Below are 115343 nucleotides of genomic sequence, written 5' to 3'. Positions count from 1 at the left end.
CGCCATTTGTGCAGCAGGGCGACAAAAATGCAACCTGGACAATTTTGGCCCTGAGTATGCGTACCGCCGAATACATTTTATCTCAACGTAAAAAAACTAACGTTTAATCAGTTATATCAACATGAACAGACGCGAATCATTAAAGGCTATAGGTATAGGCACACTATCGGCAGGGGTGCTGCTGGAGGCCTGCAAGCCCAATAACAATAAGTTAGCCGAAGACAACAAGGATACCGGCGCCGCTGCCGACAACGCCGGGCGCCAGCCATTTGAAATTGAGCGTGATAAAAAGCTTAATGCCGACAAGTTTTTTACCGATCACGAGATGGCTACCATAACCGTTTTGGGCGATATTATCATCCCCAAAGATGCCCGCTCAGGTAGCGCATCTGACGCTAAGGTGCCGGCGTTTATCGAGTTTATTGTAAAAGATATGCCCGATCACCAAACACCTATGCGCGGCGGATTGCGTTGGCTGGATCTGCAATGTTTGAACCGTTATGGTAAAACTTTTGTTGATGCAAGCAGCAGCCAGCAAATAGAAATGGTTACCGAAATTGCTTACCCCAAAAAGGCAAAACCCGAAATGGCACAAGGCGTATCATTTTTCAACCGCATGCGTGATTTAACTGCCTCAGGCTTTTACACCAGCAAAATAGGTATTGATGACCTGGGCTACGCAGGCAATGCCCCCGGCAAATGGGATGGCGTACCGGCAGAGGTGCTGAAACAATATAATATAAAAGATCCCTGGGGCGATAAATGGGACTAAGATTTTTAAGATTGATAGGATTTTTGGATGCTTTTCGCTTTTTGAAGGCATTCCTGATCGCACAATACTTTTATGATACCAGGGGCTATGTCGTCACAGCCCCTTTTTATTTGGGAGCCGTCCTAATCTATTTATCTTAATTAAAATTTCAAATTTTCCTTCAGCCAAACCTGCACTTCTTCCTGTTTGGTTAATTCGGGGGGGAGTTTATCGTGGATGAGTTTTTCCATTTTATTGCCGGTGTTGGCAAAGCGGTAATCCCAAAAAATCATTAGTTTGTTTATCAGGTAAACAACCTCGTTGCCTTCTTCCTTGTTAAAAAGTGTATCATCCGGCTTGCCGTTAACGTGCGGATCGTTTTGCGCGTATGCAGTCCATTTATAGTCGGAGTAATGTAAGTTTCTTCTGGAGAACAGGATCATGAGCACGGTGATTTTGATAAAGATAACGATAATAACCCGTGTTTGACCATTTTTATCGTAGAGACGCAATACTTTGCGTCTTTGAAGAAGAGGTTAATCCAATTTTTCTACAAAGAACAATCAACCTTTCTACAGATTAACTGGCTACTATTGATAAAGTAAAACAATTAATCATGAAAAAAGCACTTGTATTAGCGGCCATTATTTTATCTGTAGCCATCAACCTTAAAGCGCAGGATCTAAAAGCTAAAGACGTACCTGCAGTGGTAAAAGAGGCCTTAATGAAAAAATATCCCGAAGCTGCCAAAGTTAGCTGGGAAAAAGAAAAGGGGAACTACGAAGCCAACTGGGGAGGTAAATCGGGCGAGGACAATTCGGTAATGTTTACGCCAGCGGGTACTTTTATTGAAATTGTAAAGGCAATACCGGTAACCGATTTACCCAAAAGCATAGCGCCCTACATTAAGGCACATTACAACGGAGCAAAAATTAAAGAGGCAGGTAAAGTAACCAACGCTGCAGGCAAAACCATGTACGAAGCCGAAATAAAAGGCAAAGACCTGATTTTTGACGAAAACGGCAATTTTATAAAGAAGGATTGATTTTCTTTTTGTCATTCCGAGCGCGAGCTCAGAATGACAAGAGGGGGTGCTACCAATTTTTCAACTGCTTAATATACGCCGTCAATTCATCGGCAATCAGTTTATGGTCATCAATATCGGGGTGACCACCACAGCCGTTGTGGTATTGGCGGGAGAAAAAATACGTGGTCACCATTTTATCACCATGAGCATTCATAGTCGCCGCAATGCCGGTTAGGTAACGATGTAATACCGCGGTTAGCGTTGCGTCTGCCATGGGGCTGCTCAGGCAAACAATATCTGCCCTGGGATAATGCTGCCGCATGGCGGTTAGCATCTTTACATAAGTACTGCAATATACGGTCGAATCCTGTTGCGGCCCGTCATTTTGCCCTATGCAAATGGTAACCACATCGGGCTGGTAATTTTTAAAATTCCAGGTGATAGAATCGGCCACTATAAAAGTTTTATCAACTATTTGGGGCAGCACTACTTTTAAATTGCAGCAGCTATGTACCAGGCCAATACCCGCCAGGGCGGTAAGCTGCCAGTCGGCATTGAGGTTGCGGGCGGTGCGCGGGCCATAGCTCATGTAGGCGTTGTGCTGGTCGTACCATTGGCCTTTGCCGCAGGGGAGTACCGATTGATCCATACCTGTGCCGCTGGTAATCGAGTCGCCAAAGTATTCTATTTTTCGCCTGGGCCTGGCCGGCAAGGGCAACAGCTGTTCGCACTTAAACCCAACGAAATCAATATAACCAATATTTGATTCTGTGTCTTTACAAATCAAAATAGTGTGCTCACCGTCAGGTAATCCTCCTGGTACCTTTATTACATTCTCTTTACCGGTGGTTTGTATGCGATAAGGTTTGTTGTCGTCAATAACAATTTCCAGGTAATTAAGATTATTTCCGCCAAGCGCTTCATCGTTCAAAATAATTTCGCATTGTGCGCCCCTAAATTTTGCCTCTATGTAAACGCCTGGCGCCCAGATTCGCGGCTTCAGTTTGTTTGAAAAATCGACGCGGCCTACGTAACGTATATTGGAATTATCAGCGCTATAAAATTTAAGTGCATCGGCTTTGGTTGATGCGAATGCAAATTTGTGAACCAATATTATTAGTGCAAGGCAACTTAGCCGTTTTATCATATCCGAAAAAATATAAACATCCTAAATTAAACAATCCATCAATTGGCGACTAATACTATTGTACCATTTTATTACGGCAACAAAAAAGGTGACCCGTTTTTACGAGGGTACTGAAAAAGTCCGTTAGTATTAATGGATAAAAAAAGGAGCAGTAAACATAGCTTTCCTGCTCCTTTTTTGTATCGTAAAATGGTGGTCTGAATCCTTTTAAATGCTACCTTAACAACAGTAAACCCAATTCAATGCATTTTCGGGGTTATATGATCTGAAAGTTCCCAAAAACATTCTTCTTCGCAAAATCAAAGAGTTGATAGATTAATTCTTCAATCCAATTTTATGATTTGTATAATCGAGCAAAAACTGGTTATCGTTAAAAAAGTCGATGCTGAATATGGTGCGCGGGTCTTTGGTAAAGTTGGGGTTATTCACCTGCGTTAAATTATAATTGCTGGTGGTAGTGTACGTATAGGTAAAACCTGCGCTTGTGCTTATCGTCACCGGCGAATTGGCTGGCAACTGTGTTTGATTAGCGGTGGCGTTCGGGTCCTCAATATTGGCAAATGCAGGTGTACCAGTGTCAAATAATAACTGGCCCTGTAATGTTTTTCCGTTAAATGTAATAGACGCCGGGATGTTGGGCGAATAACCAGCCGTTGTCTGTGTAAGATTGTGCATTACAAAACCCGAAGAAGAACTGATGTCGTCGGGCACTAAACCAATGGTCAGCAAATCTTTAACAAAAGTTCCGGTTGAGGTGTATTTGTTTACGTCGAACTTTGATAGTTTAAACCCTTGCGTTAGCCCGTCCTTCATGTCGAAATAGCTGATCGGGCTGGCAATACTCAAATTGCTGAAACGTGTATTGGGGCCAACACCAAAAACATCATTTTCGTGCGCGCCCAGGGCTGTACCGGTTTGGGTTTCAACCGCTTTATAGTACAGGAAAAATGGGATGCGCTTGGTGGTTGTCGAACCATTTTCATCGCCGATGGTCAATGTAGCATAGGCAAGGTTTCCGTATTCTTTAATCCCTGCCGTAGCATCGCCATAGGTTAGCGTAGCGGTTTTTTTGGTCACCGTAATGCCGTTCACCAGCAGTGAGTCGCCGGTTATGGTAAAGCCGTTGGTAGTAATCAAGTTGGCCGGTATAAGGCCATCGGCATCCATCGTCATGGCCGATGAACCGGTATCGAATACAGTATAATATACTTTTGCTACCGTACCTACCGATACGCCTATAAACACGCGGCGGTATATGGTACTTTGTACCTCATACAATCCCAGGGTGGCAATGGGCACTGCCTTGGGCACCACCGGTGTTACTTTGTTATCCTTTTTACAGGATGCAATCATCATTGTTAAAATCAATCCCCCAACAATCAGCGGGCGATATCCTGCGTACACTTTCCCCATGTGTTATTTATATACCTTGTGAATATTAAATTGGATAACGGAAATTTTGCTGCTTTATGTTTTACAGAATCTAAAAGTAAAAATATTAAGCCTAATTAATGCCGTTCAGCCTAAATTATTGTATAGCTGTATGATATACGTACAAAATATGCGCTTTAGTTGCTTAACATAAATGTTTTGATGCGGAGTTACAGGCGGAGGCTGCAATTAAAGGGAAATTGCATAAATTAGTATAATTATAAACCGGCCCTGCCTTATACCTCATAACCCTTAAACTGCTTTAAGTTGGATACTAAAAATATACCTGTAGTGTATAAAACCACGCATTGCATTTTAACTGCTTTGCTTTTGGTTGTTTTGCCGGCTTTTTGTTTAGGGCAGTTTAATGCCGGCTCCAAATCAACGCCCGGCTCATCACATGGCGCCGAAACTCCCGCATTAAATACAATACTGTTAAAAATTGCCGCCACATCCGATAGCCTGAATAAAAAAGCGGGCGTCGAAAAACTTTACCTGCAATTTGATAAACCTTATTATGCACTTAACGATACCATTTGGTTTAAAGCATATTTGCTAAATGCCAACTACCTGGTGCCATCGGCAAAAAGCGGGTTTATTTATGCTGATATTTTGAACGATAGCAGCAAAGTGGTCAAACAATACCGTTTCCCGGTTGGCGAAGGCTTAACCTGGGGCAAAATCGGCTTAAGTGATAAAGAATTTACGCCGGGCACCTATACCCTAAAGGCCTATACCATCTGGATGCGCAATTATGGCGACGACGGCTTTTTTATCAAACAGTTTTACATCAGCAATGCGGGTGAAAGCAGCCTGCTGGTAAATTCAACCACAAGGGAAACAACAGCAAATGGCATAAGCACGGCCAATGTTAAGCTGCTGTTTAGTGATATGAATAAAACCGCTTACGCAGTTAAGCCGCTGCAATTGCAGGTTATGGCAGGCAGCAAACGCTTGTATAACCAAAAGCTGCAAACGGGGGTTGATGGCGCATTGGATGTTAACTTCACTGTCCCCGATAAAGCACCCGACTTAGCAATTGTGGCCACCAGCGATACAAAAGACAAAAAGGTCATTATCCCCATCCAATTTAACCGCGCCGAAAATGCAGATATTCAATTTATGCCGGAGGGCGGCAGCCTGGTTGGCGGGTTGGTTGCCAAAATTGGTATTAAGGCAGTCGGGGAAGACGGCAAGGGTATTAACTTAACAGGCGGTATCTTCAATCAAAAGCAAATGCCGGTGTCGCGGTTTATGACTACGCACAACGGTATGGGCAGTTTTAACTTAGATGTAATGCCGGGCGAAACCTATACCGCGAAGATCATATTTCCAGGCGGCATAGTTAAAACCGTTCCGTTGCCGGCCGTAAAAAGTTCGGGCACCGTTTTGCATGTAACAAACGCGGCCGAAAGCGATTCCGTTGATGTGGTGATAGGCGCAACGGCCGATATCGCCGCCGCCGACAACAGTTATTTTTTAATCGGGAAAGCAAGGGGCATTGTCTGCTATGCTGCAGTTGTTAGTTTTCGCGAAGGCAGGTACGTCTTCAGAAAAATAGCCAAAAGCTTGTTCCCTTCGGGTATTGCCCATTTTGTATTAATGACAACGAAAGAAGCGCCTTTAAACGAGCGCCTTGTTTTTATTAACCACGATGACAACCTCAGCATCAGCCTAAAATCCGGTAAAACTGTTTATGATACCCGCGACAGTATCGGTATAAAATTAAAAATAACTGATGCGGGTGGAAAGCCGGTTACAGGCAGTTTCTCAATGGCTGTTACTGATGATGCGCAGGTAAAAGCAGATAGTTTGAATAGCGAAAATATCCTGTCGCGCTTTTTGCTTACTTCGGATATAAGAGGATACATCGAGCAACCGGGTTACTATTTGTCGGCAAATAAGCCGGCAGTTTGGAGCGATTTGGATAACCTGCTGCTTACACAGGGCTGGATAAATTACGACTTAAAGCAACCGCCAAAATTTGAAGCCGAACCGGAATTGAAAGTTAGTGGCCATATCACCAACGCGTTTAACAAATCATTAAAAGGGACGCATGTACTATTGCTTTCCAAATCGCCGGCTATAGTGAAAGATACATTGACGGGCGGCGATGGTCGGTTTTCGTTTACCCGTTTCCCAAGGGTTGATACGCCGTTGTTTATTGTGCAGGCCGTTAACAAGCGGGGCAAAAGCTTTAATGTAATTGTCAACATTGATGAAGTAAAACCGCCGGACTATGCAAAATCAGAATTTCCGTCTTTGGCGCCCTGGTATGTTAACAGCGATACCACTTTGCTTAATTATACCAAAACAAACAAAGTGGCCAAACAGCAGGAGTATGCCCCGGATGGCGGCCATATTTTAAAAGAAGTAAAAATAACCGCTAAAAAAATTGTAAAAGACTCACAGAATTTAAACGGGTCCGGCAATGCCGACCAGGTGCTGGATGAAAAAGAACTTGAAAAACTTAGTAAGAAAACATTTTTAGATGTGTTAATGGAACGCGTAAAAGGCTTTAAAGAAACCTATCCAAAAGGCATCCCCAGTTATGTTGTTGACGAACAAGGGGCTTGGTTTATAATTGATGGATACGACTTTTATACCATTATACAACCGGACACCCATGAAGATATTAAATACTACCTCAAGTCGCACAATGCCGAAGATATAAAAGGGATTGAGGTGAGCACCACAGAAAAAAACACCAGCAACTATTATCGCCGGTTTTGCCCCGAATGCCTGCCTTCTTCAGTAGCTTTTATCGAAATTACAACCCGCTCGGGTCATGGGCCGATTATTGGCAACACACCGGGCGTTTACTTGTATAAGCCCTTACCTATAAGCTGGCCAAAACAATTTTACAAACCCAAATACCTGGTTAAGGATGCCACCGGCAAAATACCCGATTTACGCTCGACTATTAACTGGGAACCCAACATTGTGACCGATATCAATGGCGAAGCAAGTGTTTCATTTTATTCAGCCGGCAGTGCGTCAACCTATACCATCATTGTTGAGGGGACGGATATGAGCGGCAACCTGGGATACACAGTTAAAAAACTCACCATTAAAAAATAGTCTTCTCTTTCTTTGCAATGTGAGCAAGAATCGGGTTTCCCGGCCCATGCACAGCTGGTACTTTTGTTATGTAACGTGAGTTCGATATAAGAACACGATCCATTAAGTTGTGAGTAAAACCACAATAGCTGGTCGTCGCCTCCCCCTGCCCTCTCAAAAGGAGAGGGTTCTGAAAAGCAAATTTCGAGGAGCGAAGCTTAAGTCCTCTCCTTTGGAGAGGATTATTACATGAGGGCTTCGCCGTTTAGGTGAGGCGAAACGCAAGCCCTTGGGTAAACGCCACAGATTTGTTAGTAATAATTCTTATATCGAACTCACTTTAAATAATTATAACAAACAAATTATTTAGCCATGCATATTACAAGCCAACCATCAATCCTTTATTTCGGTACCCCGGTGGTCCTTATCGCCACAAAAAACGAAAACGGAACCGATAACCTTGCGCCAATGTCGTCCATCTTCTGGCTGGGCTGGCGGTGTGTTATCGGCCTGGCAGCCGCATCAAAAACCACGCATAACCTGATGCGCAACCGCCAGTGCGTGTTAAACCTGCCATCGGTTAACGAAGTTGCGGCCGTAAACCGTTTGGCCAAAACAACCGGCACAAACCCTGTTCCCGAAGGCAAACTGTTAAAAGGATATCGTTTTGAAGAAGATAAATTTGGCATAGCCGGCCTTACCAAACAGGAATGCGACACCGTAGACGCTCCACGCGTAAAAGAATGCCCCGTGCAAATGGAAGCCGTTGTTGAAGCCGTACACGGACTTGCCGAAGGCGACCCAGATCAGCGCGGAAAAATAGTGACCTTCGAGCTGCGCATCCAAAAGGTTTACCTGGAAGAATCCATACTAATGGACGGCCACGAAAACCGCGTTGACCCGGATAAGTGGAAACCGCTCATCATGAGCTTCCAGCAATTTTACAGCCTGGGCGATAACGTACACCCATCAACCCTCGCCGAAATACCAGAAAGGTTGTATAATACTTTGGACAGAGAAAGAGCGATAAAGAATTATGAAGAGGAGTTGGTGTAGGTCTTTTAAAAACAAAAAACTTTGTCATTCTGAACGTAGTGAAGAATCTTCTGCGTGCGATATTAACGTGGGACAGGTATATAGGCGACCTATCAAATGAATAAGATTTTTCGCTGCGCTCAAGAAATAGTTCTTCACTGCGTTCAGAATGACAAAACGGATTTTTATTTAACCAACCCAAACTGCTCTGCCAGCAACCTGTAGCTTTCCAGCCTGTCTTCAAACGATTCGGTAATGGTAACGGCGATGATTTCGTCCACTTTGTAATCTTCGGCCAGCCAGTTTAGCTTTAGTTTGATTTCGGTGGGGGTGCCGGTTATTACGCGGGCACGGTTGTAGTTAATACGGTCGAGTTCACCTTGCGAGTATTCAACATCTTTGATGTCGTCGTAACTTACGGGACTAAGGCCTGCGCCTTTTTCAAACTGGTTAAAACGGTAATCCATCAGCGCCTGGTGCCGGCGTATTTTCTCTTCATCTTCCGAGCAAAATACAAATATGGCCACATTCGCCTGCTGCACCGGCATGTCTTCCGATGGCTCAAAGCGTTCACGGTATAGCTTTACAGCTTCGGGGCCGCCAAAGGGATTGATAAAATGCGCGAACGAAAGGCCCATGCCAAAATGCGCGGCAAACAGTCCGCTTTGTCCGCTTGAACTTAGCAGCCACATATCGGGCACGGTTTGTACCTGCGGGATGGCGCGGATGCGGCCCACAGGGGTTCCCGGCTCGCCGGTATCATGGAAAAAGTTGCGCAGATCGTATAGCTGTTCAATAAAGTCCTGCTCACGAAACTGGTTTGAGGGGTTTAATACCGATGCCGTTAGCCTGTCGGTACCCGGTGCACGGCCCATCCCCAAATCAATTCGACCAGGGGCAAGCGCCTCCAGCATCCTGAAGTTTTCTGCAACTTTTAGCGCGCTGTGGTTTGGCATCATCACCCCACCCGATCCTATGCGGATATTGGTGGTTTGCGACGCCAGGTAAGCCATCAGCACCTCGGGCGTTGAGCCGGCCAGGCTGCCGGTATTATGGTGCTCAGATACCCAAAAGCGGGTGTAGCCAAGCTGATCGGTATATTTTGCAAGCTCGATGGTTTCTTTAACCGCCTGCTCGGCAGTAACGCCCTTGCGAACCGGTGATTGGTCGAGTACGCTGAGGCGGATATTTTTTGTGTTCATGGTAATTGTAAAACACAAAGGTAGCTAAGGGGGTGTTGAGTGATTGTAAAGTTTTAACCTGGGGCGTACCCAACTATGTCATTTCGAACGACAGTGAGAAAACTTGTACAAGCGCCAAGCGGGCGGAAAAGCAGGGCGCAAAAGATTTTTTCGGGTCGCTCAAGAGATAGTTCTCACTGTCGTTCGAAATAACCTACTTTTATATTTAATCGGAATATCCATGACCACCAGACGAACCTTCCTAAAAAACGCCAGCCTTTTAGCCCTATCAGCCCCACTGCTGAAAAGTGAATTATTTGCCGCGCCCTTTGCCCGCAAGCTGCCGGGCATGGGCATACAGCTGTACATGGTGAAGGAGGATATGGAGAAAGATACCCCCGGCACTTTGGCGCAAATTGGCAAAATGTGCTACACCCAAATTGAAAGCTATGGCGGCAACAAGGGCGTATTTTGGGGAATGGGCAATAAGGATTTCAGTAAACTGGCTAAGGATAACGGTTTAACGCTTGTATCAACTCATTATGCCGGCGATACCGCAGGCTACGAAAAGCTTGCCGCCGAAGCTGCTGAAATCGGCATGAAATATTTAATTTACCCATGGAAGGGCCCGCAAAAAAGCATTGATGATTTTAAACGCATAGCCGATGAGTTTAACCGCTGCGGCGCCATCTGCAAAAAGAACGGTTTAAGATTTGCCTATCATCCGCACGATTATCCTTACAAACCAGTTGACGGCCAGCTGCCGATTGATGTGCTGCTTGCCGGTACGGATAAAGATTTGGTCGACTTCCAGATGGATTTTTATTATACCGTTACTGAAGGACAAAACCCGGAGGCTTATATCAAAAAACATGCGCCACGGTTCCGCCTGTGCCATATGCGCGATGTGCTGAAAGTGCATTTGCCCAAAGGCAGCGAAGAAGAATCGGCTTGCGATTTGGGCACGGGTATTATCAATTACCCGCACCTGCTTAAAACCGGGCTGGACAATGGCATGGAATATTTTTTTGTGGAGCAGTCGCGCTTTTTTCATGAAACGCCGCTGCAAAGCGCTGCGGTAAATGCGGCGTGGTTAAAAAAGTTGAAACTTACGTAGCTTTATAGGCATGAACGAGCAGCAATTACGAAAACGCATCCGCATTTGGGTTTGGATATTTATCGTCGGCCTGGTATTGAGCGGCGTTACCGCCTTCCCGATAGAAACTGAGCTGGCTTTTATGACCAACCATTCATCGATCTTCCCGGATTTTATGGCGCATTGGATTGCAACTATTTATAGCGCTGTTCAAGATACCAATACCCGTTATCCCTGGCTGGCCTATGGCACCGACTGGCTGGCATTTGGCCACATCGTTATCGCCACCACCTTTATCGGCCCCCTGCGCGACCCGGTAAAAAATATCTGGGTAATACAATTCGGCATGATAGCCTGCGTAATGGTTTTGCCGCTGGCATTTATTGCCGGGCCAATCCGCCATATTCCCGTTTACTGGAGCGTGATTGACTCTTGCTTTGGCGTATTTGGGATTATGCCGCTTTATATTTGTTATAAGAGTATAAGGAAGCTGGAAGTGATTGGGAAGAAATAACCTATTATTCCTTCGGGGGCGTATGTTTTAAAACGACAAATTTTGCTGATTTACCGCTTCCTTTTTATTCAGGTGAAAATTCGTAAAGATTGTCCTCATCATTACATCTTAAATTTATTGTTTTAGGAATCCCGTTTTTAAAACTAATTACAATCGGATTTTTACAATCGGGGCTTTTAAATAGCAATTCATTATTAATTATTTTTTGAGGCAGTTCATTGATTAGCGTTAGATAATAAAAGCCTAAACATCGTTTCTCGTTATTGTAAATAAAAATTTGACTTTCAGCTGTAGGACTGTTTTTGATGTTGTAGATGTAAGAGCTGGCGACTATGTGATATTGTTGTTTTGATTTTACTCTTATCATGCCCAGGTAACGTCCTTGAAATTTTTCGTTGTCATTAATCTTTTTAGAAACCAATATATTTGATTGTTTGGTGGCGATTAAACTTATATTAAACAACGACCTTTCTTTCTTATAATTAAAAGACGTTTGTTGTTTAAGTGAAAAAGCAATAAAAAGAATCAATAATAATGTTCTCATAAATATCTCACCGGCTCACCGATAGGTAGCAAACTTTAATTAACCATCATCTTCACTAATCCTTAATACTTTAAAAATGCAAATTTTGCAAGATAATGTGGGGCAATATTTTATGGAAATTCCCTCCTCCCTGCATCATATAATAAATAAAAACATTAAATTATGCAACAATATTGCATCTATTCCATTTATTGTTTAAATTTACCAAATAAACCTTTGGCCAATGTCCTTATCCTTTACAAAAATCGTTAGGTGCCTGCTGTTAGCAAGCCTGTTGCTGTGTTTTACTATAAGCAATGCCCAAGATAAATATGCAAAGCTCAGCTTGCGGATCGATTCGCTGGCAAACATCGGCCTGCCAAAATCAGCCTTAAAAGAAGTTGATAAGCTGGATGCCCTGGCGCGAGCCGACAACAACACGGCGCAGCAGGTAAGGGCAGTAATATACCGCATGAGTTTCCAATCCTACCTCGAAGAGAATGCGCTGATTGCCATTATCACCCGTTTAAAGGCGGATATCGACAAGGCTGAATTCCCGGTTAAGCCGGTGCTGCAATCGCTGCTGGCGCAAATGTATTGGGAGTACTACAAGGAAAACCGCTACCGCTTTGGTCAGCGCACCAAACTTGAAAAACAGGATGTAGATTTCCGTAACTGGGGCATCCAAACAGTAATTAGCGAAACGAGCCGCATGTACGCCCTTTCGCTGCAGGATGTGGTGAAGGAGCAAAACACTTCGGTAGGTGTACTCGATGGCGTTTTGGAAGGCGATAAAGAAACCCGCTACCTGCGGCCAACTTTGTACGATTTGCTGGTGCACCGCGCTTTCGATTTTTACCTTTCGGACGAGGCAGCTATTAACAAACCCCGGCTGCCGTTTATCTTGAATGATCCGCGCCTTTTTAGCGACAACCGCGCCTTTGCCGGTTTGGTTATTAAAACCACTGACACCGCGTCGACCCTTTACAAAGGCATCAAATATTTGCAGCAGGCTACGCTGTTCCATCTTGAAAAAAACAACCGCGAAGCATTGGCGGATATCGATATAAAACGGCTTGGCGTGTTGTTTAGGCAAAGCAGTGTGGCGGATAAAGATTCGCTTTACATAAAAGCTTTACGGCGGGTTGCGGATAATTTTTCGACTAGTCCTATCAGTGCAGATGCATTAGTATTGATTGGGACTTACTATAAAGACCAGGACAGCCTAACTACCGCCTATAGCTATTTTAAAAAAGCGGTTACCATGTATCCCAAAAGCCGTGGTGGTGAAACTGCCGCCGCTTCAATAATTAACATCCGGCAGCCTACCCTGTCGGTATCAGTCGAAAACGTTAACGTGCCGGGCAAACCTTTGTTGGGGTTGGTGAGCTATAGCAACGTTAAGGAGGCTAAGGTTTCTATCTATTATCTATCGCCGGCCCAAATACAGCAGTTAACCGGCAAAAGTTCGTTGATTGATCAGTTTTATCTTGGGGCTGCTGATAAAATTATTAAATTTTTAAAGCCCCTGCGACCGGTACAGGAGCGGCGCCTTTTGTTGCCCGGCATAAACGACTACCGCAAGCACAGCGCGGAGTTTAAGATAGACAGTTTGCCGGTTGGGCGCTATGTTACGGTTATCAGCAATGTGCAATCAAAAAGCAGGTATCTATCCCAATCAACTAACTTTAGAATAACCGGGTTGTCGTACGTGGCGCGTGCGCTGCCGGGGGGCCAAACCGAACTGAGGATTGTAAACCGTGATAGTGGTGCGCCTTTACAGGGCGTAAAAGTTGTGATATACCGGTCGGACTATGTTAAAAATAAAAACGTTAAAAATGTTGCGTTTTCCGGGCTGTCAGATATTAATGGCCGATATCTTTTTAAAGGTAAAAATGGGGAGCAATATAACTTCATCCTCAGCTACAAAAACGACAATTATGTTGAGGAGGAGCGGGATTTTTATAATTCAGAAACTATCGAAACTAGTAGTAAGCCGGTAATAAGCACAATTTTATTTACCGACCGGCAATTGTACAGGTCTGGGCAAACTATCTACTTTAAAGGCTTGCATATAACAACAACCGATGGTAAAAACGCGATAGTGCCGGGCGAAGACGTGAAGGTAAGCCTGCAGGATATGAATAACAAGCTTTTGACGGAGCTTACTTTAAAAAGTAACGAATTTGGGTCGGTTCAGGGCTCGTTTGTTATCCCGCAAAATATTGCCAACGGGCAGGTATCAATTGTTGCTGTAAATGGCAGGGCATTTGTTCGGGTTGAAGAATACAAACGGCCGACCTTCCAGGTTACTTTTTCGCCGGTTAACGCATTGTACCGACCTGGCGATTCAGTAAAAATAAAGGGCAGGGTGATGGCTTTTTCTGGCTATGGCATATCAAATGCTAAAGTAGCTTATCACGTTACCAGCAGGCTAATGCCAGTATACGATGAGCGCTATACAAAAAGCCGCAATATTGGGTCAGTTTGGTCGAGAAACGGTGAAGTTGCTGCCGATACCATCCAAACAAATGATAAAGGCGAATTTGAAACCCGGTTTAAAGCGTTGGGCGATACGGTAACGGCTGCCGCGCGCGCATTTGATTATTCGGATATTTATATGGTTAATGCCGATGTTACCGATGCATCGGGAGAAACGCAAACCGCAGCCACCTCAATTATAATAAGCAGTAAAGTGCTGGATATTGATGTTGCCGTACCAGCAAAATGGTCGGCTAAAGATTCGGTTGCGATACCTGTGAGGCTAAATAATGCAAATGGCCAGCCTCAAAAGGGAACTGTAACTATTAAAATATTCGCCCTGAAACAACCACAGCAATTTACTAAAGACCGCGTTTGGCAATACCCCGACCAGTTTATGCTGACCAGGGATGAGTTTAAAAAAACTTTCCCCGCATATCCCTGGAAGCAGGAGACCGACCCTGCGGGCCTGGAAGTTTTGAATAAACTAAGCGAAGTAAATATTACCGCCGACAGCACGATGGGCATGTTAGATTTGGGCATACTTAAAAATCAAGTTAACGGCGTATATAAAATTGTAATAAGTGCCCGCAGTGATAACGGCGATACTACATCGATGACCAAATTTGTGAAAGTAGTTAACGGGCCCACCCCGGTGTGCGATACCGAGGACTGGCAGTTATTCACAACGGTGAAACCCGGCGAAAGCCTGGAGTATTTAATAGGCACCGATAAGCCCTCGCATGTATTGATGGAAAAATTCGACGGGGCAAGATTGCTCTCTTCTGAATGGATTACATTGAGCGGCCCCTACCAGCAAACTATAAAAGTGCCTGTGCCGGCTACTAATCAAAATAGTTTTGGCGTACAGTTTTTAACGGTGAGCGATAACCGGATGCGCATTTTTTACAACCAAATAAAAATGAGGGACACCGTTAAAAAGCTGCCCATACGCTTCATTACCTTTCGTAATAAACTGCAGCCGGGTGAAAAAGAGCAATGGAAGTTGCAAATTACCGGCGCCGACGAAAAAAATGCTGCCGAAATGCTGGGCGCTTTATATGACGCCTCGCTGGATGATATAGCGCCTGCCCAATATTGGCAAACTGATTACGGTTATTATCTTCCATATACCAGGGATTATTTTATTTGGATACGGACACAACTTGCCGAAGAAACCACTGCCGAATGGATAGACAGAGACGATGATACAAAGGGGTATTCGCTAAACATTAACTACGAGCAATTAAATTTATTTGGCTACGACTACTTCGGCGGGGATAACGGTGGCTACACCACCTATCTTGAGCAAGTGAAGGAAAACCTTGCAACCCTGAAGGCCGACAAAAAGCTTGCGACTGAATATTTTAAAAACGCAGCTTTAGTTAAGGGCGGGTATGATGTAAGCGGTAAAACGATTTTTAACCGGCAAACTTTGCCGGGCGTTAAAATCAGCATAAAAAACACCGGCATAAGCACACGCTCAAACTCAAAAGGGTATTTTAAAATTAAAGTACCGGTGAACGGTGTACTTGTTTTTAATTCGCCGCCTTTTCCCAAAAGGGAAATTAAAACCAAAGCTGCGGCGCAACTGACCGTACAGATGGCACACGGCGGCAAAGGGCCTGTTTTAGAGGAGTTAAAAATTGCCGACCCGGGGGTGAAATCGTTAAAGGGGGATAATAATGCAGTTATGGCTGTAGCTGCACCTATGTATTCTGTAAGTGCCAACGCGGTTAGATTCCCGCCGCCTGTTGTTAAGGCTGATATGGAGGTAAAGGGTTATATGGCAAAATCAAATTCTTCCAAAGGAATGGCGTACGACGAAATACTGGGAAATGTTTCCACGCGGGAAATCAGGGCCAAGCTCGACGAGAAGGACAAGAGCTCCGTTTCCATCATCCCCCGCAAAAACTTTAACGAAACCGCCTTCTTTTACCCCCAGCTTCACACGGACGAAAAGGGCCAGATACTGATTGATTTCACCATTCCCGAGGCCCTTACCCGCTGGAAGTTCCGCGGCTTTGCGCATAATAAGGATCTGCAAACAGGGTATGTGGAGAATGAAGTCATCACCTAAAAACAATTGAGCATCAGTGCCAATATGCCCCGTTTTTTGCGCGAGGGTGATACCGTGGCGGTTTCGGCAAGGCTGGCTAACTTAACGGATAAAACCTTAAAAGGCACGATAAAAATGCAACTATTTAACGCGCTAAACATGCAGCCGGTAAACCTGTTTGCCAACAAAGCTGACGGCGAACAGGCCTTTGAAGTGGCCGCCAATATCAACAAGGCCGTTACCTTTAACCTGGTTATCCCGGCCGGCTTGGATGCCTTAACCTATCGCCTTACTGCCGATGCCGGGCAGTTTAGCGACGGCGAAGAAAATACGCTGCCGGTGCTGCCTAACCGCGCGCTGGTGACCGAATCGATGCCGATGATGGTGCGCGCCGGGCAAACCCGCGGCTTTACATTTGATAAGCTGGTAAACCAAAGCAGCAAAACCCTGCAAAACAAAACGCTAACACTGGAGTACACCCAAAACCCGGCATGGTACGCGGTGCAGGCCCTGCCATATATGATGGAGTTTCCGTACGAATGCGCCGAACAAACTTTTAGTCGTTATTATGCCAACAGCCTGGCCACTAATTTGGTAAATAAGATGCCGGCTATTAAGCAGGTGTTCGACCAGTGGAAGGCGAGCAATAGCTCAGCGTTGTTATCAAACCTCGAAAAAAACCAGGAACTGAAAGCTACTTTGATTGAGGAAACCCCCTGGCTGCAAGATGCCGTTAGTGAAACGGAACAGAAAAAACGCATTGCCCTGCTGTTCGATTTAAACAAAATGAGCGACGAGTTGCGCATGAATTTGGATAAGCTGCAAAAGAAACAATTGCCCGATGGTGGTTTCCCGTGGTTTGGGGGCGACAGGGCCGACAGGTTTATAACCCAGCATATTTTGCAGGGCATAGGCGAGCTGCGCCATTTGAACATTGCCGGCGATGGCCTTGATGCAGTTGTGCCGAATGCGCTTAATTATATGGAGCGGCAGTTAATTAACGACGATAAACAGGTAAAGAAAGATAAGGATTACGCCACCCGGTCGGTAAATGATATGGAGATACAGGCCTGGTTTGCCCGTAGCTATTTTTTAAATAGCCCGATGGATGCCGCCATTCAAAAGTTATTGACCAATTACCTGGAACGCGCCGCCAGCCAATGGACAACCCAAAATGTTTATGAGCAGGGTATGATTGCCTTAACCATGCAGCGCTACAAAAAACCGGCGATAACCCAGCAGATAGAAAAATCGTTACTGGAAACCGCGCAGCAAAGCGACGAAATGGGCATGTACTGGGCCAAAAACCAACGCGGCTATTTTTGGTATGAGGCACCTGTGGAAACCCAAAGCCTGCTGATTGAATTATTTACCGAGGCAGGCAACAACACCAAAGTTGTGGACGAAATGAAGATCTGGCTGCTGCGCAACAAGCAAACCAATAACTGGAAAACCACCCCCGCAACCGCCGCCGCCTGTTATGCGTTGCTGTTAAAAGGGGATGATATTTTAGCCACTACCGGCACCTCCACCATAAAACTAAACGGCAAGCTACTGGAAGAACTGAAGCCTGATGTTAAAGCGGATGCAGGCACCGGTTACCTGAAAACCAGCTGGGCCGATGAACAGCTAAAGCCTGCGCTGGGCAAAATTGAAATACAAAATGGTGGCACCAACACCACCTGGGGCGCCATGCACTGGCAATACCTGGAGAATTTGGATAAAATAACATCGGCACTAACAAACATCCAATTGGTGCGAAAATATTACATCCAAAAACAGACGGATGCAGGCCCGGTGCTGGTTGCCGTCGACGCCACGCATCAACCCAAAACCGGCGATTTGCTGAAGGTTGTCATCAACCTGGAGGCCGACCGCGATTTTGAATACGTGCAGCTAAAAGATTTGCGCCCTGCCGGCACCGAACCTGTTGACGCGCTATCGACCTATAAATACCAGGACGGCCTGTACTATTACCAGGTAACCAAAGATGTAGCCACCAACTTTTTTATAAGTTATTTGAACAAAGGTAACTACGTGTTTGAATACCAGCTGCGGGTAGCGCAACCCGGCAATTTTTCAACCGGGATAACCAGCATACAAAGCATGTATGCGCCGGAGTTTAACGCGCATTCGGAAGGGGGAAGGATGGGAATAAAGCCGTAGGTCGCCCATTTTAGCGCAGGCCTGCGACCTGTGCTAACGGGTATCGCCCCTTTGGGGCTGGTGGGTTTCCGAGGTATTAGGTTCTGGTTTGTTTTTATGTATCGGCATCCAACATTTTGAGCTAAAGAAAAATCTCCGAGCCCCAAAGGGGCGCAATTCACCAGCACAGGTCGCAGGCCTGTGGTACGCGCCGGAGTTTAATTCACATTCGGAAGGGGGGAGGATGGGAATAAAGCCGTAGGTCGCCCATTTTAGCGCAGGCCTGCGACCTGTGCTAACGGGTATCGCCCCTTTGGGGCTGGTGGGTTTCCGAGGTGTTGGACTCTGGTTTGTTTTTATGTATCGGATCCAACATTTTGAGCTAGAGAAAAATCTCCGAGCCCCAAAGGGGCGCAATTCACCAGCACAGGTCGCAGGCCTGTGGTATGCGCCGGAGTTTAATTCACACTCGGAAGGGGGGAGGATGAGTATTGGTCATAAGTCATAGGATCATTGGTTATTAGTGGAAGCGAGGTTCGGAGTGGGGCATCAAGAATAATGTTTAAATAGGCTAGAAAAAGTGTGTTTATCTAAAATTGATATGAAAATAAAAAGCTTGTTCTATTTATTATTAATGCTAAATTTTTCTTGCAAAACAAATGGACCAGAATCTTTGGCAAAGGCGTATTGCAATTGTATGAGTGCAAACGGTTCACCCAAAAACTTCGACAATGCATATGTAATATGTGACAATGAGTTCAAAAAAATGATAGGATGTATAAGCTTTTTAGGGTTGATTTATTATATTATGAGTCAGACAAGAAAATAGCTCCCGCAACAAAAGATTCCGTTTACAAATTCATGACAATTTTTGATAATTACGTAGTGTCTCATTGTTGTGAAATCGTGTTAAGGTGCAACGAGGATTCCATTAACAAGTTAGACGAGTCCAAAGCGAAAAGACGATAACAACGCGTAACGATTTCACGGTGCATCAAATATTTACAGCTAAAATCAATTTAAAGATGAAAAATGAAATTTACCAGTTACTTTTCTTTTGTTCGATGTTTTTGTTCAGTTGTAATCATGGCACAAAAAAGGCTGCTCCGCGTAATGGCGACAACTATAAACCGATCGAAAATAGTGAGCAATGTTTCACAGCTATTTATCAAAAGGACAGCGCTTTTTTGAAATTTAAAACTTTGCCGAACGGTAAAATTAAGGGGAGGTTGGTTGTAAAATATGCGGAACCTGAACCCGGTGCCTTGGAAAAAGACTTTTATCACGGCGAAATTATAGGACAATTTAAAAAGGATACTTTATTCGCCGACTACATTTTTACCGACGGCGCCAAAACAACCGTTTACAGGAACCCAATTGCGTTATTAAAGAAAAACAACAAATTAATGCTTGGATTTGGTGCCATTGAAAATTATTTGGGTAAAACATGGTTTATAAATCACAAGGCAATAAATTTTAACATGAGCAGATTTCAATTTCTGCCTACTGCGTGTAATAACTAACTATAAACTCAAACCAGGATTAATCAGCATGTTCCACAGTGTTTCAGGTGTTCCGCGTGGAAAAATGGAACGCTTGAGTGCATATAATCCCAGGCTGCTGCAATGATTTTTCAACAACCGCCCCGGTTTATCGGGGTGATCCGTCCATCGGGCTCCTCAGAAGCTAACTTTCTGTCCATACTTCATTTTTATCCCCTCCAATGCCACATTTTTATTATATTATAATAAATTTGCCGTTTTAACTGTTAACGCTAGAGGAAATTGCTTTGTGCTGTTGCCATTAAAGCTTTTGTTTAAAAATCTGCCACTATGTTTAAAACCACCCCCGGGTTACTATTTTTCATATTGTTAGGCGCCGCTTTATCGGCCAGCGCACAAAAAACCGACTCCTTAAAAGTTGATACCAACCAATTAAATAAATACCGTATTGAGCCGGTTAAAAACGCGTTGCCTTTCCGCTTTCGCGAGGTGCAGATACACCGCCAGGAAGTACCGGTTACCATGCTGGATTACCGGGTAAGCTACTGGCATAAATCAATATTGTTTGGGTTAAACTTCAGCCAATCGGCCTTTAGCAGCAACTATAGCGCAGGGGGTATAAGTGCTATTGCGCTGGGTGGAAACTTTGACTATAAGATTGAATATAATAAGGCCCCGCTCGATTTTACATCAGAACTGGCGCTGCTTTACGGCATCTCGAAAAACAAGGGCCAGGGCTCGCGCAAAACTAACGACCGTATTTTTTGGGACAACAAAATAGCCTCGCAGCTATCAAAACACTGGTTCTTTTTCGGGTCGTTAACGTTCGAGTCGCAGTTTGATAAAGGCTTTAATTACACCACCGATTCAGTGGGGCGCAGCGTTTCGCAGCTGATCTCAAATTTCATGTCGCCGGGTTATTTAACCGAGTCGGTGGGTTTTGAGTTTAAGCCGAGCAAGTTTTTTGATTTGCGCCTGGGTACCGGTACCGCCCGCCAAACCTTTGTGTTGGATACTACCATTTATCATAATCAACCATCCAACTACGGCGTGCCCATAGGCAAACGGGTACTAAATGAACTGGCTTTCCAGGCAGTTGCTGTGTTTGATAAGGACCTTTCAAAAACCACACACTTAAATGCCCGTTACGCCCTGTTCGTGCCATACAAGCAAGGCCTAAGCTATACCAGCCATCGTGTCGACGCCGTTTTTACCTCAAAAGTTAGCCGCCTGATTGCCTTTACGGTGAACGGCACGTTCCTTTACGACAAAAACACTTCACCAAAGGTACAGGGAACGGAAGGGTTAGCGCTGGGCGTAGTGTATAAGTTCCCGTAGGGATGATAACGTAAAACCATTATATAATTCCTGTTTTCCCATTGTAGGGGCGTATTGCGTCACCCTATATCTGGTACATTCCCAAAACTCGCGCTGTAGCTGTGCATTTGGTAAAACATGCCCGGCGAAAATTCTATTCGCCCCCACGGCCAATGTCATTAAGTTAAGGGAATTAGCCCCACCTAAATCCTCCCCGGTAGGGAGGACGTGAAAAAAATTAAACGCGGGCGAAGCTAAAGTCTCCCCAACCGGGGGAGATTTAGAGGGGGCTTTACGCTTTGGTTTCCTTAACTTAATGACATTGCCCCACGGCCTTGCATCCTAAAAGCCTTCCCTTTTTTAACACACCTGCTTTTCAAGAGCCATCGGCCCGGCCCATATTGTAGCGCCGGATTATCCCTCCCTGCGGTTACCCGGTATATTAATATGCCCCCATCACGGTATTTATCTAAGCTGTTAATAATCAGAAATTTACAATATCTAAAACAGCAAATAATAATCCACCATGAAAACTTTAAAATCTTCAATTATCCTGCTTGCATTGGTTATAGCCGGACTTACATCATGCAAAAAGGACAGCACTACACCAAAAGCAGGCGTGGCGGCATCTGTAACTGCCGATAACTATGGCTTTGACGGCGGCGGCGGGGCAGCTTTTAAAAGCACGCAGGCAGGGATCGTTGTCGCGGCAGGCACGTTTACGGTTTCAGCCATAAAGGATGGCACCACGCAATCAATGTCAATTGTATTGATAGGCGCTACAACAACCGGTACTTACAGCCTTGACCAGGGCAACGCCGCAGGCAATGGGGCATTAATAACCAAAGATTACACCAAACCAACCGATAACACCCTAAGCTACAGCACCGACAATGACGATTTACATGGCGTTAAAGGCGGCGGTAAAGTGGTAATAACCAAATTTACATCAACCGAAGCCGAAGGCACCTTTTACTTTACCGGCTACAACTCCGCAGGTAAAGCAGGCTTTGCCGAGCAGGGCAAATTCTCCGGTAAAATCAATTCGCATTAATACTACCTTAACCAATGCCGGTGTAAAAAGCCGGCATATCACCGTCATAAACGGTGTTCTGCAACAAACACTAACAAACAAAAACCCAACAAATCATGAAAAAATTATTCACTCTTTTTATGGGAATGCTGCTGTGCGCAAGGCTGCTGGCAGGCGACCCGGTATGGAAAGCCAAATTCACCTCCACCGTGAACTGGCAAAAAGTTACGCCACTCGGCTTGCTGGTGGTTAGCGCCAACGATGGCTTTTATGGTATTGATAATGCCACCGGCCAGGTAAAGTGGAAAATTGACTTTTTAACCGATTTGAAAGAAGAAAATTACGACCCGATTGAAAACTCGCCCTATGTGGCTATTGTAAAGCGCGGCATGTTCCCGGAGCATGTTATTATTGACGTGGCTACCGGTCGTGTTATTTGCAAAACCAAGGATATGGAATTTCAGCGCGTACAAAAGCGGTTTGAAATACCGCGCCTGGGCGGCATCCTGTTTTATGGCTTCAACAAATCAAATAAAGGGCAAATGATCCTGGTTAATGCCGAAACGGGCAGCGTATTGTGGAAACAGGAAAAACTGTTTGAAAGCAACAGCGAAATTATTACTGCGGCCCCATACGCGGTTAGCGACGAAGCCTTTGTAATATCGACCACCAAAGAGATTTACAAGCTTAACGGCAAAACTGGCGAGGTAATGTGGAAACAGGAAATGAAAACCCAGCCGCCTGCATTGCAGGAAGCGGAAGGCTTTGGCGCATTTGGCGGCAAGGGCAATGCTTTGGCAAACGGCAACGCTACCTCAACATCGGCACAGTTTTTAAAATATAAAAACCCCAACCTGATATATTTCGCCAGCCATACGGTGATGACGGCTTTTGATATTGAAACCGGCAAAGAAGTTTGGAAACGCGCGGAACTTGAATCGCCGGTGGCACAAATTATATTTGACGACCGTGGTATTTTACTTTGTACCGACGACAGCCGCGCACCAAAAACTGATGCCGAAGGCCATGTAAAAAAAGCACACGGGCTGATAGGAAAGCTGGCAAACGGCGGCGGCAGCGGTAAGGCTTTCATCAACCTGTACGACCCGGAAACCGGCGCATCAAAATGGAGCGGTGGCGCACTTGATCTTGCCGGATCTGTGGTATTTTACTCGTACGCCGGTAATAAGCTTTGTGTAGCTACCGAAAAAAGCAAAGGACAGAATGCAGTTAACGTTATTGATCTTGATGCCGGTAAACCTGCCATCCCCAAACAATTAAAAGTTGATGGCACTATTGTGGATGTACGCATGCTTCCGCAAGGACTGCTATACCGCACCACCGAGGAAACTAATATCCTCGACCTTAACACAGGTAAGGACGTTTGGCCAAAATCGATAAAATATAAAGATGGTGGGCTGGGTGTTGATAAGGACGGCCTTACCTACTTTAATGCTGATGGTGCCATTTATGTAATGGATAACGCAACCGGCACTTACAAAACCTTCGCCAACATGTACAAATTTGATGGCAAAGAAGCACCCGGAAGTTTCGAGCTGCGCAGCAATGGCTTGTTATTAACATCGAGCCAAAATTTAACACTGGTTGATTTTAATGGCAGCCAGATCTACAAGGTTTACAAACCGGCACCAGGCATAAGCACATTTGGAAAAATTATGAATGGTGCGTTGGCCGCAACGGCTATGGCTACCTCGGCCAGTCAATCGTACACCAGTGGTTATGCCCGCGGCGTGGGTGCTACCAGCGTGGCCGATGACTATCAAAAATCGGCAAATGCCTGGAGTGGCATAGCAGCAGCATCGCTCAAAGAAATCAGCAAGCGCTTTAAAGCATCAAAGTCGACTGAGGACTACCAATCCATCCTCACCAAAACCAGCGATGGAGAAGAAAAAGGCGTGGGTATTGTACGCATAAATAAAGACAATGGCAAAGAAGAAGCCGCCATTGTGCTAAACAACAAAAAGCCCGTTTACGAGCTTGATCCCGTTGGCAACATGGTTTACTATGTATCTGGTGGCAGCGAGATCAGCGCTTACAAGTTTTAAGCAGCTGTTTGTTAGGGTACCGGCGCAGTTAAAGGCTGCGCCGGTTTTTTTCGCGTCGCAAATTTCGGCATTAATAGTGATGAATTACTGACACTGTTTTGTCAGTAATTTTTGCATTTTTTTCGGCGGCTTTTAAGTAAAAAACAGCCATTGAGCCCCGGGAACGCATTTTTTACTAAAATACACCGACCCTTTGCTGTTCCACCCTGTTCATTGTGTTCCACTGTGAACAGGAACATTTTTTGCCGTAATTATAACAACTGATTACACAATCCCGGTCCGCAGATAAATTCGACACAGGGGTTGGGGAGGTTCAGGCGTTGCTTAATTAAACAGCATGTATCCGCCATTCACTACTTCACCCGCTTCATCCTCGAAAACGGGTATCCTCCGCACCCCTTCATCGGGTTCGCCCTGTCGGCAGCTGCCGTTGCTTCGGCGGCGGCGTCGGTTGGGGCGTTGTAGGCGGTAAGGCAATAACCCCATTTCCAGGGCGCCATGTTATCAAAAGTCATATAATCAATGCGGGTATAAAGGCCGCCCTCGCCGGGGTTTTTTGCATCGTTTTTTGCGATAATGTATTTCTTTTCCAGGTTCCATTTAATGATGTGGAAACGGGTATTGGATAGCTGCAGCCAGAGGGTGTCGGTTATTTTGTAGCGTATTTGGTAATCGTCTTCAAAGGAGCCGAGCATGTAATCGGGTGGTTTTATGGTGCTGGCAGGCTGGGCCTGGAGTTTTGTGAAGATTAAGAAGAAGATGATAAACGCGGAATATTTTTTCATTTAACTGATGCTGGTAAGCAATATTACAAATCAATCATAACAATTGCCCGATTTCTTACTAATATTACATTTTAAAAAAACCGGGATTTTAAACAGGCTAACCGCAATGTCTCAAATCTCAATACTCACGTCTCAGATCTAACAAACATGAAACATTACGGGCTTATCGGCTACCCGCTTACACATTCGTTCTCGAAAAAGTATTTTACCGAAAAGTTTGAGCGGGAGCATATTACCGATTCGAAATATGAATTATATCCCCTGGAAGATATAAACGGTTTACAGGACTTGCTGGATATTCATCCAGACATTTGTGGGCTAAATGTTACGGTGCCACATAAGATAAAAGTACTCAGGCACCTCGACTGGGTTGAACCTGATGCCAGGAGTGCAGGCGCCGTAAATTGTATTCGGGTAAGCGCTGAAAGCCCGGTTTTGGCTGCCTTTTCTGGCGAGGTAGGCGTAAAAGGCCATGATTTCAGGCTGGAGGGATTTAATACTGATATTTATGGTTTCGAAATGTCATTAACGCCCTTTTTGAAAGACCATCATGACCAGGCGCTGGTTTTGGGTGATGGCGGCGCTGCCAAAGCTGTAAAATGTGTACTTGAAAAATTGGGGATAAATTTTAAGGTAGTAACCCGTAAACCAATTGGCGATAATTTATTGTTTAAGGATTTAAAACCGCACCATATTAAAAAGCACCTTATCATTATCAATACAACACCACTGGGCACATCGCCAAATGTTAACGAATGCCCTGATATACCATATGAAGCCCTGACCGAGGATCATTTACTTTACGATTTGGTATATAACCCCGAAAAAACACTGTTTTTGCAAAAGGGCGAAGAGCAGGGTGCCACAATAAAAAACGGCTACGAAATGTTAATACTGCAGGCCGAAAAGAGCTGGGAAATATGGACAGAAGCACAAAAACATCCATGAGGAAACTAATATTACCGGTAATTATCATCCTGCTTTTTGGTGCATGTAGTGGCAACCACGACTATTCGCCCAAGCCGCGGGGGTATTATCGTATTGTTTTCCCAGAGAAGGCTTACCAGCCGTATGAGTCTCCCGCGCCATTTACCTTCGAATATCCTAAATACGCTGTGATAGAGCCCGACAAAAATGCGAACGCAAAGCCGTACTGGCTAAACATGCAGTTTAAGCAGTTTAACGGCACATTGCATTTAAGTTACGAGCATATAGAATCCAAAAAAGAATTTAATCAACTGGCTGAAGATGCGCATAAGTTGAGTTTTAAGCACACCATAAAAGCAACCTCAATAGATCAGGGCGTTATCAATTACCCGGAGCGGAAGGTTTACGGCATTTACTATAGCATTGAAGGCAATGCGGCATCGTCCGTTCAGTTTTATTTAACCGATAGCACCAAAAACTATATCCGCGGAGCGCTTTATTTTAACAACGAACCCCGGCTGGATTCAATACAACCCGTGCTTACGTTTGTGAAAAAGGATGTGGACTTAATGATAAAGAGCTTCAGGTGGAAGTGAGGGGAAGTTAGAAGTCGGAAAAGTCAGGAAAGTCCGAAGAAGAAAGTTTTGTTGCTGAAGTCGGAGTGGCGACTTCGGAATTAAGAAATGAAAACCCGAACCGGTAGGAGTCGATGATTGCTTAACCTATGGCGATGTCGGATTTTTTTAGGATGTTTACACATAATTCATAACTAACTGACCATGAATAAAGCCTTTTCATTTTTTGCTTTGGCGATGCTGGGTTGTATGCTCTCGAAAGTGCAAGCCCAGGCGCCGACCTTTGATGTGCAGCACTACCGTTTTGCGATACAAATTAATGATAGTAACGACTCCTTAAAAGGGCAGGCCAAAATCAGGATTAAATTTCTGAAGAATGTAAATGCTTTCCAACTGGACCTGGTTAAACAACAAGCCGCCGGAGATACTACCAGTAACTCGGGCAGTACACATGTACGCAACAACCAAACAAAAAGCACAGCGGGCAAAGGAATGCTCGTATCGTCAATAACGGAGGACGGTAAAAACATAGTCTTTACGCAGGAAGCGGAAAAACTCAACATTAACGCAACTGTAACTGCCGGCAGCGAGCATAGCTTCACTGTAAACTACTCTGGCATACCTGCTGACGGACTCATTATATCAAAAAACAAAGCTGGGCACCGCACTTTTTTTGGCGACAACTGGCCTAACCGCGCGCATAACTGGCTGCCCTGCGCCGATTACCCCGGCGACAAAGCCCAGGTCGATTTTTTTGTTACCGCACCCGCTCACTACAGTGTAGTATCAAACGGCTTAAAAATCGAAGAAACTGCTTTGCCCTTTAATTTTAAGCTAACGCACTGGAAAGAAACAGCACAATTACCCACAAAAGTTATGGTAATTGGAGCAGCCGATTTTGCCATTGACCACCCCGGCGACGCTGGCGATGTGCCAATTTACACCTACGTATTCCCTGAAAGTAAGGATGCAGGCTTTAAAAGCTATGCGGTGGCACCCGAAATTGTAAGGTATTACCAAAAAAGCATTGGCGTGTTCCCGTACAAAAAGCTGGCTAATGTGCAGTCAAAAACCATTTTTGGCGGCATGGAAAATGCGGGCTCGATTTTCTATTTTGAAGAATCGCCAACTACAAAGGATATTGAAGACCTGATGGCCCACGAAATTGCCCACCAGTACTTTGGCGATGCTGCCAGTGAGAAAAACTTCGGACATGTTTGGCTGAGCGAAGGGTTCGCCACTTATGTTACCAATCTCTACCTGGAAAATAAATATGGTCCGGATACCATGAAGAAGCGTGAAGCAGCCGACAGAAAGGTGGTTTTTGGATTTGAAAAGAGAAGGCAGACCCCAGTGGTTGATACGCTGGTAAAAGATAACTACATGCAACTGCTTAATGCCAACAGCTACCAAAAAGGCGGCTGGGTGCTGCACATGCTGCGCCACAAAATTGGCGACCAGGCATTTTGGACAGGCCTCAGGAATTATTATGCTAAATACAACGGTGGCAATGCCTATACAAGTGGTCTGCAAAAAATAATGGAACAGGCCAGCGGCAAGGATTTGAAACAGTTTTTTAACCAATGGCTATACACGCCCGGTCACCCGGATTTGGCTATCACCTGGAAATACAATGCTGCAAAAGGCGCTGTCGACTTAACCATTACCCAAAAACAGGCTGTCTTGTTCGATGTATTGCTTGATTTGCAGATAGGCAAACAAGCGGATACCGTGCATTTAAAAGATAAAACCACAACAGTTCAGTTCAAGGTGCCGGCAAAACCTGTTGATATTAAGGTTGACCCGAATGTTAAATTATTGGCAAGTTTTGAGGTAAGTGAAGGGAAATAAAATAAACACGAATTTCACGAATTAGGCGAATTTTTACGAATTAGAACGTCGGCGATTTTTTCGAATTAATCCGGTTTTATAATTCGTGTAATTCGATTTAATTCGTGAAAATTAGTGTCTTGTCATTACAGGCCACCCTCGCCGCGATACAATTTAACCGGCTTATCCAGTTTAACCTTCAATACTGTCATATATTTATCCTGCACATTTTCGGGTAAATCAATGTAAACTAAGCCGGGTACTTTGCTCCATGATATTTTCCCTACCACTTTCGGGGTAAGCTTAGCGCCATTCCCAACTACTGTTATGTCTTCAATTTTATTGTCAAGCCCTTTTATCATTAACGTCCCAACGGTTTTTGCAGGGACAAACAGGTATAAGGTGGTTGAGTCTTTCGACATGGTGCTTGCTCCATAAAAATGCCCGGCAGGCAGGCCCGCTTTGGTGCCGAAAATAGCCTCGCCATTCTTTTTGTTCCAGGCGCCAAGCTCCTTTAAAACGTTGACTTCCTGGTCGGGGATGGTGCCGTCTTCTTTGGGCCCGATGTCGAGCAGCAGGTTGCCACCGTTGGCCACAGCATCCACAAAAATGGTGATGATTTCGTACGGCGTTTTCCAGTTTTGGTCCTGCGGCTGGAAGCCCCAGTTGTCGTTAATAGTCATACATAGTTCCCACCAGTTAAACGGAGGGCGCGTAACCGGGAAGTTCTGTTCGGGTGTGGTATAATCGCCATAGCCCTGCAGCCGGCCGTTTATGATTGCATTCTTGTTCCTGGATAAAATAATACGCCTCACTTTTTCGGCTTCCCATTCTTCGGCGCTGTGTTCCCAATCCCCGTCAAACCACCACAAATCGGGTTTTAAGGTGTTGGCAATCTCGGTAATCTGTCCCTGGAAAAACATGCGGAAAGTGTTCCAGCGGTCGTAATCGTTCTGCACCTCATAGCGCGAGCTATCCTTTAAAAAGCCTGGATAAAACTTATTCGACCAGTCGATAAGTGAAAAATAAGCACCGCATTTGATATCGCGCTTGCGTAATTCATCAAAAAAAGGTTTCACCATGTCGCGGTTGGCCGGGGTCTTTTTTACAATGTTTAAATCGCTTTGTTTAGTGTCATACATAGCTACACCGTCGTGGTGCTTGGTTGTAATAACCGCATAACGGGCGCCGCTTTCCTTAATCAAATCGGCCCAGGTGGCCGGGTCATATTTGCTTAGGGTGAAACCCTTCAGCTGCTTCATATAGTCGGCATAGCTTATTTTTTTATTATGAAAACTCCACGATTCATCGATGCCATTTACCGAATAAATACCCGCATGTATAAAAATACCCAGCTTGGCATCTTCAAACCAATGCATTTTGTCGGCAATGGTTTTTGGGTCGATTTTGGTTTGGGCATGGCCCAAACCAATTGTAAAACAAATAATTAACCCCAGAGTTGTTTTCCTTATCATATCGTTTGCATGTATATGTTGAGCAAATAGACTGCGCAATATTAACAAGAAATAGCGTCGATGGTTGTCTCAAGATCAAATAAGGCCAAATTCGCCCATTAAATAATCGGCGAAATCAACACAATCACTCCAGTCAGTGGTTCTCTTTACATCTGCATGAATTAATATTGCGCGTAATTACGTACCTTTGTGCGCTTTAATTAAAGCCGGGGATAACAGGAACAAGGGACTGTCTTTTACAAGACAATCCTAAAGCCTATCAATCCTAAAAATCATAGTTTGTTATGTTAGAGAAATTAGAGGCGATATTTCAACGCTGGAAAGATGTAGAAGCTGAACTGAGCAGCCCTGATGCCATGGCTGATATGAAGCGTTTTGCCCAGCTGAATAAAGAATACAAAGATTTGGCGAAGGTTGTTGACCAGTACAACATCTACAAAAATATAATGAGCAATATCGACAGCAACAAGGAGATATTAGCTACCGAGAAAGACGAAGAGTTTCGCGAAATGGCCAAAGGCGAACTGGATGAGTTGCTGACCAAACAGGACGAAATGGAAGAAGCTATCCGTTTGATGCTGATACCTAAGGATCCTGAAGATTCGAAAAATGCCATTATTGAAATCCGTGGCGGTACCGGTGGCGACGAGGCGGCCCTTTTTGCCGGCGATCTTTACCGCATGTATATGCGCTATTGCGAACGCCGCGGCTGGAAAACTGAATTGGTTGACTACACTGAAGGTACATCTGGCGGATACAAAGAAATTGTGTTTAATGTAAATGCCGAAGACGCTTACGGCAATTTAAAATACGAATCGGGTGTGCACCGCGTACAGCGTGTGCCTGATACCGAAACCCAGGGCCGTGTGCATACATCTGCCGCTACTGTAGTAGTACTACCAGAAGTGGATGAGTTTGATATTGATTTGCAGGTGAGCGATATCCGCAAGGATTTATTCTGCGCATCAGGACCAGGCGGGCAGTCAGTAAATACCACCTATTCGGCAGTTAGGTTAACACACATACCGTCGGGCATTGTGGCACAGTGCCAGGATCAAAAATCGCAATTAAAAAACTACGACAAAGCTTTACAGGTACTGCGCTCTCGCGTTTACGAAATGGAGCTGCAAAAGCACCTGGAAATAACCTCGAAAAAGCGCAAAACCATGGTATCAACCGGCGACAGGTCGGCCAAGGTACGTACCTATAATTACCCCCAGGGCCGCTTAACCGAGCACCGTATCGGCTTAACCATTTACAACCTAACCGGCGTAATGAACGGCGATTTGCAGGATATTATGGAAGCCCTTCAGTTTGCGGAGAATGCTGAGAAGCTAAAAGAAGGAACTGTAGCCTAATCTCTGCAGGGATGCAGTAACTTTCAAAAGTAGCTAAACTCGATAAATATCCACAAGAGCGAAATATGGATCATAATAGTATCCAAGTTTATAAAGAGGCTCTGATAGAACATTATTCAAATGTTTGGGGGCGCAATTTCAGAGAAAAAAAATGGGCGACTGGACCGATGAAAGCGCTATCCCCGGATTTCTCCATTTTGGAATTCGCACCAAATGAAAAACGTAAAATGTGGACATATAGCACTTGCTGCATGTCTACATTTACTCATCTCCATCCTATTGAATTACATTTATTTTCTCTTAAACAAGACGACAGTATCCTGGAAGTGCTGACGGTTGTAAGTTATTATCATAACACAGAGGACAATATTAACTTAGGACATACAGTAAATTTTGGTCAGCCATGGCAAGGTTCTTCAATTTGCTCGTACGGTTTAATATCTTTGCCTTATCTCGACGGCCCCGACGTGGAAATCGTTAAACCTCAAGCGGATAATCTAAAGACGATCCATTGTTATTGGCTTATCCCAATATCAAAAGCAGAATTAGATTTCAAAAAGCAATTTGGATTGGAAGCATTAGAACAAAAATTTGATGAAATCCCGTTTGACTACGTTGATCCGCATAGAGCAAGTATTATCTAGTGTTTTTGACATAGCCCTGACGGTATTACGATCCTTACACACTTCATTTCATCTCATTTTCATAAAGCAATGCTACTTTCGTTATAAAGTTTAGCGGTATACTGTATTAACGTTAATAAAAATGCAGCGTATTGCCGGTTTAAAATTAAAGGCGATGTTATAAAAGCCTTTTAAATTGTTTAGCGTATGTTGGCAGTAAAAACCATTTCCCCTAATAACAATTCTGTAATTTTCAGGCGTTCATTGCGCCTGATGGGCGATCAGTTTGAGATAAGTGTAGTTGGTGATAACCCGGCGTGGGCCGAAGGATGTTTTGATGCAGCCGTTGCTGAAATAACCAGGGTTGAAAAATTACTAAGCGCTTTTGGCGATGACAGCTGCATAAATGCAATAAACCGCAACGCAGGTGTAAAGCCTGTAAAGGCAAATGCCGAAATTTTCAGGCTGATTGACCGCTCCCTGCAGATATCGGAACTGACTGACGGTGCTTTTGATATTACTTACAATTCGGGTGGTAATGACGATACTGCCTTTGAAAACTTAAACGGCGGCGCAACTGCAAAAACTATGGTTAGCAATGCTAACTATAAAAACGTAGTGCTTAACGCTGCGGAACAAACTGTATTTTTAAAAGAGCCGGGCATGCGCATTGGCTTTGCTGCAAACAGCAAGGGCTACGCTGCCGACAGGGCAAAATATATACTGCAACTACAAGGTGTAAGCAGCGGCGTAATAAACGCAGGCGGCGATTTACTAACCTGGGGCAACCAGCCCGATAACGAGCCATGGACAGTTGCTGTTGCCGACCCATCTCAGGAAAAAGAAGTGTTTGCCAATGTTGCCATCAGTAATATGGCTGTAGCAAGTTCGGTGTATACCGAAAAATATGCCACCATTGTTGATAAAAAACTTTTAGGCTCATTTACTCCAAAAAAAGGTTTCCCTGTAAGTAAAATAAAAAGCGTAAGCATAATCAGCACCACTGCCGAACTGGCCGATGCTATGGCTACCCCAATAATGGCAATAGGCATAAATGCCGGTCTGTATTTAATAAACCAGCTAAACCAAATGGCCGCTGTTATTATTGACGACCACAGTCGCGTTTATACTTCAAAAAATATAAACATTAATTAAATTTTATTTTTCATTTCTAGTTGAATAAATAAAAGCTAATTTTAATCCGTTATAGTGTATAAAACACACTAATACATGCTATTGAAATAAACCTCAATTATATTATTCCGATCAGTTTTAGATTTAATTGCCTGGCGCATTGTTATTGAATGCCGCCCGTGGTTCAGCTAATTAAATGGCCAAGTTTAATTGAATACTATTTGAAAAGAATTTTAACATTTTCTACTCTGTAATGATAAAGTGGTTTGCGTATATTGTCCTGTTGTTATTGTTTGCACCATGTATATCATCTGCCAAAATAAAAAATACTCATTTTAATTTTGTTTGTAATAATTTGCGGATAAGTTTGTCTGTTAATAAAATGTTAACAGATACCACCAAAACAAAAAAACAAGAGCAGGAGGATAAAAAGAAAATTAAAGAGGTAGCCAAGGCCAAAAAACAACCCAGGCCCGAGAAACCGGTTGAGCTAACGCCCAAGCCAAAATCAAAACGACAGCGTAGACCCGAAGGTTTGGAAAGGCCGCCTGAAATACCAAGGCACAATGGCAATTAACAATTAACCAACTTATTGCTGAGCATAAATGAAATACTACCTGGTATTGCTTTTAATTATAACGGGGACCGCCGCAAATGCTGCGAACCTTGAGCCGATGCTTTACAAGTACGCAGAAAAGCGTGCTGTTGCCGATACCGATACCGTTTTTAGGAAGCGATCGGTTTCTGTTGGGGTTAATTATGGTAGCGACGTGCAGTTTTTTGGGCGCACCGGGCCTATTAATTACCCCTTTTTAAGTACTGATGTTATTTACAACACCAAAACCGGCTTCTTCGTCTACGGCTCGGCGGTAAAAGTAATTGGGTACGATCCGTTGGTTGACGAAGTAGATTTGGGAACCGGTTATTTTTATAAATACAATAAAAAGGTTACCGGCACTATTAGCTACACAAGGTTTTTGTTTATGAAAGCAGCTGCCGATGTTATAAAGTCGGCCTCATCAAACGATATCAATTTTAAAAACAGCTTCGACTGGAAAATTGCCAAAACGAGTGTTACGGCAGATTATTTGTTTGGCAAATCGAGCGATTTCTTCCTGACATTCAGCACGTCAAAATATATTGAGCCGACCTGGAGTATTTTTGATGACCAGGATTACGTATCATTCAATCCAACAATCACTGCCATTTTTGGCACTCAGAATTTTGTGGGCAAGTACTCAAGGGACCATATCAATAAGTTTGCGCTATACAGCATAGCTGAACCTCTTGAAGGATCACCCGAGCGCCCGTATAACAATGGTAAATTTAATGCCCTAAATTACAGCCTGAAACTGCCTATTGCCTACAACCGCCCGCATTATACACTGGAGGCATCATGGAAATACTCGATACCGGTAAACGTAGAGGGCGAGCTGAAAAACCGGCACGAGGTTTTTTTTAACATGACATTTTACTACTTATTTTTTTAGACGCATATGAATGTTTTGATAATTGAAGACGAAAAAGCCCTTGCCGAGGAACTGGAGATTTTTCTGACCAATTACAATTACATGTGCGAGGTATGTTACGATGGCGCTTCAGGCTCGGAAAAAATTGCTGTAAACCTTTACGATTTTATTTTGATCGACCTTGGTTTGCCTGATTACGACGGTCTTGACCTGCTAAAGGAAGCCAAAAAAAACAACCCCGAGGCAATCTGCATTATTCTTACAGCACGCGCAGAAGTGTTTGATCGTATAAAGGGGCTCGACCTTGGAGCCGACGATTACCTGCCCAAGCCATTTAGCTTGCTTGAACTGCAAAGCCGTATGCAGGCCATAACCCGCCGCAGGTTTGGCTTGAACCAAAACCTGGTTGATTTGGGCGGCTTTGTTATTAACTTAACCGAGCGCATCATCAACTATCAAAACACCGAAGTAAATACCATCACCAAAAAGGAGTTCGACCTGATAGCGTACCTAATTTTGCATAAAAATCGCACACTTACCCGGTCGCAGTTAAGCGAGCATATTTGGGGCAGCATTATTAATGACGACTATGACTCCAATTATATTGATGCCCACATAAAAAACATCCGCAAAAAATTAAATGTATACGCTTCGCCCGATTGGCTGGAAACGGTACGTGGTTTGGGGTATAAAATAAAAATAAACAGTTAAGAGGAAGAGAGTCAAGAATCAAGAGCCAAGAATCAAGATAGGAAGCCGGTCTTTTTCCTTTCTTCTTTTTTGTCTTGACTCTTGATTCTTGACTCTTGGCTCTTCCGCCAATGAAGTTAAAAACTAAACTTACGCTGTTTAATACGATATCAAAACTGGTGATCGCAACCATTTTTGTGTTATTGTTGCCGCGTTTAATAACGCGTATAAACCAAACCTATACCGATAGCAAGCTGCTCAAACAACGTGACCGTATGATGCAGATTGTAAAAAACCAGGGGATAAAAAGCTACATCCAGAGCGACGAGAATGCGGTCGGCTTTTATACCCCGCTTAAAGAAGATTATGTGAGCCTGAATATCGACTCATCGTTTTTTAATTTAGATACCATTAAAAATGAAAAACGCATACTGCAGGGCGATACCATTGAATACCGGATTTTAAGCCATAATTTCAGGGCCGACAATAAGAAATACCTGCTGGAGATTGCCATAAGCGTTGACACGATAACTGAAACTACCCGGCCCATACAAAACATCGCCTTCCAGGTATTGGTAGCTATGATATTGTTGACGATAATGGCTGATCAGCTGTACTCAAATTATGTGCTTAAGCCTTTGGGGCAAATCATAAAAACCAAACTTGTTGGCCAGAAATTTCCAAATTTTGGCTTTTATGAGCAGGTAAAAACTAGCACCTCCGATTTTCAGCACCTTGACCTCAGCATCCATAAAATGATTGAGACTATTGAGGGCACATTTCAGAAAGAGCGGGAGTTTATTTCAAATGCTTCGCACGAGCTGATGACACCCATATCGATCCTGCAATCGAAAATCGAGAACATGTTTGAGCGCGAGGACATTGTGGACGAACTAAAGGCGCGGCTGCTTGAAATGCAGAAAATATTGAACCGGCTGAAAAGCATTACCAAAACCCTGCTGCTGATATCGCAAATTGAAAACGAACAGTTTTTAAAGGCCGATAATGTTTCTTTATCAGAAATGCTGCAGGAACTTTACGACGAAATATCTATTCGCCTGCAGGACAAAAACATTAGCTACGAAGCCGAGGTGCCTGAGAACTGGAGCCTTGTACACGTTAATAAATTCCTGCTGTTCAACCTGTTTTTTAACCTGATTAACAACGCGATAAAATACAATAAGCCCGATGGCGCAATAATAGTAATTGCGGCCAGGGAAAATAACACGTTTACGGTTAGCATAACCGATACAGGCATCGGCATTGCTGAAGAAGACCTGCCCTATATTTTTAACCGGTTTAAGAAAATCCGTCAATCCTTACAGCAGGATAGTTTTGGGCTGGGGCTGCCAATCGTAAAATCGATAGCCGCTTTCCACAAAATAAAAATTGTGGTGACATCTCAAAAAGGACAGGGCAGCACATTTAAGCTGGTTTTTCCGCCGGGAGCGATAGAAGTTCACAGCTAACCAGGTTTTAGTGCGATTAGTTGACTCAAGAGTGCGGCGTCTTTCGGACTACAACAAATCAAACCCGATATCCTTACGGAAATACATACCGTCGTAATAAATACGACTGGCATCGGCAGTGGCTTGCTGCAGGGCATTAAACATGTTATCCTGTAGCGATGTTATGGCCAGCACCCGTCCGCCTGAAGTTTTGATATCGTCGCCATCCATATAGGTACCGGCGTGAAACACCTGCGAGCCGCGCACATTTTCAATGCCGGTTATGGTTTTGTTTTTCAGGTATTCGCCAGGATAACCACCGGCTACCATTACTACAGTAGCGGCAACTTTATCTGATATTTTCAATTCGCGCTCGTCAAGGTTACCTTCGGCAACGCCCTGCAGCAGGTCAACGAAGTCGCTTTCAAGGCGCATCATCACGCTCTCCGTTTCGGGGTCGCCCATGCGGCAGTTATATTCAATCATGTAGGGGTCGCCGCCGCAGTTCATCAGGCCTATAAAAATAAAGCCTTTATAAGGTATGCCTTCCTGCTTAAGCCCTTCAATAGTAGGGATAATGACGCGCTGCTCTACCTTCTGCAAAAACTCATCACTTGCAAACGGCACCGGCGAAACGGAGCCCATACCACCAGTATTTAAACCGGTATCGCCCTCACCAATACGCTTATAATCTTTGGCTGATGGTAATACTTTATAGTTATTGCCGTCGCTAAGCACAAATACCGAAAGTTCAATCCCCTGCAAAAACTGTTCAACTACAACCTTCGAGCTGGCTTCGCCAAATTTGGCTTCGGTAAGCATTTCAATAAGTTCCTGCTGCGCTTCCTGCACGGTAAGGCAAATTAAAACGCCTTTGCCCGCTGCAAGGCCATCAGCCTTTAAAACAATAGGCAAGCCAATGGTCGGCAGGTAGTCAAACCCTTCCTGCATGGTGTCGCGTGTAAACGTGCGTGAAGCTGCCGCTGGAATATTGTGGCGGACCATAAACTGTTTCGAAAAATCCTTACTGCCTTCCAGTTGTGCCCCTTCGCGCTGCGGGCCGATAACCGGTACGCTGCGTAGTTGCTCATCCGCCAGGAAAAAATCATGGATGCCTTTAACCAATGGTTCCTCGGGGCCAACCAGCACCATGTTTATGCTATTTGCTAAAACTGCCTGCTTAATACCTTCAAAGTCATTAACCTTAATGTCAATATTAGTACCGTACTGGCCGGTACCTGCATTGCCCGGTGCTATAAAAAGCTTTGAGCATTTATTACTTTGAGCAATTTTCCAGGCGAAGGCACTTTCCCTTCCACCCGAACCAAGGAGCAGGATATTCATGCCGTAAAGGTAAAAATAATGTGCGGATGGGGAATTATTTGAAGATTTGAAAATTAGATGATTTGAAAATCAGGAAAATGGATGCCCAGCAGTAATCATTGAAGATGATTTTAGCTAATTTCAAATCATCTGCCTACCTTAGTATCTGTGAGGCGAGAATCTTCAAATCAACGAATCTTCAAATTATCAAATCCAAAATATGTCCTCCCGCCGATTAGATAAATACGAAAAACTGCCTGTGTACCAAAAAGCACAGGAACTGTTCGACCTTGCCGAGGTAATTGCCGATGCCCTTAAAGAAGATGAGATGAAGGAGCACCTGGCTGTGCAAATGTTTACCAATGCCGCGCTCATACAGGCTAAAATAGCTGGCGCCGAAGGTGGCGGACTGTACACCCTGCGCATGCAAAATGCAGTTTTGATAAAGCTGGCTACACAGGATATGTTTAATGCCATATCCTTTGCCTCAATGGTGGAGATCAACGAGGAGGATTATGTAGACCTGATGCGTGACAAAATTGACGAGTTTCGCCTGGTGTTTAATGATTGGGTACGCGGGTTCGACAAAACCTACGACATCCCCGACAACTGGGCCATCCGCTTTGATTGCAGCACCCCCGAGCAGGAAAAACTGGAGGAACTGATGTTCGACGAGGATCGTTTTTTTAATGATTTTGATGAGAACGAAGATATTGGTGATGATGAGGACGATGAGAAAGAGTAGGTAGTTGTGAGTAGGCAGTGGTTTTATCGTTAGGGCGAATAGCATTAATGCTAACCGCACCCCTAACAGCAAGCCACATTACTTTCCGGCTATGAACCATGAACTATCAACCATGAACCAAAGGAAACACTCTCGCACTTGCTTCCGTATAAAGCATATTACTGAACGATAAATTAAACAGTTATGGTTGCTGAGCAAGCGAAAACTAAAGCCAAAAATAGCGGTGGCGTGTCAATAGACAAGCGTACTAACCTGTCGCACGAGGAGTTTATTAACGAATATGTGAGTAAATCGCGCCCGGTAGTATTAACGGATGCAGCAAAGGATTGGAAAGCGATGGGTAAATTTACGCCGGAGTTTTTCAAGAAAAACTACCCGGCTATTACCAAGACAATTAACGGTGTTACCTACCGTATGGACGACTTTATCGACCATATGCTGATAGCAAACGCCGATAACAAAGCGCCCTACCCATATAACTTTGATGTGCAGAAGGTATTCCCCGAGCTGATGCCCGACTTTTTACCAGAGATAATTTATGGCAGCCTCGACCGGATTAACCACCCGCTGATGCCTAAGAAATTATTGCAGGGCACCACCGTTTACGAAATATTTTTAGGCGGCAATGGCAGCAGTTTCCCGTTTTTACATTTTGATGCCTTGTTTATGCATACCCAGATTACGCAAATATACGGCTCGAAAATATTTATCATGTACCCGCCGGACCAGAGCCCATATATGTACCCTTATCCGGATAACCCGAAATTTTCGCAGGTAAATTTTGATAATCCTGACTATGAGAAGTTCCCGCTATACCGCAAAGCAACGCCAATAGAAGTTACGGTTGAAGAAGGGGAAACCATATTGTTCCCGTCGGGCTGGTGGCATACTACCCGCATAACCGAGCCTTGTATCTCATTGGGTCGCGCACAGTTAAACGGTTACAACTGGGATAACTTTATCCGCGACCGCTATGTTAACTGGAAGAAAAAAATATCTTTCGGGGCCCTGCCCGTATTGGCTTATGGCAAAATTGTGGGCAGTATAATGGCGACACAAGATAAATAGGAATTTCCCCGATTTTAAAGAGGTGATTTTCAGATTAGATATTTTTTAAATTAAAATAGTTTGATGTAATCCTTTGACCTGTTAAGCAGGTTAGAGGATTTTTTATTTTACAATCACCGCAATCAGCCAAAACCACCCGTTGATAATCGGTGAAATCGTTCCAAAATCGCCTCAAAACCAAATCAAAATCGTAGCTTTGCCTGTCATAATGACTCATAATTTGCCGTGGCGCAATTGTTGAGTTTGTTGCAACAGATATAAAAATAGCATGTTAGATTTTATAAGTAAGCTTTTCGGAAGCAAATCAGTTAGAGACGTTAAAGGCATAATGCCAATAGTTGAAAAGGTAAAGGCTGAATTTGCCAAACTTGGCGATTTGACCAACGATGAGCTCCGGGCCAAAACCATTGGTTTTAAAGAAACCATTGCCACCGGCCTCGCACATATTGACAGCGAAATAGCTGCAATTAAAGAACGAACCGACGATAATCCCGACCTCGACGTAAACGAAAAGGTTGAACTATATACCCAGCTTGATAAACTGCAAAAAGACCGCGATAAAGAGCTGGAAGAGATATTAATGCGCATTTTACCCGAAGGTTTTGCCGTTGTAAAAGAAACCGCAGCCAGGTTTAAAGCAAACAAAACTATCGAGGTTACAGCCACACAGTTCGACCGTGACCTGGCTGCACGCAAATCGAACGTGATTATTAAGGGCGATAAGGCCATCCACCACAATACATGGTTAGCTGCCGGCAACGAAGTTACCTGGGATATGGTACACTATGATGTACAACTGATAGGCGGTATAGTACTGCACCAGGGTAAAATATCGGAAATGGCTACTGGCGAGGGTAAAACACTGGTGGCTACGCTGCCTGCTTACCTTAACGCGCTTTCGGGCCAGGGGGTACACATTGTAACAGTTAACGACTATTTGGCACGTCGTGACTCTGAATGGATGGGCCCGCTGTATGAATTCCACGGTTTATCGGTTGATTGTATTGATAAACATGAGCCAAATTCAGACGAACGCCGCCAGGCTTATATGTCTGATATCATATTTGGTACCAATAACGAGTTTGGTTTTGATTACCTGCGTGACAATATGACACGTAGCCCCGAAGAACTGGTACAAAGAAAATTACACTATGCTATGGTGGATGAGGTTGACTCAGTATTAATTGATGATGCCCGTACACCATTAATTATATCAGGCCCAATTCCACGCGGTGATGAGCACGAGTTTTATGAGCTGAAGCCACGCATAGAGCGTTTGGTTAATGCACAAAAAGCGTATGTAAACGGCGCCCTTAACGAAGCCAAAAAATTAATTGCCGAAGGCAAAAGCGGTCCTGAAGAAGGCGGCTTAGCTTTATTGCGCGCTTTCAGGGGTTTACCAAAAAGCAAAGCGCTGATAAAATATTTGAGCGAAGGCGGCAACAGGCAGCTGTTGTTGAAGTCAGAAAATCATTACATGCAGGACCAAAGCAAGGAAATGCATAAGGTTGATGCCGAACTATTTTTTGTTATCGATGAAAAAAACAACCAGGTTGAACTTGCTGAAAAAGGTATCGAGTTAATTACTGCATCGGGTGAAGATCCGCACTTCTTCGTGATGCCTGACGTTGGTACCGAAATTTCGGATATCGAAAAGTCAACCCTCCCGTCTGAAGAGAAAGTTTCTCGTAAGGATGAGTTGATGCGCGATTTCTCCATCAAGTCTGAACGTATCCACTCGGTTAACCAGTTGCTAAAGGCTTATACCCTGTTTGAAAAAGATACAGAATACATTCTTGATGAAGGCAAAGTAAAAATAGTTGACGAGCAAACAGGCCGTGTGCTTGATGGTCGCCGCTATTCCGATGGTTTGCACCAGGCTATTGAGGCTAAAGAAAATGTGAAGGTTGAGGATGCTACGCAAACTTTTGCTACCATTACTCTGCAAAATTACTTCCGGATGTACCACAAACTTTGCGGTATGACGGGTACTGCTGTTACCGAAGCAGGTGAGTTTTGGGAAATATACAAGCTGGATGTAGTTGAAATACCGACTAACACCAACATCAGCCGCGATGACAGGCAGGATTTGGTTTACCGCACCGTTCGCGAAAAATATAACGCCGTTGCTGAAGAGATTGCTGCCCTTACAAAGGCAGGTCGCCCGGTATTGGTGGGTACCACATCGGTAGAAATTTCGGAATTATTGAGCCGTATGCTTAAGCTGCGCGGTATCAAGCACAACGTATTGAACGCCAAGCTGCACCAGAAGGAGGCCGATATTGTGGCCGAAGCCGGGCAAACAAGTACAGTTACCATAGCTACCAACATGGCAGGTCGTGGTACGGATATAAAATTAGGCCCAGGTGTTAAAGAAGCCGGCGGTTTGGCCATTGTAGGTACCGAGCGCCATGAGTCGCGCCGTGTTGACAGGCAGCTGCGTGGTCGTGCAGGCCGCCAGGGTGACCCGGGTTCATCGCAGTTCTTTGTGTCGTTAGAGGATAACCTGATGCGTTTGTTTGGTTCTGAAAGGATCAGCAACCTGATGGTGAAAATGGGTATTGAAGAGGGCGAAGTAATTCAGCACTCCATGATATCAAACTCGATTGAGCGCGCGCAGAAGAAAGTGGAAGAAAACAACTTTGGTATACGTAAACGCTTGCTGGAGTATGACGACGTGATGAACTCGCAGCGTACTGTTATTTACGCTAAACGTAAAAACGCCTTGTTTGGCGAGCGCCTGGAGGTTGATATTAACAATACCATTTTTGATGTAGTTGAAGATGTGGTAACCGAATACAAGGAAAGCAATAATTATGAAGGCTTTACGCTGGAAATGATTCGTTTATTTTCTGTTGATGTGGAAATATCGCATGATGATTTTACAGCTAAAAACATAAACGGGCTGGTTGATATAGCTTTTGCAGAAGTAAACGAGTTTTACAAACGCAAGCACGATGCCATTGCAAACCAGGCCTACCCTGTTTTAAAAGACGTGTACGATACCCGCGGTGACTATGTAGAAAACATTGTGGTACCATTTACTGATGGTATTAACGGCATACAGGTTTCGGTTCCGCTTAAAAAAGCCATTGCCAACAAGGGACAGGAAGTGTTTAAATCGTTTGAGAAAAACGTTACCCTGTACCTGATTGACGATGCCTGGAAAGAGCACCTGCGCGAGATGGATGAGCTGAAACAATCGGTACAAAATGCTGTTTACGAACAAAAGGACCCATTGTTGGTTTATAAGTTCGAGGCGTTTAACCTGTTCCGTGGCATGCTTGCAAGCGTGAATAAAGATTTGGTAAGCTTCCTGTTCAGGGGCGGTATACCAACCCAGCAGGAGCCCGACGAAATACGCGAAGCCAAACCACAGCCAAAGCTGGATTTGAAGAAAATGCGTACCTCGAAACCGGAGCTGGTGGGCGAAGCCAACGGCGTACCGATGATGGATATGCGCGAAACACAAAAGGCAACGCCAGTACGTGTGGAGCAAAAAATAGGCAGGAACGACCCTTGCCCATGCGGTAGTGGTAAAAAGTTTAAAAACTGCCACGGTGTTGGGCAGGCGTAGCCCCACCCAAACCCTCCCCTAAAGGGAGAGGGCTTAAAAACAATAAATATAAAAGCGTCATTGCGAGGAACGAAGCAACCTCTGCACAGGACAATTAAAGAACCAGGTACTTCTGGGTGACTAAAAGCCACAAGCTGTTTGGCCACCATGTAGTTAAAGGTACATGACTTGCAGTCCGCCAGCTGGCGGATCGTTACTCGCAATGATGGGAATTGTTATATAACTATGAAAAATGCACTATCTTATAAAAAAGCTATACTTAGCCAAATAAGGTGCTGCATTTTTTTTATGGCGGTTTTTTTACCGGCCATAGCCTTTGCCCAAACCCGGGGAAAGGTTGAGGTAATCAAAGACCCTTTGATTGATACGTTGATGGCACGCCGTGCGTCCCTTGGCGCAATTAAAGGTATCCCGGGCGCTGAAACGGGCAGCGGGTACCGTGTGCAGATATTTTTTGGATCGAGCAGGCAGGCGGCTTATGACGCACAGGCAAAATTTAACGAGGAATATCCTGAGTACCGCACCTATGTTAGCTATACCGAACCAAACTTTAAAGTTCGCGCCGGCGACTTCCGTACCCGGTTGGAGGCGCAAAAACTAGCCGCAGAAGTGCGTTCCTTGTTTACCAGTATTTTTATTATCTCTGATAGAATAAATCTCCCCAAAACCGACCAGCCCAATGATTAAAGAGCAGATTCAGCAACTGTCTAAAAATATTTTTAATGATACTGTGGCTAACCGCCGCCACCTGCATTCGCATCCCGAGCTTTCTTTTCACGAGGTGGAGACATCGGCATTTGTGGCAGGCAAGTTGGAAGCGTTGGGCCTTACCTATCAACGCATGGCGGACAATGGGTTGGTGGCTTTAATAAAAGGCGACAAACCATCAGACCAGGTAGTAGCCCTTCGCGCCGATATGGATGCGCTGCCTATCACTGAGGCTAACGACGTAAGTTATAAATCGCAAAACGTAGGAGTGATGCACGCCTGCGGCCATGATGCACACACGTCGTCGTTATTGGGGACGGCTAAAATATTAACCGAAATAAAAAGCCAGTTTGGCGGCACGGTAAAGCTTATTTTTCAGCCTGCTGAAGAAAAGCTACCCGGCGGCGCCAGCCTGATGATAAAAGAAGGCGTGCTCGAAAATCCGAAGCCACAGGCTGTAATAGGTCAGCACGTAATGCCGCTGATTGAAGCCGGCAAGGTAGGTTTCCGCGCGGGCAAATACATGGCATCGACTGATGAGCTATATGTTACCGTACGTGGCAAAGGCGGCCATGGCGCGCAGCCGCAACAAAACATCGACCCTGTTATTATAACCGCGCACATGCTCACTGCATTGCAGCAAATAATAAGCCGCTTTGCCGACCCTAAAAGCCCCTCGGTGCTTTCATTCGGTAAGGTAATAGCCAATGGCGCAACGAACGTTATCCCCAACGAGGTATACCTGGAAGGCACCTTCCGCACCATGGACGAAAAATGGCGCAACGAGGCCCACATAAAAATGAAAAAACTGGCTGAGGGCCTTTGCGAAAGCATGGGTGCAACCTGCGAGTTCAATATTGTGCGCGGCTATCCCTTCCTTATCAACGAAGAAAAACTAACCGCCAGCACCCGCGGTCACGCAGAAGATTACCTGGGCAAAGAAAACGTATTAGACCTTGACATCTGGATGGCTGCCGAAGACTTTGCCTACTACTCGCAGGTAGCCGATTCATGCTTTTACCGCCTGGGTACCCGCAACGAAAGCCGCGGTATCACCTCATCGGTACATACCCCAACTTTCGACGTGGAAGAAACTGCATTGGAGTTAAGCACCGGCTTAATGGCTTATCTGGCGGTTAAGCAGTTGGGAAATTGAGTTTGGGGAGTTCACAGTTGATCCCGGACATTATTGAGCAGTTGCCGCGTACTCGTTTCGAACGTGCGTTTTTAATCTGTAAAAACAGTTTAATCATCCTCCTGTTAACGATAAAACATTACCATCCACATCCTTAAACCAGGCTACTTTAGCACCGCCTGGCGAAGTCCATATACCGAGGTCGTCCTGTTCCATAAAGCCGTATATCTCGCAGTAAATTCCTTTTGCATTAAGCGCCCGGATAGTGGCAGCAATATCATCAACGTTCCAGCCAACAGCAGTAAACAGGTGCGGCGTTAATTCAGGGACGGTGATTACCCTTAACAAAGTTCCGTTCGAGTTAAATTCAAGCGCGTAGGCGTCTTCGGACAATAGGGTTAAACCCAATACATCGCGATAAAATATTTTTGCTTCGGAAGGCTTTGTGGTGGGCACAAAGGCTTTGATAGTTTGGTTGGCTAACATGGCTTAGAATTAATTTTTACTATTAAAATTAAGAATAAAAATCAGCGAAATCAACGTAACGGCGCAGCCTTCTTGAGTGCCTTAAAAGAAATAAGCAATTGCGAAAAATCAACTCAATCAGCGGTTTCGGCAGCTTCTTTTATCACCCTATTCCTCTCTTTCAGCAACTTTTGCATGTATCGCCCTAAAAAAAGAAAATTCGCCAATTTTCCCAATCTCCCGTAAGGAGATTCAAATGCAAAAATATCCTTCATCACCGTCTGGTTATTCACTGCAAAAAACAAATGTTCGTGCCGGAAACCTTTGAATGCGCCACTAAACATCTCGTCGGTAAAATGATTGGGATATTCAAATTCAGTAATTTTTGAGGTGAGATTTTGCCAAATGCCGAAGTGCTTTGCCCGCCAGGTAACTGTTTCGCCCAACTCGATCAGCCCGCTGATACGCCCGGCAATAGCCTGTTCACCGGTTTGTTTGGTCGATTCGATATGCAAGTCAATACTGCGCGACAAATCAAAACAGCGCCCGATGGGGGCATTGATTGGAGTTGATAACTCTATCTGCGTTATATTTCCTGGAGTAAAAAGCCCCTTTGATACTGCCAGCGCATAACGATAATCGCGTCGCAATTTAAAACGAACAGTGTTTGACGGATATACATGGCGACGGGGTTGCTTCGTCGTTCCTCCTCGCAATGACATAGTTTATTATTTAATTCAATAAGGAATCAACGAAATCAGCGAAATCAAAACAATCAGCGGTTAAAATTCCGCATTCTTCGGATATCTTGGAAAAGGAATAACATCCCTGATATTACCCATACCAGTTACAAACAGCACCAAACGTTCAAAGCCCAGCCCAAAACCAGCATGCGGACAAGCGCCAAACCTGCGGGTATCCAAATACCACCAAAGCTCGTCTTTAGGGATGCCCATCTCGTCCATGCGTTGTTCCAGTTTCTCCAAACGCTCCTCACGCTGTGAGCCGCCCACAATTTCGCCAATGCCGGGGAACAGGATATCCATAGCGCGAACAGTCTCGCGGCCGTTTGCATCAGGCTCGTTCTGGCGCATGTAAAAGGCCTTTATTTCTTTAGGGTAATCGGTTAATATTACCGGCTTTTTAAAGTGCTTCTCTACCAAATAACGTTCGTGCTCCGATTGCAAATCCGTTCCCCAACCTTCAACCGGGTATTGGAATTTCTTCTTCTTGTTCGGGGTCGATTCCTTTAAAATATCAATGGCCTCGGTATAAGTAAGGCGCTCAAAATCGTTATCCAAACAAAACTGCAGCTTTTCGAGCAGGCTCATTTCCGAGCGTTCGTTTTGCGGTTTCTGCTTTTCCTCTTCCGTCAGCCGTTGGGTTAAAAACTCAATGTCTTCAGCGTTTTTGTCGAGCGCATATTTTATAACATATTTCAGCATGTCCTCGGCGAGGTCCATGTTGTCGTTCAGATCGTTAAAGGCAACTTCGGGCTCAATCATCCAAAACTCGGCCAGGTGGCGGGTGGTGTTTGAGTTCTCAGCGCGGAATGTTGGGCCGAAAGTATAAATATCGCTCAATGCCATAGCACCCAGCTCACCTTCCAGCTGACCGGAAACCGTAAGATTGGTAGCCTTTGCAAAAAAGTCCTGCGAAAAATCAATTTCGCCGCTTTCAGTTTTTGGCGGGTTAGCTAAATCAAAGTTGGTTACGTGAAAAGTCTCCCCTGCACCCTCTGCATCCGATGCGGTAATGATGGGCGTGTGCAGGTAAATAAACCCGCGCTCCTGGAAAAACTGGTGCACGGCGAAAGCCAGGCTGTTACGTACCCGGAAGATAGCGCCGAATGTATTGGTACGGAAACGCAGGTGGGCAATCTCGCGTAAAAACTCCAGGCTCGGGCGGTTTTTTAATTGCAGGGGGTATTTTTCCGGGTCGCAGTCGCCCAGTATTTCAATGTCTTTTGCTACAATTTCTACTTTTTGGCCCTTGCCCAAACTTGCAATCAATTCGCCGGTAACGCTGATAGCAGCGCCAACGGTAATGCGTTTCAGCAGGTTTGGATCGGTATTTTCAAAATCAACAACAATTTGGATGTTGTTATTTGTTGAGCCATCATTTAAAGCAATAAAACGATTTTGGCGGAAGGCGCGTACCCACCCGTTAATTTTTATATCGATACCTGTTTGTTCGCTTTCTAATAATGCTTTAATCTTTATCCGCTGGCTCATATTAAAATATTTGAGGGGCAAAAATACGATTATTTGCTGAATGAGAATTGCTGTGATAGCAAGAATTCAAGGAAATAGCGTTTAAAAATCAACCGGAACTTTTCCATAGCGATGGGTTTAAAACCCATCGCTATAAAGAAATTGTTATCCTTCGGCAATAAATGCCCTTGCTTTAAATTCTGCCATTTACAATTGCTAAGTTTGTTTCATCATGAATCCAAAAGCAAGCCTTATTGTCGGCATCCTCTGTATTTCGTTTTCGCCAATATTTGTAAAGCTCGCCGGCGGCTCGCCAATTACATCAGGGTTTTACCGCATATTTATTGCCTGGCTTTGCCTGCTGCCGTATTGCCTGGTAAAAGGCAATCTTAAAATTGCCCGTAAAGATTTAATTGTCGCCCTGCTCGGCGGGGTAGTGTTCGCCCTGGATATTGCCGTTTGGAACCTGTCGCTTACCAAAATCTCAGCCACGGTGTCAACCCTTATTGCCAACCTGGCCCCGGTGTGGGTTGGTTTGATTACCTATTTTATATTTAAAAAGGCTGCCGGCCGTTTGTTTTGGATAGGTACATGTGTAGCTATTACTGGTATGGTTATTTTGGTGGGCTACCAACACTTATTTGCCCTGGAACTTAACGCCGGCATATTACTTGCATTGCTGGCCAGCCTGTTTTATGCCATTTATATCGTGATAACCCGCGGCATCCTCCAAAATATAAGCACCGTAACATTTATGTTTTACAATATGCTGGCCGGCAGCGTGTTTTTATTTGTGATCAACCTGTTCCTGCACAATCAAATGGTCGATTTTTCGTTATCAACCTGGCTTTGCTTTTTAGGCATGGGTATACTTTGCCAATTGGCCGGATGGCTAACCATCAACCACTCGCTGCGGTTTTTGGAATCGACCAAGGTGTCCATCGCCTTATTGAGCCAAACAGTGATTGCCGGGTTTTTAGCTATATTTTTACTGAATGAAACCCTGGAATTGAATGAAATAATTGGCAGCGCCATTGTTTTAGCAGGTATTGCGGTTACATTTTTGAGGCCAAAGAAATTTTCGACCACGGTGAATTAATACATGTTTACTCTCAGAAAACTTTTATATTTGTAGAGCAATGAATGTTATCACAAAGCGGACGATTTTATATTATATAGAAAATTATCCGCTTGCCGCAAACTCGTTAAAGGCTTGGTATAATGAGATTTCAAAGGCAGTATTCAAAAATTTGAACGATTTAAAAGCCATTTATGGCAATGCCAGCATTGTTTCGAATAACAGAGTAATATTTAATATCAAGGGAAATTCATTCAGGCTTATTGTGTCCATCAACTTTGAAGCGCAAGCCGCATATGTTATTTGGTTTGGAACACATAAAGCCTATGATAAAATTGATGCAGCAAATATAAAACACATGAAAAATCCGTTTAAACAATAATTGCTATGGAAAATACATGGAAAGTATTGAAAAGTGAGGAAGAATACGATTTCGCTCTAGAAAGAACGATAGAGATATTCCATGCAGAACGGGGAACGCCCGATTTTGAAGAATTAGAACTCTTGTTATTGTTGGTCAAAGATTATGAGGACCGTCATTTCCATATTCCATCCCCCGACCCAATAGCAGCAATAAAATTAAAACTCGAAGAGAAAGGACTAAAGCAAAAGGATCTGGAACACATAATTGGATCTAAAGGTTATGTTTCTCAGGTATTATCCGGAAAAAAAGAACTGACACTAAAAATGATTAAAGGCCTGCATAATTATTTAGGCATATCCGCCGACACATTGTTGGCTGCGGGAAAATAGTAATGATCGGTGCTTCTTAATTACTGCGGCATCAGGGCATAAAACTTTCCCTCTGTAAAACTTAATTTATCAGGCCCGGCGCCGCTTACTTTCACAAAGTTTAACAGGAAGGTTCCGTTAACAATATTGGTAGCCACGTTAAAATCACGTATGGTAACGGTATTGGTTAAAGTGGCGTCAATTTTATAATTGCCGGTAACCGCGTCCATTCCTATAGTGGTAAAGTAAACTGCCTGGCCCGGTTTAATAGTATAGGTTCCTTTTGACAGTGCTTTTAAATTAAAATACAGGGTTTCTTCGCCGGTTGCTTTAAAGCCGCCTACCTGCACCGAGTCTTTACCGGCAAGGTAGCCTGCAAAAGGCTGGCCCACCCAAGCCTGGCCATTTTTAAAAGCTCCCATAAAAAGATCGTTCACCACATTTTGGTTGTCTTTTTTGCACCCTGTAAATACCAGGCAACAAATGAAGGGTACGGCAAGTAATAGCTTTTTCATATCACAAATAATTAACCAGGTTCTATTTAAGCTAGTTACGTAGAATTAACACGTTGCGATACAGGGAACTATAAATTTTTAAGTGGCGAACAGCTTAACCGGGTCAAGGGATGCCGGTTAGGTTTTAAAAGCGATGACCCTAATATTATTCGGGGAGTTTTACACGAAAGCTACTGCCGCCAAACGTAAGCTGGACATATTCGGTGATTGAATTTTTCAGCATGTAAAAATCGCCGCTGCCCGATATGATATTGTTTTTGGCATCGTAGCTGCTAATAACCAATTTGCTGTGTTGAGTTGTGTCGAGGCGGTAATCGCTGGTTAGCGCATCCATGCCTATGGTGGTAAAAAATTTGGCCTGACCGAGTGTCAAAGGATAGGTGCCGGCGCCATTAAATTTGATATCGATATAAAGTTGTTCTTCGCCGGCCGGCCTGAATGCTGTTATCCTCAAGCTATCGCCTGAAATTTTAGTGGTGGAAACCACCGCACCCCAGTCGACGCCGTTTTTACTCGAATTAAAATAAAAATCCTGGGGTATTACCTTGCTGTCCTTATGGCACGATGAGATAATTATACAAACAGCACAACAAACTACGGTTAATATTTTTTTCATGTTTACAGGATAGCATTTTTAAACAATACGGTAAAGTTAGCAAAATGCTACAGGTTTAAAATTAACCGGGTTAACAAACGCTAAAAAAGCTATTTTTGTGTAACACAAAAACACCGTATTTATTAATGATCATCAAATCGACTATCGACCGTATTATGGAAGCCACAGATATTGTGGAGGTGATAGGGGAATTTGTGCAATTAAAAAAACGCGGCGCCAATTATGTGGGCCTTTCGCCGTTTGCCAATGAGCGGACGCCATCGTTCACGGTATCGCCGGCCAAGGGCATTTTTAAAGACTTTTCGTCCGGCAAAGGCGGTTCGGCCGTTACGTTCTTAATGGAGCTGGAGAAATTCAGCTATCCCGAGGCGTTGAAATGGCTTGCAAAAAAATATGGCATCGAGGTTGAGGAAACGGTAGAATCGACAGAAAACCGCGAAGAAGAAAACCGCCGCGAAAGCCTGATGATCGTCAGCGGCTATGCTGCCAAATTTTTTCACGAAAGCTTGTTGGAAACCGATGAAGGCAAAAGCATAGGCTTGAGCTATTTTAAAGAGCGCGGTTTTACAAATGATACCATAAAGAAATTTGAGCTGGGCTACTCGCCCGACCAGTGGGAAGCCTTTACCGGCCAGGCGCTGAAAGACGGCTACCAGGAAGAGTTTATGGTGGAGACAGGTCTCTCGGTTAAGCGCGACAATGGCTCGTTGTACGACCGTTACCGCGGCCGGGTGATGTTCCCTATTCACAGCTTTACCGGGAGGGTGATTGCATTTGGTGGCCGCACGCTTAAAAATGACAAGAACGTTCCCAAATACGTAAACTCGCCGGAATCGGAGATTTATCACAAATCGAACGTATTATACGGGCTTTACTTTGCCAAGAAAGCTATCCGCGAGGAGGATAACTGTTATTTGGTGGAGGGTTATGCCGATGTGCTGTCGGTACACCAGGCGGGTATTGAAAACGTGGTGGCCTCCTCGGGCACCTCCTTAACCGTTGAGCAGATACGCCTGATAAGTCGCTTCACAAAAAATATCACCATTTTGTATGATGGGGACGCGGCCGGTATAAAAGCATCATTGCGCGGGCTGGATATGATTTTGGAAGAAGGGCTGAACGTAAAAGTTGTGCTCTTCCCCGACGGGCACGACCCGGATTCGTATGTGCGCAATTTTGGCACCAATGGCTTTAAAAAACACATTGCCGATAACAAGAAGGATTTTATCCTGTTTAAAACCGATATCCTGCTAAAGGAAGTAGGTAACGATCCCATAAAAAAAGCCGAAGTTATACGGGAAATTGTTGAAAGTATTGCGAAAATACCTGATTCGATAAAAGCATCGGTGTTTATAAAGGAGTGCAGTTACCAGCTACAGATCGACGAGCGCGCGCTGTTGTCTGAGCTCAACAAAATGCGTACTGCCAAAGCACGCAAGGATTCGCAGCAGCAACAGAACACAAGGCCGGCGCCCGTTGATGAACCTCATTTTTTTGATGAGCCGCAGGAACGCGTTGAACGGGAAGATGCAACGCAGGAGAAAGAGATCATCCGCCTGCTACTTTTATATGGTAACAAGGTTATCGACTGGGACGGCATCGCCAATACCTATATTGGCCCCTTTATGATTGCTGAATTAAGCGACGTGGATTTTGATTACCCTGCCGCCAAGAAATTCACCGAAATATACCGTCGCGAAGTGGAAAACGGGGTGCTACCCGATGAGCAGTATTTTATCCATTATGCCGACAAGGAAATTGTTGACTTAACGGTAACCCAGATAGCCACCAAGTACACCCTGAGCGAAAACTGGTACGAGATGCACAAAATTTTAGTGCCCGATGAACAGGCTAATATGAAGGCCACCATACTTGGCGCTATTTTTCACCTTAAAAAGCATAAAATTGGCAAAATACTGGAAGGGCTGCGCAAAGAACTGCAAACTACCAGCGTTGAGGCCGACCAGGAAATTCTGCTAAACCAGTATATGCACATGAAAAAGGTGGAGAAAACCATTTCGGATTATTTGGGTTCAGTAATTTTGAAATAACCCGGATGAAGTATCTTTATTTTACCGGAATTTTATCTGTGTTAGTGGCGTTAGTAATTAGCCTGAACTTATTCGAAATGTTCGGCAGTTTACTAATCATACTGGCGCTTATGCTTTTGACCGGAATTGTTTTAAGATATAATAACTACGCGAGGGACCTTGGCTGGGGGCTGTGTGCCGCAGTGCTGGTTTTTGCGGTATTTGTAATCGGGTTTTTAATATGGGCGGGTTTTAAAATCACTTGTTAATGGCAAAACACCTCGACCTTGGTCGCCGGGGCGAAAGCCTGGCAAAAGAGCACCTGGAGAAAACGGGCTACGAGATTTTAGACGAAAACTGGACGCATGGGCGTTTGGAGGTGGACCTTATTGCGTATAAAAATAAGGTGATTATATTTACCGAGGTAAAAACCCGCACCGGCAATTGGTTTGGCGAGCCCGAGGACTTTGTGGATGCCCGCAAACAACGCCTGCTGGTTGACGCCGCAGATGAGTACCTTTACCTGATGAACCACCAGGGCGAAGTGCGGTTTGATATTATATCGGTATTATTTGACAAAAACAACAATTACACACTAAAACATATAGAAGACGCGTTTTGGCCAACAGCCATGTAACATCATCATGAAATTAAAATACAATATATTATTTGCAGCAGTTATCTTATTAGCCTTTAGCTGTAAAAACAAAAGCCAGGACGACAACAGCATTACTGTAAGTCCTGAAGCAGGCACATCATACAAAACCGGCGATGTGGTACAGGTGAAGGCGCACTATGCCGCAAATGTAAAAGCCGACTCGGTAGTGTTTTTGGTTGATTCCGCACGCGTTGGGGCAACGAAAGACTCAAGTGCTTTTGCGTTAAAAACCGATAGTATGCCGGTTGGTCCTCGCGTAATAACGGCCCGGGTTTACTCCGGCGGAAAACCGCAGGAATCATCAACCAATATTGTGCTGATGCCCGCCAAAGCTCCGGTTGAGTATACTTTTAAAGTGGAGAAGACCTTCCCGCATGATACCGGCAGCTATACCGAAGGTTTATTATACCAGGATGGATCATTATATGAAAGCGGTGGCGGTTATTTAGACCCGCCGCCGGGGCAGGTAAAAGATGGACAGTCGAGCTTGAGAAGAGTGGATTTAGCCACGGGCAAAGTATTGCAAAAAACAATGGTTGACCCAAAAGTATTTGCGGAGGGGATCTCAATTGTTGGCGATAAGATCATTCAGCTAACTTATCACGAAAAAATAGCCAACATATATGATAAAACCACCCTTAAACTACTGAAAACAATTCCGTTTAATACAGGCGTTGAAGGTTGGGGAATGTGCTTTGATGGTAAAAAACTATACATGGACGACAGCACCAACCGTATCTGGTTTTTAGATAAAGATACCTACCGCCAAACAGGCTCCATTGATGTGTATGACGATAAGGGCGCAGTAACTAAGATAAACGAGCTGGAGTACATTGAGGGTAAGATTTATGCCAATATCTGGACTACAAATAATATTATCATTATCGACCCAAAAACAGGCGCCGTAATAGGAAAAATTGATCTGACCAACCTGTACCCGGAAAAGACCCGCAGGGTCGGCGCCGATGTATTAAACGGCATTGCCTATGATGCTGCCACTAAACGGATTTTTATAACGGGTAAAAAGTGGCCGAAGATGTACCAGGTTACGTTTGCCCCCCAGCCCCCTAAAGGGGGAGCAAAATAAAAGTCGGGGCCGCCAAGGCTGTACGACATTGAGAGTGCTTCGGACGAAAAATACTTGAACTTTGGCTGGAATTATCTATCTTAGATTAACCTTTCGCGCTATTATGTTCAAAAATATCTTTTCTTTCTATGGCCGCATCAGGCGCACCGAGTTTTGCCTTAGCTTCGTAATGTGGTGGACTGGATATTTCATAATATTGTATTTTTCGGAAGGTTTCGACGGCGAAAAAATTGTATTGCTGGGGCTCATACCGCTTATATGGTTCAGACTTACCCAAAGCGCCAAAAGATGCCACGACCTAGGCAACAGCGGCTGGTGGCAACTAATCCCCTTTTATGTTTTTTGGCTGATGTTCCAGGAAGGCAACAGGGTTTATAACGAGTACGGCGAAAGTCCGAAACCGCCGAAGCAGTTTAGCGGATTTGATTACCGGGAGCCTGTTAATAATACCAATGCTTTTCACCAATCATCACGTGCGGATGACAAGCCGGTGAGCTAACCTGGCAGCAAAGTGATTAAGCGAGATACAATTATTCGTAACTAAAAAAATCAGCCAATTTTTGACAGACCTTTCGGTTTGTTGGTTCATCCATTTCCCCGAGCTTTTTTATCAGCCTTAGCTTCGAAACGGAACGGATATGGTCCAATGCTATTTGCCCGGTTTTATTTTGGAAACTACAGTTTACCCGTTGCGGATATGGCTTAATGGCCGATGTCATTGCGGCAACGGTAACCGTTGCCAGTAATTTATTCACTTCATCGGGCGAAATAATAATACAAGGTCTGGTTTTGCTGATTTCGCTACCTACTACCGGATTTAGATCAACCAGCCAAATCTCAAAACGCTTAATTACCATTGCCACTCCTGTTCTGTCAGATCATCATTAAAACCTTCCAATAATTCGTCATCAGGTTGATGGCCGGCTTTAATAGCTGTAGCTAACTGCTCCTCCCAGCCTTCGCGCGATTGGCGTTTTGATTTAATAAGAATGCCTTTTTCAGTAGGATTAATTTCTATATTATTTGAAAGCTCATATTGTTGTATAAGCGACTTTGGTAGTCGTATACCATAGGAGTTGCCGATTTTAATAAGCTTTGTTTCCATAGTATAAAGTTAGCACAAAGTAATTACAATTAAAGTATTATTATTTTAAACGAGTAATTCGTCCGGGCGCGTCACGCTACTTGCCGACAAATTTTCTCCTTGTTCGTTGTCGAAATGACACGGGAAGGAGAGAACTCAATCCAACTTAATGAACCTAATCAACCACTTCCTTACAACTTAATCGCCCCCCAACCTTTCCGGTATTCCCGTTTAATATATTGGTTTGCCGGTTCAAAGTTGGTGATGCGCATGTTTTCGCCATCCCATTTAAGGGCGGTATAGCGACCACTGAATTTGTAGCCTTCCATGTTGCCGTAAACCGGGTCATTGCGTTTTATTTTTTCCTGTATGTTAAAGGTGCGCAGCAACAGGTTGCCCATCAGCACGGTTTCTGTTAGCGGCCCGGCATAGCCCACAAACGGTGAGTCGACTTCCATTTTGCCATAACCGGCAATGCTGGCATCAACCCATTGCCACCAATGGCCATCCATGCCGCCTTCAATGCGAGGATATTTTTCGGGGACATGGATATCCTTATTTAAATTCAATGGCAATAACCTCGGGTGACTCCCGCCCCAGCCGCAGCTGGCTTTACCTTTGGAGCCTATAAACAGTGTACAGCCTTCAAAATCATTTTCGGCAGGTATATCGCCCAGTGCTTCGTTTTGGTTGAGGCTTGGGTCAAGTTCGCCCAGGCGTTCGGGGGTAATGCCGCCATCCATCCAATACAAATCAAGCGGTTTACCGTTTTGCTGGGTAAACTTAAATTTAATACTGCTTGATACCGGCCCGCTTTCGGGGTAAATACCTTCTTTAAAAATACCGCTGTAAACGGTACTTGCACTGCCCGATACCTCGGTAGGATAGCCAAGCCCCAGCAACTTAAACGGCGGCCCCATTATATGGCAACCCATATCGCCAAGGGCACCGGTGCCAAACTCCCACCAGCCACGCCAGTTAAAAGGCACCAGGTTATCAATATAGTTAGTTTCTTTAGCCGTGCCCAGCCACAAATCCCACTTCAACTCCTTCGGCACTTGCGGGCGGGATTTTGGCCAGCTAATGCCCTGCGGCCATACCGGGCGGTCGGTCCAGCAATAAACTTTTTCAATATCGCCAAGCAGGCCTGCCTCTATCCACTCACGCAGGGTACGCATGCCATCGCAGCTGGCGCCCTGGTCGCCCATTTGGGTAACCACTTGGTATTTTTTGCTGGCCTCGGTTAATATGCGGGCCTCATAAATATCATGTGTGAGGGGTTTTTGCAGATATAGGTGTTTCTTTAACTGCATGGCGCTGAGGCCAACAATGGCGTGGTTATGGTCAGGAATGGCAACGGTAACGGCGTCAAAATTTTTATGCTCCTTGTCGAATAGCTCGCGCCAGTCGTGGTAAAACTTCGCTTTCGGGAACTCTTTGCGGCGTGCCGCTGCCGGTCGTTCATCCACATCACATAAAAAAGCTATTTCGGCATTCTTTTTCGGCGCGGTGGCATAATGGTGAATGTCGTTTTCGGCCTCACCACCGGTTCCGACAGCGGCTATGTAAAGCTTGTCGCTGGGGGCAGTGTAACCCGTGCCGCCCAATACATAGCGGGGCACAATGTAAAAACCTGCTGCGGCAACTGCCGCTTTTTTAATAAAGTCGCCGCGGGTAATGGCGGATGGCGTACTTTCTTCTTTCTTTTCCATGGCGATTTTATTTATGCAAAGGTTTTACAGAGACTTCCTTAAAGAAAACCACATCGTCATTACCGTGATTTTGCAGCCCTATGTAACCCTCCAGCGGCCGCGGACCGCGCCAGGGCTCAAAGTCAAACTTGCGCTTCGGGGTTGGCTGGCCTTCGGTATAGTCTGTAACCTTTTGGCCGTTAACGGTAACAATGGTACGCAGGCCGTCGAGCGTAATTTCCATGGTATTCCAGTCAGGTCCCGGCTTGCCGGGTTTGGCCAGCGGCTTGGTAAGTGAGTACAAGGTGCCGGTTATGTGGTATTCGTCCTCTTTTGATGTTTCGGGGTGATTGTCGATTTGAACTTCGTAGCCATAAAATACCGGCATCCATTCCTCGCGGGGCTCAATAGGTATGCGTATAAACACGCCCGAGTTACTGTTAAACTTCTCCATTTTATACACCACGCGTATTACACAATTGCTGAACTTTTCTTTGCTCCAGTACTCCAGTCCCATGCCACCATGGCTGCCGGTTAAGCCATCCTTAACGTAGCGACTGCCGGGGCCAACGTGTTTCCATCCGTTGTTTAAATCCTTGCCGTTGAACAGTTGCCGCCAGCCGTTTTTGTCTTGCGCTTTTGCGCCCGCAGCCGAAAATAAAAGAACGGCAATACAGCCCGCGCGAAATAGGTGTTTGATAATTTTCATATCCAGGTATAGTAAGTGTTTATAATTGGGAGAAACTAATGTACCTGCTTTTTTTGATTGTTGCAATAACACGTAAAGGAATAAAGAAGGTCGTAAGGTAACAATTTCTAGAGAGGAGGGGCAGTGAAATTTAAATGAAGAGTCTTCCTACACCCCCACAACTTCCCCAACATCACTCAACAAAACCACTGCCTGGTCAATGCTATTCACGCCCTCAATACTCAGGCGCAGGGTGTTTTTAACCTCTTTTAAGTTAGTGCGCCGTGGGTTGGCTTGCACAAAGCGCAGTACATTGCGGAATGCCTCGGTTTCAAAATAGGGCGATTGCTGGTCGGTGATGAAATAGCCGCGCAGCACATTTTTTTTGAGGGATATTTTCTCAAAGCCGATAGACTTACCCAGCCATTGCAGGCGCATGGTGTTCAGCAGGTCGTTTACCTGTGGCGGGATAGGGCCAAAGCGGTCGTGCAATTGCTGCTGGAAGGCAACCAGTTCCGTTTCGTTCTCAAGTTTGGATAGTTCGGTGTACAGGTTATAGCGTTCGGCTATGCTGGTTACATATTCATCAGGAATAAGTATTTCCTGGTCGGTATCAATCTGTGTAAAGGCGATAAATGGCCGCGGTTTATCATCGGGGAATACACCTTTAAATTCGTCTTCTTTTAGTTCCTGTATGGCCTCGTCCAATATTTTATGGTACATTTCGAAGCCGATTTCGGCGATAAAACCACTTTGCTCGGCACCCAGCAGGTTACCACTGCCGCGGATGTCCAAATCGCGCATGGCCACGTTAAAGCCGCTGCCCAAATCGCTAAACTCCTCAATAGCGCTCAAGCGTTTCCGGGCCTCGCTGGTCAAAGTGGATAACGGTGGACTCAGTAAATAACAGTATGCCTTTTTATTGCTCCGCCCAACGCGACCACGCATCTGGTGCAAATCACTTAGCCCAAACATGTGGGCATAATTGATGATGATTGTATTAGCGTTAGGAATATCCAGCCCGGCCTCGATGATGGTAGTTGCTACCAGAACATCATATTCGCCGTTTACAAACTTCAGCATCACATCTTCCAGCGCATCGCCTTCCAGCTGACCGTGGGCTATCCCTATACGCGCCTTTGGTACCAGTTTGTGTATCATGCCGCCAAGTTGTGGCAAGTCGGCAACACGGTTATGGATAAAAAACACCTGTCCACCGCGGTCAATTTCGTGCTCAACGGCTTCTTTAATCAGCGTATCGTTAAACACATGCAGTTCGGTAACAACAGGTTGCCTGTTTGGCGGCGGGGTTGATATGATGGATAAGTCTCTAGCCCCCATCAACGAGAAATGCAGCGTACGCGGGATAGGTGTTGCTGTTAACGTAAGCGTATCCACGTTGGCACGCATTTGTTTTAACTTTTCTTTGGTGCCCACGCCGAATTTCTGCTCTTCGTCGATGATCATCAGCCCCAAATCTTTAAACTTCACATCCTTGCTCACCAGCCGGTGTGTGCCGATGATGATGTCGACCTTGCCTTCTTTTAGCTTTTCTAAAGTTTCCTTTATCTGCTTGCTGCTTTTAAAGCGGTTAACGTAATCGATATTTGCGGGGAAACCCTTTAACCTGTCGGTAAATGTTTTGTAGTGTTGTGCAGCCAGGATAGTCGTAGGCACCAAAATGGCGACTTGTTTGCTATCGGCAACCGCCTTGAACGCTGCACGGATAGCTACTTCGGTTTTGCCAAACCCCACATCGCCGCAAATAAGGCGGTCCATGGGGTGCGGCGACTCCATGTCCTTCTTAAGGTCGGCAGTGGCTTTTTCCTGGTCGGGGGTATCCTCGTAAATAAATGAGGCTTCCAGTTCGGTTTGTAGGTAACTGTCGCGGCTGAATGCGTTGCCCACTTGAGTTTTACGTATGGCGTAAAGCTTAATCAGGTCGCGGGCTATGTCTTTAACTTTTTTTTTTGTTGTTTTCTTCAGCCTTTCCCAGGTATCGGTACCAAGCTTGTTCATGCGCGGCACAGCGCCTTCCTTGCCGCTGTATTTGCTGATGCGGTTTAGCGAGTTGATGTTTACATACAGCAAATCGTTATCAGCATATACCAGGCGGATCATCTCCTGCATTTTACCGTTTACTTCCACTTTCTCCAGCCCGGCGTATTTGCCGATGCCATGGTCGATGTGGGTAACATAATCGCCGGCTTTTAGCTCGCGCAGTTCTTTCAGGGTGATAGCCTGCGAGCGCTGGTAGCCCTTTTTGAGTTTGTATTTATAGTAACGGTCAAAAATCTGGTGGTCGGTATACCAGGCTAATTTTTGTTCCCTGTCCACAAAGCCCTCGCGGATGGAGATACTGATCGGTGTAAACTTCACCGTCTTATCCAGATCGTCCAATATGGCATAAAGCCGCTCCACCTGCCTGGCCGAATCGGTAAGGATAAAGTTTTCAATCTTATCCGTTTCGTTGTTCTTGAAATTATGTATCAGCAGCGTAAAATCTTTATTGAACGATGGCTGCGGACGCATATCGAAGTTTACCGCTTTGGCATCGTTGTAAAAAAACTGTTTGCCAAACTCAACCAGCGGAAAATCATGCAGCTGGTCGGCTATTAGCTTTTCGTCGGTAAAAGAAAATTTAGGGTTAATCCAATCCTGGTTTTGATTTTTTTCATCGGCAGATAGGGCCTTCCACAGTGTGTTGGCTTTTTTAAAGCCGCTCTGGATGATATCCAGCGTAAACTGCACGTCCTTTATCCAAACCTGGGTGCCGGCATCTACATATTCCAGCAGGGATATATTGCTTTCCGTTAAAAATTTCGATTGTACGTTAGGTACTATCGTAATGCTTTTCACCTGCTCAACAGATAGCTGGCTCTCAATCTCGAAGGTACGGATGGACTCAATTAAATCGCCAAAAAACTCGACGCGGTAAGGCAACTCGTGCGAAAAGGAAAATATATCCACAATGCCGCCGCGGATAGAAAATTGCCCCGGCTCGTAAACAAAATCAACCCGGTCGAAATCATATTCCACCAAAAACTCGTTGATAAAATCAATCCCAAGCTTGTTGTTTACCGAAATTTCTAACGTGTTTTTTTCGAGCGATGCGCGGTCAATCACCTTTTCGGCGAGGGCTTCGGGGTAAGTAACTATCAGCTGCCCGAATTCCGACGAGTGGTTCAGTTCATTCAACACTTCGGCGCGGGCCAAAACATTGCTGCTGTCGGGTTGGGTAAATTCAAAAGGCTTGCGGTACGATGAAGGGAAAAGCAGTACTTCTTTACCGGTAAGATTTTCTAAATCGGCCTGGAAATAGCCGGCTTCTTCGCGTTCGGGCAGCACAAAAATCATGTGCTGATGCTGCAAAAAATACAATGCTACCGCAATAGCCGCATCACTTGATCCGACTAAACCTCGCAGCTGTACCCTTGGATTTTTTGAACTATTGAGCGCTTCGGCCAACGTTTTTACCCGGTCATCAGCCTTATATCTATCTAATATATCACGGATATTCAAAACTGCCGCAAATATACGCAAAAAAGGCGCTTGAATAAATGACGGCTGGCACTTGAAAAATTATTGCAAACAATATTGCGCTATAATTACTTTTAAGTAGTAAATTAGTGTAATAGAGATTAGAGATCGGAGGTTAGAGATTAGTTCCTGCCTTCTGATTAATCTCTGATCTCTAACCTCTAGTCAATTATAAACCAACCTATACTATGAAGAATGCAATTATTTTTGGCCTGTTGATAGGCGTTTTAAGCGGAGCCTGGATGTTTATTATGCACGCACTGGGCTATTCTCCGCAACAAAGCGGCGTTGAGCCGATTGAATATGTATCTGTAATTATTCCGTTAATAATTTTATACCTGGGCGTGCGCAGTTACCGCACCAATGAATGTGGTGGCAAGATGGGTTTTTTAGAGGCCCTGATGCAAAGCTTTAAAATATTAATTGTGGGCGGCATAGTAACCGTTGTCGCTGCTATAATTTTCATCGATGAATTTGCAAAAGAGGCCAGCCTGATGAATTTTTCGGGCAGGATATTTGGCGCCCTGTTAGTTGGCATTTTGTTTTCGCTGGGCGTGTCGGTACTTTTCACTAGCAAACCCAATAAGGTTGATTAAAACATTTTTCCATAAATACTTTGAACTTGCGTTTTGGGTGGCGGCGCTTATAGCTTTAGCCATTGCCAATCCAACCGACCAATCACACTTTTCGTTATGCCCGTTAAAACTGATGGGTATAACCTGGTGCCCCGGCTGCGGCCTGGGGCATTCTATTTCGTTTCTGTTTCATGGCGATATTAAAAACTCCTTTCATTCACACTGGTTGGGGATACCTGCGTTGGGTATGATCTTATTCAGGATCTATACTTTGGCGAGGATGAGGATGGAAGAAAATATGAGGCCCGCGAAAGACGGTTTTGCTTGAATAATTGTGGAAAATATTGCGTCTCCTGCAGCTGGAAAAAAATACCCGTTTCGATGCTCTTGCCGGTTGAAGAAAAATAAGGGCGTATTTTAAACCTTTCTCTTTAGCCATCGTCTAACCGGGGTAAACCTTAACTTTTACCCTATGCGCATTATAAAAAAACTACTGCTTGCAGGCAGCCTGGTTGTTATACTGGGTTCGTGCAAAAAAGAAACTGTAAAACCGGCAAGTGTTATTTCGTACAAAGTGGACGGCGTTTTAAAAACTTTTAACCCGGATGCGTCCTACTTTGCCGACAATTCATTATTGATTTCTGGCGGCGGAGGTGCCAGCCCGGAAATATCGATTTACATTTATACCAATACCAAAGTCGAGAATTTTTATTTTCAACGCAGAGGCGATAACGCAATTGGCTCATACCAGCCAGGTGGATTTGTAAGTGACTCAGGAAAACTGGTTATCAGCTCATTTGATGGCAAGCGCATTAGCGGAACCTTCGAATTCAGGGGCCGTAACAGCCATGGTAGTAAAAACATTACTGAAGGGCAATTTACTACCGAGGTAATTAACTTTACCAGGGATATCGTGCTGCCGCCTGAAATCGATCCATCTACTGATAATTAAGAACCATGATTTTTAGGATTTAAAGATTACCATGATGCCAATCACTAATTCATTAAATCACTAATTCAACATCAAGAGATTTCACCGCCATATTCCCCGTCCTCACCGATAACTTTATTCTGTTAGCCAACTTTGCGTAGGCCAAATTTTAATTCTACCTTAGTTTTATGTCGCAATTAAGAATAATCACCTAAAAAAATTAAGAAAATGGACATGTATCAAAATCCTTATATGGCGTTTCCGGGGATAACTCCAGAGGAAATGGGTTTTTTACAACAAGGCACCGCTGAACTTACTGAAAACCAGAAAAAATATTTTTATATGGTATACTCAGGTAAAAGAAAATCACCACAAGATATTTTAATATTTACCATAATAGGTTTTTTTGGAGTTGCCGGCATACAGCGTTTTGTTGTAGGCGAAGTACTCATGGGTTTGTTATTTCTTTTTACCGGCGGTTTTTGCGTTATAGGCACCGTGGTTGATTTGATTAACCATAAAACCATAGCTGCTGACTATAACAGAAAAATGGCTTATGAGAGTTATCAAATGGCCAAAATGAGCAGCTGATTAATCCCCTAGTGCGATTGACGAAAAAAAGGCTACAAAAAGTGAAATTTTTTTGTAGCCTTTTTTCGTTTAGTTGTTTAATTCCAAGAAATGGAATTTTCTTCCAGAAATGATTAACTCTTAGCCTTATCGATCACCGCCTGGTTCAGGCGTACATACTCTTCGTCGTTTGATGCCTTTGCCAGTGCAACCCCTTCCTCTGCTGCTTTGATAGCTGCCGTTTTGTCGCCCATTTTTAAACGGATACGGGCTTCCCATAATTTATACCATGGACCCTTCGGTTCAACCTTTTGTGCCTCCAGCGCCCAGCCAAGGGCTTTTTTCATGTCTTTATTGTTTTCGTAATAATATTGTATCGCATTAAAGTAATATGGCTTGCGGTCGCCCTGCATCAATTTGTCAATATTGGCTGTAATTTTGGCGTCATCATCAGTATTTAACTTGATGTATACCGAGGTATGGTCCCATACCAAATGCAAATCGGCCGAATGCGTGGTTACATCTGCAAATTGTATGGTAAAGCTCTCCCGTTTTTCGGCGCGGTATGTGGACTTAACTTTAACGCGCAGCAGGTCGTCTTTTTCTTTGTAGCTATAAGCGCCCCATTGTTTAGCTGTTTTATTCAGGATAATGGTCCATTCCGATTTGTCGGGAATAGTAAACAACGAATACGTTCCGGCGGGTACGCTGTGCCCCTCAAAAATTACATTTTCGGTAAAGCTGATGGTTGTAGCAGCATTAGCCCCGGTACGCCAAACTTCACCGTAAGGATTTATGCCCCCAAATATCACACGGTCCTTAACGCTTGGGCGTGAGTAGGTTATGGTAACTTTGCCAAGTCCAAAATCCTGGATAATAGTTTGCGTTGGGCTGGCTTCGGGTATGCGCGGCGCCTGCTGTGCGTTGCTTTTGAAACATATTCCTGCTAAAAAAATAGCCAGTACGTATAGGTAACACTTTTTCATATTTAGTTTTTGAGTTATAAACAAGAGTCAAAACAAAAGAGCTAAGATCCAGGAAAATGGGGGTAAGCCGACAAATCTTTGTAAAAGTATCACAGCGCTGTATATGCGCGGCTGTATTCTTTTTCTTGTTGATTCCTGACTCTCGCTTCCGGGCTCTTATTACCGCTAAGTTATTAATTGTAGTTTGATTATTATAACAGTATCAGACTGAAAAATATTGCAAAGGTAAAGTGTATTATAAAAATATTTTTTCGTAAAAAATAAAAGCCCCCCACACTTGCTGCGGGGGACTTTCAACCTAAACCTTATCACAATTGAACTGGTGAGAGCCAGTCCGCATATCATTTATCAATTACTGTACCAAAAACTATTTACATGATATTTTTTATTGCAAACCCCTGAATTGGTGTATACAACAGTAAATACTTTGTTGTTTTTTTTGTACACCAATTAGTTTGTATGCGCCTGTTTTTTACGGCGCAGGTATGCATCAAATAAAAACAGGCCTAAAACCACGTCAAAAAACATAAAGCCTTCAACCAGTGGCTTCGAAAAATGCGTGCTTACCTCGGGCATTTTAAAGTTTGCAGGCACCTTTGGTAAAATATCAGCTGTGCCCATCGATGCAAAATTCATTTTTGTAAACGCAAATACCAGGAAGCCCGTTAGCGTTATCACAAAAAACAAGGCTATACCCATTATAATACGTTTATTAATAGCGGCTTTAAGCGGCACCAGTGCCTGTTCGGTACGGATGGCCTCAATGACGTTATAAGTGAAAGCCATTGACGGTTCGTCAAGTTCCATTGTTGCAAACTCCGTATTAAGTGCCAATAACTCCTGGTATTTAAGACGCACCGCCTCATCGCTTGCAATAAGCTTGTTGATGGTGTTTTGCTCATCCGCTGTGCAAGTGCCGTCAATGTAGTTCCAAAGTTGTTCTTCTATGTTATTCATATCAGTTCTTTAGCTTCATGTTTTAAATTGCGCTCCAGCTTTTCTTTTAAACGCTGGCGCGCCCTGAATAATTTTACTTTTATCGTATTCGCCTCCATCCCCATGGCCTGTGCAATTTCTTCGAGCGATTGCTCGCCCTTGTAAAACATGGTGATGATGGTTGCATCATCCGGTAAAAGCTGTTCAATAGCCTGGTTAAGATAAAACGACCTCGATTTGTTCTCCGCATCGTTAACATCGTAAGCCGACGATTGGTTTTCTACCTGTATATAAGTGTCTTCATCATCAATCGAATCAGTATCCACCCGTCTTTTTCGCAAGAAAGTCATTGCAGTAGTATACACAATACTATACAACCACGTGCTGAATTTTGACTGCCGCTGAAACGAGCCGAGCGAACGGTATGCTTTTATAAAGCAATCCTGCGCAATCTCTTCGGCATCCTCTCTTCCTTTTGCAAAGCGCATGGCAAGTGTAAACACAAAGCGCTGGTGCCGTTTAACCAAATCGGCATACGCCGCCTGGTTACCCGCCAGCACCTGGTCAATTAACTCGATATCTGAAAGCTTGCTTTGCATCTGTTATAGCTCTCTGACTACGTGTTTTTGTTTAAGGTTACACTGTTTTGTAAAATTAGGTATTATTTAGTTGTAGTTGTTGTAGAAGTTGTAAGGGTTGTAATTGTTAAAAAAGTTCTTTTATTGTTTGATTTTATACCGTTTATAATGTAGGGGCGTGTTGCATACGCCCTGGTGAATATGCCAGGCAAATTGGCAAACACGCGGGGGCATGCTATACCATATCCTTTACCCTAAGAAAAAAGGAAAAAATTAAGTAATGAATATCAAAATACAATTGTTGGCTATTTAAAACAAAATATAATATTCTGATAATGAGTGTGTTTCACAGCGTTCCGGGTGTTCCACTGTTAAAAATGGAACGCTTGCGGGCATGCTTTTGTAAAACTCACGTTAGGTTACACCTGCGCGCGCCAATACGTATGTTGTATTAGGGCGTATGCAATACCCCCTACATTTAAAACTTCTACAACAACTACAACCTTTACAACTTTTTTTTAATCTACCTGTAACCTCCTTCAAAACCATGTGGTCATAGCATACAAATACACCATCAGGGTGTTTAAAAGAAAAAACATTTATTAACTTTTAAAAAAATAGAATATCATGGATAAGACAGCACAACTGGGAGTAATGGCAGGCATAATAATACCTCTCGCCCTTTTTGCAATGATTTTTGGCGTAGTTTACCTTTCCAAACGCGAAAGAATGGCAATGATTGAACGCGGAATGGATCCGCGCAGGTACAAACCACAATCGGCACCTTTTCAAACTTTAAAATGGGGCTTGCTGTTAATAGGCGCAGGAACAGGTTTGTTTTTCGCGTACCTTTTAGACCACACTGCTTTCAATAGCATGAGGGGCGAATTTGATAATGATGGCAATGTAGCCATCTACTTTGCATTGATAGCCATATTTGGCGGCGCAGGCTTATTCGCCTCTTTTTTGATGGAAAAAAAGGAAGCCGATAAAAATAGTAAGGATAAGTTGGAGGAGTAAAGGAAAGAGCCAAGAATCAAGACAGGAATGTAAATCGCCATCTTGATTCCTGGCTCTTGATTCTTTCTATAAATATCTTTCCCTTAAAATATTCCAGTGATGCTGTTCGTGCCCGGCAATCATATACGCATAGGCCCTTGGCGAAAAGGGGCTGCCGCTGGCGATCCCGGTTTGTTTGGATTGTGCATCGGTCATATTGCGGAACAGGAATAAACTGCATTCGCGTATTGTCTTTAACTCATCTGCGAGGTCTTCAAGCGGGCGCCTGTTAAAGGTCGCCTGCTTCATGTAAACATCCTGGTCAAAGCCCGGCAGGGTAACCGACTCGTGCGAAAACACCAGCGCCCGGTAAGCAAAAATCCTTTCTGTATCGGCCATGTGGCCAACAATTTGTTTAATGGTCCACTTGCCTTCGGCGTAGGCATACATCGCATTGTCGGTAAGGCTGCAAAAGAGTTCATAGCTCTCATTCTTTTGCCTTTCAAGGATATCGAGTATCGGGTCGTTGCCTACAAGGTTTACGTAACGTGCGGCAAATTCTGAGTACTCGTTAGTGTTTGGTCTGCTTATCATGTCGTACATTTTTTAATATGATCCTAAAAGTTGTGCCTTTACCCAGCTCCGAATCCTTCACAAATATTTGCCCGTTATGATAGTTTTCTATCATCCGCTTGGTTAGCGACAGGCCCAGCCCCCAGCCCCGTTTGCGGGTAGTGTACCCCGGCTGAAACACCGTGTCGAACTTTGAACGCGGTATACCCTTGCCTGTATCAGTTACGTCGATAAATACCTGTTTTTTTATTTTGTTGCCCGATATGTCTACATGTATCGAGCCCTTGCCTTCTATGGCATTTACAGCATTCTTAAGCAGGTTCTCCAGCACCCAGTCAAACAGGGGGATATTTACGCCAGCCTGTAAATGCGGGTTGCCGGTTAATTGGAAGGATATATTTTTGCTTACGCGCACTTTAAAATAGTCCACAAAATCCTTCACTACTTCGTAAACCTTGTGTTCTTCCAGTTTAGGAGTCGAACCTATTTTTGAGAAACGGTCGGCAACAATTTCCAACCGCTTAACATCGTTTTCCATCTCGGCAATCAGGGGGTCGTCTTCGGCATTAAACTTCTCCTTCATCAGCTCAATCCATGCCATTAACGATGATATGGGCGTCCCTAACTGGTGTGCTGTTTCCTTCGCCAATCCCACCCAAACCTGGTTTTGCTCCGATTTGCGCGAGGAGCTAAACGCAGTATAGGCCACCAATAAAAAAATGGCAATTACCGAAAGCTGTATGTAAGGGAAAAATTTCAATTGCGTAAGCAGAGGACTGTCTTTATAATAAACAAGCCATTCCTCGCCATAAACTTTATACTTTATTGGGGAGTGCTGCCCCTGCATGTAAGCAAGCTCCTGCTTAAAATACTCCGGGTCGTATTTTTTCGTCTTACTGTTTTCAGCTTCCAGCTTAATAGGGGTTTTGGTTGGGTCGAGTCCGCGGGTAAACTGTACGTCGCCTTTGTTATTTGTAACAATAGCGGGTACGCTCAAACTGTCGCGAACAGAAATTACATAGCCCAAAAAATCATCATCATCGGCTATCAGCAAATGTTTCATGCTTAGCGCCCACACTTCGGCGCGTGTACGCTCGGAGCGGGCAATGTTACGCGCCAAATAACTGGTATAGAGCAACGACCCGCTGGCAATAACCACCGCAAAGGTAAGTAACGAATATTTCCAGCGTTTTTTTTGTTGGTATGGATTCATTTGTAAGAAGTCCGAAAGTCGGAAAAGTCAGTAAAGTCCGAAAGACGAAACGCTTAAACGGCGACATTCTTATATCGGCACAAATTACATATTTAACGCGAGAGTGCGTAGGGGCATGTTATCTAAATCGGCAATCTGCGGGTTTTATACGCCAAATCTTATCCAGCCATCCCCCTCATATCCAAAAGCAAACTGTTTTGGGTTGATAATTTCTGCCAAAATTTCAATGGAATCCACTATTCGCGGGCCCGGGCGGTTAAAATATTGGTTGCCGTCGGCAATGTAAACCCGGTTGTTTTTTACCGCCTTCATTTCGTTAAAGCCGGGCAACTGTAATATAATATCTACCTCTTTTAAGGTGCGCTCAATGGAAAATCCGCAGGGCATTATCAAAATAATCTCCGGGTTTTGCAGGCGGATGTCGTCCCATTGCACATAAGGCGAATGTTTACCCGCCTCGGTTAAAATATTAGTGCCGCCAGCAATGCTTACCAGCTCGGGTATCCAATTGCCTGAAAGCATCATTGGTTCCAGCCACTCGATACAAGCCACCGTTGGCCTGCTGTCGCTGAATTTTAATTTATGTCGGATGATGTCAACACGTTCCTGTAGGTCTTCAACCACTCTTTCGCCTTCGGCGGGCACGTTCAATGCTTTTGCAACTGTTTTTATATCATTAAAAATATCATCCAAACTATTGGGTTGCAGGGAGACGATGCGGGCATCTCTATCCAAATAATTTGCCAGGGCTTCTTCAACTTCTGTTAATGAAACAGCACAAACTTCGCATTGCGCCTGGGTGATCACCACATCGGGCGCCAGTTCTTTTACCACATCACGCTTTACCGTATAAACCGATAAGGCATCAGCCAAAATTTCTTTCACCTTAACATCAATGGCCGCACTGCTTAAGTTATCCGGAAAATTGGCCTCGGAACATACCGGCAACTGTTTGACCGATGCCGGGAAATCGCATTCATGCGACCGCCCAACCAGGTTTTCTTTGAGACCCAATAGGCAAACAATTTCGGTTGCTGAAGGGATTAATGAAACTATTTTTAACGCGCTCATATTTGAAAGCGCTAAGGTAAGGATTGTAAATATAAGGGCGATGTAATTGTTTAAATCGCTGTTTTAGTACAGGCCTGCGACCTGCGCTGATGAGTGACGCCCCTTTGGGGCTGAGTGTATTGTGTATCACCATGATTAACTTCGAATCAAAGTACGTTCCGACCTCTTTAAAATTGAAGACCTACTTCAAGCTCCAACGGAGCGCTATTCATCAGCGCAGGTCGCAGGCCTGTGCTACAAGGAATTGCACCGAGCCGTTATTCCGTCCCAAACTGTTCATCAGCAAAAAAAGCCCCTTCATCAATTACAATTTCAATAGCCGGTTCAGCATCGCATGTTTGCGTTACTTGATTTTTATTGAAATGAAAAAACTTAGCATCCTCTTTTTAATTGCATTGCTGCCTGTTGCAGGCATTTGCCAGGGCGAATTGAAAGTAAACGTACATCCCGGCGTCGAACTTTTTACCATCGTCCAGATTTTGGGCGATAAATACCCGCAGCCCAATGCATCTGCTTATAGCAAAGAAGTGATGGATTACTTTGGAAAATATAAAGACCACCCGGCTGTTAAAAAGGTGATATCGTTTGATAAAACCTATACCGACCTGGTTGAGCTTGGCTGGTGCATGAGCGACTTTCCCAACATAAAAATTTATGAACCTGCTGAATTAAGCTGGTACAAAATGTACGGCAAAGAAAATGTGCTGGAATACATAAAGCTGTGTAAAGACTTTTTTAACGATACCCGCTTTTGGGACTTTTTTCAAAAGCACCAGGCGCGGTATACAAAATGGGGAGACGATTTAAAAGCCAATGTCGACTCGGGTAAGCTGATAAAGAAGCTGCAGGATTTTTACCGGTACGATGCTGCCATCAACTGGGATATCTGTATCGATCCACTGAACAGCTGGGGCTCGCACGCCATTATGACCAAAACACTTAATCCGCAATTTTCAGACTGGCTGGTTTATAATACCGGGTATTTTAAAGAAGGCGGGGCGAAAGATGCCGACCCTGTTTTTGAATTCAGGGATTTTGAAAACCTTGTTTGGCACGAAGGGAGTCATGTTTATATCAGCACCCTGCTCAAAAAATACCAGAAGGAAATTGATGAATTATCATACCTGTATAACAAGGACGATGAGGGTATGAAGCGTAACCAGATCAGCAACTGGCCCTATTGTTTCGATGAAAATATGGTGCGATCCATAACCGCCGCACTTTACAAAAAATACCGCACCGAACGGGCATATAAGCGACAGGTTGCGCGCCAAACAGCAAGCGATTTTATTTATGTAGATGAACTGGCACCGTTTATTTATGATAATTATATCAACTCGGCCAAATACAAAAACTTCGCTGATTTTTTCCCGGAGATAATAAAATACCTGCAAGCCAAATACCCTAAAAAAGCCTGAACATGAGAAAAGCTATTTTTTTGCTGCTGCTTTTACCGACGAAATTAAAGGCGGTTGATTATAAACAAAAGGTAAACATTTATTTAAACGGCAAGCGGGTGTTTTCAAAGATCATATCACCTGATGAACAATTTACCATAGCCAATTTCAAAGCACATCTCGACAGAAAAGCAATTTGGGAAAATGAATTAGTGTTTAGCGTGAAATAAGGCGTTTCTACAAAGGGAAGGAACCATAGCTCAGGCTTAAGACTGATGAAGCTGCTCCCCTTCAGGGGCTGGGGGCCAAACTACCTTCCCTTTTTCGCTGCCGGAAATTTCATTTTATAATCAACATCCACAATGCCTTTCGAAATATCGTTCAGCTTTTTTTCAATCATACGCTTGCGCAGGGGGCTAAGCTTATCGGTAAACAATTTGCCTTCAATATGGTCATACTCGTGCTGAATAACGCGGGCGGCCATACCTTTAAACGTTTCTTCGTGGTGTTTCCAGTCTTCGTCGTAGTAGGATAGCGTTACAACGGGTTTGCGGTAAACATCTTCCCTTATTTCGGGTATGCTCAGGCAGCCTTCGTTAAAGGCCCACTCGTCACCAGTTTCGTCTAAAATGTTGGCATTGATAAAAGCTTTCTTAAAATCTTTTAATGATGGGTCGTCATCGCCAAAAGTTGAAGCGTCAATAACAAATAAGCGCATGCTCAGGCCAACCTGCGGTGCTGCCAGTCCGACGCCGTGGGCACCGTACATGGTCTCGAACATGTTTTCAACCAGTTCTTTTATATGAGGATATTCGTCAGGTTCAATTGCTGTTGCTTTGCGTCGTAAAACAGGGTCGCCGTATGCTATTATTGGAAACTTCATGAGTGCAAAAATACGGGATTATTCCTTAGGCTCAAATAGTAAGGTAATCATCTTGTTGCTATCAAAGATTTCATTACTTATAGCTAACAAATCTTCGGCAGTAACGGCATTAATTTTATCAAATAGCTGCTGCAATGTATCGATGCAATTAAAATCGAGCAGGCTTTTAGCCATGGAGATAATCAGGCTCATGCGGTTTTCTTCGGCGAGGGCTATCTGGCCGATAAACTTTTCCTTAGCCTGGTGCAACTGCAAGGTGCCGAGCTTATTATCGCGCAGCTTTTTTAATTCTTTGTGGATGAGTTTCGTGGCCTTTTCGGCCTTTTCGCTATCGGTGCCAAAGTAAATGGAGAAAATGCCGGTGTCGCTTAACGTTGTATAGTTCGATTCAACAGTATAGGCAATGCCATGTTTCTCCCTTATCTCCAGGTTCAGGCGGCTGCTCATGCCCATGCCGCCCAGTAAATTATTCAACAGCAATAAGCCATTTTTATGCTGATGCGATGCCGGGTAGGCCCTGCTGCCAATAATACAATGCGTTTGTGATATCGGCTTAGTGATGATTGTTTTTGACGGGGCTATTAACGCAGGGGCTATGCGATTCTTTTTTGCCGAACTGGCCGGTATGGCGCCAAAGTATTTTTCGGACAACCGCATAACCTTTTTTAAATCATAATCGCCAAACACCGCAAAAACCATTTCCGAAGTGTTGTAGTTGGCAGCTATAAACTCGTTGATATCTGCGCTGTTTAACCGGGCAACGGTTTCGGGTGTGCCTAATATATTATTGCCGAGTGGGTGGCCTTTAAACAAAAGCTCCTCAAAATCATCCTGTATGGCTTCTTCAGGTTGGTCGAGGTATGATGAAATTTCGTCAAGAATAACGCCGCGTTCCTTTTCCTGCTCGTCTTCGGGGAAGGTGGAGTGGAAAAGAATATCTTCAAAAAGGTCGATAGTGCGTTCCAGGTGCTGATTCAGCAACGAGGCGTGGATGCAGGTATATTCTTTGGTGGTGTAGGCGTTTAAATCGGCACCGACCAGTTCAAGCCTGTTTAATATCTGGTTGGTGTTGCGGCGTTCGGTTTCCTTAAATAACAGGTGCTCTATAAAATGCGCGAGGCCCGTTTGGTTTTCAGTTTCATCGCGCGAACCGGCATTAACAATAAAACAGCAATGCGTTATGGTCGACGCTGCATGCTTGTAAAGTATCCTGATGCCGTTGGGTAACGTGTGGAGCTCGTAATCCGTCATTTGTTTGAGGCGCAAAGATAGGGTTTTAGTGGGAAAGTCAGTAAAGTCCGAAAGCCCCAAAGATGAAGAGAAAACGCTGTGAAAGCCTGGTTGGAAATTCCATTATAGCGATAGGCTTTAAACCCGTCGCTATGGGAAAATCCGTGTTTTGCTTTTTAAAGTGATTTCGCAAATCATTCACAATCATTTGTTTATTGAAAAATAGTCGTAAATTTATACTGCCAATCCCAAAACCATGAAGACTTTGTTACTACCTATGCTGCTTGCAGTGTTACTGTGTGCCGGTTGTAAAAAAGACAGCGTAATAATTGATGGCAATAAGAATGTTAACGGCATTTACCTGTTAAAATCGGCAACCTACACTTTGGCCGGTGTTACCTGGAGCGATAATTTTACCTATGACGACCAAAACCGCATCGGATCAAGTCATTCTACCAACTCGATTGAAACATGCAATTACACATATAACGCTAACAACACGCTGGCCACTGTATCAATTGTAAACAATGGTACTTTAACATTTATCGAGAAATTCAGATACAATGCCGACTCGGTTGTAGTGCAGCAATACGCCGCCGACGGCGTTACGCCCTATTTAAAATATGCTTTTGTGCTTAGCAGCAACCAGGTTATACGCTACCTTGGCGAGAATGATTATGTGATTGACTACCAACGCAACAGTAAGGGAAACGTAACCAACATTACCGGCCACAGCGCTGGAATAACCAGTTCGGTTGATATCCAGTATGATGATAAAAAGTCGCCGCTTGCCGATGTGGGGGTTAATAACCTGTTCGCGTTGTTTATGGTAAACGATGCGACATTGGGCAGTGCTAATAACGTAATTAAAACAAGCTCGATGCCTAATGCCTATACCTATCAATATTTAGCTAACGAGTTACCTGCAAGCGCTGAGGCAGCCGGCGGACAAACAATAAAATTTGATTATTATATTAAGTAGACTGCGATTAGGGTTGAAATAATATTTTTAAGTTCAGTATCAGCACAATTATTTATCTTGGCCCAATGGAACTACAAATAGCCGACATTAAATTTGAGCCCCTCATAAAATCGGCCGCTATAGAAGAGCGTATAAAAACAATTGGAAAGCAGCTAAATGCCGACTACCAACACACCATCCCCGTGTTCGTAGGGGTTTTAAATGGCAGCTTTTTGTTCATTGCCGACATTATTAAGCAAATTGATATCCCTTGCGAAATAACGTTCACCAAGCTGGCATCGTACTACGGCGGCACAAAAAGCACGCTGAAAATACGCGACGATATCGACTTTAGCGTTGATATTAAAGGCCGCGACGTAGTAGTTATTGAAGATATTGTCGACACTGGTAACACGGCCAGCTATTTACTGGATAAATTGCGCGCAAAACAGCCTGCTTCAATAAAACTTTGTTCGCTGCTACTAAAACCGTCGGCCTTGCTAAAACCAATTGACGAATTGAAGTACGTAGGTTTTGAAATTGAGAATGAATTTGTGGTTGGCTATGGCCTCGACTACAAAGAAATGGGCCGGAATTTGAGAGATATTTATAAACGAGTGAAATAGAAAGGTTTTTTCACGTTATTATAGTGATTGAGCTTTTACCCCTCTATTTACAATAAATGAAGATATTACCCCTGTTTATGCTTTTGGCAATTGCTGCATTGGCATTTTCCTGTAAAAAAACCAACAGCACAACCAACAGCACAACAATTTCAGTTGCGGTAACCAAAGGTCCGTCAGGTGCCGAATCAAATGGAGCCACCGTTAACCTTTATGAAACTGCGGCAGCAGCAACAAGCGGCTCACCCAAATATTCGCAGGTTACCGATGCGTCAGGCAAAACAACCTTTACTGTAGCGTACCAGGCAAAATACTTTATTATAGTAAAAAACGGTAGCGCCGCCAATTACTACAACGGTTATATTCCTGTCGGTATTTTCGGTTCTCAAACTGAGATAGATTACAGTCCGGCGCAATCGCCCCCGAGTGTAATTGGCGGGGTGAGGTTTAGAGATACCAATGGCGATGGTGTTATCAATGCATCGGATATTGTTGATGCCCCTTCGATAGTTGTAACCCAAAACGCAAATACAAATTTTAGTGTTGTGATTTATTGATGTGTTTATGTCGAAGGAAATTCCACTTAAAATATTCCTTCAAAACATTTCACTATCACACGGAATGTATATACATTTACTCAACAATCGCGTACCGGTGATACTTTCCCCGATGTCAATATTCTCCCGGATTTAACAAGGCAGGCGATTTAAACAAAACCAAAATCATGTATTTATTAATTCCAGCTTTTATCGTCCTTATTTTAATAATAATGGGCGTCCGCATTGCGCAGGAGTACCAGCGCGCCGTTGTTTTTCGTTTGGGCCGCTATCATAAAACCAAGGGTCCGGGCATTTATCTTATCATCCCGTTTGTCGACCGGCAGGTAACTGTCGATATCCGCACCAACACGGTCGATCTTGAGCAGCAGGAAACTATCACCAAGGACAGTGTTACCATAAAGGTTAACGCTGTATTATGGTTTAAGGTAACCAATCCCGAAGACGCTATTATTAAAGTGGCTAGCTACCAGCGCGCGGTTTACCAGTTTTCGGTAACTGCCTTGCGTAACATTATTGGTCAGCACCATTTGGACGAAGTTTTGCGCGAACGAGAGGAAATTAACCGCACCCTGCAAAAAATTGTTGATGCCGCCACCGAAAACTGGGGCATTAAAATTGAAATGGTGGAGATGAAGGATGTGGAAATCCCCGAATCGATGCAGCGCGCCATGGCCCGAGAGGCCGAAGCCATCCGCGAGAAACGCGCCCGTATTATCAAGGCCGAAGCCGAGTTGGAAGCATCCATCAAACTAACCCAGGGCGCCAAACAAATGGAAGGCAGCCCGATAGCGCTTGAACTGCGCCGTATGCAAATGCTATCTGAAATTGGTATCGATAACAATACCACGACGATAGTATTGGTGCCATCTGATTTTACCAATGCGGCTAAAAGTTTTACGGAGATGGTTAATTTGAAGAAGGATTAATAAAACTTCATTATACCACAGGCCTGCGACCTGTGCTGGTGAATTGCGCTCCGTTGGAGCTTTGAAATTTTCTTTTTCTTAATGATATCGGTAACGAATACAAAACACCCAGCCCCAAAGGGGCGGTATTCGTCAGCGCAGGTCGCAGGCCTGCGCTAAATGCAAATGCAGGGTGCGCCGACCATTCGCAAAAACCAATTTATTTCATGACATTAGCAATATGAAAAACCTGCTCCTGTCGTTTTGCTTTTTAGCCGTGCTTTTATGTTCCACATCTTTTAAACCAAAAGATGAATGGACGCCATTGCTTGATAAAAAGCTATCCCAATGGGAAATCTACCAGAGTTTCCGTTTCCCTAACGGCTATAAAGGCGAAGCTCCGAAAAACGCCGATGGTACCGATGTAAAACCAATTGGCTATAACAAAAACCAGGACAAAGTTTTTTCGGTTATTATGGAAGACGGCCAACCGGTATTAAAAATTTATGGCGACATATATGGCTGCCTTTTTACCAAACAGGAATTTGATAATTATCACCTGAAGCTAAAAGTAAAATGGGGCGATAAAAAGTGGGCGCCGCGTTTAACTGAGGATAAGGATTCCGGCGTTTTATATCATTCGCAAGGGCCTTGTGGCGTTGAATACTGGCGCACCTGGATGCTGAGCCAGGAGTTCCAGGTAACCGAAAAAGGCATGGGCGATTTTTGGTCGCAAGCCAGTTCAAGGGCGGATGTTAAGGCCCGTAAAGACGGCAAGGATTATTTTTTTGATAACAAAGGCCCGTTAACGGCATTTGGTGGCGGCACAGGCAATGGCGGTTTCTGCCATGCCGGCGTTGATGCCGAAAACAAAAACGGCTGGAACACGCTTGAACTGATAACCTATGGCGACAAAAGCATCCGCATAGTAAATGGCCAGGTGGTAATGGCCTTGCAAAACAGCCGCTACATGGTTAACGGTGAAGCCAAACCCCTTGTAAAAGGCAAAATACAAATTCAAAGCGAAGCAGCAGAAGTATATTATAAAGACATCATGATAAAGAAGATTGACGGGATACCCGCCGAATATCAAAAGTATTTTAACTAAACGTTGTGCCCAACGTAAACATATCAACTAAGCTGAAATAACCCGATTATGAAAACAATTTTGTGCTCCCTTATGCTAATGGTCATGGCATGTGCCGCCCGCGCCCAGGAACAACCTATGCCGCTGTACCCAAACGGAATACCCAACGCAAAGCCAACCCCTAAAACTTACATTGAGAACGCCAATAGGGATTGGATAACCAAGGTAAGCGTTCCCACTATTACTCCTTATCTGCCTGCAGCCGGAACTGCCAACGGCACAGCAGTGGTAGTGTACCCGGGGGGTGCTTATGCAGGGCTTGCCTCCTGGCACGAAGGGCGCGATATTGCCAGGGCCTTCGCCAGCTTTGGCGTAACCGCTTTTGTGGTAAAATACCGCCTGCCCAGCGATAGTATTATGGTTGATAAAACAATCGGTCCGCTGCAGGATGCACAGCAGGGCGTTATTTTGGTGCGCCGCAATGCTTCCAAATGGGGCATCAAGCCTGATAAGATTGGCATCATTGGGTTCTCGGCGGGTGGACACCTGGCATCAACTGAGGGCACCCATTTCGACAAGGTGCTGGTGGATGACAAAGACAATATAAGCGCCCGGCCTGATTTTATGATGCTGATATATCCGGTAATCAGTTTTGGTCCGCAGGCCCACGTTGGCTCGCGCGAAAACCTGGTGGGCAAAACACCTGGCGCCGATTTGATAAATTTATACAGCAACGAAAAACAAGTAACTGCCAACACCCCGCCAACATTTTTGGTACATGCCGAAGATGACGACGTTGTGCCCGTTCAAAACAGCCTGATGTTTTACGAAGCCCTGCTGGCAGCAAAAGTTAAGGCCGAAATGCACCTTTTTGAAGAAGGTGGCCATGGTTTTGGGATGAATAATTCGAAAAATAAAGGCAAGTGGATGGATTGGGCAAAGGAGTGGATGGTGGAGAATAAATTCGTTAGCCCCCCAGCCCCCTAAAGGGGGAGGCAAGCCCCAAAAACCCTAAAGGGGAACAAAAAATTATCGCTTTGCAAATCAAAAGTTCCCCTTTAGGGGGTTAGGGGGCTTGGGCTATCGATCATGCTTAGCAATTCATTCAACTCAGCCACCTTATCCTTCGCCCCCAAATGTTCGTATGCGCTCACCAGGTTGCGCAGCACCCGTTTGATGATGTCAGTATTCGAGCACGGTTCGTAAAATTGCTTATCGAACTTTAAATTTAGTTGTTTTAAAAACATATCCACATCGCGGCGGCCAAATATAAAGCCCTTGTTAAAGGCGTTGATGTAAAACAGAATACCACCTTCAAATTCGCTTTGCAGGCTTTCATCTAAATAGGCCAAAATAAAATGCTGCGGCAGGTTAACGCCATAAACCGGTATATCCAGCTTTTGGGCAATAATAGAATAAATTATAGCCAGCGAAATCTGGTTGCCTTTTTTTGTTTCCAGCACCTGGCTTATATAACTGTTTTGTGGGTCGAGGTGGTTGGCGGTGTTGCCGCTAAAGCCGTAGATATTATAAAAAACGTGGTTTATCAGTTTTACCTGTTCGGCAGGGCTGGCCTCGTTCATCATCTGTATCCAGATGTCGCGTTTGATCGCCTCTATCTGGTTAATGACCTTTTGCTCGTCGAGATCGGGGTATTGGTAACGGTTTATTATCAGTATGCCCTGCAATAAATCAAACGCACCGCTTTGGTGCCATAGCTGCAGGTCGTTTTTTACTATGCTGAATTGTATTTCGTGCACCAGGTTGGCGAGGCGTTCCTGCTGCAAGGGGCCGAATGCCTGCTCCCACGCGCCTTCAAGGTATTCAATAACTTCGGGGCCGTAGGATAGTAACTTATCATGAACGTGTTCAAATATCTCGCTATCCGGGTCGTCCAATAAACGTATCAGTGAATTTACTTCTGTTGGATTTATCATGCTATCACGCTAAAATACTAAACGTTTCTATATTTTTACAGCCATGTTTAATTTTAGGTTCGCTACAGATTATGTGCTGCACAGGCTGAAAGCCAAAAACAGGCACGGTGTACACTCGCCATTTGTCTACCGGCTTATAGATAATGTAATTTACGATTTTCGCGCCAAAAAAGTATACACCGAGGTTGAGAACATCCGGAACGGGTTAATAAATGACACGCGTATTATAACCGTAACCGACCTTGGCGCAGGTTCGCATGTAAATAATAATCGCCAGAAAAAGATAGGCGACATTGCCCGCAATGCCCTAAAACCACCTAAACTGGCCCAGTTGCTGCACCGTTTGGTGGCCGATTTGCAGCCCCGCAATATAATTGAATTAGGAACCTGCCTTGGCACAACCACCCTGTACCTGCAAAATGCCGCACCGGATGCAAAAGTTTACACCCTGGAGGGCTGCCCCGAAACTGCCCGCATAGCGAAAGAAACATTTAAAAATGGCGGTATTGATGCGGTTGAACCTACCGTCGGCAATTTTGACGATACCTTGTCTGACATCATTGATAATCTGCCCCAGCTTGATTTTGTATTTGTGGACGGCAATCATCAAAAAGATGCCACTCTTAAATATTTTGAATGGTGCCTGCCCAAAGTACACGAAAATACCATGCTTATTTTTGACGACATTTACTGGAGCCAGGGCATGAAAGAAGCCTGGGCGCAGATAAAAGCACATCCGCAGGTTACAGTAACTATCGATTTATTTTGGATAGGGCTCGTGTTTTTTAAACCGGGACAAGCGAAGGAGGATTTCTTAATTAAGTTTTAAAAAGATCATGGTCTATGGTCCATCGACTATTGACTTTCTCAGAAGCTCTGCCCAAGCGCTACATACAACCCGCTTTCCCGTTTCTCGCCCGCCGGTTTTTGGCCGACGCCGTAATCCATGCGGATAGCCAAGCCCTTTTCGATGTCAAAAAAGTAACGTACACCGCCCCCATAGTTGGGCTTTAATTGCGGGAAGCTGAAATCAGAATGAAACACTTCTCCGGTACCGGCAAAGGCCACAACGCCAAAACGTTTATCAATTCGGTAACGCAGTTCGGTTTGGCCGGCAATATAGTTACGGTCGCGGTAGCGGCCCTGGTAGTAGCCGCGCATCATTTCGTCGCTGCCCATTTGCGGCAGCAGGTAAAACGGCGACCGGCCGCCAGTGAGGCTTTGCTCCTGTATATCGAGCCCCAGCACCAGTTGTTTGGCTAACAGGAAGAATTGCGAATATTCGATATTAAAAAAGCCGCCCCTGTAGCCGTTATTTCCGTAGGTGCCATGCATTATATTGTAATAACTGCTAATAATCATACCCTTTGTAGTATAGGTATTGTTATTCCGGGTATCGAAGGTAAAGCTCGGGCCGATATAGGCGCTGGCGCCGCCGTGCCTGTCTTGTACCGAAGGGGAATACAGAATACTGGAATAATCGTAACTGTAGGGGTAAAAGTATTTTATTACGCCAGCTACAACGCCCACGTAAAAGTTATCGCCCAAGCGTTTCTCGCCGGCGAAGCCCACCTTGTACCGCTTTTCGCCGGTATGTTTTTCGTCGACTGCCCTTGTGTTATTGCCTACTCCGTAAAAATTAAACGGATAATTGTAAAAGCTGATTATACCTGTGTAGTGAAATTTATTCTGGGGCGTCCAATAGTTGGCATTAAGGCTAAGTTTAACCTGCCCCTTTGTGGTAAGGGTTGAGTAACCAAACAAGCTGGAGACGCGGGTGCTGCGGTCGAGCGTATCAGTATAAAAAGAAAATAAGGCGGCGCCGCCAAATTCAACGCCTGTTTCGGGGGCGGAACTGAGAGCAGGCAGTAGTACAAAACCTGGCTTGCGGCTGGTATCTTTTCTAAAATACATCTGCCTGATAAATTTTGGCAAAAAGTTTAACTGTGCGAAAACGCTCTGGAAGCTAAGCAGGAATATACAGAAGGTTAAAAGTTTTTTCATGTAGCAGGCGCTGCGAAGATAGGGCATTTTTCGAATGGAATAAAAGTTAAAAACTTTGGCGGCGCAATTTAACTACAGTGAAACAGGGAAGAAAAAACTTAAGAAACAATCTCTAATCGCAGCATCAGTGTCATCTGTTCTATCTACTAACATCTGCGATTATTTTCTCTGCGCTCTTCGCGCCTCCTCCGCGAACTCCGTGGTTAAAAAACAAAAGCGCAAAAGAATAAATCATTAAAATACCTACTTTTGCACCAAAATTATTTACCCGGAAATATGAGCACTACAAGAGGCCCTATATCGCAGTTTATTGAAAGAAATTACCTGCATTTTAACGCTGCAGCACTAGTTGATGCCGCCAAAGGATACGAAACACATTTGCTTGAAGGCGGTAAAATGATGGTTACCCTTGCCGGCGCCATGAGCACTGCCGAACTTGGCATATCGCTTGCAGAAATGATAAGGGAAGGTAAAATCGACATTATATCGTGCACAGGCGCCAACCTTGAAGAGGATATTATGAACCTGGTGGCACACTCGCACTACAAAAGGGTGCCTAACTACCGCGACCTTAGTCCGCAGGATGAGTGGGATTTGCTGGAAAATCATTACAACCGTGTAACAGATACTTGTATACCCGAAGAAGAAGCTTTCCGCCGCCTGCAAAAACATATCCATAAAATATGGAAAGACGCCGACACCAATGGTGACCGCTTTTTTCCGCATGAGTTTATGTATAAGATTCTGAATAGTGGCGAACTGGAGCAGTATTACGAAATTGATCCCAAAAACTCCTGGATGCTGGCCGCTGCCGAAAAGAACCTGCCGATAGTTGTACCCGGCTGGGAAGACAGCACCATGGGCAACATCTTCGCATCGTACGTTATTAAAGGCGAAATAAAGCCAACCACCATGAAAAGTGGTATTGAATATATGGCCTGGTTAGCCGACTGGTACGTGAAAAACTCAGCAGGTAAGGGGGTAGGTTTCTTCCAGATTGGCGGCGGTATTGCCGGCGATTTCCCGATATGTGTGGTACCGATGCTTTACCAGGATATGGAAATGCCTGAGATCCCGTTCTGGAGCTATTTCTGCCAGATATCTGATTCAACTACCTCGTACGGTTCATACTCGGGTGCTGTGCCAAACGAAAAAATTACCTGGGGCAAGCTGGATATCCATACGCCTAAGTTTATCGTAGAGAGCGATGCGACTATAGTTGCTCCGTTAATATTTGCGTGGATATTGGGTCAATAGAATAAGTGTTCCAACTGTTCCACCCGTTCCATGTGTTCCGCGGAACAGTACATTATAATTTAAAACAATAAATACTTAAATTAGCTTCATTATCATATGAAGCTAATTTATTTTTATACTCTTTTTTTTCTACTGATTATAAGCGGCTGCTCCCCCAAAGGCCCTTACGCCCTTACCAATAAAGTTTATAAAGACAAAACGACCGGCTTTGCAGAAACCATAAAACAGGAATTACCCGCCACACTTGCCGATAGCGCCGGTGCACTTATACCTTCGGAATTTGTAGGCACAGTGAACTTCGGTATCCGCAAGCCTAATTATGTAATTATCCATTTTACCGCGCAGGATTCGGTACAGCAAACGCTCAAGACGTTTACCGTTACCGAAACGCAAACCAGCGCACACTATGTTATCGCCAAAAACGGCAAGGTGTTCCATATGGTGAACGATTACCTGCGCGCCAACCATGCCGGTCTGGGCAAATGGGGCAGTGTTACCGATATGAACAGTTGCTCGATAGGTATCGAGATTGATAACAACAGCCACGAACCGTTTACTAACGCACAGGTAAACAGCTTGCTGATATTGCTGGCCCAGCTAAAAAAATCTTATAATATCCCGCAGGCAAATTTTATCGGACACCAGGACTTTGCCCCCAAACGCAAACCCGACCCTGGACCGCTTTTCCCGTGGAAAACGCTAGCGCAGCATGGTTTTGGTTTTTGGAGCGACGACCTGTTAGAACTACCACCGGATAATTTTGATTATACCATTGCGCTCAAACTGATAGGCTATGATACATCAGACATTAATGCTGCAATAGTTGCTTTTAAACGCCATTTTATACAAACCGACATCAGCCCACAACTAACGCAGCTCGATTTGAATGTATTGTACAATGTATATCAAAAATATAGCTTATAAGGGCGGTCACCTATATTCTACTACCATCCAATAGCATATATTTGTTGCTGTGAAACCAGCGGAAATTAATTTAAAGTGGAGTGCGTTGCAACAGAAAGTTGCGGAAGAATTTGATAACGAAAAACCCGATATAAAGGTAATGTTGTTCCTGATTGGTGTGCAGGAGTTGGGTCAGGGCCCGCGCAAATTCAGCAAGCGCCAAAAGGAAGAACTGATGCATATTGCCAATTGTAAACTGTTCAGCATGATGGGCTTTTATGAACTGGAAGGCCTCGACCAGGACGGTTGGCCACACTGGAAACGGGTGGGTGTAATCCCGAATTACACATTACTTGAGCAGGAGATGGTGTTGAAATCGTTGATAATTGATTATTTCCAGGAACTTGGGTTTATTGAATGAGTCCGAAAGTCCGAAAGAAGCTGCAATAATTTTATAGATAAATATGAAAAAACTTTTTACTACAGCCCTTATCTTATTGGCCATTACCACCGCTTTTGCTAAAGGCCCTAAAAACCAGTATGTACGTATCCACACAAGTTATGGCGATTGCATCATCCGCCTGTATAACGAGACGCCAAAGCACCGGGATAATTTTATAAAACTGGTAAAGCAGGGTTTTTATAACGGCACTTTATTCCACCGCGTGATACAAAACTTTATGATACAGGGCGGCGACCCGGATTCGAAAGATACCACCAAAGCAAAGCCCGGTGTTGAGTTAGGCAATGGCGATGTTGGTTATACCGTTCCGGCTGAGTTTAGGGACAGTCTTTTCCATAAGAGAGGTGTGCTGGCTGCTGCGCGGGATGACAACCCGGCTAAGGCGTCGAGCGGTTGCCAGTTTTATATTGTAGAAGGCAAACGTTATACCGATGGCAAAATGGACACGCTTGAAACGACCCGTTTAAAAGGATTTAAAATACCGACCTGGCAACGTGAAATTTACAAAACCGTTGGCGGCACACCACAGCTCGATCATAATTACACCGTGTATGGCGAAGTAGTAACCGGCATTGATATGGTCGACCGTATTGCAGCCGTTAAAAAAGACCAACGCGACCGCCCGGATAAAGATGTCCGTATGACAATGGAATTGTTAAGTAAAAAAGAATGCGAGCAGCTGGATAAGCTGCTTGGCGGCCCCCCAGCCCCCTAAAGGGGGAGCTTTTGATAGGCTCGAGGAATACGTTTTGAATTGAAATTGTAACATATAATTATAAAAAAGGCTTCTGCTCCCCTTCAGGAGCTGGAGGCCATAATTCCCCCCTTTAGGGGGCCAGGGGGCATATGAAAATTATCACTTATAACGTTAACGGTATCCGCTCGGCAATCAACAAAAACTGGTTGGCATGGTTGCAGGCCACCGATGCCGATGTGGTTTGCCTGCAGGAAATTAAAGCTACTCCGGATGTGCTTACCGATTTAAAATTGGTAGAGGATCTGGGCTATGAACATTACTGGTATCCTGCCGAAAAGAAGGGCTACAGTGGCACAGCCATCTTTACCAAACAAACCCCCAAACATGTTGAATACGGCTGCGGCATCAGCGATTACGACCGCGAGGGCCGCAATATCCGCGTTGATTTTGATGACGTTTCTGTAATGAGCGTTTATTTCCCGTCTGGCTCAAGCGGCGACGACAGGCAGGCTTTTAAATACCGTTTTTTAGATGAGTTTGGTCGCTATCTTGAACTGCTGCAATCGCAATGTCCAAAACTGGTTGTGTCCGGCGATTATAATATTTGCCACCGGCCGATTGATATCCATAATCCAAAATCAAACGCTAACTCATCTGGGTTTTTACCTGAGGAACGTGAATGGATGGAGAACTTTTTGGAGTCGGGTTATATCGATACATTCCGACATTTAAATAAGGAGCCGCATAATTATACGTGGTGGAGTTTCCGGGCAAATTCGAGGGCTAAAAACTTAGGCTGGCGCATTGATTATAACATGGCTACACACGCGCTTGAAGAAAATATAAAGCGGGCGGCGATATTGCCGGAAGCAAGGCATTCGGATCATTGCCCGGTGTTACTGGAATTGGACTTCGGCCCCCCGGCCCCCTAAAAGGGGAGCTTTTTATTGAGATGTTTTTAGATTGTCAGTTTTATAGAATTGCAAATCTCGTTGTATATTAGTAGTTATGACACTCGCCCTCCACATCACCATCCAAACTCCACCAGCAGGCCTGGATTATGGCCTGCAGAAAGGCCATGGCGGTAAAGTTGAAATCGAGCAAATCCAACATTCAACCGGACAGGATTTACATTTTGAATGGGTTATAGCTATAAAAGGCGACAAGCAAAAAGATATTGCGCCCGGCTTCGGCGGCCCGTTTGTACAGGGTGCACCTTCAGAAAAATTTCTATATTTAAATATTGGCACTTATGCCGGGCAGCAATTACATTCTGGCTGGCGGCTTAAAATACCTTTAAGAGGCATTACCTGGGACATGATTGACCAAGCTAATGCAGGCCTCGAAACGTACTTGCAGGGCACGGCAAAAAATGGCGCGCCTACCTGCGCAACAGTAAAGCCATTTTCCGGGTGGCGACTAAAAACATTACCAAAAAAATAAAGCCCCCAAATTTGGAGGCTTGAATATCTTAACCAAAAGTTCCCCCTTTAGGGGGCTAGGGGGCTCTACGCTTTCACTCTTTCGACATAAGAACCGGTGGTTGTATCAACCCTTACCTTGTCGCCAATATTGATAAACAGTGGAACCTTTATTTCGGCACCGGTTTCAAGGGTTGCGTTTTTAAGCGCACCGGTTGAGGTATCGCCTTTTACAGCGGGTTCGGTATAAGTTACTTCAAGCTCGGCTGAGGTTGGTACTGAACCCATAATTGGTTCTTCGCTTTCAAAAGCCACAATTACATTCATTCCCTCTTTCAGGAATTTAACTGCGGGGCCAAATAATGCTTTGGGTACGTTGTGCTGGTCGTAAGTGGAGTTATCCATTATCACCAGTTGGTCACCGTCTTCGTATAAATATTGATAATTGTTGGTTTCAACACGTGCGATGGTCACATCCTCATCCGTACGGAAACGGTATTCAACCAACTTTCCTGATTTTACGTTGCGCATACGTGCCTGGTAAAATGCACGTAAGTTACCGGGAGTACGGTGCAAAAATTCTTCTACCTGCAGCAACTCGCCGTTAAAACGGAGTATGTTGCCATTTTTTATTTCGGATGCTTTTGACATAACAATATAAATTGAGGCGCAAACTTAGCGAGTTAACGGGAAAGAAACAAGTGTTGGAGATTAGAGGTTAGTTGATTAGAGATCAGTTTTTCGCAGCGTATCATTTTGGTGTTAGATTAAAATTCTATAATCACATCGTCACTAATTGGATGCCCGGTGCAGGTTAATATCCAGCCATCGGCGAGGTCAACATCGGTGAGCACGTCGTTTTTTGCCATTTCAACTTTGCCGGTTTTGCATTTGGCGGCGCAGGTTGAGCAATCGCCCACGCGGCAGCTGTAGGGGAGTTGGATATTATTTTGCAAAGCGGCCTGCAATATTGATTGGTTTTCACCGACCAAAAGGTCGTACGTTTCGTTTCTAAAATGAATTTTGATATTGCGGGGCGGAAAGCTTACCGTGCATGCAGAAACCGGGATAGTTTCAAGTACAAAGTTTTCCTTACGGATTTGGCCGGTTTCAAACCCCATATAAAGCAGTGTTAACCTAATCATCCGCATATAAGCAAATGGCCCGCAGATGTAGATTTCTGCCTGCGATGGTTGATGTTTTATTTCACTGCGCACCAGTCGCTCAACTACGAGGTTATTCAACCTGTTTGCATCACTGCTCAGTTGGTGGATTATCCTGAACCTATCTGCGTACAATTTTGCCAGCAACTCGATCTCAGTATTAAACAGGATTGATTGTCGGCTAATGTTACTGTAAATAAGCGTAAGCCTGCTTTTGCCCAGTCGGGGCAGCACATATTTTAATTGAGAGAATATTGGCACAATACCGCTGCCGGCGGCAAAAAGAAAAATATCTTTCTCTTCTTCGAAATTACTTATCACAAACCTACCCGCTGGTTCAACAGCATTTAATATATCGCCCGGTTTTATTTTAGTCAGCATAAAACGCGATATCTCGCCATTGGCAATTCGTTTTACGGTGATGGAAAGCAATTCGTCATCGGGCGACGAGCTTAAAGAATAGGATCGCCGTATCTCGTCGGCGTGATGGGTAAACACCAATGTTATAAACTGCCCGGCTTTGTAATGGATTTTACTACCGGATACCTCCCTCAAAAAGAAGGTGGCCGTATCATGCAATTCCCATTTTATGGCTTCAACCTTTAACTGAAGCATAGCTATTACACAGTTATCACTATTTTACCAAACTGGGTCGATTTTTCCATTTTGGCTATCGCTTCGGCCGCGTTGCTTAACGGATAAACCTCGTCAACAGCCGGTATAATTTTATGCTCATTTACAAAATTGACCATTGCCTTAAAATCATCCTCGTTACCCATCATTGTGCCAATTATTTGCAGTTGACGCCAAAATATTTTGCGGCCGTTTAACGGCGGAAAATTACCTGCGGTGCCACCAAAAACAACGATGCGGCCGCCGGGCCTGCATAAATCTGGTAGTTTGGCAAAGCCATCGCCCAGGGCGCTGTCGATTATCACATCAAATCCGCCTAAGTAGTTGCAGTTGTTCGGCCCAATCCTGTGCCTTGTAGTTTACACCGGCCGCCGCACCCAACTTTTTGGCACGTTCAATTTTTTCGCCCGAGCCTGATGTTACAAAAACCGGGCAACCCGCCGCATGCGCAAACTGTAAAGCAGTTGTACCTGTGCCTCCTCCTACGCCGGTAACCAATACTTTTTGCCCTTTTTGCAACTTGCCTTTGGTAAACAGTGCCCTGTAAACTGTTACTCCGGCTAATGGTAATGCTGCAGCCTGCTCCCAGGTTAAATGGGGTGGTTTGGCATGAAGATATTTTGCCTGCACTTTTACATATTCAGCTAGTGTGCCATCATCGGGCAGGCCGAGGATTTTAAAATTGTCTGATTGGAAATTCGGGTCGTCGCCCCAGCCATCGCCCGGGTTGATAATTACTTCCTGCCCAATTAAGTGCTTATCAGTATCGCTGCCAACTTCAGCAACAATACCTGCACCATCAGAACCTAATATGGTTGGGTATTTAATCCCTGCGTATTTACCGATGGTTATCCAGTAATCGCGGCGGTTTAATGCCGCGGCCTTTATTTGTACCAGCGCCTCGCCGGGTGCAAGGGTTGGCTTATCAACTTCTTTATAGATAACTGCCTTGTCTGCTGCTTCGAGAACTATTGCTTTCATAGATGGGATTATATAAAAGCGTCATTGCGAGGAACGAAGCAACCTCTTCAAATGCAAATTATGAACCAATAAAGCTTGTGTTGGCCAAAAAGCGCGCGGCATTTCGTATAAGACAAACATCAGGTAAATTGATTGTCCTACGCAGAGTTTGCTTCGTTCCTCGCAATGACGAGTGAAGGATGTGATCTTGAACCTACGCTTTGCTGTAAAGTTCAGCTACGTGGTTCCAGTTAATAACGTTCCATATTGCCGCTAAATAATCGGGGCGGCGATTTTGGTATTTTAAGTAGTAAGCATGTTCCCAAACGTCGATACCTAAAATTGGAGTGCCTTTTACCTCGGCAATATCCATTAATGGGTTGTCCTGGTTAGGGGTTGATGTTACCGCTAATTTTTTATCAGCCGTAACGATAAGCCATGCCCAACCTGAGCCGAAACGGGTTGCACCAGCTTCCTGTACTTTGGTTTTAAAATCAGCAAACGAACCGAAGGTGCTGGTAATTGCAGCAGCCAAAGCGCCTGTAGGCTCACCGCCGCCATTTGGCGAAAGCAATGTCCAGAACAAGCTGTGGTTGTAGTGGCCACCGCCGTTATTGCGCACAGCAGGCGGAAATTTCGAAATATTTTTTATAATATCATCGATGTTGCCATCAGCTTCAGGCTTGCCTTCAAGGGCTTTGTTTAAGTTAGTAACATAAGCCTGGTGATGTTTGCCATGGTGGATTTCCATGGTCAGTTTATCAATGTGCGGTTCAAGGGCATCGGTAGCGTAAGACAACGCCGGTAGTGTAAAAGCCATAATGAATTAGTTTAAAGTTTTAACGATAGTATGTAACAAATATAAAGCGTTCAAAGTGATATTTGTTCTTATAAATGTCATTCTTTTGAGGAGTTCATAGTTGATTGTTCATAGTTCATAGTAAAAAGAGAGTCAAGGGCCAAGAATCAAGAGCCAAGGAAGCGCGAATTGCAGCGGCTATGAACTATGAACCATCAACTATGAACTAAAAAATCTACTTCCTCTTCGATTTAAAAAATCCCCTCACCAACTCAGCACACTCATTTTCGCGAATACCGCCGGTGATAACCGTCTTGGGGTGTGTTATTTTTTGATTTAAGCGACCAAAGCCCAGCTTGACATCATAAGCACCAAAAACTACTCGGCTAAGCTGGAACCAATAGCAGGCGCCTGCGCACATTACGCAGGGCTCCATAGTTACATACAGGGTGCAATCGCGTAAATATTTGCCACCAGTTGAATTGGCAGCGGCAGTTAATGCCTGCATTTCGGCATGCGCTGACACATCGTTCAGCCGCTCGGTTAAGTTATGGCCCCGGCCGATAATCCGGCCGTTCCAAACTACAACGGCGCCTATGGGTATCTCGTCGGCGGCAAGCGCGGCCTGGGCTTCTTTTAAAGCCTCACCCATAAAAAAGTCGTCGGGCGATATGGTTGGCTCGTCGCCGAAATTAATATACCTCATTTATATAAGTTTACTGCCGTTTGGTACGGGCTTATTAATTGCAGCCAAAACTATGTCGCCATTTTCATCGGCAAAGCCAGTGACCAAAAACTCCGACATAAAGTTCGCTATTTGTTTTTTGGGGAAGTTAATTACGCCTACTACCTGCCGTCCGGGCAGCTCTTCTTTGGTGTAGTGTTTCGTAATTTGAGCGCTCGACCATTTCACACCAAATGGACCGAAATCAACCTTGATTTTATAGGCCGGGTTGCTGGCTTCAGGGAAATCGGCTACTTCTAAAATTGTACCGGCATGGAGTTCTACTTTTTCAAAATCGTGCCAGGTGATAGTTTCCATGGCGCAAAGGTATAAAGCGCCAAACAATTGTGGTACCTATGGGCTGCTTTATTTTATGTTTTTATCCATCAAATCCTTTTTTTATATTCGGGAACTAATAACTATTAACTTCCGGCTGGTTTATCCTGTGAATTAAAGGCAGGGTAGCGTCAATTTAAATATCATGATAAAAAGGATACTGCTTGTTTCCGTTTTTGGCCTGGTTGCATTAAGCTGCTCCGCATCTCAAGGTTATACTAAATTGCCCCTTAAAAAAATTACGACGGGGAAAATACGCATTCACAAAGCTGATACTATCCCCCATGCTGATGTAATGGAAGTTGTGCGTATAGCTATTTATGCCGCTAATGACTTTAATGACCAGGCTGTTGCCAATTTATATACCCCGAATGCTGTTGTTGCCGACGATGAGCCACCATATTCCTGGAATGGTCCTACTGCCGGTATACAATGGGTAAATGCCGTTGAAAAGGCAGTAAAGGATAACCACATTTCAAAATTTAAAGGTGTGATTGACCAGGTGACAGTTTACCAGCAAACAGATGATAATGTTTATGTAATTGTGCCGGTATCCTACAGCGGAGAGTTGCCGGGGCATGCACGTTTTACTGCGAGAGGGGCCTTCGGAATAGTACTGCGGCAGATAAATGGCAAATGGCTCATCAAAACCCAGGTTTGGGTTCCTGAAAAAGGAATGGGAAATTAAGGTTTTTTTGTCCGACTGAAATTATATTTAAAGCAAAAGGCGCATAAGTGAATTATGCGCCTTTCTATTTTTTTACGGGTACTGTTATAATTAAATCGAATCTGTCGAGCCGATCAATCCTTCCGCATGTGTCTTTGGCAATCCTGATGTAAAGGGTGATTTTTTGGTGAACAAGCCCATAATGAATAAAAGACCACCTAATAATACTTCCGGTAAAAACACGCCTTTAAACACACCGGCTGCGCGAACTGAATCAAAAGCGAAGCCATAAATAAACGGCGACATCAATAATATAAAGCCCATCACCACATCAAGCGTGTAGTGTATGCGCACCGGGAATTGTTTGATAAAGCCGGTTTCGTTATTGGTAAATATCGCCATTATTAACTGCAACCAACCGATATATATAGGTAAAAAGAATGCAGCGCTCGAAATACTGCGCAAATCAAATAACCAGGGCGAAGCAATAAGCGTAAGCGCAATTATATAATTTAAAACGCCATAAACTGCTGTTGAAATAAACGGTTTCATATTTTTTATTTTATACGATTTGAGTTTTTATTTTACAACTACTCAATTGCTGTAATTGTTGCCAAAGGTATAAAATTTGAATTTATCTGGAACCCATTTCCTTATAATTCTTACGCAATACTGCAAAATTTTACTATGGACTGCGGTTATTGCCTCTTTTTTACAATTTTTGAGGCTATAAAGGCAATCAGGCCGAACACTATTGCTGATATTATGCCTAAACCCAGGCCGGCAATTGCCATTGCCACACGGGGATGTGCGGCAAACGATTCAGGCATTTTGCCTGCCATAACATCCATTTGTTTATGGCCTGTAATGTATTTTGCGTAAAAAAGGACATGCACAACCGTTATCCACACGCAGTTAACCAGCCCGGTAAAAAATCCATATAAAAAATACTTGGCTGCGCAAACCCGTGCAATTACAGCGGAACAAAAAATAAATATGACTACCCAAAATACAGGTTCAACATCCTGGGGTATTAATGATACAGTGCCAAAGGCCATTATCAACCCAAAAAGCGACAGTTGAAATATAAGTTTCCAGTTCATTGTGAAAGATTTTTTGATATAAATATAAAAAATAGGCTTAAACAAAACAAAGCAATAAAAAATGGCAACCGGGAACGCCCGGCTGCCAGAACAAGCTTTAGGTTAATATCTTAGAGATTAATGTTTTGTTTCAGTTTCTTTAGATGGCGTTAAAAATGACGGCGCCTTAAAAGCGGCTTGCTTTGTTTTAACCATAATTACGCCTCCACGACCTCTTTTTCCGTATAAGGCTAAACCGGTTCCCTCCTTTAGTACGCTAACGCTTTCAATATTGTTGGGGTTTAAATTTTTAATATCATTCACTTCTTTACCGTTCACAACATAAATTGGGTTACCGGCCATAAAGGCGATGCCTAAATCGGAGAGTTTTTTTATAGTGTCCGGTTTGTTGATTGCTCCGTTTTCATTTGATGGCGTGTTGCGGGTCACCGGCTCATCATCATCGGTTGAAAGCGCAAAATTAATCGGAACGGAATAAGCTACCCGTACGAGGCGCCCATTTTGTACGCCCGGTTTCCATTTTGGTGACGAAGAAATAACCCTCAAAGCCTCTCTATCCAACTCGTCGGCGACGCCTCGGGTAACATGAACGTCAGACAATGAGCCGTCGGTTTCAACCACAAAGCTTATTATGACCCTGCCTTGTATGCCATTTTCGCGCATGTTGGCCGGGTACCTGGTGTTTCTGGCCAGGAACATTGAAAACCCTTCCATACCTCCCGGGAACTGTGGAACCTGTTCAACCGATGTGAAAATAGGGTTAGTATTAGCTTCCCTGGCGGCCACCCTTTCAACTTTAGGTGGTGTTTCTGCAATAGAATCGTTTGTTTTTTCAAACTGGGCTTTGGTTTGCCCAGCTGGCTCATGAACCATTGTGGTGCTATCAAGCCTGATGTCGGGCAGCGTAGCCGGAGCCAGCAAAACCTGCTCAACTTTTTTGTTTACAAAATCAACGGTTTCGCTATTGGTTACCGTTGCCGATGATAAAATAAGCATCAAAACAAACAATGGTACCGACAAGCCATATTTAACAAGCGCCATACTATGCGACTTGTTTTTTTGCAGCATTTTAATGCGCTTTTTTAATAAGCTGTGGTTATAAAACGGGTTAACAAACTGGTGTGCAGGTGTGTTGAAAGTTTGACTCAGCAGTAACAAAGCATAGTCACTTTTATTGGTTCCGGCTTTCAGGGCCTGCCTGTCGGCAATATATTCGTGTATGTGTTTAATGGCAAAGCGGTAAAGATATACAACCGGGTTGAACCAATTTATTATCATTACAGCCTCGATTAATAAAACATCGGCACTGTGCCATTGGCGGGCATGCACATGTTCGTGGGCTGCTATTATATGGTTGTGTTCGTGCTTAGGCCCCAGCTTTATTTTTTTGAAAAAAGAAAACGGTACCGCTGCTTCTGGCTGGTTGATAATTTTATTCAATATAACCATTTGCCAGATAAAGCGGCCAATTAAGACTGTCATCCCGGCCAGGTAAATAATTGCCAGCACCTGCCCGATATTTACCTGTGAATGTTGGCTGGGTTTAAATTGATAAACTATTAATGGGCTGTTGTATATAGTAAGCTGAACTTCTTTAGTTATAAACAGGTTTTTTACCCAGTTTGATTGTATCATGGGGATGAAAAACGAAAGCAGCGATGCCGATACCAGGTAAATCCTGTTAAGCTGAAAAAAGGTTTCCTTTCGCAGCAGCAAAACATAAAATCCGTAAAACAATACCAGGTAAATGTTTACCAGCAGTAAATAGTTCCACCCCGTCATGGTTACTTTTCTTTAAGTTTTTCAATTAGTTTCATAATCTCATCAGCTTCCTTAAGGTCGATCTTCTCCTTTTTTACGAAGTACGAAAACATGCGCTTCACCGAATTATCGAAATAACCGTTCATGAGCTTGTCGGTTGCAAAATTCTGGTATTGGTCTTTGCTGATTACGGGGTGATATTCATGACTTTTACCGAATGCGTTGTGGCCTACAAATCCTTTGGCTTCCAAAATCCTTATAATGGTTGATACCGTGTTGTAAGCCGGTTTGGGTTCGGGCAGTACATCAATCACATCTTTTACAAATCCTTTTTGCAATTGCCACAACACCTGCATTATCTGCTCCTCGGCCCGTGTTAATTCTTTAATTTCCATACACTTTTTAATTTAATCTGCTTAGCCTGGCGCAATTTCCGCCTAAAAAATATACCGGGTTTAATTTATCCGGCTGTTGAATAGTATTTTAACCTAAAGGATAAAACAATAATGAGGTTAATATTATTACCTTAAATAATTATTGCGAATAACTAAATTGCAACTAAAATATTAGTTTCGCAAGTTTTATTGAAAATTTATTCGCGATATACCTAAAGCATATTATATACTAAATGAACATAACCTTTCATGGCGCCGCCCGCACAGTAACAGGCAGCAAACACTTACTCCGGTTAGATGACGGAACATCCATTTTATTAGACTGCGGAATGTTCCAGGGGATGGGTGAGCATACCGAAGATCTCAATGAACATTTTGGGTTTAACCCTGTAAAAGTTGATTATTTGATATTGTCGCACGCACATATCGATCATTGCGGCCTTATTCCACGCCTGGTAGCCGAAGGCTTTAACGGCCAAATATTTTGTACCCCACCGACGATGGATTTGGCAAAGATATTGATGATGGATTCGGCTAGAATACAAGAACAGGATACCGAATACAGTAATAAGCACAGGAAAAAAAACGGACTCCCGCTCCTTCACGCATTATATAACGAAGAGCAGGCCATGGAATCATTGCGGCTGTTTAAGATAGTTGAGTATGGCGAAGCGTATGAAATTACGCCTTCGGTAAAATTCAGCTTTACTGATGCAGGGCATTTGATAGGAAGCGCTGCGGTACATTTAACAGTAACCGAGAACGGGAAACAAACAAATATCACTTTTAGCGGCGACGTTGGCCGCTACGGCGATATGCTGCTGAAAAGCCCGCAACCGTTCAGACAGGCCGACTATATTTTACTTGAATCGACCTATGGCGACTCCCTACACAAAGATGTTGGCGCAATTGAAGATGCATTGCTTGAAGTTATTAAATATACCTGTGAGGTAAAGGAAGGGAAGCTCATAATCCCCGCTTTTAGTGTTGGTCGCACGCAAGAGCTTTTATATGCCTTAAATGCGCTTGAATTAAAAGGTATTTTGCCCGATTTACATTATTATGTGGATAGCCCGCTTTCAGAAAAAGCTACACATGTATTAATGGACCATCCCGAGGTTTATAATAAAGATGTAACCGATGTTTTAAAGGTCGATGCGAACCCGTTCGGATTTAAGGGGATGAGTTTTATTCAATCAACCGAAGAGTCGAAGGCGTTAAATGACAACCCGACACCATGTGTTATTATTTCATCATCGGGAATGGCCGAGGCCGGCCGGGTGAAACATCATATTAAAAATAACATTAATAGCGAAAAAAACACCATTTTAATGGTGGGCTACTGTGAGCCAAATTCACTCGGCGGCCATCTTCTACGCCACGACCATGAGGTGTTTATTTTTGGTGAGAAATATGAAGTAAAGGCAGAAGTGCAAGCTATAAAATCAATGAGCGCCCACGGCGACTACGATGATTTACTGCACTTTATAAGCTGCCAGGACCCCGAAAAAGTAAAACAAATATTCCTGGTACATGGTGAATACGAGGTGCAACAGCATTTTAAAGAGAAGATTTTAGCTAAAGGGTTTCCGTCTGTTGAGATACCATATCAACATCAGAAAATAGAAATTTAAATATCTTGGAAAAATTTCTTTGTTTTTAAGAAAATTTTCTACATTTGTATAAGAAATACATCTTATGGCAGCTAAAGTAAAAAATAACAAGCCCAAAATGTACTCAACGGAGCCACTTGTTATCGGGAGTGTTGCGGAATTTGAAGTGCCTTATTTAATTACAAGGCCACATTCTTATACTGATGATATTAACCTGCTTGCCCAGTCAAAAAAAGGCTTAAACGCCAAAGCGGCCCTTGAATTTCTTTCTTTATCCGGTTTTACCCAGGATGAGTTCCAGGAAACATTTAAAACTACGGTTAAAACCATACAAAATCATGTAACGCGTGAGCTAACGCTCGATGCTGCTCTTAGTGAAAAGCTTTTAAAATCATTTGCGCTTTTTGATAAAGGCGCAGAGGTTTTTGGCACTGCGGATAGCTTTCATCAATGGCTGCATACGCCTGCGTATGGGCTTGGTAACCAGTTGCCATTTACTTTAATGGATACCATCACCGGTATACAGCTAATCGAAGAAGAACTCATCCGCATTGAGTTTGGTGATTTAGCCTAAACAAGGTATGCTGGTATACCGCATTATACTTTCAAAGTACTCGCAAAAACTAATCGCATCTGGCAGGGCAGCACGTTGGAACCCTAATGATGTGGAAATGATTTATACTGCGTCATCACGCTCGCTGGCGTGTTTGGAAAATGTGGTTCACCGCAGCGGTAAAGGCCTTAACCAGGTTTTTGATGTATTGACTATTGATATCCCACAGCACATCAAAATAAAAAAAATCCTTTTAAAAGATTTGCCTGCGGACTGGAAGGATTACGACCAGGTTTACCTTACCCAGCGAATAGGAGAAAAATGGACAAGTGACAATGATACCGCGGTATTACAGGTGCCCTCATCAATTGTAAGCGAAGAAGTAAACTACCTGCTGAACCCGAAGCATAAAGATTTCGGGGAGATAAAGATTGTGAAACGACAATCTTTTGTATTCGACAGCAGGATAAAGGCTTAAAAAAAGCGCCTGATGAAGATTGTTACTTCATCAGGCGCTTTTTAAATTCCTATTAAAATTAATTCCTGGCTGGCTGCGGTTTTGGCAACTCTTTGCGCGGAATCATTTCATCGCGCTGCGAGGTATTGTAAACAAACGATGCTACAATAGTTGCTGCTTGTTTTAAATCATCCTCGCTTAACTTATCATAAGTATCCTGGTTGCTGTGGTGTGTACGTGAGCCATAATCCAACGCGTCCTGTATAAACTGGAAGCCGGGGATGCCTACCGCGTCAAATGATACGTGGTCGGTGCTGCCGGTATTGCTGATGGTAACGGTTGTAGCGCCAAGATCTTTAAACGGAGCCAGCCATGCTTTAAATATTGGCCCCGCTACCGAATCTCCCTGTAAATAAATGCCGCGTATTTTACCGCTGCCGTTATCAAGGTTATAGTAAGCCGAAACTTTTGCCTGTTCAGGCTTTAGCTCCATAGTTTTAGGGTCGCCGAAATGGTTAAGCACATACCCGCGCGAGCCGAATAAGCCCTGCTCTTCCGAGCTCCACAAAGCTATGCGGATGGTGCGGCGTGGTTTGAATTCAACTGCTTTTAATATGCGCATCACTTCCATCATCACAGCGCTGCCGGCTGCGTTATCAGTACCGCCGGTTGCAGCATGCCACGAGTCGAGGTGGCCGCCAACCATAACAAGTTGTTCTTTTAATTTAGGATCGGTGCCTGGTATTTCGCCAACCACGTCATAGCCCTGCAAGTCATCGGTAAAAAACTGGGTTTTTATGTCGGCCTCAACGCTAACTTTTATACCGGTCTTAACCAGTCGTAAAATACGCTGAAAATCTTCGCCGCTTGTTTCAAGTTCAGGCGATACCTTCTTAGCTGTATCGGCGTATGATGCTCCGTTGGTGGTGAATACTGTGCCATCGGCGCCGCGGGCCTGGGTTAAAATTAAGCCAACATTTTCGTCCATTAAAAATGTGTTAATGGCGGCACGCATTGCGCGAGCTTTTTGAAACGCAGCAGCGTTTGCATTTGGTCCGCCGCGGCGCTGACCAGGGGCCTGTGGTTTGGCAGTCGCCATTTTGTCAAGGTCTTCGTCGGTATACCGAACTCCATCGGCTTTGTAAGTACGCTCAACACCTGGTTTGGTGTCAAATATTACAATTTTACCTTTCAGCGTGCCTTTGTATTTGTCAAGGTCGGTAGTGGTGTCGGCTTTTACCAAAACCACATCGCCTTTAATAAGGCCATTTGTACTCGGCGTCCATGCTTTGGGGATTGCTATCAGCGCATGATAGTACGGAACTGTCATGGCTACATAGTTTTTTTGAACCTCCCAGCCTTTGCCGAATTTACCCCAGGCTTCGCGTTTGGCGTTTGCCATGCCCCAGGTTTTTAATTCATTTACGGCCCAATCCTGCGCACGTTTTAAGCCGGGCGATCCTGACAAACGCGGACCTGAAACGTCGGTTAAATGGAAAGCAATATCCATCACTTTTGAATGATTGAGGCCTTCTTCCCGGATTTTTTGAACCATCGCCGGATCGGGCGTGTCCTGGGCAAATGCAGTGCCCGCAGTAGCCGCTAAAAGCAGGCAGGTGTAAAGTAAATTTATTTTCATACAGAGTTAATAGTTTTCCAATTGAGGCCCGAGTTGTTTGCGGGCATAAATTGTTCAGTTAATAATGTTGTCAGTTGCAAACAAACTTATTTATTAAAAATTGCAAAACTCAAAATGCCTGTTAACAAAGTTGTTACAAGTGGTAATTAATTGGGAGTATATTTGACGTATGAGTGAGTATTGTTTGGACCGGACTGCGTTTAAAGCACAAACTGCGGACGAAGCTGTTAAAAGGCAGGCTGAATATTCCAGATCATTAACATGGTAGGAAAGATTACGTATCGCAAATTATCTGAATAGCATAGCATATAATTATCCGGAAAACAACCCTCCCAGATTGGACAGGACAACTTTTAGAGCGGGAAACCAGGCTGAAATTAACGCAGAGGAAGACGCCAAAGTAAAGCAATGTAGCCAAGATTAACGAACCGTTTTTCTTGACTCTTGTGTCTTGATTTCTTGTATCTACCTTTTAATTTATCAGTAACTTATAACCCCTCCCATGTACGTTAATTATCTCGACCGATGGGTCGTCTCTTAAATACTTTCTAATCTTACTTAAAAAAACATCCATGCTGCGGCCGTTAAAATAGTTGTCATCGTGCCATATGTTTAGTAATGCTTCTTCGCGGGTAAGCACTTCGTTTTTGCGGATACATAACAGGCGCAGCAATTCGGCCTCTTTGGTCGACAATTTTTGCTGGGTATCGCCAATAGATATTAGTTGCGAAGTGTAGTCAAAAGTATAGCGGCCAAGCTTAAATGTGGTTTGCTTTTCCTCTTCATGCTTTTCGGAATTGCTGGTGCGTTTTAGCAATGCATTTATGCGCAGCAATAACTCTTCAATACGGAAAGGCTTGGTAATGTAGTCGTCGCCGCCTAAGTTGAAGGCCATGGTTTTATCTTCAATCATGCCCTTGGCGGTAGCAAAAATTATAGGTACATGGGAGTTGATTTTTCGGATGTCCTTGCCCAACGTAAAACCATCCTTTTTGGGCATCATCACATCAAGTATCAGCAGGTCGAAAGTGTGTTTGGTAAAAGTTCGCAAACCTTCTTCGCCGTCTTTACATAAAACAACATCAAACTTGCCTTTTAACTGCAGGTAATCCTGCAACAGCAGGCCTAAATTCGGGTCATCCTCAACAAGTAGTATTTTTTTCATGTTATGTAGTCCGGAAAGTCGGGAAAGTCCGAAAGGTCCGAAGATTATTTTACTCGGAAAGTTCGGGAAGACCGAAAGTCCGAAGATTGTTTTTAGTTTAGTAAGTTGCCTTTTCCACAGCGATTGGCCTAAAACCCCTCGCTATGCGTAAAATCCTCCGCAGCGTCTTCCGGATTTTTCCGTCTTTGCTGACTTTTCGGACTATGCTCTACGCCGCGTGGAATTTCAATTCAAATTCCGAACCTTTTTCTTTTTCCGATTTAACGCTGATAATGCCATTCAACCGTTTTACAACCGTATTAACGTAGCTTAAGCCAAGGCCAAAACCTTTAACATCGTGCAGGTTGCCGGTTGGTATGCGATAAAACTGCTCAAATATTTTTGTTTGCTGATCGCGGCTCATGCCTACGCCCTTATCGGCCACTTTAATAACCACCTGCCCGTTTTTATTGAGGGTGCTTATGGTAATGTCGGGGCTGTCCACGCTGTATTTTATGGCATTGTCTATCAGGTTATAAATTACGTTCGAAAAATGCAGTTCATCAGCGCTTATAACGGCACTTTCGGCATCCAATTGCAGGTGTGTAACAGCGTTGGCTTTTTGCAGCTTAAGTTCCATGCTATCAACCACCACAGCAATCATCTCATTAACATCAATTGGTTTTTTCTCCAACTTAAAGTCGTTTTTCTCAATCCGGGCAATATTTAAAACGCGTTCAACATGGCTTCCCAGGCGTTCATTTTCCTCGTAAATGATATTTGCAAGGCGTGCCACCCGGCTTCTGTCCTGCGCAATTTCATTGTCCTTTAAAGCCTCGCTGGCAATCATTATAGTTGATACCGGGGTTTTAAATTCGTGGGTCATGTTGTTGATAAAATCGGTTTTCATTTCAGATACCTTTTTTTGCTTAAGTATGCTGAAAATGGTGTAGCCGAAACATAGCACCAGCACCAATAACAGGCCACCAGTAGTAGCCAGCGATGCCGTCATCTTGTTTACCAAAAGCACATTCCGCTGCGGAAACACCAGTTTTATTAAGCCCGGGTCATTTATTACGTCCTTGCTGAATATGGGGGTTTGGTAAGTATTCGCGTCATCAAACGATGGCTTAGCACCTGTTATATCGTTGGCTTTCGAAAAAATAAGCGAATCTTTATTTGCGAGGCTAACTTCGTAGCTGAACGGCAGGTTAATTCCTTTGTTGTGTAATTCGAACCGAAGCAGTGTATCAATCCAAAAAGGGTCGAGGCGAAATTTTAAAGGTTCGCCATATTTGCCATACTCTTCGGCCAGGTTTGCAATTACGGTTGTTTTTGTATTATTCTGGGGGGTGTTTTCCAGCGAATCGTTCTCCAGCAATTTTCTTACCTCAGTCAGCTGCTTTTCCTTCAGTTTCCTGTCCTGCTCGCGTGCCCATTCTGCATTAATATGGGGTACAGATATTACCTGCTTGCCAAATTGCGGATCGCTGTAGATATACCTTACGGTATCATATTTATGCAGTTTCCTTTTTACCAGGCCGGTTGAAGGTACTTTTACAAATTCGGGTGTTATTCGCTGGTGGGTAACGCCCAACTCATCAGTAAACTCTTCAAAGCGGAACTGAAGGTCGAACTTTCCTCCCTGGGTAAGGCGGGTGAACTCCTCGTCCATTTTTTTATTAAGGATCAGCTTACCAAGGCTATCGCGTAAAATGGCAAGTTTTTTTTCACGGCTGGTTAGCTTCTTTTTTGTGTTTACCTTGCCCAGGTCGGCGAGATTGCCATTGTCGTTAAAATACTTGTTTTTCAGCGCATTTTGTTCTTTTTGACGAAGGCGGGCCCTGGCGTTCAGGAAATTTAAGGCATCGTGCCGGGTAACTTTGGCTACAACATTATTAAGGGCCTCATTTACGTTGCGGTCGAACAATTCAGACTGTAACTGGTACGATTGCCGCAGAAAGTAAAGTTGCATAACTATTACGCCCAAAAGCGCGAAGCTCATTAAGCCAATAATAAATGCGATACTCCTTTTCTTCATTGTAAAAACAAAAATATTTTAAATAAACTCACCAATTTTGCTTTTAACAAAATTTAACAAATAATAACCCTCTTTTAACGCCTTGAAATATAGTTGTTTGTTAACTTTGATAGTTAATTACTCTTGCCTCTGTAACATTAATGCAGGTTAAATAATATTTAAATCCTCATTAAAGTTAATTAACTTAAATAAACATACCCCAACAATGAAAAATCTTTTAAAAAAACCCGGCTTCGAATTTGTTTTTTCGATGGCATTAGTGGCAATACTTGCCCTGCCGCCTGTATTGATTGCGCAAAACAAAACGCAGAAAGATATGGAGATACGAATTGAAAACGGTGACACCACAATCAATGGTAAGAATATCAAATCACTATCGGCCGAAGACCGGCAAATCGCGCTGACGGATATTAATAACCTGCGCGGCAACATGAACGACCGACAGCTTAGTAACAACGGACGCGGTAATTATTTTTTTAAGCGGATTGATACCACCGGCGGCAAAACAATGCGCATGGAATTTAGAAGACGAGGGCAGGGAAATGGAGACGAGCCGATGATGAGCAGGCGCCTAAGGGAAGACACGCTGACGGTAATGACAAGGCGCGGAAAAATGGGCGATGGGAACAAAAAAATGACCTTCAGTTATCGCTTTGATGATGAAAATCCGGATGATGTACGACCGGGCGAAAGGACCTTTAGCCGCATGCCGATGCGCGAAATGCGCAGGCACGAACGCCGTAACACCCAAAATTTTGATTACGAAAACACCAATAACGACGGCGTTGTAACACACCTTACCTTCCATGTTTCAGAAGCAACTGACGATGATTTAAAGCGGATGGAGTATGTTGAAGGGCCTAAATTTGATATTAAAGATTTAAACATTTCGCCGCAATTTTCGAGCGGCAAAATTTTGTTAACGTTTGACCTGGCAACAAAGGCTCCAGCTGTTGTAAAATTAAGCGACAGTGAGGGAAAAACCCTTTGGACTGAAAAAACAGCTAACGGCGCCTTCAGCAAGAGCTTTGCGTTAGGGCTAAACGGTGTTTACTATCTACAAGTAAAACAAGGCAAAAATATTTCGCTGAAGCGGATAATGAAGGAGGAGTAGTTGGCAGTATGCAGTTGCCAGTTTGCAGAAGATAAATTCGCAACTTGGCGGCTGTTCGTTTGTTGAACCCAAGATTAAAAAGAAAGCCATTTGCAATTAAGCAAATGGCTTATCAATTTCATCACTGCAAATTGCCAACCGGCAACTGCAAACTTATCTTAGAAAGGCAAATCATCCTCATCAGGTGTTGCGCTGATATCTGCTGGCGGGGCATATTCAGGGGTGGAAGCGGCTCCGGCTCCGGCCAATACGTTTATTTTCCAAAGCTGCATCGAGTTGAAATAACTCTTCTTGCCTGTTTTGTCTGTCCATGGACGGCCTTTTAAATTGAAGAATACTTCAACGTCATCACCAGTCTTAACATTGTCGAGCAAATTGCAGCGGTCTTGTATCGCTTCAAACTTTAAATACTCCGGGTATTGCGGATTTTCAATATATTCAAGTATCAGTTCTCTCTTTTTTAACGACTCGGTTACCTGTGCAGTTGGCCCTACTTCGTGTACTTTACCCTTAACTTCCATAATTCAAAAAAATTTAAAATGTAAAGTTAATAGTTAAGAAGTAAAATCGAGCGTATTTAATTCATAAATTCGCACAATATCATGCAAGTTTTCCACACTGAAAATAAAATAATCATAACCTGCAACAAAAGGTTATCGCCTTACCTGCAGCAGGAGGTTGAAGATTTAGGCTTTAAGCCCGTTCGCGTTTTTCAAACCGGCGTTGAGCTTTTGGGCACCGTTACCGATTGTATAGCGCTGAATTTAAACCTGCGCTGCGCCAGCCAGGTGCTTTATTTAATAAAAAGCTTTAAAGCTGCCGACCCCAAAGAACTTTACGAAGAACTGCTAACCATTGAATGGGAGCAACTCATTGACTTTTCCGGGTACTTTTCGGTAACGTCAAACGTAAATAACGAACATATACTTACGCCGCTTTTCGCCAATGTGAAGGTTAAAGATGCAATTGTCGACAGGATAAAATCTGTAAAAGGCATCAGGCCGAACTCGGGCGCCGAAGCTAATAAAACTGTGGTGCACCTGTACTGGCAGGATAGTGATGCCGATATATTTTTAGATACATCGGGCGAAACGCTGGCCAAACACAGCTATCGTAAAATACCGGGAAAGGCCCCAATGCTGGAGGCTTTGGCCACATCAACTATAATGGCTACCAACTGGGACAGGAAGAGTACATTCATTAACCCGATGTGCGGTTCAGGCACGCTTGCCATCGAAGCCGCTTTACTAGCTACAGATAAGCACCCTGGCCTGTTCAGGATGAATTACGGTTTTATGCACATTATGGGCTATGATGAAACGGTGTTTTTTACCGAACGCCGCAAACTGAAAGATAAAGCAAAAAAAGAAACCGGCTTTAAAATTATAGCCACCGATATTTCAGATGATGCGGTCGACATCGCCCAAAAAAATGCAAAAACTGCAGGCGTGGACCACCTGATTGAGTTTAGCGTTTGCGATTTTGCCGACACGCCTGTGCCCGAAGAACCTGGCGTTATCATGTTTAATCCCGAATACGGTGAACGCCTGGGTGTACATACCAAACTGGAAGCTACCTACAAACGCATTGGCGATTTTATGAAAAAGGATTGCCTGGGCTACCGTGGTTATGTATTTACCGGCAACCCCGACCTGGCAAAAGTTATTGGTTTAAAAGCTTCGCGCCGTATCGAGTTTTATAATGGCAAGCTCGACTGCCGGTTATTAGAATATGAGCTTTACACTGGCAGCAAACGCGAGCCAAAAGAGGTTTAAGGTGATTAATTGAGTTTTGAATTTTGAGTGCCGGATAAACATAAATCGTGATTATGCGTTATCACAAATTCAATGCTCACTATTAATTATTAAATGAAGAAAATTACAATATTAGCAATAGCCTTATTAGTATCAGTTAGCTGTTTTGCACAAAAACAGGCTGCATTCCCTTTTAAGGGAGGCAAAGATGCCATGACAAAGTTTTTTAAGGACAGTGTCTCCATTCCGCAGGAAATTATTAAGCGGCGCGTTACCGGCGTGGTAATGTTAAAATTTACCGCCGACGATAAAGGCGACGTAAGTAAAACCATTATCTATTATGCTGATGATGTTTACTTAACCATACCGGTAAATGATGCGTTAAGAAAATCGGCCGGAAAATGGGTTATTGATGCTAAGGAAAAAACCCATGACTTTGTAGTGCCGTTTTACATCCGTTACAACCTGCCCGAAGTTGACGATGCCGAGCTTGCAAAGGCTGCCCTTACCAATTACCGCAACAAAAAGCCGATTTATTCGAACAACCAGATACCGCTTGATATGGTAACCTTATTACCTGCGGTTACTATTAATTACGATGTTGTTTTGTAGAGCGGCCTAAATTGGGCTAAAGCCCCTCCGTTGTTTTTATTTTTATCCGTCGGCTAAAGCCGACGGCAATGAAGAGAAAAGAAGTTATTCATTGCCGTTCCTTTTAAGGAACGGTTCTATGGCCGATGATTAAGCGGCTTTAGCCAAATTGCTACTGATGCCGCTAACCAGGTCACTGTTACCTATCTCATCTTTAATTTTTTACCTGTTATATTTGTATAGCCGCAATATAGCAGATGGAAAACGCACCCGTTCAAATACTTCGAAAAATTATCCATATTGATATGGATGCGTTTTACGCGTCGGTTGAGCAGCGCGATAACCCGGAATATCGTGGCAAACCCCTCGTTGTAGGCGGCCTGCCGCAAGGCCGGGGCGGCGTAGTTGCCACGGCCAGCTACGAAGCCCGTAAATTTGGTATCCGCTCGGCAATGTCATCAAAACAGGCGTTACAGCTTTGTCCGCACGCGCTGTTTGTGCGGCCCAGGTTTGATGCTTATAAAGATGTTTCGCGAAAAATCAGGGAAATATTTAGCCGGTACACCGATCTGATCGAACCGCTGTCGCTGGATGAGGCCTACCTCGACGTAACCAGCGATAAACTAAACATCGGTTCGGCCATTGAAATCGCGCAGCAAATAAAACAGGCTATTAAAGACGAATTACAGCTAACCGCATCCGCCGGGGTGTCTATCAATAAATTTGTTGCTAAAATTGCTTCCGACATTAATAAGCCAGACGGTTTGAAGTTTATTGGACCGTCGGCAATTGAGAGTTTTATGGAAAAACTGCCCGTTGAGAAGTTTTTTGGTGTAGGCAAGGTAACCTCCCAAAAAATGAAAAACATGGGCCTGCATACCGGCGATGATTTAAAAAAACTGGCTGAAGTTGAGCTCACCAAACATTTCGGCAAAGTGGGCCGCTTTTATTTTAATATAGTACGGGGGATAGATAACCGCGAAGTACAGCCCCACCGCGAAACAAAATCGCTGGCTGCCGAGGACACCTTTGCCTACGACCTGACCACCATTGAAGAAATGGAGGTCGAGTTGGACAAAATTGCCGTCATTGTTTGTACCCGTTTGCAGCACTACCAGCTAAAGGGCCGCACCGTTACCCTTAAAATAAAGTACAGCGATTTTAAGCAGATAACCCGCAACCAGTCATTCGCCACGGGCATTAGCGACCTGGAAACCATAAGTGCCACCGCCAAACGACTGCTTGCGGCAACGGAACCGGAGGACAAACGAATCAGGCTGCTGGGCATATCGTTATCTAACTTTGGTGAGGTTGTTATCCGTGCTAAAGAAGAAAAGCAGACGGATCAGTTGAGTTTGTTTCCTTTTTAAAGTATAATTCTCATCCTACCGTCATTTGACGCGTTGACGCAATTGGATATTTGGTATACAATATATATCACATTGCTAATCTTTTCATATTCTCGATTATCTTCGCTATACTTGATCAATCAACCACAAAGCCTTAATGGATAATAATCTTTACACCAACCTGCATGCCGAAGGTTTGATAAGCGATGAATCGTTTGCAAAAACTATGCAGCGCGAACAGGAGCCGGTGCTGTTTTCCTTACATTGGGAGATACGGACGCTCCTATATATAGGTGTACTATTGCTTACAGGCGGCCTTAGTTTACTTATTTACGAGAATATCGACACCATTGGCCACCAGTTTGTGCTGGGGCTGATTGCATTGATTTGTGCAGGCTGCCTTGTTTATTGTTTTAAAACAAAACTTCCGTTCAGTACAGCAAGGGTAGCCGCCCCCAATTCTTTTTTTGATTATATTCTGTTACTTGGCAGCATAAGCCTGGTTACTTTTGTTGGATACCTGCAGTATCAGTACAATGTATTCGGCACGCATTATGGTATGGCCACACTAATACCTATGCTGGCTTTGTTTTTTATTGCTTATTATTTCGACCATTTGGGCATCCTGAGCCTGGCAATTGCCAACCTGGCCGTTTGGATGGGCGTTACCGTAACCCCAAAGGAACTTTTATTACATAGCGACTTCAATAGCCAGGTAATAGTTTTCACTTACCTTGCCCTAGGGCTGATATTGGTATTTGCAGGCTGGGCTTCGCAACATTTTAACTTCAAAAGGCACTTCAAATTTAGCTACCAGCATTACGGCATACACGTTACTTATATAGCTTTATTGGCGGGCTATTTCCTTTTTTACGATTCGTTTGCCGCATTTGGGTGGATGATTGGCATTGCGATATTGTCTGTAGTGATGTATAACGACGCTTTTAAAAACAAGTCGTTTTACTTTTTGTTGCTGGTGGCGCTGTATAGTTATATTGCTGTAAGCTGTTTAGTGATACGGCTATTAACGCCCATAAGAGGTGAGGGCGCCATTTACTTAATACTCCTTTATTTTATCGGCTCGGGTATCGGGATGATATTTTTGCTCATCAACCTCAATAAAAAATTGAAAACGGCATGATAGCATATAACAAAACCTGGCTTGCCAACTTACGCTTGCAACAACAAGTTAAAGAGAACGTTGAACGCGGCAACATAAGCCATGACGAATTTAATGCCATTGCCGAAAAATACCCGGTTGGGTTTTACACTCCCAATATTTTTGTTCGGGTCGGACTGTTTATAGTTACCTGTATCATAGTTTTATTTGGAGATGGCTTGTTAAGCTTGATGGCTGCAGGCGGGAACATTGCGGAGACTGGCGGCTGGGCTATTTTCCTGGGATTACTAAGTTATGGCGCTTTGGAATTGATGATAAACGCAAAGTATCACTTCCGCTCGGGCGTTGATGATGCGCTGTTGTTTACAGCGGGCTGCGCGTTTATTGGTGGGTTTGCTATGCTTTTGTATAAAAATAACGAAGCGCCTGGTTTTCTACCGCTGGCAATACTTGTTTTCCTGCTAACGCTTTATTTAACCATCCGCTTTGCAGATATGCTTGCGGTTGCCGTATGCTGTGCCTCGTTTTTGTGGATGGTGTTTTTATACTGGACAAGGGTTGCCGGTGTATCAACTGCGCCGTTTATTATGATGCTGGTTTCAGGAGCTATTTACTGGGCAACGCGCAAATACGGCGGTAAAAAAGAATTAATAAATTACGATAACTGTTTTGGGGTAGTTCAGATTTTAAGTTTGATAGCGCTCTATGCCGCCGGCAACTATTATATTATTTCTACCCTGAGCGTCGAAATGATGAATCAAACCGGTCCGGTTGCATTCGGCGTTTTCTTTTGGGTGTGGACTATTGCAGCGCCCTTTGTTTATATCGGTTTTGGTCTCAAACAAAAAAATGCGATACTTTTGCGCACGGGTCTGCTACTGGTTGCCGCCGGGGTATTAACCTTCCGCAACTACTATCACCTGTTGCCGGTCGACGTGATGTTAACCATTGCCGGGGTTGCATTGCTGACCATTGTGTACGCCATAATGCGTTATTTAAAAATACCGAAGCACGGCTTCACCTGCGCCGAGCCAGATAAGGCGAATGCGCTGGATCATCTTAAAATTGAATCGCTGATTGTTGCCGAAACATTTGCCCACACAGCCACGGCACCGGCAAACGACGGTGTAAAATTTGGCGGTGGTGATTTCGGGGGTGGTGGCTCGAGTGGGGGATTTTAAATTGTTGCAAAGTTGTAACGTTGAAAAGTTGCAATGTTAATTGGCGTTTTTGAATGTTGCCGAGTGAACTTTCCAATATTTCAACTTTTAAACACTACTCACACCAACTTATCCGGCGTAATGGGCAAATCTCTTACCCGTTTACCGGTAGCGTTATAAACCGCGTTGGCTACGGCGGCGGCTACGCCAATGGTAGCAATTTCGCCCATGCCTTTGGCGCCGATGGGGTTCAGGATGGTATCAGGTTTATTTACAAAATATGCTTCAACCTGGGGTATGTCGGCTTGTACGGGTACATGGTAATCGGCAAAGTTGTTGTTTACAAGGCGGCCGTAGCGGTGGTCGATAATTGCTTCTTCGGTTAGCGCCATGCCTATACCCATAATGGTGCCGCCTATCATCTGGCTGCGGGCAGTTTTGGGGCTGATGATCAGCCCTGCATCCGCAACAGATATTGCTTTATTGATTTTAACCACACCTGTAGTCGGGTGCACCAGTACTTTCATAAAATGTACCGACCACGAATACATAGCATATTTACCTTGCTCGGCGCCGCCTTTTGATGAAGTAGTCACTTCCAGCTTGTCGAGGTTTTGTTGCTTTAGTATTTGTGTATAGTTGCTGGCATCAGTATTGCCTGCCATTGATTTGAATTTCTCCTTAAGCTCCACGCAGGCATCATGCACCGCAGAGCCCACGGTAGATGTTATCTGTGAGCCGCCCTGTGTTGGCGATGGCGGCAACGATGAATCGCCCATATCAAACTTTATTTTTTCAGCCGGTATTCCCATAACTTCTGAGGCTATGGATACCATGGCTGTTCCTGTTCCCGGGCCGATATCGGTAACTGCTGTTTGCAAAACCAGGGTACCGTCTGCCATCATCCGTGCCAGTACAGTTGCCGAACTGCGGTGCGCGCCAAACATTCCCGCAGCCATGCCATATCCGGCAAGCCAGCCATTTTCGGTTACCGCGCCCGGCTTTTGGTTGCGGTTGCTCCAACCTATTTTTTCAGCGCCAATCTTGTAGGCATCGCTTAAATATTTGCTGCTATAGGGTTTATCGTTGCCTGGGTCGGTTTCGGCATAATTGCGCATGCGGAAATCAATCGGGTCGATATTCAGTTGATAAGACAACTCATCCATTGCCGACTCCAGCGCAAAGGCGCCCGTTGCCTCGCCCGGCCCGCGCATAGGGGTTGGAGTATTAACGTTAAGCGATACTATTTTGTAGCGGGTATTTATATTCGGACTGGCGTACATCAACTGGCTAATGTTAACTACCCCCTCGGTAAAATCTTCATAAACCGACGATTGCCCGGTTGCCTCATGCGTAATGCCAAACAGTTTTCCGTCCGGATTAGCGCCAATGCTCACCTTTTGCCAGGTATATGGGCGATAACCTACCGATGTAAACATATCGGCACGGCTTAAAACCAGTTTAACTGGTTTACCTGTTACTTTTGCTGCCAGCACAGCAGCAATTTCGTGCGGCCAGGTGCGCAAAGCTGCGCCAAACGCTCCGCCAACAAAAGGGGCGGTCACCTGCACATTTTCGGGCGGGAGTTTAAATGCCTGGGCAATGCTGCGCTGGGTTGATTTTACACCCTGTGTTTTGGTATAAACGGTTATCTTGTCGTCCGCGTCCCAGCGGGCAATTGTGGCGTGCAGCTCCATGGGGTTATGCACTTCAGTGGGGATGGTATATTCCTGTTGAATTTTTACCGGCGCCGTGTTCCACGTATCCTCTACGCCTTTTACGAAATCTTTACCCCGGCCAGGAGCAACGGCAGTACTAATGTTATCTTTTAAATTAGTTTGATGTGGGCCGGATTCATAAACTGCACTTACCCGCGAGGCAGCGAACAAAGCCCGCTCAAAAGTGTCAGCCACAACCAAAGCAATAGGCTGGCCGTTAAAATAAACCTGGTCGTTATAAAATATTTTGAGCGGCCCTTTTGGCGATGGCGTATCGGTTTGGTAGCCCGGAATTTTAGGCGCATTAAAACAGGTAAGCACTGAAAGTACACCCGGCGCAGCTTCAGCCTTTTTTGTGTCGATGGATTTTATAGTCCCTTTGGCAATGGTACTGCCAACCAGCACACCATAGACCAAATCTTTTACTTTATATTCGGCAGAATATTTAGCCTGGCCTGTAACCTTTAGGCGGCCATCAACACGGCTTAATCCCTCTTTTGTCATTGGGTCATTGGTCATTATGTCATTGGTTATTTGCCCTATAATCTCTTTAACTTTCATAACATTCCAACTTTACAACATTTCAACTTTCCAACAAATCCTCCATTCCCACTAATTTATCCGGCGTAATAGGCAATTCCCGTATCCTTTTTCCGGTTGCGTTAAACACTGCATTCGCCACTGCAGCGGCCATACCTATCAGGGCGATTTCGCCCATGCCTTTTGCCCCCATGGGGTTAAGGTAGGGATCGGGTTTGTTCACAAATAGTGCTTCAATTTGGGGGATATCGGCATTAACGGGTAAATGATAATCGGCAAAGCTGTTGTTTACCAGACGACCATACCTATGGTCGATAATTACTTCTTCCATCAGCGCCATGCCTATGCCGCCGATGGCTCCGCCAACAATCTGGCTGCGGGCGGTCTTTGGGCTAACAATATGCCCCGAATCGGCAACGCAAACGGCTTTATCAACCTTTACAACACCTGTGGCCGGGTGCACCAAAACTTTAATAAAGTGTACTGACCACGAATACATGGCATATTTTTCCATTTCTGGTCCACCGGATACCGCAGCTGTTACTTCGAGTTTAGGCAGGTCGTTTTTTTTCAATACCTCAACATAATCCGGTTTATCTGTGCCGCCATTTCCGATTAGTTTTTGAAAGCTTTCCTTTAAATCGGTACAGGCCTGGTACACTGCCGAACCAACTGTTGCTGTAGTCGACGAGCCTCCCTGGCTTGGCGCCTGCGGCAACGACGAATCGCCCATATCAAACCTGATTCTATCGGCAGGTATGCCCATGATATCTGATGCGATAGTTACCATCGCGGTGCCGGTACCGGGGCCGATGTCGCTTACGGCGGTTTGTATAATTAACGTGCCATTGGCCATCATAATGGCTTTGGCTGAAGCTTTATCGCGATAGGCACCAAACATGCCAACCCCCATACCGTAACCCACCAGCCAGCCATTCTTGCTTAGCGATGCCGGTTTTGCTTTCCTGTCACTCCATCCGATACTATCAGCGCCAAGCTTATAGGCTTCTTTTAAATATTTGCTCGAAAATGGTTTGCCGCTATCCGGATCGGTTTCAGCGTTGTTAATTATGCGCAATTCAATAGGGTCGATATTCAAAGCATACGCAAGTTCATCCAATGCCGATTCCAGTGCAAAGGCTCCAGTAGCTTCGCCCGGCCCGCGCATCCAGGTTGGCGAACCAATATCAAGTGGCGAAATTTTATAAACGGTATTTACATTGGGGCAGGCATAGGTAGAACGACTAACACCCACCGGGTCTTCGTTAAAATCTTCATAGGTCGATGTTTGACCCGCTGCTTCGTGCGTAATCCCAACGAGCTTGCCATCGGTTGTAGCGCCGATGCCGATTTTTTGCCAGGTATTCGGGCGGTAGCCAACAGAGGTAAACATATCGGCCCTGCCAAGCACCAGTTTAACCGGGCGTTTAACCACTTGTGCAGCCAAAATAGCGGCCACTTCGTGCGGCCAAACCTGCAGGGCACTGCCAAAGGCGCCGCCTACAAATTTGGAGTTTACCTGTATATTAGCTTTTGGCAGTTTAAATATATTGGCAATTCCGTCCTGCGTATCCTGTACGCCCTGGGTTTTGGTCCAAACGGTCAATTTATCAGGGGCATCCCACTTGGCGATTATGGCATGCAGCTCCATCGGACTATGTGATTCAGAGGGAATAATGTACTCCTGTTCCAGCTTTACAGGGGCAGTTTTCCAGGCATCGGCAATGCCGCGTGTTTTTTTACCATCACCTTCAGGGGCAAATGCTTTTGCGGTGTTATCGGCTAATTTGGTTTGATATGTTTCGGCATTATATTGCGCCTTAACCAATGAGGCTGCATATTGCGCGCGCTCGAATGTATTGGCAATGACTACTGCAATTGGCTGGCCGTTAAATAATATTTTATTGTTATAAAAAAGCTTGTACGTGCCTTTTGCAGGCTCCTGCTTACCCGGCTCAACCTGGTACCCTGCTATTTTGGGCGAATTAATATGAGTGATAACAGCCAAAACCCCAGGCGCCTTTTCGGCTGCTTTGGTATCGATGGACCGGATGGTGCCTTTGGTTATGGTACTGCCAACCAGCACGGCATAAACCATCCCCGCAGGCGTAAACTCCGCCGAATACCTCGCCGCGCCGGTAACCTTTAATCGTCCGTCGATACGACTCATTCCTTTCGTCATTGTGTCATTAGTCATTGAGTCATTGGTAAAAGGGGATACTATCAGCTTCATTATTGAAGTATAGGGGCTTTCGAACCTTTACAACAATTACAACCTTTACAATTTACTTAACCTACACCAGCCCAGCCGCATGTTTCAGCGCCTCAACTAAGGTAGCCGGGGCAAGTTTTAGTTTAAATTTATTGTATTCGTAGGCTTTTGCGCCTTGCATGGCTATTTCGGCAACTTGTTTAAAGCTTTCTTCAGTTGCCGGTTTACCAACCAATGCTTTCTCGGCATCAAACAAACGCCATGGCTTGTGCGCCACACCGCCCATTGCAAGCCGGGCTTGTTTTATTGTGCCGTTGCTAATTTCCAAAGCAGCAGCAACCGACGTCAGCGCAAAAGCATACGACTGTCTATCCCGAATTTTAAGGTAGTAGCTGTTTTTTGCGAAATTGTTATGCGGTATACTAATGCCTGTAATTAGTTCGCCAGGGGCCAAAGTATTGTCCATCTCAGGATGCTCCCCAGGCAAACGATGAAACTCCGTAAAAGGAATAAGCCGCTGACCTTTGCGACCACTTACTGTTACCGTAGCATCCAGCGCCGCCAAAGCCACGCACATATCGCTTGGGTGCACGGCAATACATTTATCGCTTGCGCCAAAAATGGCGTGCATCCTGCTATAGCCGCCTATAGCCCCGCATCCTGAGCCGGGCTCCCGTTTATTACATGGCATTGTGGTGTCGTAAAAATAAGCACAACGGGTGCGCTGCATCATATTACCGCCAACTGTGGCCATATTACGCAACTGAGGTGAGGCCCCTGCGTTAAGCGCCATCGCCAGCAGCGGCTGCAGATCTTTAACAAGGTTGGCTTCTGCCACGGCGCTGTTTAAAGCCAGTGCTCCAATATGCAAATGGCCTAATTTATTCACAGAAATACTGTTCAGTGGCAATTGGTTAATATCAACCAGTTTATCGGGCGCTATTACGCCGCGTTTCATCAGGTCGATCAAATTGGTGCCGCCCGCTATGATTTTTGTACCGGGTTTGGCAATAGCGTCAATCGCGCTTTGCTGTGTAGTTGCGCGGGTGTATTGAAATGCTTTCATACGGCTTGCGCTCCTTCCTTAACTTCCTGTATGGCGTTAACAATATTTGGGTAAGCGCCGCAACGGCAAATATTCCCGCTCATATATTCGCGTATTTCCATTTCCGAATTGGCATGTCCCTCGCGTATGCAAGCCACGGCCGACATAATTTGCCCTGGGGTGCAATACCCGCATTGAAAGCCGTCGTGCTTTAAAAAGGCTTCCTGCATGGGGTGCAGCTCGTCGCCCTTGGCAAGACCTTCAATAGTGGTTATCTTTTTGCCGCTGGCCATTACGCCAAGCGTTAAACAACTGTTTACCCGGTGTCCGTCAATATGAACGGTACATGCGCCGCAT

At 44.4% G+C, this 115343-nt stretch carries 112 protein-coding genes (2 of these 112 cut by a window edge); 65 read left to right on the top strand and 47 right to left on the bottom strand.

Translation table 11 applies throughout. The features are described 5' to 3' along the window. Both NAF19_RS11440 and NAF19_RS11435 read left to right on the top strand, forming a co-directional pair. Positions 1 to 107 carry the final stretch of a GMC oxidoreductase gene (locus NAF19_RS11440; protein ID WP_252790182.1) on the top strand. It extends 1636 nt beyond the left edge of the window, so only the last 107 of its 1743 coding nucleotides appear in the window; its start codon lies beyond the left edge, outside the window; it ends in the stop codon at positions 105 to 107. A gap of 14 nt (positions 108 to 121) precedes the next feature. Next, a complete protein-coding gene (locus NAF19_RS11435) occupies positions 122 to 772 on the top strand; it encodes a gluconate 2-dehydrogenase subunit 3 family protein (protein ID WP_252790181.1) in 651 nt (216 codons plus the stop codon). 140 nt (positions 773 to 912) lie between these two features. Here the strand turns inward: NAF19_RS11435 and NAF19_RS11430 are convergent, their stop codons facing one another. Beyond that, complete coding sequence (locus NAF19_RS11430) at positions 913 to 1194, bottom strand: uS7 family ribosomal protein (protein ID WP_252790180.1); 282 nt, start codon at positions 1192 to 1194, stop codon at positions 913 to 915. Between the two features lie 173 nt (positions 1195 to 1367). On the opposite strand from NAF19_RS11430, the gene NAF19_RS11425 reads away from it, so the two are divergent. Further along, positions 1368 to 1796: a PepSY-like domain-containing protein gene (locus NAF19_RS11425; RefSeq protein ID WP_252790179.1), complete on the top strand. Its 429-nt coding sequence runs from the start codon at positions 1368 to 1370 to the stop codon at positions 1794 to 1796. Between the two features lie 49 nt (positions 1797 to 1845). Here the strand turns inward: NAF19_RS11425 and NAF19_RS11420 are convergent, their stop codons facing one another. Beyond that, complete coding sequence (locus NAF19_RS11420; protein WP_252790178.1) at positions 1846 to 2925, bottom strand: SGNH/GDSL hydrolase family protein; 1080 nt, start codon at positions 2923 to 2925, stop codon at positions 1846 to 1848. Positions 2926 to 3240: 315 nt separating this feature from the next. After that, on the bottom strand, positions 3241 to 4338 hold the full coding sequence (locus NAF19_RS11415; protein WP_252790177.1) for a pepsin/retropepsin-like aspartic protease family protein: 1098 nt from the start codon (positions 4336 to 4338) through the stop codon (positions 3241 to 3243). A gap of 285 nt (positions 4339 to 4623) precedes the next feature. Here NAF19_RS11415 and NAF19_RS11410 point away from each other — a divergent pair, with 285 nt between their 5' ends. After that, positions 4624 to 7437, top strand: a complete 2814-nt coding sequence (locus NAF19_RS11410) for a hypothetical protein (RefSeq protein ID WP_252790176.1) — start codon at positions 4624 to 4626, stop codon at positions 7435 to 7437. A 351-nt stretch (positions 7438 to 7788) separates the two neighbouring features. Next, positions 7789 to 8472 (top strand): flavin reductase family protein, encoded by a 684-nt coding sequence (locus NAF19_RS11405; protein ID WP_252790175.1) that lies wholly within the window; start codon positions 7789 to 7791, stop codon positions 8470 to 8472. A gap of 164 nt (positions 8473 to 8636) precedes the next feature. Here NAF19_RS11405 and NAF19_RS11400 read toward each other — a convergent pair whose 3' ends face one another. Next, complete coding sequence (locus NAF19_RS11400; protein WP_252790174.1) at positions 8637 to 9653, bottom strand: LLM class flavin-dependent oxidoreductase; 1017 nt, start codon at positions 9651 to 9653, stop codon at positions 8637 to 8639. A 220-nt stretch (positions 9654 to 9873) separates the two neighbouring features. Between NAF19_RS11400 and NAF19_RS11395 the strand changes: the two genes are divergently transcribed. Beyond that, positions 9874 to 10749, top strand: a complete 876-nt coding sequence (locus NAF19_RS11395; RefSeq protein ID WP_252790173.1) for a sugar phosphate isomerase/epimerase family protein — start codon at positions 9874 to 9876, stop codon at positions 10747 to 10749. A gap of 10 nt (positions 10750 to 10759) precedes the next feature. Beyond that, entirely contained in the window at positions 10760 to 11242 is a 483-nt protein-coding gene (locus NAF19_RS11390) for a hypothetical protein (RefSeq protein WP_252790172.1), read from the top strand. A 64-nt stretch (positions 11243 to 11306) separates the two neighbouring features. Here NAF19_RS11390 and NAF19_RS11385 read toward each other — a convergent pair whose 3' ends face one another. Further along, complete coding sequence (locus NAF19_RS11385; protein ID WP_252790171.1) at positions 11307 to 11786, bottom strand: hypothetical protein; 480 nt, start codon at positions 11784 to 11786, stop codon at positions 11307 to 11309. Positions 11787 to 12009: 223 nt separating this feature from the next. On the opposite strand from NAF19_RS11385, the gene NAF19_RS11380 reads away from it, so the two are divergent. From NAF19_RS11380 to NAF19_RS11355, 6 genes are all read left to right on the top strand, one after another. Then, positions 12010 to 16326, top strand: coding sequence for an MG2 domain-containing protein (locus NAF19_RS11380; RefSeq protein WP_252790170.1), 4317 nt, complete (start codon positions 12010 to 12012; stop codon positions 16324 to 16326). A 6-nt stretch (positions 16327 to 16332) separates the two neighbouring features. Continuing rightward, complete coding sequence (locus NAF19_RS11375) at positions 16333 to 18471, top strand: alpha-2-macroglobulin family protein (RefSeq protein WP_252790169.1); 2139 nt, start codon at positions 16333 to 16335, stop codon at positions 18469 to 18471. Positions 18472 to 19475: 1004 nt separating this feature from the next. Beyond that, a complete protein-coding gene (locus tag NAF19_RS11370) occupies positions 19476 to 19973 on the top strand; it encodes a hypothetical protein (protein ID WP_252790168.1) in 498 nt (165 codons plus the stop codon). A gap of 309 nt (positions 19974 to 20282) precedes the next feature. Beyond that, complete coding sequence (locus NAF19_RS11365; protein WP_252790167.1) at positions 20283 to 21290, top strand: DUF3078 domain-containing protein; 1008 nt, start codon at positions 20283 to 20285, stop codon at positions 21288 to 21290. Positions 21291 to 21795: 505 nt separating this feature from the next. Further along, positions 21796 to 22323, top strand: coding sequence for a hypothetical protein (locus NAF19_RS11360; RefSeq protein WP_252790166.1), 528 nt, complete (start codon positions 21796 to 21798; stop codon positions 22321 to 22323). Positions 22324 to 22418: 95 nt separating this feature from the next. Beyond that, positions 22419 to 24368, top strand: a complete 1950-nt coding sequence (locus tag NAF19_RS11355) for an outer membrane protein assembly factor BamB family protein (RefSeq protein WP_252790165.1) — start codon at positions 22419 to 22421, stop codon at positions 24366 to 24368. A 353-nt stretch (positions 24369 to 24721) separates the two neighbouring features. On the opposite strand, the gene NAF19_RS11350 is transcribed toward NAF19_RS11355, so the two are convergent. Next, positions 24722 to 25153 carry a hypothetical protein gene (locus tag NAF19_RS11350; protein WP_252790164.1) on the bottom strand — a complete coding sequence of 144 codons (432 nt, stop codon included), beginning with the start codon at positions 25151 to 25153 and terminating at the stop codon, positions 24722 to 24724. Between the two features lie 147 nt (positions 25154 to 25300). Between NAF19_RS11350 and NAF19_RS11345 the strand changes: the two genes are divergently transcribed. The 3 genes from NAF19_RS11345 (at position 25301) to NAF19_RS11335 (ending at position 28506) form a co-directional block, all read left to right on the top strand. Next, positions 25301 to 26101, top strand: a complete 801-nt coding sequence (locus tag NAF19_RS11345; protein ID WP_252790163.1) for a shikimate dehydrogenase family protein — start codon at positions 25301 to 25303, stop codon at positions 26099 to 26101. Next, positions 26098 to 26676 carry a gliding motility lipoprotein GldD gene (gldD, locus tag NAF19_RS11340; protein WP_252790162.1) on the top strand — a complete coding sequence of 193 codons (579 nt, stop codon included), beginning with the start codon at positions 26098 to 26100 and terminating at the stop codon, positions 26674 to 26676. The genes NAF19_RS11345 and gldD overlap by 4 nt, the downstream gene beginning before the upstream one ends. A 183-nt stretch (positions 26677 to 26859) precedes the next feature. Next, entirely contained in the window at positions 26860 to 28506 is a 1647-nt protein-coding gene (locus NAF19_RS11335) for a M1 family metallopeptidase (RefSeq protein WP_252790161.1), read from the top strand. Between the two features lie 125 nt (positions 28507 to 28631). Here the strand turns inward: NAF19_RS11335 and NAF19_RS11330 are convergent, their stop codons facing one another. Beyond that, a complete protein-coding gene (locus tag NAF19_RS11330) occupies positions 28632 to 29960 on the bottom strand; it encodes an alpha-L-fucosidase (protein ID WP_252790160.1) in 1329 nt (442 codons plus the stop codon). 284 nt (positions 29961 to 30244) lie between these two features. Here NAF19_RS11330 and prfA point away from each other — a divergent pair, with 284 nt between their 5' ends. The 7 genes from prfA to NAF19_RS11295 all read left to right on the top strand — a co-directional run bounded on the left by prfA (position 30245) and on the right by NAF19_RS11295 (position 36703). Then, positions 30245 to 31318, top strand: coding sequence for a peptide chain release factor 1 (gene prfA, locus NAF19_RS11325; protein ID WP_252790159.1), 1074 nt, complete (start codon positions 30245 to 30247; stop codon positions 31316 to 31318). 65 nt (positions 31319 to 31383) lie between these two features. After that, entirely contained in the window at positions 31384 to 31962 is a 579-nt protein-coding gene (locus NAF19_RS11320) for a suppressor of fused domain protein (protein ID WP_252790158.1), read from the top strand. A gap of 186 nt (positions 31963 to 32148) precedes the next feature. Next, complete coding sequence (locus NAF19_RS11315) at positions 32149 to 33096, top strand: FAD:protein FMN transferase (RefSeq protein ID WP_252790157.1); 948 nt, start codon at positions 32149 to 32151, stop codon at positions 33094 to 33096. Positions 33097 to 33457: 361 nt separating this feature from the next. Then, positions 33458 to 33652: a hypothetical protein gene (locus NAF19_RS11310; protein ID WP_252790156.1), complete on the top strand. Its 195-nt coding sequence runs from the start codon at positions 33458 to 33460 to the stop codon at positions 33650 to 33652. Between the two features lie 28 nt (positions 33653 to 33680). Beyond that, positions 33681 to 34565, top strand: coding sequence for a hypothetical protein (locus NAF19_RS11305; protein ID WP_252790155.1), 885 nt, complete (start codon positions 33681 to 33683; stop codon positions 34563 to 34565). A gap of 6 nt (positions 34566 to 34571) precedes the next feature. Continuing rightward, the gene (locus NAF19_RS11300; RefSeq protein WP_252790154.1) at positions 34572 to 35255 is read left to right on the top strand and encodes a response regulator transcription factor; all 684 of its coding nucleotides are present in this window, start codon (positions 34572 to 34574) and stop codon (positions 35253 to 35255) included. 110 nt (positions 35256 to 35365) lie between these two features. Then, a complete protein-coding gene (locus NAF19_RS11295; RefSeq protein ID WP_252790153.1) occupies positions 35366 to 36703 on the top strand; it encodes a sensor histidine kinase in 1338 nt (445 codons plus the stop codon). Between the two features lie 48 nt (positions 36704 to 36751). Here the strand turns inward: NAF19_RS11295 and purD are convergent, their stop codons facing one another. Further along, positions 36752 to 38026, bottom strand: coding sequence for a phosphoribosylamine--glycine ligase (purD, locus tag NAF19_RS11290; RefSeq protein ID WP_252790152.1), 1275 nt, complete (start codon positions 38024 to 38026; stop codon positions 36752 to 36754). Between the two features lie 199 nt (positions 38027 to 38225). Between purD and NAF19_RS11285 the strand changes: the two genes are divergently transcribed. From NAF19_RS11285 to NAF19_RS11265, 5 genes are all read left to right on the top strand, one after another. Further along, positions 38226 to 38750, top strand: coding sequence for a hypothetical protein (locus tag NAF19_RS11285; protein WP_252790151.1), 525 nt, complete (start codon positions 38226 to 38228; stop codon positions 38748 to 38750). A 183-nt stretch (positions 38751 to 38933) separates the two neighbouring features. Then, on the top strand, positions 38934 to 39818 hold the full coding sequence (locus NAF19_RS11280; RefSeq protein WP_252790150.1) for a cupin-like domain-containing protein: 885 nt from the start codon (positions 38934 to 38936) through the stop codon (positions 39816 to 39818). Between the two features lie 268 nt (positions 39819 to 40086). Then, positions 40087 to 43395 (top strand): preprotein translocase subunit SecA, encoded by a 3309-nt coding sequence (gene secA, locus NAF19_RS11275; protein ID WP_252790149.1) that lies wholly within the window; start codon positions 40087 to 40089, stop codon positions 43393 to 43395. A 288-nt stretch (positions 43396 to 43683) separates the two neighbouring features. Beyond that, positions 43684 to 44082, top strand: coding sequence for an SPOR domain-containing protein (locus tag NAF19_RS11270; RefSeq protein ID WP_252790148.1), 399 nt, complete (start codon positions 43684 to 43686; stop codon positions 44080 to 44082). Continuing rightward, the gene (locus NAF19_RS11265) at positions 44075 to 45259 is read left to right on the top strand and encodes a M20 metallopeptidase family protein (protein ID WP_252790147.1); all 1185 of its coding nucleotides are present in this window, start codon (positions 44075 to 44077) and stop codon (positions 45257 to 45259) included. Before NAF19_RS11270 ends, NAF19_RS11265 begins: the two co-directional genes overlap by 8 nt. A gap of 93 nt (positions 45260 to 45352) precedes the next feature. Here the strand turns inward: NAF19_RS11265 and NAF19_RS11260 are convergent, their stop codons facing one another. The 3 genes from NAF19_RS11260 to asnS all read right to left on the bottom strand — a co-directional run bounded on the left by NAF19_RS11260 (position 45353) and on the right by asnS (position 47937). Continuing rightward, positions 45353 to 45724, bottom strand: coding sequence for a VOC family protein (locus NAF19_RS11260; protein ID WP_252790146.1), 372 nt, complete (start codon positions 45722 to 45724; stop codon positions 45353 to 45355). A gap of 113 nt (positions 45725 to 45837) precedes the next feature. After that, a complete protein-coding gene (locus NAF19_RS11255; protein ID WP_252790145.1) occupies positions 45838 to 46425 on the bottom strand; it encodes an SRPBCC family protein in 588 nt (195 codons plus the stop codon). A 60-nt stretch (positions 46426 to 46485) separates the two neighbouring features. Next, the gene (gene asnS / locus NAF19_RS11250) at positions 46486 to 47937 is read right to left on the bottom strand and encodes an asparagine--tRNA ligase (RefSeq protein ID WP_252790144.1); all 1452 of its coding nucleotides are present in this window, start codon (positions 47935 to 47937) and stop codon (positions 46486 to 46488) included. Between the two features lie 211 nt (positions 47938 to 48148). Between asnS and NAF19_RS11245 the strand changes: the two genes are divergently transcribed. Genes NAF19_RS11245 through NAF19_RS11235 form a run of 3 tightly spaced genes read left to right on the top strand, consistent with a single transcriptional unit; the run spans position 48149 to position 49747 of the window. Next, the gene (locus NAF19_RS11245; protein WP_252790143.1) at positions 48149 to 49015 is read left to right on the top strand and encodes a DMT family transporter; all 867 of its coding nucleotides are present in this window, start codon (positions 48149 to 48151) and stop codon (positions 49013 to 49015) included. A 40-nt stretch (positions 49016 to 49055) separates the two neighbouring features. Continuing rightward, on the top strand, positions 49056 to 49376 hold the full coding sequence (locus tag NAF19_RS11240) for a type II toxin-antitoxin system HigB family toxin (protein ID WP_252790142.1): 321 nt from the start codon (positions 49056 to 49058) through the stop codon (positions 49374 to 49376). 5 nt (positions 49377 to 49381) lie between these two features. Continuing rightward, entirely contained in the window at positions 49382 to 49747 is a 366-nt protein-coding gene (locus NAF19_RS11235; RefSeq protein ID WP_252790141.1) for a helix-turn-helix domain-containing protein, read from the top strand. A gap of 20 nt (positions 49748 to 49767) precedes the next feature. Here NAF19_RS11235 and NAF19_RS11230 read toward each other — a convergent pair whose 3' ends face one another. Together NAF19_RS11230 and NAF19_RS11225 are read right to left on the bottom strand one after the other, a co-directional pair. Beyond that, positions 49768 to 50241, bottom strand: coding sequence for a DUF6252 domain-containing protein (locus NAF19_RS11230; protein WP_252790140.1), 474 nt, complete (start codon positions 50239 to 50241; stop codon positions 49768 to 49770). A gap of 145 nt (positions 50242 to 50386) precedes the next feature. Further along, on the bottom strand, positions 50387 to 50857 hold the full coding sequence (locus NAF19_RS11225; RefSeq protein ID WP_252790139.1) for a DUF6252 domain-containing protein: 471 nt from the start codon (positions 50855 to 50857) through the stop codon (positions 50387 to 50389). Positions 50858 to 50982: 125 nt separating this feature from the next. Between NAF19_RS11225 and dnaG the strand changes: the two genes are divergently transcribed. From dnaG to NAF19_RS11205, 4 genes are all read left to right on the top strand, one after another. Next, on the top strand, positions 50983 to 52908 hold the full coding sequence (dnaG, locus tag NAF19_RS11220; protein WP_252790138.1) for a DNA primase: 1926 nt from the start codon (positions 50983 to 50985) through the stop codon (positions 52906 to 52908). Positions 52909 to 53155: 247 nt separating this feature from the next. Further along, positions 53156 to 53524, top strand: coding sequence for a YraN family protein (locus NAF19_RS11215; RefSeq protein WP_252790137.1), 369 nt, complete (start codon positions 53156 to 53158; stop codon positions 53522 to 53524). Positions 53525 to 53531: 7 nt separating this feature from the next. Further along, a complete protein-coding gene (locus NAF19_RS11210) occupies positions 53532 to 54632 on the top strand; it encodes a glutaminyl-peptide cyclotransferase (protein WP_252790136.1) in 1101 nt (366 codons plus the stop codon). A 103-nt stretch (positions 54633 to 54735) separates the two neighbouring features. Beyond that, positions 54736 to 55131 carry a DUF805 domain-containing protein gene (locus tag NAF19_RS11205; RefSeq protein ID WP_252790135.1) on the top strand — a complete coding sequence of 132 codons (396 nt, stop codon included), beginning with the start codon at positions 54736 to 54738 and terminating at the stop codon, positions 55129 to 55131. Between the two features lie 31 nt (positions 55132 to 55162). Here the strand turns inward: NAF19_RS11205 and NAF19_RS11200 are convergent, their stop codons facing one another. The 5 genes from NAF19_RS11200 to mfd all read right to left on the bottom strand — a co-directional run bounded on the left by NAF19_RS11200 (position 55163) and on the right by mfd (position 61617). Further along, a complete protein-coding gene (locus NAF19_RS11200; protein WP_252790134.1) occupies positions 55163 to 55489 on the bottom strand; it encodes a type II toxin-antitoxin system PemK/MazF family toxin in 327 nt (108 codons plus the stop codon). Further along, on the bottom strand, positions 55483 to 55737 hold the full coding sequence (locus NAF19_RS11195; protein ID WP_252790133.1) for an AbrB/MazE/SpoVT family DNA-binding domain-containing protein: 255 nt from the start codon (positions 55735 to 55737) through the stop codon (positions 55483 to 55485). Before NAF19_RS11195 ends, NAF19_RS11200 begins: the two co-directional genes overlap by 7 nt. Before the next feature lie 170 nt (positions 55738 to 55907). Beyond that, positions 55908 to 57428, bottom strand: coding sequence for a Gfo/Idh/MocA family protein (locus NAF19_RS11190; RefSeq protein WP_252790132.1), 1521 nt, complete (start codon positions 57426 to 57428; stop codon positions 55908 to 55910). A gap of 7 nt (positions 57429 to 57435) precedes the next feature. After that, on the bottom strand, positions 57436 to 58116 hold the full coding sequence (locus tag NAF19_RS11185; protein ID WP_252790131.1) for a 3-keto-disaccharide hydrolase: 681 nt from the start codon (positions 58114 to 58116) through the stop codon (positions 57436 to 57438). A gap of 147 nt (positions 58117 to 58263) precedes the next feature. Then, entirely contained in the window at positions 58264 to 61617 is a 3354-nt protein-coding gene (gene mfd / locus NAF19_RS11180; RefSeq protein ID WP_252790193.1) for a transcription-repair coupling factor, read from the bottom strand. Between the two features lie 206 nt (positions 61618 to 61823). Between mfd and NAF19_RS11175 the strand changes: the two genes are divergently transcribed. The 4 genes from NAF19_RS11175 (at position 61824) to NAF19_RS11160 (ending at position 63732) form a co-directional block, all read left to right on the top strand. Further along, positions 61824 to 62231, top strand: coding sequence for a DUF4199 domain-containing protein (locus tag NAF19_RS11175; RefSeq protein WP_252790130.1), 408 nt, complete (start codon positions 61824 to 61826; stop codon positions 62229 to 62231). Next, a complete protein-coding gene (locus NAF19_RS11170; RefSeq protein ID WP_252790129.1) occupies positions 62224 to 62538 on the top strand; it encodes a DUF2752 domain-containing protein in 315 nt (104 codons plus the stop codon). The genes NAF19_RS11175 and NAF19_RS11170 overlap by 8 nt, the downstream gene beginning before the upstream one ends. 144 nt (positions 62539 to 62682) lie before the next feature. Beyond that, positions 62683 to 63162 (top strand): hypothetical protein, encoded by a 480-nt coding sequence (locus tag NAF19_RS11165; RefSeq protein WP_252790128.1) that lies wholly within the window; start codon positions 62683 to 62685, stop codon positions 63160 to 63162. 207 nt (positions 63163 to 63369) lie between these two features. Further along, a complete protein-coding gene (locus NAF19_RS11160; protein WP_252790127.1) occupies positions 63370 to 63732 on the top strand; it encodes a TM2 domain-containing protein in 363 nt (120 codons plus the stop codon). A gap of 113 nt (positions 63733 to 63845) precedes the next feature. Here the strand turns inward: NAF19_RS11160 and NAF19_RS11155 are convergent, their stop codons facing one another. The 3 genes from NAF19_RS11155 to NAF19_RS11145 form a co-directional block, all read right to left on the bottom strand. After that, positions 63846 to 64697, bottom strand: a complete 852-nt coding sequence (locus tag NAF19_RS11155; protein ID WP_252790126.1) for a DUF2911 domain-containing protein — start codon at positions 64695 to 64697, stop codon at positions 63846 to 63848. A gap of 450 nt (positions 64698 to 65147) precedes the next feature. Continuing rightward, positions 65148 to 65654 carry a hypothetical protein gene (locus tag NAF19_RS11150; protein WP_252790125.1) on the bottom strand — a complete coding sequence of 169 codons (507 nt, stop codon included), beginning with the start codon at positions 65652 to 65654 and terminating at the stop codon, positions 65148 to 65150. Further along, complete coding sequence (locus NAF19_RS11145; protein ID WP_252790124.1) at positions 65651 to 66232, bottom strand: RNA polymerase sigma factor; 582 nt, start codon at positions 66230 to 66232, stop codon at positions 65651 to 65653. The genes NAF19_RS11150 and NAF19_RS11145 overlap by 4 nt, the downstream gene beginning before the upstream one ends. Before the next feature lie 606 nt (positions 66233 to 66838). Here NAF19_RS11145 and NAF19_RS11140 point away from each other — a divergent pair. Beyond that, positions 66839 to 67231, top strand: a complete 393-nt coding sequence (locus NAF19_RS11140; protein WP_252790123.1) for a DUF6249 domain-containing protein — start codon at positions 66839 to 66841, stop codon at positions 67229 to 67231. Between the two features lie 66 nt (positions 67232 to 67297). Here NAF19_RS11140 and NAF19_RS11135 read toward each other — a convergent pair whose 3' ends face one another. The 3 genes from NAF19_RS11135 to NAF19_RS11125 all read right to left on the bottom strand — a co-directional run bounded on the left by NAF19_RS11135 (position 67298) and on the right by NAF19_RS11125 (position 70067). Beyond that, on the bottom strand, positions 67298 to 67804 hold the full coding sequence (locus NAF19_RS11135) for a DinB family protein (protein ID WP_252790122.1): 507 nt from the start codon (positions 67802 to 67804) through the stop codon (positions 67298 to 67300). Next, on the bottom strand, positions 67782 to 68996 hold the full coding sequence (locus NAF19_RS11130; protein ID WP_252790121.1) for a sensor histidine kinase: 1215 nt from the start codon (positions 68994 to 68996) through the stop codon (positions 67782 to 67784). The genes NAF19_RS11135 and NAF19_RS11130 overlap by 23 nt, the downstream gene beginning before the upstream one ends. 144 nt (positions 68997 to 69140) lie before the next feature. Further along, on the bottom strand, positions 69141 to 70067 hold the full coding sequence (locus NAF19_RS11125; RefSeq protein WP_252790120.1) for a cobalamin-binding protein: 927 nt from the start codon (positions 70065 to 70067) through the stop codon (positions 69141 to 69143). A 362-nt stretch (positions 70068 to 70429) separates the two neighbouring features. On the opposite strand from NAF19_RS11125, the gene NAF19_RS11120 reads away from it, so the two are divergent. Together NAF19_RS11120 and NAF19_RS11115 are read left to right on the top strand one after the other, a co-directional pair. Then, positions 70430 to 71485 carry a DUF4932 domain-containing protein gene (locus NAF19_RS11120; protein ID WP_252790119.1) on the top strand — a complete coding sequence of 352 codons (1056 nt, stop codon included), beginning with the start codon at positions 70430 to 70432 and terminating at the stop codon, positions 71483 to 71485. 2 nt (positions 71486 to 71487) lie between these two features. Further along, the gene (locus NAF19_RS11115; protein ID WP_252790118.1) at positions 71488 to 71694 is read left to right on the top strand and encodes a hypothetical protein; all 207 of its coding nucleotides are present in this window, start codon (positions 71488 to 71490) and stop codon (positions 71692 to 71694) included. Positions 71695 to 71774: 80 nt separating this feature from the next. On the opposite strand, the gene def is transcribed toward NAF19_RS11115, so the two are convergent. Both def and NAF19_RS11105 read right to left on the bottom strand, forming a co-directional pair. Next, positions 71775 to 72347 (bottom strand): peptide deformylase, encoded by a 573-nt coding sequence (def, locus tag NAF19_RS11110; protein ID WP_252790117.1) that lies wholly within the window; start codon positions 72345 to 72347, stop codon positions 71775 to 71777. Between the two features lie 18 nt (positions 72348 to 72365). Next, complete coding sequence (locus tag NAF19_RS11105) at positions 72366 to 73598, bottom strand: M16 family metallopeptidase (RefSeq protein WP_252790116.1); 1233 nt, start codon at positions 73596 to 73598, stop codon at positions 72366 to 72368. Positions 73599 to 73833: 235 nt separating this feature from the next. Here NAF19_RS11105 and NAF19_RS11100 point away from each other — a divergent pair, with 235 nt between their 5' ends. From NAF19_RS11100 to NAF19_RS11075, 6 genes are all read left to right on the top strand, one after another. Then, positions 73834 to 74559: a hypothetical protein gene (locus tag NAF19_RS11100; protein ID WP_252790115.1), complete on the top strand. Its 726-nt coding sequence runs from the start codon at positions 73834 to 73836 to the stop codon at positions 74557 to 74559. A 65-nt stretch (positions 74560 to 74624) separates the two neighbouring features. Beyond that, the gene (gene hpt / locus NAF19_RS11095) at positions 74625 to 75164 is read left to right on the top strand and encodes a hypoxanthine phosphoribosyltransferase (RefSeq protein ID WP_252790114.1); all 540 of its coding nucleotides are present in this window, start codon (positions 74625 to 74627) and stop codon (positions 75162 to 75164) included. A gap of 56 nt (positions 75165 to 75220) precedes the next feature. Then, positions 75221 to 75718 carry a hypothetical protein gene (locus NAF19_RS11090; protein ID WP_252790113.1) on the top strand — a complete coding sequence of 166 codons (498 nt, stop codon included), beginning with the start codon at positions 75221 to 75223 and terminating at the stop codon, positions 75716 to 75718. A 167-nt stretch (positions 75719 to 75885) separates the two neighbouring features. Beyond that, on the top strand, positions 75886 to 76647 hold the full coding sequence (locus NAF19_RS11085; RefSeq protein ID WP_252790112.1) for a slipin family protein: 762 nt from the start codon (positions 75886 to 75888) through the stop codon (positions 76645 to 76647). Between the two features lie 220 nt (positions 76648 to 76867). Then, on the top strand, positions 76868 to 77734 hold the full coding sequence (locus NAF19_RS11080; protein WP_252790111.1) for a 3-keto-disaccharide hydrolase: 867 nt from the start codon (positions 76868 to 76870) through the stop codon (positions 77732 to 77734). Positions 77735 to 77818: 84 nt separating this feature from the next. Continuing rightward, positions 77819 to 78700, top strand: coding sequence for an alpha/beta hydrolase (locus NAF19_RS11075; protein WP_252790110.1), 882 nt, complete (start codon positions 77819 to 77821; stop codon positions 78698 to 78700). A 71-nt stretch (positions 78701 to 78771) separates the two neighbouring features. On the opposite strand, the gene NAF19_RS11070 is transcribed toward NAF19_RS11075, so the two are convergent. Further along, the gene (locus tag NAF19_RS11070) at positions 78772 to 79650 is read right to left on the bottom strand and encodes a transglutaminase-like domain-containing protein (protein WP_252790109.1); all 879 of its coding nucleotides are present in this window, start codon (positions 79648 to 79650) and stop codon (positions 78772 to 78774) included. 43 nt (positions 79651 to 79693) lie between these two features. On the opposite strand from NAF19_RS11070, the gene NAF19_RS11065 reads away from it, so the two are divergent. Beyond that, positions 79694 to 80479, top strand: coding sequence for an O-methyltransferase (locus tag NAF19_RS11065; protein ID WP_252790108.1), 786 nt, complete (start codon positions 79694 to 79696; stop codon positions 80477 to 80479). 38 nt (positions 80480 to 80517) lie between these two features. Here the strand turns inward: NAF19_RS11065 and NAF19_RS11060 are convergent, their stop codons facing one another. Then, positions 80518 to 81654 (bottom strand): BamA/TamA family outer membrane protein, encoded by a 1137-nt coding sequence (locus tag NAF19_RS11060; RefSeq protein ID WP_252790107.1) that lies wholly within the window; start codon positions 81652 to 81654, stop codon positions 80518 to 80520. 276 nt (positions 81655 to 81930) lie between these two features. Between NAF19_RS11060 and NAF19_RS11055 the strand changes: the two genes are divergently transcribed. The 6 genes from NAF19_RS11055 (at position 81931) to NAF19_RS11030 (ending at position 86417) form a co-directional block, all read left to right on the top strand. Next, positions 81931 to 82911, top strand: a complete 981-nt coding sequence (locus tag NAF19_RS11055) for a deoxyhypusine synthase family protein (RefSeq protein ID WP_252790106.1) — start codon at positions 81931 to 81933, stop codon at positions 82909 to 82911. A gap of 96 nt (positions 82912 to 83007) precedes the next feature. Then, positions 83008 to 83835 carry an N-acetylmuramoyl-L-alanine amidase gene (locus NAF19_RS11050; RefSeq protein ID WP_252790105.1) on the top strand — a complete coding sequence of 276 codons (828 nt, stop codon included), beginning with the start codon at positions 83008 to 83010 and terminating at the stop codon, positions 83833 to 83835. 49 nt (positions 83836 to 83884) lie between these two features. Beyond that, positions 83885 to 84235, top strand: coding sequence for a hypothetical protein (locus tag NAF19_RS11045; RefSeq protein ID WP_252790104.1), 351 nt, complete (start codon positions 83885 to 83887; stop codon positions 84233 to 84235). 43 nt (positions 84236 to 84278) lie between these two features. After that, positions 84279 to 84992 (top strand): peptidylprolyl isomerase, encoded by a 714-nt coding sequence (locus tag NAF19_RS11040; protein ID WP_252790103.1) that lies wholly within the window; start codon positions 84279 to 84281, stop codon positions 84990 to 84992. Between the two features lie 131 nt (positions 84993 to 85123). Further along, positions 85124 to 85906, top strand: coding sequence for an exodeoxyribonuclease III (locus NAF19_RS11035; protein WP_252790102.1), 783 nt, complete (start codon positions 85124 to 85126; stop codon positions 85904 to 85906). A 76-nt stretch (positions 85907 to 85982) separates the two neighbouring features. Beyond that, positions 85983 to 86417, top strand: a complete 435-nt coding sequence (locus NAF19_RS11030; RefSeq protein ID WP_252790101.1) for a DUF5990 family protein — start codon at positions 85983 to 85985, stop codon at positions 86415 to 86417. 65 nt (positions 86418 to 86482) lie between these two features. On the opposite strand, the gene efp is transcribed toward NAF19_RS11030, so the two are convergent. The 7 genes from efp to NAF19_RS10995 all read right to left on the bottom strand — a co-directional run bounded on the left by efp (position 86483) and on the right by NAF19_RS10995 (position 90992). Continuing rightward, the gene (gene efp, locus NAF19_RS11025) at positions 86483 to 87046 is read right to left on the bottom strand and encodes an elongation factor P (RefSeq protein ID WP_252790100.1); all 564 of its coding nucleotides are present in this window, start codon (positions 87044 to 87046) and stop codon (positions 86483 to 86485) included. A gap of 116 nt (positions 87047 to 87162) precedes the next feature. Then, the gene (locus NAF19_RS11020) at positions 87163 to 88173 is read right to left on the bottom strand and encodes a ferredoxin--NADP reductase (RefSeq protein ID WP_252790099.1); all 1011 of its coding nucleotides are present in this window, start codon (positions 88171 to 88173) and stop codon (positions 87163 to 87165) included. Between the two features lie 5 nt (positions 88174 to 88178). Then, positions 88179 to 88496 (bottom strand): zinc-binding dehydrogenase, encoded by a 318-nt coding sequence (locus tag NAF19_RS11015; protein ID WP_252790098.1) that lies wholly within the window; start codon positions 88494 to 88496, stop codon positions 88179 to 88181. A 1-nt stretch (position 88497) separates the two neighbouring features. Then, positions 88498 to 89172: an alcohol dehydrogenase catalytic domain-containing protein gene (locus NAF19_RS11010; protein ID WP_252790097.1), complete on the bottom strand. Its 675-nt coding sequence runs from the start codon at positions 89170 to 89172 to the stop codon at positions 88498 to 88500. A 193-nt stretch (positions 89173 to 89365) separates the two neighbouring features. Further along, the gene (locus NAF19_RS11005; protein WP_252790096.1) at positions 89366 to 89971 is read right to left on the bottom strand and encodes a superoxide dismutase; all 606 of its coding nucleotides are present in this window, start codon (positions 89969 to 89971) and stop codon (positions 89366 to 89368) included. Positions 89972 to 90185: 214 nt separating this feature from the next. Next, positions 90186 to 90656 (bottom strand): nucleoside deaminase, encoded by a 471-nt coding sequence (locus NAF19_RS11000; RefSeq protein ID WP_252790095.1) that lies wholly within the window; start codon positions 90654 to 90656, stop codon positions 90186 to 90188. Then, entirely contained in the window at positions 90657 to 90992 is a 336-nt protein-coding gene (locus tag NAF19_RS10995) for a tRNA-binding protein (protein WP_252790094.1), read from the bottom strand. It abuts the gene before it with no gap. Positions 90993 to 91155: 163 nt separating this feature from the next. Between NAF19_RS10995 and NAF19_RS10990 the strand changes: the two genes are divergently transcribed. Beyond that, positions 91156 to 91698: a Cif family virulence factor gene (locus NAF19_RS10990; protein ID WP_252790093.1), complete on the top strand. Its 543-nt coding sequence runs from the start codon at positions 91156 to 91158 to the stop codon at positions 91696 to 91698. 90 nt (positions 91699 to 91788) lie between these two features. Here the strand turns inward: NAF19_RS10990 and NAF19_RS10985 are convergent, their stop codons facing one another. The 4 genes from NAF19_RS10985 to NAF19_RS10970 form a co-directional block, all read right to left on the bottom strand. Next, positions 91789 to 92229 carry an SPW repeat domain-containing protein gene (locus NAF19_RS10985; protein WP_252790092.1) on the bottom strand — a complete coding sequence of 147 codons (441 nt, stop codon included), beginning with the start codon at positions 92227 to 92229 and terminating at the stop codon, positions 91789 to 91791. Between the two features lie 146 nt (positions 92230 to 92375). Further along, positions 92376 to 92780: a hypothetical protein gene (locus NAF19_RS10980; protein WP_252790091.1), complete on the bottom strand. Its 405-nt coding sequence runs from the start codon at positions 92778 to 92780 to the stop codon at positions 92376 to 92378. A 117-nt stretch (positions 92781 to 92897) separates the two neighbouring features. Then, entirely contained in the window at positions 92898 to 94562 is a 1665-nt protein-coding gene (locus NAF19_RS10975; RefSeq protein WP_252790090.1) for a M56 family metallopeptidase, read from the bottom strand. 2 nt (positions 94563 to 94564) lie between these two features. Beyond that, on the bottom strand, positions 94565 to 94936 hold the full coding sequence (locus tag NAF19_RS10970) for a BlaI/MecI/CopY family transcriptional regulator (protein WP_252790089.1): 372 nt from the start codon (positions 94934 to 94936) through the stop codon (positions 94565 to 94567). Positions 94937 to 95169: 233 nt separating this feature from the next. On the opposite strand from NAF19_RS10970, the gene NAF19_RS10965 reads away from it, so the two are divergent. The 3 genes from NAF19_RS10965 (at position 95170) to NAF19_RS10955 (ending at position 97580) form a co-directional block, all read left to right on the top strand. Next, positions 95170 to 96570 carry an MBL fold metallo-hydrolase RNA specificity domain-containing protein gene (locus NAF19_RS10965; RefSeq protein WP_252790088.1) on the top strand — a complete coding sequence of 467 codons (1401 nt, stop codon included), beginning with the start codon at positions 95170 to 95172 and terminating at the stop codon, positions 96568 to 96570. A gap of 64 nt (positions 96571 to 96634) precedes the next feature. Continuing rightward, positions 96635 to 97123, top strand: a complete 489-nt coding sequence (locus tag NAF19_RS10960) for an Xre family toxin-antitoxin system antitoxin (protein ID WP_252790087.1) — start codon at positions 96635 to 96637, stop codon at positions 97121 to 97123. A 7-nt stretch (positions 97124 to 97130) separates the two neighbouring features. After that, positions 97131 to 97580, top strand: a complete 450-nt coding sequence (locus NAF19_RS10955) for an RES family NAD+ phosphorylase (protein WP_252790086.1) — start codon at positions 97131 to 97133, stop codon at positions 97578 to 97580. Positions 97581 to 97638: 58 nt separating this feature from the next. Here the strand turns inward: NAF19_RS10955 and NAF19_RS10950 are convergent, their stop codons facing one another. The 3 genes from NAF19_RS10950 to NAF19_RS10940 form a co-directional block, all read right to left on the bottom strand. Continuing rightward, positions 97639 to 99198 carry a M28 family metallopeptidase gene (locus tag NAF19_RS10950; RefSeq protein WP_252790085.1) on the bottom strand — a complete coding sequence of 520 codons (1560 nt, stop codon included), beginning with the start codon at positions 99196 to 99198 and terminating at the stop codon, positions 97639 to 97641. Positions 99199 to 99670: 472 nt separating this feature from the next. Further along, positions 99671 to 100363 carry a response regulator transcription factor gene (locus NAF19_RS10945; protein WP_252790084.1) on the bottom strand — a complete coding sequence of 231 codons (693 nt, stop codon included), beginning with the start codon at positions 100361 to 100363 and terminating at the stop codon, positions 99671 to 99673. Positions 100364 to 100571: 208 nt separating this feature from the next. Continuing rightward, positions 100572 to 102383 carry a sensor histidine kinase gene (locus NAF19_RS10940; RefSeq protein WP_252790083.1) on the bottom strand — a complete coding sequence of 604 codons (1812 nt, stop codon included), beginning with the start codon at positions 102381 to 102383 and terminating at the stop codon, positions 100572 to 100574. 205 nt (positions 102384 to 102588) lie between these two features. On the opposite strand from NAF19_RS10940, the gene NAF19_RS10935 reads away from it, so the two are divergent. After that, the gene (locus NAF19_RS10935) at positions 102589 to 103497 is read left to right on the top strand and encodes a T9SS type A sorting domain-containing protein (protein WP_252790082.1); all 909 of its coding nucleotides are present in this window, start codon (positions 102589 to 102591) and stop codon (positions 103495 to 103497) included. Positions 103498 to 103655: 158 nt separating this feature from the next. On the opposite strand, the gene NAF19_RS10930 is transcribed toward NAF19_RS10935, so the two are convergent. Beyond that, positions 103656 to 104018, bottom strand: a complete 363-nt coding sequence (locus NAF19_RS10930) for a DUF3127 domain-containing protein (protein ID WP_252790081.1) — start codon at positions 104016 to 104018, stop codon at positions 103656 to 103658. 81 nt (positions 104019 to 104099) lie between these two features. Between NAF19_RS10930 and NAF19_RS10925 the strand changes: the two genes are divergently transcribed. The 5 genes from NAF19_RS10925 (at position 104100) to NAF19_RS10905 (ending at position 109492) form a co-directional block, all read left to right on the top strand. Beyond that, entirely contained in the window at positions 104100 to 105272 is a 1173-nt protein-coding gene (locus NAF19_RS10925; protein ID WP_252790080.1) for a THUMP domain-containing class I SAM-dependent RNA methyltransferase, read from the top strand. A 93-nt stretch (positions 105273 to 105365) separates the two neighbouring features. Next, positions 105366 to 105863 carry a hypothetical protein gene (locus NAF19_RS10920; RefSeq protein ID WP_252790079.1) on the top strand — a complete coding sequence of 166 codons (498 nt, stop codon included), beginning with the start codon at positions 105366 to 105368 and terminating at the stop codon, positions 105861 to 105863. 236 nt (positions 105864 to 106099) lie between these two features. Next, positions 106100 to 107212, top strand: a complete 1113-nt coding sequence (gene dinB, locus NAF19_RS10915) for a DNA polymerase IV (RefSeq protein WP_252790078.1) — start codon at positions 106100 to 106102, stop codon at positions 107210 to 107212. Positions 107213 to 107348: 136 nt separating this feature from the next. Continuing rightward, entirely contained in the window at positions 107349 to 108332 is a 984-nt protein-coding gene (locus tag NAF19_RS10910) for a DUF2157 domain-containing protein (protein ID WP_252790077.1), read from the top strand. Continuing rightward, on the top strand, positions 108329 to 109492 hold the full coding sequence (locus NAF19_RS10905) for a hypothetical protein (RefSeq protein WP_252790076.1): 1164 nt from the start codon (positions 108329 to 108331) through the stop codon (positions 109490 to 109492). The genes NAF19_RS10910 and NAF19_RS10905 overlap by 4 nt, the downstream gene beginning before the upstream one ends. A 98-nt stretch (positions 109493 to 109590) precedes the next feature. On the opposite strand, the gene NAF19_RS10900 is transcribed toward NAF19_RS10905, so the two are convergent. The 4 genes from NAF19_RS10900 to NAF19_RS10885 all read right to left on the bottom strand — a co-directional run. Continuing rightward, positions 109591 to 111750: a xanthine dehydrogenase family protein molybdopterin-binding subunit gene (locus NAF19_RS10900; RefSeq protein ID WP_252790075.1), complete on the bottom strand. Its 2160-nt coding sequence runs from the start codon at positions 111748 to 111750 to the stop codon at positions 109591 to 109593. A gap of 22 nt (positions 111751 to 111772) precedes the next feature. Beyond that, the gene (locus NAF19_RS10895; RefSeq protein WP_252790074.1) at positions 111773 to 113926 is read right to left on the bottom strand and encodes a xanthine dehydrogenase family protein molybdopterin-binding subunit; all 2154 of its coding nucleotides are present in this window, start codon (positions 113924 to 113926) and stop codon (positions 111773 to 111775) included. Between the two features lie 97 nt (positions 113927 to 114023). After that, complete coding sequence (locus NAF19_RS10890; RefSeq protein ID WP_252790073.1) at positions 114024 to 115007, bottom strand: FAD binding domain-containing protein; 984 nt, start codon at positions 115005 to 115007, stop codon at positions 114024 to 114026. Beyond that, positions 115004 to 115343 carry the 3' portion of a (2Fe-2S)-binding protein gene (locus tag NAF19_RS10885; RefSeq protein ID WP_252790072.1) on the bottom strand. The gene runs 305 nt beyond the window's last position, so only the last 340 of its 645 coding nucleotides appear in the window; the start codon falls outside the window, past its right edge; it ends in the stop codon at positions 115004 to 115006. The genes NAF19_RS10890 and NAF19_RS10885 overlap by 4 nt, the downstream gene beginning before the upstream one ends.

It is taken from the genome of Mucilaginibacter flavidus (genome assembly GCF_024055575.1).
GTDB classification, from domain to species: Bacteria; Bacteroidota; Bacteroidia; order Sphingobacteriales; family Sphingobacteriaceae; genus Mucilaginibacter; species Mucilaginibacter flavidus.
This window is presented reverse-complemented; position numbering and strand designations above follow the sequence as displayed.

Excerpts from the sequence above, each read along its gene's own strand:
- NAF19_RS11270 (WP_252790148.1), top strand. The coding sequence starts at position 43,684 with ATGGCGGTTTTTTTACCGGCCATAGCCTTTGCCCAAACCCGGGGAAAG.
- NAF19_RS10995 (WP_252790094.1), bottom strand. The coding sequence starts at position 90,992 with ATGGAAACTATCACCTGGCACGATTTTGAAAAAGTAGAACTCCATGCC.
- NAF19_RS11355 (WP_252790165.1), top strand. The coding sequence starts at position 22,419 with ATGAAAAAATTATTCACTCTTTTTATGGGAATGCTGCTGTGCGCAAGG.
- NAF19_RS11210 (WP_252790136.1), top strand. The coding sequence starts at position 53,532 with ATGAAATTAAAATACAATATATTATTTGCAGCAGTTATCTTATTAGCC.
- dinB (WP_252790078.1), top strand. The coding sequence starts at position 106,100 with ATGGAAAACGCACCCGTTCAAATACTTCGAAAAATTATCCATATTGAT.
- NAF19_RS10920 (WP_252790079.1), top strand. The coding sequence starts at position 105,366 with ATGAAGAAAATTACAATATTAGCAATAGCCTTATTAGTATCAGTTAGC.
- NAF19_RS11125 (WP_252790120.1), bottom strand. The coding sequence starts at position 70,067 with ATGAGCGCGTTAAAAATAGTTTCATTAATCCCTTCAGCAACCGAAATT.
- NAF19_RS11090 (WP_252790113.1), top strand. The coding sequence starts at position 75,221 with ATGAAGATATTACCCCTGTTTATGCTTTTGGCAATTGCTGCATTGGCA.
- NAF19_RS11230 (WP_252790140.1), bottom strand. The coding sequence starts at position 50,241 with ATGAAAAAGCTATTACTTGCCGTACCCTTCATTTGTTGCCTGGTATTT.
- NAF19_RS11350 (WP_252790164.1), bottom strand. The coding sequence starts at position 25,153 with ATGAAAAAATATTCCGCGTTTATCATCTTCTTCTTAATCTTCACAAAA.
- NAF19_RS11310 (WP_252790156.1), top strand. The coding sequence starts at position 33,458 with ATGTTAACAGATACCACCAAAACAAAAAAACAAGAGCAGGAGGATAAA.
- NAF19_RS11345 (WP_252790163.1), top strand. The coding sequence starts at position 25,301 with ATGAAACATTACGGGCTTATCGGCTACCCGCTTACACATTCGTTCTCG.
- NAF19_RS11160 (WP_252790127.1), top strand. The coding sequence starts at position 63,370 with ATGGACATGTATCAAAATCCTTATATGGCGTTTCCGGGGATAACTCCA.
- NAF19_RS11335 (WP_252790161.1), top strand. The coding sequence starts at position 26,860 with ATGAATAAAGCCTTTTCATTTTTTGCTTTGGCGATGCTGGGTTGTATG.
- NAF19_RS11120 (WP_252790119.1), top strand. The coding sequence starts at position 70,430 with ATGAAAAAACTTAGCATCCTCTTTTTAATTGCATTGCTGCCTGTTGCA.
- NAF19_RS11370 (WP_252790168.1), top strand. The coding sequence starts at position 19,476 with ATGAAAAATGAAATTTACCAGTTACTTTTCTTTTGTTCGATGTTTTTG.
- hpt (WP_252790114.1), top strand. The coding sequence starts at position 74,625 with ATGGAACTACAAATAGCCGACATTAAATTTGAGCCCCTCATAAAATCG.
- NAF19_RS11365 (WP_252790167.1), top strand. The coding sequence starts at position 20,283 with ATGTTTAAAACCACCCCCGGGTTACTATTTTTCATATTGTTAGGCGCC.
- NAF19_RS11010 (WP_252790097.1), bottom strand. The coding sequence starts at position 89,172 with ATGAAAGCAATAGTTCTCGAAGCAGCAGACAAGGCAGTTATCTATAAA.
- NAF19_RS10990 (WP_252790093.1), top strand. The coding sequence starts at position 91,156 with ATGATAAAAAGGATACTGCTTGTTTCCGTTTTTGGCCTGGTTGCATTA.
- def (WP_252790117.1), bottom strand. The coding sequence starts at position 72,347 with ATGAAGTTTCCAATAATAGCATACGGCGACCCTGTTTTACGACGCAAA.
- NAF19_RS10985 (WP_252790092.1), bottom strand. The coding sequence starts at position 92,229 with ATGAAACCGTTTATTTCAACAGCAGTTTATGGCGTTTTAAATTATATA.
- NAF19_RS11040 (WP_252790103.1), top strand. The coding sequence starts at position 84,279 with ATGAAAAAACTTTTTACTACAGCCCTTATCTTATTGGCCATTACCACC.
- NAF19_RS11400 (WP_252790174.1), bottom strand. The coding sequence starts at position 9,653 with ATGAACACAAAAAATATCCGCCTCAGCGTACTCGACCAATCACCGGTT.
- NAF19_RS10940 (WP_252790083.1), bottom strand. The coding sequence starts at position 102,383 with ATGAAGAAAAGGAGTATCGCATTTATTATTGGCTTAATGAGCTTCGCG.
- NAF19_RS11385 (WP_252790171.1), bottom strand. The coding sequence starts at position 11,786 with ATGAGAACATTATTATTGATTCTTTTTATTGCTTTTTCACTTAAACAA.
- NAF19_RS11430 (WP_252790180.1), bottom strand. The coding sequence starts at position 1,194 with ATGATCCTGTTCTCCAGAAGAAACTTACATTACTCCGACTATAAATGG.
- NAF19_RS11145 (WP_252790124.1), bottom strand. The coding sequence starts at position 66,232 with ATGCAAAGCAAGCTTTCAGATATCGAGTTAATTGACCAGGTGCTGGCG.
- NAF19_RS10890 (WP_252790073.1), bottom strand. The coding sequence starts at position 115,007 with ATGAAAGCATTTCAATACACCCGCGCAACTACACAGCAAAGCGCGATT.
- NAF19_RS10935 (WP_252790082.1), top strand. The coding sequence starts at position 102,589 with ATGAAAAATCTTTTAAAAAAACCCGGCTTCGAATTTGTTTTTTCGATG.
- NAF19_RS11280 (WP_252790150.1), top strand. The coding sequence starts at position 38,934 with ATGGTTGCTGAGCAAGCGAAAACTAAAGCCAAAAATAGCGGTGGCGTG.
- NAF19_RS11390 (WP_252790172.1), top strand. The coding sequence starts at position 10,760 with ATGAACGAGCAGCAATTACGAAAACGCATCCGCATTTGGGTTTGGATA.
- NAF19_RS11020 (WP_252790099.1), bottom strand. The coding sequence starts at position 88,173 with ATGCTTCAGTTAAAGGTTGAAGCCATAAAATGGGAATTGCATGATACG.
- efp (WP_252790100.1), bottom strand. The coding sequence starts at position 87,046 with ATGTCAAAAGCATCCGAAATAAAAAATGGCAACATACTCCGTTTTAAC.
- NAF19_RS11245 (WP_252790143.1), top strand. The coding sequence starts at position 48,149 with ATGAATCCAAAAGCAAGCCTTATTGTCGGCATCCTCTGTATTTCGTTT.
- NAF19_RS11085 (WP_252790112.1), top strand. The coding sequence starts at position 75,886 with ATGTATTTATTAATTCCAGCTTTTATCGTCCTTATTTTAATAATAATG.
- NAF19_RS11255 (WP_252790145.1), bottom strand. The coding sequence starts at position 46,425 with ATGTCATTGCGAGGAGGAACGACGAAGCAACCCCGTCGCCATGTATAT.
- NAF19_RS11435 (WP_252790181.1), top strand. The coding sequence starts at position 122 with ATGAACAGACGCGAATCATTAAAGGCTATAGGTATAGGCACACTATCG.
- NAF19_RS11005 (WP_252790096.1), bottom strand. The coding sequence starts at position 89,971 with ATGGCTTTTACACTACCGGCGTTGTCTTACGCTACCGATGCCCTTGAA.
- NAF19_RS10925 (WP_252790080.1), top strand. The coding sequence starts at position 104,100 with ATGCAAGTTTTCCACACTGAAAATAAAATAATCATAACCTGCAACAAA.
- purD (WP_252790152.1), bottom strand. The coding sequence starts at position 38,026 with ATGAATATCCTGCTCCTTGGTTCGGGTGGAAGGGAAAGTGCCTTCGCC.
- NAF19_RS11100 (WP_252790115.1), top strand. The coding sequence starts at position 73,834 with ATGAAGACTTTGTTACTACCTATGCTGCTTGCAGTGTTACTGTGTGCC.
- NAF19_RS11030 (WP_252790101.1), top strand. The coding sequence starts at position 85,983 with ATGACACTCGCCCTCCACATCACCATCCAAACTCCACCAGCAGGCCTG.
- NAF19_RS11190 (WP_252790132.1), bottom strand. The coding sequence starts at position 57,428 with ATGGAAAAGAAAGAAGAAAGTACGCCATCCGCCATTACCCGCGGCGAC.
- NAF19_RS11070 (WP_252790109.1), bottom strand. The coding sequence starts at position 79,650 with ATGATAAATCCAACAGAAGTAAATTCACTGATACGTTTATTGGACGAC.
- NAF19_RS11205 (WP_252790135.1), top strand. The coding sequence starts at position 54,736 with ATGTTCAAAAATATCTTTTCTTTCTATGGCCGCATCAGGCGCACCGAG.
- NAF19_RS11080 (WP_252790111.1), top strand. The coding sequence starts at position 76,868 with ATGAAAAACCTGCTCCTGTCGTTTTGCTTTTTAGCCGTGCTTTTATGT.
- NAF19_RS11240 (WP_252790142.1), top strand. The coding sequence starts at position 49,056 with ATGAATGTTATCACAAAGCGGACGATTTTATATTATATAGAAAATTAT.
- NAF19_RS11200 (WP_252790134.1), bottom strand. The coding sequence starts at position 55,489 with ATGGTAATTAAGCGTTTTGAGATTTGGCTGGTTGATCTAAATCCGGTA.
- NAF19_RS11235 (WP_252790141.1), top strand. The coding sequence starts at position 49,382 with ATGGAAAATACATGGAAAGTATTGAAAAGTGAGGAAGAATACGATTTC.
- NAF19_RS11425 (WP_252790179.1), top strand. The coding sequence starts at position 1,368 with ATGAAAAAAGCACTTGTATTAGCGGCCATTATTTTATCTGTAGCCATC.
- NAF19_RS11360 (WP_252790166.1), top strand. The coding sequence starts at position 21,796 with ATGAAAACTTTAAAATCTTCAATTATCCTGCTTGCATTGGTTATAGCC.
- NAF19_RS11060 (WP_252790107.1), bottom strand. The coding sequence starts at position 81,654 with ATGAAAAAACTTTTAACCTTCTGTATATTCCTGCTTAGCTTCCAGAGC.
- NAF19_RS11320 (WP_252790158.1), top strand. The coding sequence starts at position 31,384 with ATGGATCATAATAGTATCCAAGTTTATAAAGAGGCTCTGATAGAACAT.
- NAF19_RS10960 (WP_252790087.1), top strand. The coding sequence starts at position 96,635 with ATGGCAGCTAAAGTAAAAAATAACAAGCCCAAAATGTACTCAACGGAG.
- NAF19_RS11195 (WP_252790133.1), bottom strand. The coding sequence starts at position 55,737 with ATGGAAACAAAGCTTATTAAAATCGGCAACTCCTATGGTATACGACTA.
- NAF19_RS10895 (WP_252790074.1), bottom strand. The coding sequence starts at position 113,926 with ATGACTAATGACACAATGACGAAAGGAATGAGTCGTATCGACGGACGA.
- NAF19_RS10975 (WP_252790090.1), bottom strand. The coding sequence starts at position 94,562 with ATGACGGGGTGGAACTATTTACTGCTGGTAAACATTTACCTGGTATTG.
- NAF19_RS11415 (WP_252790177.1), bottom strand. The coding sequence starts at position 4,338 with ATGGGGAAAGTGTACGCAGGATATCGCCCGCTGATTGTTGGGGGATTG.
- NAF19_RS10900 (WP_252790075.1), bottom strand. The coding sequence starts at position 111,750 with ATGAAAGTTAAAGAGATTATAGGGCAAATAACCAATGACATAATGACC.
- NAF19_RS11035 (WP_252790102.1), top strand. The coding sequence starts at position 85,124 with ATGAAAATTATCACTTATAACGTTAACGGTATCCGCTCGGCAATCAAC.
- NAF19_RS11215 (WP_252790137.1), top strand. The coding sequence starts at position 53,156 with ATGGCAAAACACCTCGACCTTGGTCGCCGGGGCGAAAGCCTGGCAAAA.
- secA (WP_252790149.1), top strand. The coding sequence starts at position 40,087 with ATGTTAGATTTTATAAGTAAGCTTTTCGGAAGCAAATCAGTTAGAGAC.
- NAF19_RS11000 (WP_252790095.1), bottom strand. The coding sequence starts at position 90,656 with ATGAGGTATATTAATTTCGGCGACGAGCCAACCATATCGCCCGACGAC.
- NAF19_RS11165 (WP_252790128.1), top strand. The coding sequence starts at position 62,683 with ATGCGCATTATAAAAAAACTACTGCTTGCAGGCAGCCTGGTTGTTATA.
- NAF19_RS11405 (WP_252790175.1), top strand. The coding sequence starts at position 7,789 with ATGCATATTACAAGCCAACCATCAATCCTTTATTTCGGTACCCCGGTG.
- asnS (WP_252790144.1), bottom strand. The coding sequence starts at position 47,937 with ATGAGCCAGCGGATAAAGATTAAAGCATTATTAGAAAGCGAACAAACA.
- NAF19_RS11130 (WP_252790121.1), bottom strand. The coding sequence starts at position 68,996 with ATGAATCCATACCAACAAAAAAAACGCTGGAAATATTCGTTACTTACC.
- NAF19_RS11300 (WP_252790154.1), top strand. The coding sequence starts at position 34,572 with ATGAATGTTTTGATAATTGAAGACGAAAAAGCCCTTGCCGAGGAACTG.
- NAF19_RS11140 (WP_252790123.1), top strand. The coding sequence starts at position 66,839 with ATGGATAAGACAGCACAACTGGGAGTAATGGCAGGCATAATAATACCT.
- NAF19_RS10965 (WP_252790088.1), top strand. The coding sequence starts at position 95,170 with ATGAACATAACCTTTCATGGCGCCGCCCGCACAGTAACAGGCAGCAAA.
- NAF19_RS11135 (WP_252790122.1), bottom strand. The coding sequence starts at position 67,804 with ATGATAAGCAGACCAAACACTAACGAGTACTCAGAATTTGCCGCACGT.
- prfA (WP_252790159.1), top strand. The coding sequence starts at position 30,245 with ATGTTAGAGAAATTAGAGGCGATATTTCAACGCTGGAAAGATGTAGAA.
- NAF19_RS11295 (WP_252790153.1), top strand. The coding sequence starts at position 35,366 with ATGAAGTTAAAAACTAAACTTACGCTGTTTAATACGATATCAAAACTG.
- dnaG (WP_252790138.1), top strand. The coding sequence starts at position 50,983 with ATGATCATCAAATCGACTATCGACCGTATTATGGAAGCCACAGATATT.
- NAF19_RS10905 (WP_252790076.1), top strand. The coding sequence starts at position 108,329 with ATGATAGCATATAACAAAACCTGGCTTGCCAACTTACGCTTGCAACAA.
- NAF19_RS10945 (WP_252790084.1), bottom strand. The coding sequence starts at position 100,363 with ATGAAAAAAATACTACTTGTTGAGGATGACCCGAATTTAGGCCTGCTG.
- gldD (WP_252790162.1), top strand. The coding sequence starts at position 26,098 with ATGAGGAAACTAATATTACCGGTAATTATCATCCTGCTTTTTGGTGCA.
- NAF19_RS11315 (WP_252790157.1), top strand. The coding sequence starts at position 32,149 with ATGTTGGCAGTAAAAACCATTTCCCCTAATAACAATTCTGTAATTTTC.
- NAF19_RS10955 (WP_252790086.1), top strand. The coding sequence starts at position 97,131 with ATGCTGGTATACCGCATTATACTTTCAAAGTACTCGCAAAAACTAATC.
- NAF19_RS10950 (WP_252790085.1), bottom strand. The coding sequence starts at position 99,198 with ATGAAAATAAATTTACTTTACACCTGCCTGCTTTTAGCGGCTACTGCG.
- NAF19_RS11155 (WP_252790126.1), bottom strand. The coding sequence starts at position 64,697 with ATGAAAAAGTGTTACCTATACGTACTGGCTATTTTTTTAGCAGGAATA.
- NAF19_RS11150 (WP_252790125.1), bottom strand. The coding sequence starts at position 65,654 with ATGAATAACATAGAAGAACAACTTTGGAACTACATTGACGGCACTTGC.
- NAF19_RS11065 (WP_252790108.1), top strand. The coding sequence starts at position 79,694 with ATGTTTAATTTTAGGTTCGCTACAGATTATGTGCTGCACAGGCTGAAA.
- NAF19_RS11305 (WP_252790155.1), top strand. The coding sequence starts at position 33,681 with ATGAAATACTACCTGGTATTGCTTTTAATTATAACGGGGACCGCCGCA.
- NAF19_RS10970 (WP_252790089.1), bottom strand. The coding sequence starts at position 94,936 with ATGGAAATTAAAGAATTAACACGGGCCGAGGAGCAGATAATGCAGGTG.
- NAF19_RS11285 (WP_252790151.1), top strand. The coding sequence starts at position 38,226 with ATGTCCTCCCGCCGATTAGATAAATACGAAAAACTGCCTGTGTACCAA.
- NAF19_RS11330 (WP_252790160.1), bottom strand. The coding sequence starts at position 29,960 with ATGATAAGGAAAACAACTCTGGGGTTAATTATTTGTTTTACAATTGGT.
- NAF19_RS11175 (WP_252790130.1), top strand. The coding sequence starts at position 61,824 with ATGAAGAATGCAATTATTTTTGGCCTGTTGATAGGCGTTTTAAGCGGA.
- NAF19_RS10930 (WP_252790081.1), bottom strand. The coding sequence starts at position 104,018 with ATGGAAGTTAAGGGTAAAGTACACGAAGTAGGGCCAACTGCACAGGTA.
- NAF19_RS11055 (WP_252790106.1), top strand. The coding sequence starts at position 81,931 with ATGAGCACTACAAGAGGCCCTATATCGCAGTTTATTGAAAGAAATTAC.
- NAF19_RS11225 (WP_252790139.1), bottom strand. The coding sequence starts at position 50,857 with ATGAAAAAAATATTAACCGTAGTTTGTTGTGCTGTTTGTATAATTATC.
- NAF19_RS11265 (WP_252790147.1), top strand. The coding sequence starts at position 44,075 with ATGATTAAAGAGCAGATTCAGCAACTGTCTAAAAATATTTTTAATGAT.
- NAF19_RS11380 (WP_252790170.1), top strand. The coding sequence starts at position 12,010 with ATGTCCTTATCCTTTACAAAAATCGTTAGGTGCCTGCTGTTAGCAAGC.
- NAF19_RS11260 (WP_252790146.1), bottom strand. The coding sequence starts at position 45,724 with ATGTTAGCCAACCAAACTATCAAAGCCTTTGTGCCCACCACAAAGCCT.
- NAF19_RS11050 (WP_252790105.1), top strand. The coding sequence starts at position 83,008 with ATGAAGCTAATTTATTTTTATACTCTTTTTTTTCTACTGATTATAAGC.
- NAF19_RS10910 (WP_252790077.1), top strand. The coding sequence starts at position 107,349 with ATGGATAATAATCTTTACACCAACCTGCATGCCGAAGGTTTGATAAGC.
- NAF19_RS11105 (WP_252790116.1), bottom strand. The coding sequence starts at position 73,598 with ATGACGGATTACGAGCTCCACACGTTACCCAACGGCATCAGGATACTT.
- NAF19_RS11185 (WP_252790131.1), bottom strand. The coding sequence starts at position 58,116 with ATGAAAATTATCAAACACCTATTTCGCGCGGGCTGTATTGCCGTTCTT.
- NAF19_RS11115 (WP_252790118.1), top strand. The coding sequence starts at position 71,488 with ATGAGAAAAGCTATTTTTTTGCTGCTGCTTTTACCGACGAAATTAAAG.
- NAF19_RS10980 (WP_252790091.1), bottom strand. The coding sequence starts at position 92,780 with ATGAACTGGAAACTTATATTTCAACTGTCGCTTTTTGGGTTGATAATG.
- NAF19_RS11075 (WP_252790110.1), top strand. The coding sequence starts at position 77,819 with ATGGCATGTGCCGCCCGCGCCCAGGAACAACCTATGCCGCTGTACCCA.
- NAF19_RS11420 (WP_252790178.1), bottom strand. The coding sequence starts at position 2,925 with ATGATAAAACGGCTAAGTTGCCTTGCACTAATAATATTGGTTCACAAA.
- NAF19_RS11395 (WP_252790173.1), top strand. The coding sequence starts at position 9,874 with ATGACCACCAGACGAACCTTCCTAAAAAACGCCAGCCTTTTAGCCCTA.